Here is a 114,445-nt window from a genome sequence, read left to right as displayed (position 1 = left end):
CATTGGTCAGACGCGGGCCTGCATATTGCAGCTGCGCGCTGTCCAGGTCGTCGTGGCGGAAGCCATCGATATCGCCCAGCGCACTGAGCAGATGCGCCCCGGCCATCGGGCTCAGCAGATCCAGCGGCACGGTTTCTTCCAGCCCACGGTCCTGGAACCACCACTGCAGTGGCTGCTGGCGCGCAGCGAAATCCTGCAGGTTGCGCGAGGCCCAGATGCCGTAGCCGGTGACGAACAGCGCGTGGTTGCTGTCGAACGGATCGATCGCCAGCGCGCCCATCCAGTGTGGCGTAGCCTGCGCGGTCCAGGGCGCGGCGCTGTGATCGAACTGCGCGCCCGCCAGCAACGGTGTCCAGCTGCGCCCGCCATCGCTGCTACGGAACAGCTCATCGCGCGGGCTACGGCGGCGGAAGGTGCTGGCCAGCAACACCTGCGGCTGCTGCGGATCCACCGCCACTGCACCCCAGCCGAAACCATCGCCACTGGCCGGTTGCGGGATCGGGCTGATCTCGCGCCAACGGCGTTGCGCCGAGGTGTATTTCCACAACGCGCCGCCGGCCATCAGGTCCGGGCCGGGCTGGTCGCCATAACTCAGATACCACTGCCCGTCGCTGCCACCGACCATGTGACTGGGACGCAACCCCCCAGGTTGCCCGGCCACCGCCGACCAGCTGCGGCCGGCATCTTCGGAAACATACAGACTGGTTTGCGCAGTGGAAACGCCCACATAGATGCGCGGTGTCGGGTTGCCAGCGCGGCCGCTGGCGGGGTCGAACACGACAAAGGCGATCCCCACCGCCTGCTCGCGTCCGACATGGTTGCGCGCTGTGGCGCCAGCCAGTGCATCGGCAGGAAATGCGTCCACCCGCGCCCAGTGCGCGCCGCGATCGTCGCTGCGCCACAGGCCTGCATCACGTGAGCCCAGCAACACCACACGGCCATCGTGCGGGTCCACCGCCAGCCGCTCGCCATTGGCGCGGCCCAATTGATTGCCACCGAGCTTGAACGGCAGATCGGCGCGCTCGAAACTGCGGCCGCGGTCGAACGAGCGCAGCACGGCTGCATTGCCGGCGCGTTCGTGCATATAGGTACCCGCGGCCAGATACAGCGCGCTCGGGTCGGCAGGATCGACGGCAAAGGCATCGATCCCCATCAGATTCCAGTCGTCGGCACCCAACCAATCGGTCAGTGCCACCCACTGCTGCGCCTGCGCATCCCAGCGGTACGCACCACCGACATCGGTACGGGCATAGGCAAGATCGCGTTCGGCGGGATGAAACAGCACGCCGGTGACAAAACCGCCACCGCCAATGGCGACGCTACGCCAGTGATACGGACCCTGCGTGGCGGGCTCGGCCGCACGCACCCAGGACGTGGCGGAGAGCAACAGCAGCATCAGGGCCAGCGTGGCCCGGCATGCGTCTGCTGCGGAAAGACGGCGCTTAGTAGGCGGATCGATCATGGCGATCATTCCTCCGGCTCCCTTCGCGATCGATGGCGTGGCCATCGATAGGAAAAACACCGGCCCAACGAGCTGCCTGCACAGCTCGCCGGACCGGAGACGCACTTCCTACGGCGCGTTCTACAGGCTGGCCCGCAAGGTCAGGCCATACCGACGATCGTTGATCACAAAGTCGCGGTAGCGCGACTCGTTACCCAGATAGCTTTCGCGGCGGGTATCGAGCAGATTCACGCCATCCAGCGAGATCGACCAGGTGTCATTGATGTTGAAACGCAGCGAGGCATCCAGCTGGCCGAAGCCCTTGTTGTAGACCGGCAGGTTGCCGGTGCCGTTGCCTGCGGTGGTCACCAGCCAGTCGCTACGCCAGTTGTAGGCCACACGGCCCTGGAAGCGCGCCGTTTCGTAGCTGAGGATCGCGTTGTAGCTGTTCTTGGACAGGCCTTCCAGCGGCACCGTCAGCGCCTGCCCGTTGGTGTCGGTGGCAGTGGGGCTCGGCGCCTCGCTGTCGACATAGGTGTAGTTGGTCTGCAGGCCGAAGCCGCTCAGCCAGCCCGGCAGGAAATCGAAGAACTGCGTGTAGCCCAGTTCGGCACCGCGGATCTTGCCGGCATCGCCGTTGACCGGACGGGTGATCTGCCAAGGAACAGGGCTGCCGTTCTCGTCGAGATAGTCCTCATTAAAAACTGCATTGGCGATGAAGCCTTCGACCTTTTTATAGAACAAGGTGCCGTACATCATCGAGCCCTGGCCGAAGTACCACTCCAGCGCGGTGTCGAATTGGTCGGCTTTGACCGGCTCCAGCTCAGGATTACCAGCAGTGCCGGTGCGCGTTGCGGTACCTGTATTGGAGGTTCCGCTACTCAACGTCAAATTAGGATTGAGCCGATCGAATGTGGGTCGCGAAATGCCGCGTGAGGCAGCAAAGCGCCATTGCAACTGATCGCTTAGCATCCAACGCAGATTCAAGCTTGGTAGGACGTCGGTGTAGGTTTGTTGCGCACTCACCGGAATCAAGCCACCGCCTTCGCCAGCAGTTCCGGTACGCACACCAATGGAACTCACCTCAGTACGCACCACGCGCACGCCGATGTTGCCGTCGAACGGGATGTCGCCATCCACGCCGAAGCGCAGCACGCCGTAGGCCGCGTAGGTCTTCTCGTTCTGCGTGTTGATGTTGTTGGGCGCAAACTCCAGGGGCGTGCCGCCGAAGGTGGCCAGCGTCTGCTCGTAGTTGGCCACGGCCGCATCGGAAGCGGTCAGCGTCGGGCCGAAGGTGCTGCTCTCGCCGCGGAAGAAATCGGTGATCGGGTTGGTTACCACGCCCACGGTGGGGAACTGCGAGAACGGCGTGCCCGCGCAGCCGTTGATGCACATGAAGCGGAACACGCCCCCCTTGGTCTCGGCATCGCGGTCGGTGTAACGCACACCGGCCTTGAAGCTGCGCACGAAATCGCTGTCGAACGCCAGATCCATGTCCGAACGCCAGGCGAACTCGGTGCCCTTGTTGTCATCCTTGTTGTCAAGGTGCCAGCGCCAGCCGTTGTAGTTGTTCTGGTCGGCCAGGAAGCCTTCGGCGCCGCTGGCGTCGGTCACCGACAACTTGGGCAGGTCGCCACGGAAGTCGACGTTGAAGAACGGCGTGTTGTTCAAGCCGGTGGCCACAATGTAGCGCGTGCCGGTGGTGGTGGCATCGACATACTGGAAGTCGGTGCTCAGGGTCAGCTTTTCGTTGACCGTCCACTTGGCGCCCAGCGAGTAATCGGTGGTCACCGAATGACGCTCGGTCAGGCTGGTGTTGGAGTCGGCCGGCACGTTCTGGAAGGTGCCGTTGACGAACTCGTTGCGGTCGTTGACCTGGATGCCGGGCGTGCCCTGCATCGGGTTGGCGCCGGTCAACGCGAAGAACGAATAGTCGTGCCAGCTGAAGTCGTAGTCCGAACGCAGTACCTGCGTATAGACCTCCACCGAATCGTTCGGACGCCACTGCATCGCAAACGCGCCGGTCTTGCGCTCGCGCTCACCGACGGTGGTGTTGATACCGGCACCGTGCGGCACCGAGATTTCCTGGCCTTCATAGCCCGGCAGGTCGGTCTGGGTGTACCACGGCTCGATCGAGATGGTGTCCTGGCGGAACGGGCTCTTCTGCTGCGAGTAGTTCACCAGGATGCCGATCTCGCCGATGCCGGTCTGCCAGCGGTCGCTGAACAGGCCCGAGAACGCCGGCTTGCCGTCGTCGGCCAGGTCGTAATAGTTGTACTGGACGCTGCCGGCAATCTTGCGGCCTTCATAGTCGAACGGCAGGCGCGTGCGCAGGTCGACGGTGCCGCCCAGGCCACCTTCGATCATGTCGGCGGACGGGTTCTTGTACACGTTGACGCCGCCAAGCAACTCGGCCGAGACATCTTCGAAGCTCAGGCCACGGCCGTCGTTGGCGGTGAAGATGTCGCGGCCATTGAGCTCGGTGCGCACCTGGGTCAGGCCGCGGATGGCGATCGAGCTGCCTTCGCCGTAGTTGCGCGAAATCTGGATGCCGGAGATGCGCTGCAGCGCCTCGGCGACGTTGTTGTCGGGCAGCTTGCCGATGTCTTCGGCAACGATGGAATCGACGATCTGCTCGGCGTTCTGCTTGACCAGCTGCGCCTTGGTGACGCTGCTGCGGGTGCCGGTGACCTGCACCGTGTCCAGCTGCTGGGTGGTCGCATCCGACGCCGGTGCGGCAGTGGTGGTCGCATCCTGCGCATAAGCCTGCGCGCTCAGCAGCGTGGCCACACTGATGGCCATCACGGAGCGGCGGAAATCACGGATTGAACGCTGACCCACAGCCCGGCCTGCCGGAATGTGGCGATGTTGCACTGACATGGTGCTCCCTCCCAGGACGCATGTACTGCTTGTTTTTAGCGAGCCGGTGCGCGAACGCCCTGCCCGTCGTTGTTGCTGGCCTGGCATCCGGCCACGGCAAGGGCCGGGGCTGACTGGATGCGTGGTAATCCCGAAGAGGCGTACCTGGCGGCTGCGGCCGGAGCATAGGGCGCAGCCATCACGCCACACCAATGAAATATTCCTGGAAGGGTATACATTAAAGCTATAGCAACACTAGGAAACCCGGCCGCTCTGGCATTGCGGGGCCAAGCGACCGAGCTGGACATGGCGGGCTCAACTCTGCGAGCCCGCGCACGCTGCCGGCGTGATCGCCCGCACTTACCAATTCATGCGCAGCACCAGCGAGTAGCGCCGGTCGTTGACGAACTGGCTGCGGGTGTACAGCCGCGTATCCACCTCGCCCCCCTCATACGAGGTCGGCCCCATCAATACCTTGGTCTCGGTATTGGTCAGGTTGTTGGCCTGGATACCCAATTGCAGGTGTTCGTTGAAGCGGTAGAAGAACGAGCCGTCCAGCTGGCCGTAGTCGTCGGCCCAGGTCGGCAACCGGGTAGCCGCGTCGCTGGTGGTCAGCAGGTAGCGCGAGCGCCAGTTGTAGGCCAGCCGCAACGACAACGGGCCCTTCTCGTAGATGCCGGCCAGGTTGTAGCTGCGCCGCGACAGACCTTCCAGCGGCAGCTCGACGCCTTCCACCGTGGTGCGGGTGTACGGGTCGATGGCGGTGTTGGCCCCGCCCTTGCTGTCGACGAAGGTGAAGTTGGCATTGATGCCGAACCCGCTCATCCAGCCCGGCAGTTCGTCGAAGAACTGCGTGTAGCCCACTTCGGCGCCGCGAATGGTGCCCTCGTCGGTGTTGTAGGGCCGGGTCACCAGCCACTGCCGGTTGTCGTAGGTCTCGCTGCGGGTCTGGGTGGAGAAGTAGTCCTTGACCTTCTTGTAGAACAGCGTGGTGTACAGCATGTCGCTAGTGTCGAAGTACCACTCCAGCGCGGTATCGAACTGGTTGGCGGTCATCGGCTTGAGGGTCGGATTGCCCGCGGTGCCAACGAAGTTGGTGGCGTTGCCGGCGTCGTCGGTTTCCACGTTCAACAGCACGAAGGGCTGCAGCTGGGTGTAATCCGGGCGCGCCATCGCCTTGGAGGCGGCAATACGCCACTGCAGTGTGTCGGTGAAGCGGAAGCGCAGGTTCAGGCTCGGCAGCACGTTGGTGTAGCTGCCCTGCGAGTTGTTGTCGAAATACTGGCCGGTATAGCGGGCCTGCAATTCCGGCGAGACATTGAGCCCGGCCAGATTCTGGAACTGGCCGAAACCTTCGGCCTGGGTCTTGGTCTGCACGAGGCGCACGCCGATATTGCCGTCCACCGGCACGCCCAAGGCCTCGTCATTGCCGAAGTACAGCGCCGCGTACGCCGCCTGGGTACGTTCGAACTGACGGTTGGTGTCCTGCGGCTGGTACTGGTCCGGCGCCCAGCCAGAGCCACGCAGCGCCACGATCTGCTGCTGCAGCAGCTGCGAGGCGCGCCGGTAGTTGGTGACCAGGCTGCCGTTGGGCACCACCAGGGTGGTGGGCACGTTCACGCCGCCACGGAAGAAGTCGGAAAAGGTGAACTGCGACGACTCGTTGGGCAGGTACTGCGACATGTTGGCCAAGCCGTTCGCGCTGCCAGGAATGGCCGCCCAGTTGTCCGACAGCACGCCCCAGTTGTAACCGGAGTTCTTGTTGGTCTGGTTGCGGTCGGTGGCGCGCATACCGAAGCGCATGAAGCGCAACCAGCTGCTGTCCTGGAAGGTGTATTCCAGATCCACCCGCGTGGACAGCTGCCGCCCGCGGTTATGCCCCAGGTGATCCATCGCCGCCGCCCAGAAGTAATTGGACGGGTCCTGGGTGAAGCCCTGGTTGGCGATCTGCACGCTCGGATACTTGCCCGACACGTCATAGGTCAGCCCAGGCAGATAGGTCGCACTGAACACGGTGAAATCCAGCTGGTCGTTCTCCGACTGCACCAGCTGCACGTCGCCCTTGATCTGCAGGTTGTCGTTGAAATAGTGGCTGAAACCCACCGACAGGTCCGAGGTGGTGGTGCGCTGCTCGGAATAGCGGTTGTCGGTATTGAAGCGCACGCCATCGCCGGTGAGCAGCCCGCGCCACGAGTTGGACACCGGCGATCCGCGCTGGAACACGCCGTTGTCGTCGTATTCGAAGGTGGTGCCCGGCGCCGGGCTGATGCTGTTGTTGCTGTCGTTGAAGAACGCGGCGCGCTCCTGCCAGTTCATGTCGTAGCGCGAGCGCAGGTATTGCGCGTAGATCTCGGTCTGATCGCTCGGCTTCCACTGGAACGCGGCCGCAATGCCGTCGCGCTTGCGTTCGAAATCCAGCTGGCGCCAGTTCACCCCGCCCGGCACGAACACTTCGCTGCGCCCGCTGCCGGCCAGCACGGCGTCGTCGGTGCGGCGCACATACGGCTCGACCTGGATACCGTCCGAGCGGGTCGCCAGCTCCGAATGGGCGATATCGATCATGAAGCCCATTTCGCCGATGCCGGTCTGCCAGCGATCGCTGAACAGGAACGAGGCCGACGGCTTGTACGTCTTGCTCATGTCGCCGTAGTTGTAATCGACATTGCCGCCGACGATGCGCCCCGGGTTGTCGAACGGCATGCGCGTACGCAGGTTGACCGTGCCGCCCAGGCCGCCTTCGATGATTTCTGCCGAGGGATTCTTGTAGACGTCCACACCGGCCATCAACTCGGCCGGCACGTCTTCGAAGCTCAGGCCACGGCCGCTGGCGGCGCTGAAGATGTCGCGCCCATTGAGCTCGCCGCGTACCTGGGTCAGGCCGCGGATCATCACGCCACTGCCTTCGGCCGAGAAGTGATCCGGGTCACTGCGCGCGGCGAAGTGGTCGATGGTCACACCGCTGACGCGCTGCAGGGTTTCGGTGACGCTGCGGTCGGGCAACGCACCGATGTCTTCGGCGCTGACCGAATCCACGATCTGGGTGGAATCGCGCTTGATCACCTGCGACTTGATCAGGCTGGCGCGCACACCGCGCACTTCCACCGTGTCCAGGTCCACCGCGCTGCTGCCAGCGGTGCTGGAAGACGCCTTCTGGGACGATTGCGCCTGCTGTGCATACACCGGTGCGGCAAGCAGCAAACCGATGCTGATGGCCATGGCGGAATGATGCAGACGTGGGGTACGACGCGCGCGCACGCCCATACCTGCCGGGGCATGGCTTGAAAACTGATGCATCTGAATCCCTCCCAGGACGCAAGACGACTGAAGACAGGTTGTCGCGGTGTCGCACGATGCGAACGATGCGAACGATGCGAACGACCCGCAGGATCATGTGGGGGGCGGGCGCTGACGCCCGCTCCACCCGCTCACTCCATGGCGGCTTGGCCACCGATCACCCGCCCGACTTCACGTACGCTTCAGCATGGGATCTGGTGCACACATATAGGCGTGCGCACCACCGTCAACCAATGAAAAATTCACAGGCCAGTATTCCGTGAGGGAATACGAATGGAAGAGCCCGGTTACGTACGGGATTCCGGCCCGCGCAACGCGGGATACAAACGTCGGGCAGTAGTGCGCAACGCCTGCAAAATGCGCTCAGCGCCCGGCGGAAGAATGTAATCGCGCCGGCGGATGATGCCGAACGACTCCATCCGCACCCCCAGTTCGATCGGCAGGACGTGCTGTAGAGGTACTGGGCCGTCAGCAAAAAGAATCCGTACACCCGCTTGTGCGCGGCAGGCTTCGATGGTACCGGCAATGATCAAGTGCAAGGAGCCCGAGCGTATCGGCACTCTGGATGATCAGGTGCAGACTGTAATGCGTGACGGCGTTGAGAACATCGGCAGCTACTCCGTTTTAGGCACAGGCACTCAGCACGACGCCTTGATCCGCAACCTCGATGGTGGCCTGAGCTATAGCGATGGCCCACAGATGGAAGCGAGGGAGCGAACTGCCACGTAACGCCTGGCAGGTCACAGCAATACAAGGGCAACCGCGTGTGCTGAACACATGCCGGAAAGCAAGCTGCACTAGGCTATTGTTCCCTTCAAACAGGTGGCTTCATGGCTATGCGACCTCTCAGCATCCCGCAGCACCGTGCAGCGCTTTCCCTGCTGTTGTGCGCTGTCTTTGCCCACCCTCTGACTGGATGTTCACGCGTGAACACGCCTGCCAACGATTCATCCGCCACCCATCTGATTGAGAATATCCCGGTCGATGCGCATAACATCGTGCATATTGATACCCGCAAGCCGATTCCATTTAGCAACCACGCGTTCGGGGCGATGTGTTACGACACCTATGGCTGCAAGGTGCTGTACGACGGCAGGTATGCAGCCAATTTTCCCGAAGATGAGAAGCGAATTTCATCGGCTTCGCTGGGTGACGTCTACCCTGGCAATCTTAAAGCCAATACGATCGGCATTCGCAACTTCCCGAACTTCCCTCCTCCCGCTGAGGTGACCTGGCGCTCCAAGGATGGCCAGCCACATCATGCGCTGGTCGACCTCGGTGCCATCTTCAAGGAAAAGGTAGTGCTGCACAAAGTGCCGCAGGAGCAGTTGCCGCCGATCCTGAAGGCCGATATCCCTCCGGAGATCATCCTGGAAGTGAACGACCGCACTATCAATGTGTATATGAAGGCAATGGTGGATACCACGGTATTGCAAAAGCCTGGTAACAAATATAGCAATTTCCGCAACGACCTGATCCTCGTTTATACCAAGACCTACTGATGGCGTCTTCGACAGGAAGCATGTAATGGCTAACGATCGTAGTGACGAGAAGAAATGGGCCGATGGTGTGGAAACCTATCCGGCGACTGCACGGGATTTTTGGCAGACCACCAACACAGCCGCCATGCGTTGAGCCGCTCCACGACGGTTCCGCACTACCACTAGCACACTGCGGATAGTAGGCTGTTCTTTCGTTTCCACAGGTGGCTTCATGGCTATGCGACCTCCCAGCATCCCGCAGCACCGTGCAGCGCTTCCCCTGCTCTTGTGCGCTGTTTTTGCCCACCCTCTGACTGGATGTTCACGCATGAACACGCCTGCCTACGATTCATCCGCCACCCATCTGATTGAGAATATCCCGGTCGATGCGCATAACACCGTGCATATCGATACCCGCAAACCGATTCCGTTTAGCAAACATGCGTTCGGTGCCGGCTGCTACGATACGTTCGGTTGCAAGGTACTTTACAATGGCAGGTACGAGGCTGATTATCCTGAGGATGTCAAACAAATTTCCTCTGCGTCCCTCGGAGATATCTACCCTGACAATATGCACGCTGGTACGATCGGTATACGCAACTTCCCGAACTTCCCGCACCCTGCGGAAGTGTCCTGGCGCTCCAAGGATGGCCAGCCGCATCATGCACTGGTCGACCTCGGTGCCATCTTCAAGGACAAGGTAGTGCTGCACAAGGTGCCGCAGGAGCAGTTGCCGCCGATCCTAAAGGCCGATATACCTCCGGACATCATCCTGGAAGTGAACGACCGCACTATCAATGTGTATATGAAGGCGATGGTGCAGACGACTGTGCAACAGAAGCCGGGCAACGAATATAGTTATTTTCGCAACGACCTGATCCTCGCCTACACCAAGACCTACTGATGGCGTCTTCGCCAGGGAGCATGTAATGGCTAACGATCGTAGTGACGAGAAGAAATGGGCCGATGGTGTGGAAACCTATCCGGCGACTGCACAGGATTTGGCTGCTTACCAAAAAAGCCGCGATGCGCTGGCACAGTTCCAGGCACCGCTGCTGGTCAGCCAGAAGAATCCTCATACTCGTTTGTTCGTAGCCTGCTTCGATGGCACCGGCAATGACAAGAACAAGGATCCCGAGCACATCACCAACATCGGCGTCATGTACGATCAAATACAGGCAACCAATTTTTCCGGTTTACGCAATGTCAATGGCCACTACGTCCCAGGCGTAGGCACCCAGGACGATGCCTCTACTCGCAACCTCGACGGCGGTCTGGGCTATAGCTATGGACCACGGATGGAAGAGATGTACTTAAAGTTCATCACCCAAGCCAACGACTGGAAAAAGGAAGACCCCCAAGCCGAGATCAGCATCGTCTCCACCGGCTTCAGCCGTGGCGCTGTCACCGCCGCTATGTTCACGCGCATGGTCCACGAGCGTGGGATCCAAAACCCAAGGGACATGCAGATCGAAAAAGGCCCGAACGGCGAAATCCTAAAACTCAGCCCAACCCACCCGCCGCTGGTGCCGCCCGGCCGGACCGCGCAGGTGGTGGGCTTGATGGACCCGGTGGCTACCGGCGACATGAACCTGCGCGACACGCGCCTGCCGCCGTCGGTGGTGTCGGGCCTGCAACTCACCGCCCGCGACGAGCGCCGCGATCTCTTCCCGGCCAAGGACATCATCGATCCGGGCCGCACCCGGGATGGCCGCCTGCTCAATCTGGTCAATCCGGGCGCGCATTCGGATATCGGCGGTTCCTACCGGCTCGATGGCCTGTCCGTGCGCAACGGCAACCTGCTCACCGATTACGTCAACACCCTCAGTGACACTCCGTTCCTGACACCGCGCACCGTGTCCACCGCCCCTGAAATGAACGTCATCCACCAGTCCGAGCAGCACCAGTCCTTCTACGCCACCGCAGTGGCGACCACGCTGGGCCAACGCGCACATGTGAAGGACCTGGCGGGTACCACGGGCAGCGTCAATCGCACCGATGCCCAGGCCCTGGATACCGGTTTGCACGCACAGTTTCCGTTGCGCCCGGTGGCGGTGTCGCCGGAACGCACCGATCCCTCGGTGCCGTCGTTCGCGCGATACAACGGCGCTCCCGAGCCGCAAAGCTGGCAGCAGCAGATGCAGCAATTGCAGCAACAGCGCGAGCGCAGCCATGCGCCTGAGCAGTGGCATGCGCCGATGAAGGCGGATGCACCGCAGGCGCGGGCAGCGGCCGACAAGCCGCCCTCCCTGCGTGACGACCCGGAGGCTTTCCTGGACCGCATGCTTATCGCCGCACAGAGCGGCGACCGCGATCAATTCCGTCAGATGACGCAGATCCTGGCCAGTGAACCACCCGGCCGCGCGTTGCGCGCAGAGGCCATCGAGACGGTAAACCAGCAGGAACAACAGGCAGCGCAGCAGGCAATGCAGGCACAGCAGCAACAGCAGCAAGAAACGATGCGCATCGGTGGGCGCAGCATGTAACAACTGGCAGCAGCAAAGGCAGGAGGCACAATGGATGCAAAAGATCCACTGACGCCGGTCAGCAAGACCGCCGCGCTCATGGAGCAGTTTGAGCGCCGCTGCAGTGAAATCGAGCAACAGCAACGCCGCCTTGCGCAGCAGCTGGAACAGGTGGCGCAGTCCTTGCCCGGGGTGATGACCCGTTCGGCAGAGCAGACCTTGCAGCGCGTCCCCGATACGTTGGTGAGAAATGTCCAACAGGGGATGGACCAGTCGGTGGCCGGGTTCGAGAAACGGCTGCAGCACGCCGGTAGCTTGATCGGGGGAGGTGCGCAGTCCCTGCCCGATCAACTCAAGCGCATCGAACGTGCGCAGCGGCTGTTGCTGTGGAAAGGCGCGGCGGTCGTGGTCGGAAGCCTGCTGGTGTTGCTGGGCGGCGGCGGATGGTTGCTGGCCCACTATCGCCAGCAAATCGAAGATAACCAGTTGCGTGCGGAGTTGTTGCGCGCCTACAACGCTGCCGACGTGACCCTGTACAACGGCCGGCTATGCGCCAATGTCGAGACCAAGGGCCCGGCCTACGGCGATCGCCGCCAGTATCGGCAGGTCAAACCGCGCTGACTCCGACGGCAAGTACACGATGCCCCCTATCGTCTCAAGGACCAGGGCGATGCCTTGCGCGCCGTCGCGCGGCAGTCGGCGACATCTTGCGCTGGCTGCTGCGCCGGATCGCATTGCTGCGAGTCTGGCTCAGGCCGCTCATGCTGCGGCCCCGGTGTAAGCATCAGCACCGGTTGTCATCGTCGCCCGATGAAGCGGATTTTCAATTAGGCCGGCGCGAAGAAGATACCGACTAGACCGACGACTCCGGCGCCCGCAGCCCCGGATACAAACGTCGGGCAGTGGTACGCAACGCCTGCAAAATGCGCTCAGCGCCCGGCGGAAGAATGTAATCGCGCCGGCGGATGATGCCGAACGACTCCATCCGCACCCCCAGTTCGATCGGCAACACGGTTAGCAATTTGGCCTGGATCAGCGGCGCCACCGACTCCACCGGCAACGCGGTCAGCATGTCGGTACCACGCAGCAACGTGGAGGTCACCGGCAGCGACGAGGTCTCGATGGCGTTGGTCGGCGTCTGCACGCCATGCTCCATGAACATCGAATCCAGCCGCGCACGCAGCACGCTGTCGGCCGGCGGCAGGATCCAGCCATGCCGCACCAGATCGGCATGTTGCAGGCCGGCACGGCTGGCCAGCGGGTGGCCGGCGCGCGCGATCACCGAGTGCGGCTCGTCGGCCAGCGGTTCGAATTCCAGCTCGCCCACGCCTTCCGGCCCCAGGATGCGGCCGATCACGATGTCCAGCTGCCCGTCCAGCAACTTGGCCACCAGCGGGCGGCTGTAGTCCATTTCCACCCGCACCAGGATGTCGGGGAATTCGCGCTTGACCTCTGCGATCGCCTGCGGCACCAGGTTGGTACCGGGGTTGACCACGGTTCCGATCGAGGCCTGGCCCATCCGCCCGGCGCGCAACGCGGCGATTTCTTCCTGCGCCCGGCCGATCTCCGACATCGCCGCACGGGCACGCCGGATCAGCACATGGCCGTACCAGGTCGGCTCCACGCCGCGCGCGTGCCGCTCGAACAATTTCACCCCCAGCATGTCTTCCATTTCTGCCAGCAGCTTGGAGGCGGCCGGCTGGGTCATGCTGGCGGCCTCGGCCGCACGCAGGACCGAGCGCTGTTCGTGCAGATGCAGCAGTAGCAGGAGCTGGCGCGTCTTGAGCCGGGCTGCGTTGAACCAGGGAGTACCGGAATTTGCCATGGAGTGCGATTGCGGCCGTGTATTCGTCGGAGGAATAGAATATGCCGAAAATTTCATTTGCAGCACATATCTCTCCGCGCGAGGCTATCGAACGCCGCAGCAGGAGCCCCTACCTCCCGGGCGCGGCCAGAACAGACGTGACCTGCCCGGCATCGGGTGGCAACACGCACGCCCTATATCCGGAGGTGGACGACGATGACGGCATCTTGCCCGCCGATTGCAGGCTGTAGGACAGCGCACGCCTGTCTCGATGGCGCGCCGTCATTGCCCGTACCACCATCTTTGTGGCCCCACTCTTCTCCACGATCTGCGCGCCAGCCCGGCATGCTGCGCCGCGCGTTCGCGCAACTTCCCCCGACGTTGCCGGCCACCCGGTCGCCAACGGCCGCTTCCGGCTCTACCGCGAGTAACCGCATGACTTCAGATACCACCGCCAGCCCGTTCGCCCTGCCCCTGGTCGCCATCCTGCGCGGCATCACGCCGGAAGAAACGCTAGCCCACGTCGGCGCGCTGATCGACGCCGGTTTCGATGCGATCGAGATCCCGCTCAACTCGCCGCGCTGGGAGCAGAGCATTGCGCTGGCCCAGCAGGCGTATGGCGAACGCGCCTGGATCGGCGCCGGCACCGTGCTGCGCAATGAGGATGTCGACACCCTGGCCGAGATCGGCGCGGGCTTCATCGTCACCCCCAACACGCGCCCGTCGCTGATCCGCCATGCGGTATCGCGCGGGCTGACCGTGGTGGCGGGCTTTGCCACCGCCAGCGAGGCGTTCGACGCCATCGACGCCGGCGCCACCATTCTCAAGTTGTTCCCGGCAGCGACCTATGGCGCCGCGCATGTGCGCGCACTGCGCTCGGTGCTGCCCAAGCACATCCCGGTGTACGTGGTCGGCGGCGTCAGCCCGCAGACCCTGGCCGGCTTCCTCGCCCAGGGCGCGGCCGGCGCCGGCATCGGCGGCGAACTGTACAAACCTGCGCAATCGCTCGAAACAACCCAGACGCATGCACGCGCCTTCGTGCAGGCCTACCAGGAACTGCAAGGATGAAGATCACCCGCCTTACCACCTACCACGCCGCACCGCGCTGGCTGTTCCTCAAGGTCGAAACCGACGAGGGCATCACCGGCTGGGGCGAACCGGTCATCGAAGGCCGCGCGCGCTCGGTGGAAGCTGCCGTGCACGAACTGGCGGGCTACGTCGTCGGCAAGGACCCGGCGCGCATCAACGACCTGTGGCAGACCATGTACCGCGCCGGCTTCTATCGCGGCGGCGCCATCCTGATGAGCGCCATCGCCGGTATCGACCAGGCGTTGTGGGACATCAAGGGCAAGGCGCTGGGCGTGCCGGTGTACGAGTTGCTGGGCGGGCTGGTGCGCGACCGCATGAAGACCTATCGCTGGGTCGGCGGCGACCGCCCCGGCGCCATCATCCAGCAGATCACCGACTACCGCGCGCTGGGCTTTGACACCTTCAAGTTCAACGGCACCGAAGAAATGAAGCTGATCGACAGCGCGCGCGCGGTCGACGCTGCCGTGGTCAAGGTGGCCGAAATCCGCGAAGCCTTCGGCAACACCATCGACTTCGGTATCGACTTCCACGGCCGCGTGGGCGCGCCGATGGCCAAGGCGCTGCTGCGCGAGCTGGAACCGTTCAAACCGCTGTTCGTCGAAGAACCGGTGCTGGCCGAACAGGCCGAGTACTACCCGCGCCTGGCCGCCAGCACCTCGATTCCGCTGGCGGCCGGTGAGCGCATGTTCTCGCGCTTCGAATTCAAGAACGTGCTGTGCGCCGGCGGTATCGGCATGGTGCAGCCCGATCTCTCGCATGCCGGCGGCATTACCGAATGCGTCAAGATCGCCGCGATGGCCGAAGCCTACGATGTCGGCTTCGCCCCGCACTGCCCGCTCGGCCCGATCGCGCTGGCTGCGTGCCTGCATGTGGACTTCGTCTCGCACAACGCCGTGCTGCAGGAACAGAGCATCGGCATCCATTACAACGAAGGCGCCGATCTGCTCGATTACGTCATCAATAAAGACGATTTTCAGTGTATCGATGGCAGCATTGCCGCCCTGCCCAAGCCCGGGCTCGGTGTGGAAATCAACGAAGACATGCTCAAGCGCGCAAACGAAAATCCGCCCGATTGGCGCAACCCGGTGTGGCGCCACGCCGATGGCAGCATCGCCGAATGGTGAGCACGCCCGAACACACCGCCGTGCTGGCGGTCGACAGCCGCTGCACGCATGGCGAAGGCGTGCTGTGGTGCGCACAGCGCGAGGCGCTGTATTGGGTCGACATCAGCGAAAAACGCCTGTGGCGGCAGCATCCGGCCAGTGCGCACACGCGCTACTGGACCCTGCCCGACCGCCCCGGCTGCATCGGCCTGATGGACGATGGCCGCGTGTTGATCGCGCTGGCCAAGGCGATTGGTCTTGTCGATCCGGACAATACCGAAGCCGACGCGTTGCCCTTCGAAAAACTGGCCGATGTGGAAGCGGACAACCCGCTCACCCGCAGCAACGATGGCCGCGCCGATCGCAACGGCAACTTCGTGTTCGGCACCATGGACGAGCACGACGCCAAGGCCGCACGCGGAGCGATTTACCAGTTCTCGCTGCAGCATGGCTTGCGGGCATTGCCGTTGCCGGGCGTATCGATCCCCAACTCGATCTGCTTCAGCCCCGACGGCCGCACGCTGTACTACTGCGATTCGGTGCGCCCGCAGATCCTGTGCTGCGACTACGACGCCGAAACCGCGCAGACCAGCAACAGCCGCGTGTTCACCACACTGGACCGCGACGATGCCGAACCCGACGGCTCGATCATCGATGCCGAAGGCCACCTGTGGAATGCGCAATGGCGTGCGTGGCGGGTGGTGCGCTATCGCCCCGATGGCAGCGTGGAGCGCATCGTGCAACTGCCGGTCAAGCACCCCACCTGCAGCGCCTTCGGTGGCGCCGCGCTGGACCGTCTGCACGTGATCAGCTCGCGACTGGACCATAGCGCCGAAGAACTCGCACGCATGCCCGAAGCCGGCAGCCTGTTCGTCTGCGACGTCGCCATCGCCGGCCTGCCCGAAAGCCGGGTGGCCAGCGCATGATCGCCATCGATTGGGGAACCAGCAGCCTGCGCGCCTACCTGCTCGACGCGACCGGCGCCGTGCTGGAACAGCGCCGCGGGAGCGACGGCATCCTGGCCTGTCAGGGCCGCTTCGCCGAGGTGCTCACCCCCCTGATCGCCGGCTGGGACGGCCCGCTGCTGCTCTCGGGCATGATCGGCAGCCGCAACGGCTGGGTCGAACAGGCCTACCTGCCCTGCCCGGCCGACACCGCCGCGCTCGCCCAGGCCATGCGCCGCGAAGACAGCCTGCTGCCCGGCCGTATGTTGTGGTTCGTGCCGGGCGTGAGCACCGGCGAATACGACGGCGTGCCGGACGTGATGCGCGGCGAAGAAACCCAGCTGGTCGGCCTGATCGCCGCACTTGGCGACGGTGAGCATGTCGCCTGCTTGCCCGGCACGCATAGCAAGTGGGCGCGGATCGCCAACGGCCAACTGACCGGCTTCGCCACTGTCATGACCGGCGAGCTGTATGCCGTGCTGCGTCAACACAGCATTCTCGGCAAGCTGATGGACGACGATCACGCCGAGCTGGACACCGCTGCATTCCTGCAAGGTGTCGAGCGCAGCGCCGCTCCCGGCGGCCTCAGCCACCACCTGTTCGGCACCCGCACGCTCGGCCTGTTCGAACGCCTGTCCTCCAAGGCATTGCCGTCCTACCTCTCGGGCCTGTTGATCGGCCACGAACTGCGCGAACACCGCGGCGATCACGCCACCGTGCACCTGGTCGGCAGCCCCGCCCTGGCCCAGCGCTATGCAGTGGGGCTGCAGCATCTGGGCGTCGAAAGCCAGCGGCATCCGGAAGATCTGGCTGCGGCAGGGTTGTTCGCGCTGGCCAGGCAGCGCGGGCTGGTTTGACCGGCAATCCCGATGCATGAAGCCCCCGGCTTCGCTTGCGGAAGGGGCTGGAGGAGGCCGCGGGGGAGACGCAGGTGATCGCAGCCCGCCATCGTGTTTTCAGCTGCACGAGGCTTCGCCCGTACCCTCATCCGGCGCTGGCGCGCCACCTTCTCCCGACGGGAGAAGGAACTAAAGCCCCCCTCCCGCCGGGAGAGGGGTTGGGGTGAGGGTACGGGGGCGAAGCCACTAAGAATGGTGGATAACCCGGAGGCTTCGCGCGCACCCTCATCCGGCGCTGCGCGCCACCGTCCCCCGACGGGAGAAGGAATCAGCCCAACGCAGAAGCGCGTCAACCCCACACCCATCACCCGACTGCTTTAGAATTGACAGGCTAAACGCCGGATTCCGCCATGCCTTTTGTTGTCACCGAAAACTGCATCAAGTGCAAATACACCGACTGCGTCGAGGTCTGTCCGGTGGATTGCTTCCACGTCGGCCCGAACTTCCTGGTCATCGACCCGGACGAGTGCATCGACTGCACCCTGTGCGAACCGGAATGCCCGGCCAACGCGATCTATCCCGAAGACGACGTCCCGGCAGGCCAGGAAGCCTTCGTCGCACTCAATGCCGAACTCGCCAAGGCCTGGCCGGTGCTGACCGTGCGCCAGGAACCATTGCCCGATGCCGCCGAATGGGATGGCAAACCGAACAAGTTGCCGCTGCTGCAGCGCTGACCGAAGCGATCAGCCCCAGCGTCGCCCCGACGCAGCGCTTCACGCGCAGCCGCAACCAGCACCGCATAACGCAAAACGGGCGCCCACGCCGCCCATTTTGCTATCCAGCGAACTGAACCAGCCTCAGCCGCCAAGCTTGCTCTTGAGCGAGCTGATCACCGCCACCGGCGCCGCCGCCGTGGCCGGCATGCCACGCGGATCCACGGCCGACACATAGCTGCCGGCATCGACCTTGACCACGCGCACCAGGAAGCTGGAACCCTCGTAGCTCACGTCGTAGGAACCGAGCATCTGCGCCTTGCTGGCAATGGTCAGGCCGGGAATCTCGGCCAGCGCCGTGCCGACCTTGCCGAACACCTCATCGCGTTCGCCCGGCACGGTGAAACCGCTGTTGGCGCTTGCCGATGGCGGCGTGTTGTTCTGCTGGGTGGTCGATGCCAGGGTTGGCACCTTCATCGCACCGGAGGTGTCTGGCAGGTTCAGATCCGGCGGCACTTCCAGCGGGCGGGCTTCCGGGGCCAGCGCATAGTCGCCGCGCGCGCCCTTGTGAAACCAGCTGCAACCACTCGTGGCGGCGACGGTGGCGGTCGCCAGCAACGCGAGCGACAGCACGCGGACGGGGGAAACGGAATGACGCATCGATAGATCTCCTGAGTCAGGCCGCGAGCATTTCGCGGCTGGAAAGCGCTTCCAACGCAATCGCGTCGGCGGCAAGGCGGTCGGCGGCAGGCTGGTGCGCCGCAGAAAGGGGCAGTAACGGCAAACGTAGGCCGTGGCCGATCCCGGCGCGCTGCAGCAGCGCCTTGACCGGGATGGGATTGGATTCGATCCCGCAAAAGCTGTGGTATTCGCTCAGACGCGCGTCCCAGGCAAGGGCGGCGTCGCGCTGGCCGTCGCGGGCCAGATCGCACAGGCGCCGGTACGCCGCCGGCAGCGCATTGGAGGCCACCGAAATCAGCCCGGCAGCGCCGGACAGCATCGACTGCGCCGCGCTGCCGTCGTCGCCACTGAGCACTACGAAGCTGTCGCTGCGCAACGCGACCAGCGCAGCCACGCGCTCGGGCTCGCTGCGCGCTTCCTTGATGCCGACGATATTCGGGTGATCGACCAGTTCGGCCACCGTCTCCGGCAGCAGATCGCAGCCGGTACGGCCGGGCACGTTGTACAGCACCACCGGCAGCCCACCGTTATCGGCCACCGCCAGAAAGTGCGCCTTCAAGCCGGCCGGGGTCGGACGCACGTATGGCGGCGTCACCACCAGCGCGTACTGCGCGCCCAGCGCGGCGGCGCGGCGTGTCTGCGCAATGGTTTTTTCCGTGCCCGACAGGCCGGTCCCGGCCAGCACCGGCACGCGGCCGGCCACCTGGGCCACCGCCGCGCGCAGCAGCGTGTCGTATTCGTCGTCACTCAATGCGGCGGCTTCGCCGGTGGAGCCGGCAACCACGAGTCCCTGCACGCCACCATGCAGCTGCTGCTCCAGCAGCCGCCGCCAGGCATCCAGGTCGAGTGCGCCGTCCGGCCCGAAGGGGCTCGCCAGCGCGGTGATGATGCCGGAAAGGGACAAGATTCTGTTGCTCTTACGTGACGGGAAAAGGCCCGCGCACGCGCGGGTTGCTAACGCCTGCATGTTACTTGCGGCGCGAAACCACGGGCAAGTATGCTGGTCACCGCCAGGGCGCCTGCCCGGGCGGCCATTCAGCCTGATGCAATGCCGGAAGCCCCTTTGACCGACTCTACACCCCGGCCTTCGCCGACCGAAAATCACCTCCTGATCAACGCCTACACGACGCATCCGGAGTCCCCCCTGTTGCCCGTCACCCGCCGCATCGCCGACAGCGGCTGCAATCTCGTGGACGCTCGCCTGGCCACGGTGGGACGCGATGTCTCGGTCACCGCACTGGCGACCGGCTCCTGGGATTCGGTCGCCAAGCTCGAAGCCATGCTGACCCGGCTCGAACGCGAGGAAGGCCTCAAGCTGGTGTGGTACCGCACCGGCCCCAAGCAGACCCAATCCAATCTGCTGCCCTACATCGTCGAAGTGATTGCCGCCGACAAGCCCGGCATCCTGTTCCAGCTGGCCGATTTCTTCGACCGCCAGGGCATCACCATCGAAAACCTGCAGAGCACGCGTTACCGCGCCATGCAGACCGGCGCGGAGATGTTCTCTGCGCAGGTGACCATCGGGGTGCCGGCCAACATGCACATCGCCGCGTTGCGCGATGATTTCCTTGAATTCTGTGATCACCTCAATCTCGACGCGATCATGGACCCGATGAAGTTCTAAGGCAGACGCACCGATGGCCATCGCCCAATCCGCGCTGAAACAGATGTTCGACCACATCCGCTCCGAGACCGACTGGAATCTCGACGGCCCGTTGCGCTGGGAATATTTCTTCGCCGACCCGGCGCAGCAACCGTTGCAGAAACTTGCCGAGCAGCTGACCCAGGACGGCTACCGCGTCATCGACATCTTTCTCGGCGAACGCGACGAAGACGATGGCGACGATGAAGAGTCGTATTTCCTGCATGTGGACAAGAAAGAGCACCACACCATCGAGTCGCTGAATCAGCGCAATGCGCAGTTCGACGCACTTGCCAAACGTTTCCATGTGGCTGCTTATGATGGGATGGACGTCGGCCCGGCATGACCGCGCCGTACGCCCCTCCACTTTGGGCTGAGCAACGATGACCGACGCTGTACTGGAATTGCCCGCTGCAACCTTCGATCTGCCGCTGGCGCTGTCCGGCGGCACCCAGACCACCCTGCGCGACTATGCCGGCAACTGGCTGGTGCTGTACTTCTATCCTAAAGACAGCACACCGGGCTGCACCACCGAAGGCCTGGACTTCAACGCATTGCTGCCGCAGTTCAAGAAAGCCGGCGCGGTGGTGTTGGGTGTCTCGCGCGATTCGGTGAAGTCGCACGACAATTTCTGCGCCAAACAAGGCTTCACCTTCCCGTTGATCAGCGACGGCGATGAAGCGCTGTGCCGCGCCTTCGACGTCATCAAGGAAAAAAACATGTACGGCAAGCAGGTGCTCGGGATCGAGCGCAGCACCTTCCTGCTGTCGCCCGAGGGGCATGTCGTGCAGGCCTGGCGCAAGGTCAAGGTGGCCGGCCATGCCGAGGCCGTGCTGGCCGCAGTAAAGGCGCACGCCAAACAGTGACACCCCTCGCTTCCCGCGTCCTCCATCACCCTGCACCTGCAGGCGTGATGGCTCGCCCCTGCTCCATCACTTGGAAGACCCAATGACCCGAGGCAAGCGCATCTACGTGCTGGACACCAACGTGCTGATGCACGATCCCACCGCGCTGTTCAAATTCGAGGAACACGATGTATTCCTGCCGATGCAGGTGATCGAGGAGCTCGACAACGCCAAGAAGGGCACCTCCGAGGTCAGCCGCAACGCGCGCCAGGTCAGCCGTTTCCTGGATGAGTTGCTGGAAAACACCAACGCCGAGCAGATCCAGGCCGGCATCCTGCTCAGCCATCCGCAGGGCATCCAACTCAAGGGCCAGGCCGCGATCGGCCGGCTGTATTTCCAGATCAAGCCGATCGACCCGGGCCGCACTTTCGGCGCGATGATTCCGGACAACAAGATCCTGGCCTCGGTGCTGGCGCTGTGCGAAGAACACCCCGACATGCCGGTCATCCTGGTGTCCAAGGACATCAACCTGCGCATCAAGGCCTACATCAGCGGCCTGAATGCAGAGGACTACCAGAACGATCGCGCGCTGGACGATTTCAGCCTGCTGTTCACCGGCGCCATCGAGCTGCCGGAAGACTTCTGGCAGAAGCACAACGAAGACTTGCGCAGCTGGAACGAGCGTGGCCGCACCCATTACGAAATCGTGCTGGCCGACGACGAAGACTGGCATCACAACCAGTACCTGTATCTGCCGGGCGAGGACGAAGTGGAACTGCGCGTGGCCAGGATCGGCGGCGGCAAGGCCACCTTGTGCCTGGTGGACGATTTCCGCCACACCCAGCATGCGGTCTGGGGCATCGCCGCGCGTAACCGCGAGCAGAACTTCGCACTCAATGCGCTGATGGACCCCGAGATCGATTTCGTCACCTTGCTGGGCACCGCCGGCACCGGCAAGACCCTGCTCGCGCTGGCTGCGGGCCTGGCGCAGACGATGGACCAGCAGCGCTACCGCGAAATCATCATGACCCGCGCCACCGTCAGCGTTGGCGAAGACATCGGCTTTTTGCCCGGCACCGAAGAAGAAAAGATGACCCCGTGGATGGGCGCGCTGACCGATAACCTGGAAGTGCTGACCCACAATCAGGATGGCGGCTCCTGGGGCCGCGCGGCCACCAACGACCTGCTCGCCAGCCGCATCAAGATCCGTTCGATGAACTTCATGCGCGGCCGCACCTTCCTGTCGCGATATCTGATTCTGGACGAGGCGCAGAACCTCACCCCGAAGCAGATGAAGACGCTGATCACCCGTGCCGGCCCCGGCACCAAGATCGTGTGCCTGGGGAACGTCGAACAGATCGATACGCCCTACCTCACCGAAACGACCTCGGGCCTGACCTACGCGGTGGACCGCTTCAAGGCCTGGCCGCATAGCGCGCACATCACGCTGCGGCGCGGCGAGCGCTCGCGTCTGGCCGACTTCGCCTCGGAGGTGTTGTGATGCGCGCACTTCGCGGTGCGGTGGCGCTGGCCGTGCTCGCGCTGGCCGGCTGCGCCACCACGCAGGGTCCCTCCAGCGTGCCGACCAATCTCAAGAACGGGCAGTCGTGGATCATCACCCGCCAGAGCGTCGCCGAGCAGGTGCTGGACACCTGCTCGCGCGATAGTCCGGCGCGTCATCCGGGCCGGATCACCGGCTACTGGGAGCCGAGCCATCAACAGATCGAGCAGCTCGAATCCCGGCAGGATGCGTTGACGCCAACCATTGCCGAGCCGCGCGAGTTCGACCGCCAGTACGTGGGCGTGGTGATCCAGGGCCAGCAACTGATCTACATCAATGCGTTCAAGCTGCCCAACGACCCGCCGGTGAAACCGGCGCGCGAAGCGATCAAGGTCTGCGACGGCGGCGGTGCCTTCTGGGGGGCGTTGTACGACCCCCAGACCGGTGCGTTTTCGCAGATTGCGGTGAATGGATCGCCGTGACGCCGCGGTAAGCACCGGCAGGTGCGGGCAGCGTTGAGATACCGAGTCTGCACAGCCGCAATCGGGCAGTGCAGAATCGGCGCATGACCACGCCCAGCACGCTGTCCGCATTGACCATCGCCGGCTCCGATTCCGGCGGTGGTGCCGGTATCCAGGCCGACCTCAAGACCTTCGCCGCGCATCGGGTGCACGGGCTGTCTGCCATCGCCGCACTGACCGCCCAACACACCCGCGCCGTCACCGCCGTACACATCCCGCCGCTTCCGTTCCTGCAGGCGCAGGTGGATGCGTGCTTTGCCGATTTCGAGATCCAGGCGGTCAAGCTCGGCATGCTGGCCAATGCCGAGGTTATCCATTGCGTGGCCGACCTGCTCGAACGCCATCGCCCGCCGTTCGTGGTGCTCGACCCGGTGATGGTGTCCACCAGCGGCGCGCGCCTGCTCGAAGATACTGCGCTGGACGCGTTGCGCACGCGCCTGCTGCCGCTGGCCACGTTGATCACCCCCAACACGCCCGAAGCGGAGCTGCTGACCGGCCGCCGCATCGACAGCGCCGATGCCGCCGAACACGCCACCGCCGCCTTGCTCGAGCTGGGCGCCAACGCAGTGCTGCTCAAGGGCGGACATCTGCACGAAGGCGCACGCGTGATCGACCGCTTCGATGACGGCGTCACCCAGGATGTGTTCATGCATCCGCGCCTGCAGGTCGACGCGCACGGCACCGGCTGCAGCCTGTCGGCGGCCATCGCCGCGCAGCTGTGTCAGGGCTTGTCCTTGCTCAATGCCTGCGAAGCGGCGATCGATTACGTTGCACGCGCCATCCGTCTCGGCCAGCGCCCCGGCCATAGCGATGTGCTGGTGCTCGACCACTTCGGCGCTGCGCCCGGCGCATGAGCGAGCACGTGCACACCGGCAGCTTGCTCGCCAGCGCTGCAGATGGACATCGCTGGCAGGTGATCCGTTGCGCGCCACTGCAGCCAACTGCAGCGCTGCTGTGGCTGCCGGCGCTGGGCGTGGCCGCACGGCATTACCACCCCTTCGCACAGGCGCTCGCCTCCACCGGCATCGCGGTGTATCTGCACGAATGGCGCGGCAATGGCAGCAGCACGCTGCGCCCATCGCGTCAGCACGATTGGGGCTATCGCACGCTGCTTGCCGACGATCTCCCCGCCAGCCATGTCCTGCTCGATCGGCACGACCCGCAGCTGCCGCGCGTGCTGGGCGGACACAGCCTTGGCGGCCAGCTCGCGTGTTGCCATGCCGCACTGCAATCGGCGCAGCTTGCCCAGCTTTGGCTGGTTGCCAGCGGCTCGCCGTACTGGCGCAATTTTCCCGCGCCAATGCGCTACGGCCTGCCCGTGGCGTTTCGGTTGTTGCCGTGGCTGGCACGCATGCAGGGAGTTCTGCACGGCCGCCAGCTCGGCTTCGGCGGCACCGAAGCACGCAGCTTGATTGCCGATTGGGCGCAGGTCGGCCGCAGCAACCGCTATCGCGCGGCAGGCGCACCTTGGGATCTGGAACAGGCGCTGGGTGCGCTGCGCGTGCCGATCCGCGCGGTCACTCTTGCGCGCGACAATTTCGGCCCGGCAGCTGCGCTGCGTGCACTGCTCGACAAGATGCCGCGGGCACGCGCAAACAGCGTGACCTTGGATGCCATGCAACTGGGAACACGCAGCGATCATTTCGCCTGGATGAAAACGCCTGCGGCCGTGGCCGCTGCGCTGCGCAGTGCGCTTGGCGATGCCGTCAACGGCGATCGAAGTTCACAAAGGGATTGACGGGCACGCTGGCCATGCGCATAATTCCGCTCCTGACGAGGCGCCCGTAGCTCAGTTGGATAGAGTACCTGGCTACGAACCAGGCGGTCGGGAGTTCGAATCTCTCCGGGCGCACCATCTTCAGAATACGAAAAGACGGCAATCGACCGCGGTTTTTTCAGTCAAAAAGATCCGATCGCACTGCCTCAGATCTGCAAGCCAAACAAGATATGCGCCCGTAGCTCAGTTGGATAGAGTACCTGGCTACGAACCAGGCGGTCGGGAGTTCGAATCTCTCCGGGCGCACCAATCTTGAAGAAAACGACCAGCTTGCTGGTCTTTTTTTTTGCCTGTGGTTTTTGTTGATGCAGATGGCTGCGCAATCGCGTTGCATCGCATGGTGGCGCTCCATCGCACGGTACCGATGCCATAGCAAAACGCTCGCCTACGCCGCGGGCACTGCATGCAGCGCAATCAAACCGTGGCCGCAACCGCGCTCGCCTCGGCCACCACCACCACCGGCAACAGCGATGTCACCGGATGCCCGGCGTCGCGCCATGCATCCAGACCGCCCAGCAACGGCCGCACATCGCCATATCCGCGTTCGCGCATCCGCCCGGCCAGCCACGCCGCAGACACCTCGTCCGGACACGCGCAATAGATCACCACACTGCGATCGCGCGGCACGCTGGCCAGGATCTGCACCAGCTGGCGCTCGTCGGCAAACACGGCGCCAGGAATCTTGTACGGCTGCAGGTCGCGATAACCCGGCGCACGGATATCCAGCACGGTCGGCCGCAGGCTTTCGTCGCCGTCCAGCAACGGCACCAGCTCATCCACCCCGATCCGCGCATGCTCCAGCGATCGCAGCAGGCTGTGCCGCCGCCACCAGCGCCAACCGACATAGCCGGCAAGCAACACCGCCAGCACCACCACCGCGCCCGAACCGAGCTCGGACAGAAAGGCCAGCACGTCCTGCACCTGATGCGCGAACACAGCGCCCACACTCAAGCCGACCAGCGCCCACAGCGATGCACCGAAGGCGTCGTAGCGCAGAAACGCCGCAGGGCGCACCCGCATCGCACCGGCCATCGGCACCGACACCATCGACAAGCCCGGCACGAATTTGGCGACTGCCAGCACCCGCACACCCCAACGCGAAAAGAAGCGCTCGGTCTGCTTCATGCAGGTATCGCGCGACAGCGACAGCCGACACAGCGACTGCAAGGTGCGGTTCCCGAAGCGACGCCCGGCCAGATACCAGGCCAGATCGCCCAACAGACTGGCGGCCACGGACACCGCCAACGCTGCAAGCCCGGCCAGCCAGGCGTCGCTACCGCCCTGCAAGGCGTAGCCGGCTCCCACCAGCACCAGGGTCGGCAAGGCCGGCACCGGCAGCCCGAGCGACAATGCCAGCACGTTGGCGAACACCAGCGCCAATCCGTACTGCTCGATCAAGCCTTGCATGCGACGACCCTGCGCGACGGCGAGCGGCCATTATCCGCCTTCCGTCACAACTGCGACCGCCCGGCAGCAGCGGAACGATACGTTGCGGCCAAAGCATCCAGCCAGCGGTCGAACAGGCCTTCGCCGCGCAAGGCACGCCGCCACCACCCCAGCGCTTCGCCCTCTTCGCCCGGTCGCCACGCCAGGTAGAAGGTTTCGTCGGGCTTGCGGGTTTCCACCTGCACCTCGCGCAGCCGGCCATCCTGCAGCGCCCCGCGCGCATACGGCTCGGGCAGGAAGCCGTAGCCGGCACCGGCCAACTGCAGCAGCAGCTTGCTGCGCATGTCCGGCACGGTGAGGACATCGCGGCCGGACAGCAGCCCGACGGTACGCGGCAGCAGGCGCCGCGCCGAATCTGCCACCGCGATCGCCCGGTGTTCGGCCAGCTCGGCCGCGCCCAGCACGCCGCCGGCGCTCGCCAGCGGATGCGTGGACGCCACCGCAAACACGAAGCGCAAGCGACCGATCGGCTCGGCGACATAGCCGCCGCCGCTAGGGCCTTCGCCCGCCGCCACGATCAGGTCCACGCGCCTGTCCAGCAGCGCTTCCCAGCCGCCAGACAAGGATTCGCTCAACACGCGTAACCGCGTGCTGTCGGCCACCGTGTAGAAGTCCAGGATCTGGGGTTGCAGCAGGCTCGCAGGCAACACCGCATCCAGCCCGATCGCGAAATCCGATTCCCAGCCCGAGGCCACTCGCCGCACGCGCACCTCCAGCTCCTGCGCGGCACGCAGCAGATGGCGTCCTTCGCGCAACAGTTCGCGCCCCGCCTGGGTGGGCATGGCTTTCGGCCCCACCCGCTCGAACAGCTGCACGCCCAGATCCTCTTCCAGCGTGGACACCGTGTAGGAAATCGTCGAAGGCACCTTGAACAGCACCTTGGCTGCCGCGGAAAACGAGCCGCGGCGGTCGATGGCATCCAGGATCTGCAGCGCTTCCAGGCTGATTTTCATTGTTCGATTTTTTCGATGATAGCGGCCAAATCTACTCGCTTTTTGTCTGGCCCGCAGAGGCAGAGACTACGCATCAAGCCGCTGGGACACTGATTAACCCCCCAGCGCCAATTCGAATCTTTCAAGGAGAAGCAGCATGTTGAATGTCCGCAAGAGCGAAACCCGCGGCCGCGCCGAACACGGCTGGCTGTCCTCGCGCCACACCTTCTCCTTTGCCAGCTACCACGACCCGCGCCACATGGGCATCGGCCCGCTGCGCGTGATCAACGAAGACAAGGTGCAGCCGGGCGAAGGTTTCGGCACCCACGCCCACCGCGACATGGAGATCATTTCCTATGTCCTGGGCGGCGCGCTGGAGCACAAGGACAGCATGGGCACCGGCTCGGTATTGCACTACGGCGATGTGCAGCGCCTGAGCGCCGGCAGCGGCGTGACCCATAGCGAGTTCAATCACTCGGCCAGCGAACCGGTGCACTTCCTGCAGATCTGGGTGATGCCCGATCGCGCCGGCATCGAGCCGAGCTACGAAGAAAAGCACTTCGATGCCGACAGCAAGCGCAACCAGTTGCGCCTGATCGCCTCGCCCGATGGCGACGCCGGCTCGCTGCGCCTGCACCAGGATGCACGCTTGTACGCCTCGATCCTCGACGGCGAGGTGCGCCTGCAGCAGCCGCTGGCGGAAGGCCGCATCGGCTACGTGCAGGTGGCCCGCGGCAGCCTGAGCGTCAATGGGCAGGCACTGGCGGCCGGCGATGCCGTCCAGATCCTCGGCGAGCCGGAAATCGTGCTGGCCGATGCCCGCGATGCCGAAGTACTGGTGTTCGACCTGCCGAAGTAAGCGCCTGCGGCCAGGAGCGGCTACCAACGTAGCGCGCAATCATCAGGCGGGCGTGGACGGCACACAGGAACCGCAGTGCACACAGGGTGCATGCACCTCCGGGCACCGGCCGCACCCGCATGGTCGCTGCGCAGTAGCTTAGTCAGCCGCCCAAGGTAATCGCGCAGTGCACAGCCCTGGTGCGCGATGCGCCAGCTGACACTGAGACGGACAAAGCCCGCGTATACGCGGTTTTGTTTTGTGCGCGCGACGCAATCACGCCGCCTTCGAGCCTGCATGCTGCGCAGCCGGCGCGTCCACATGCACCGCAGCGCCGCCCGCATCGCCATTGACCAAGGCGAACAGCGCATCCGCATCGCCTTCCAGCACGCGCGCCGAGCGCGCAAGATCGTCGACCATCTGCGCCTGGTCGCGCGCTTGCACACCGATCGACTGCAACGCGGTGTTCGCGGTGGAAATATCCTGGGCCTGGTCATGGCTGGCAGCGGCAATCTGCTCGACGGTCGCGGTAACGCGCAGGACCGAGGTCACCATGTCCTGCATCACCACACCGGCTTGCTCGGCCAGGCGCGAGCCATCGCCCACCTGATCGGTCGCGTTGTCGATCAGCGAGCGGATCTCCCTGGCTGACACGCTGCAACGCTGCGCCAGGCTGCGCACCTCGGTCGCCACCACGGCAAAACCACGTCCCTGCTCGCCGGCACGCGCCGCTTCCACCGCTGCGTTCAAGGCCAGGATGTTGGTCTGGAACGCGATGCCGTCGATCACCTCGATGATCTGCCCGATGCGATCGGTCGCCAAGCGGATGCCGGCAGTGGTCTTGACCACATCGGCGATGACATCGGCACCGCGCCACGCGACCGTGGCCGATTCTTCGGCCATGCGGCGCGCGGAACCTGCATTTTCAGCATTGGTGCGCACGGTCGCAGCCAGTTGATCGATCGTGCTTGAGGTCTGCGCCACCGCGGCGGACTGCAGCGACATGCGGCCGACCAACTCCTGGTTGCTGGCCGAAATATGGTGCGCCTCGCGCTGGACGTTCTGCGCAATGCTCATGGTCTGCCGCATCAGATCGCGCATACGCTCGGCCGAGCGCACCTGATCGGTCACGTCGGTCGCGTACTTGACCACCTTGTAGGGCCGCCCGAGCTCGTCGAGCACCGGGTTGTAGGACGCCTGGATCCACACTTCCCTGCCGTCCTTGCCGATGCACCGGTAACGGCCCGCATCGAAGGCGCCACGCCCGAGCGAACCCCAGAACGCGCGATACGCAGGCGACTGGCGCATGCTCGCATCCACGAACATGCCGTGGTGTTTTCGGCGAATGTCCTCCAGCCGGTAACCCATCATCACCTGCAGGAAATTTTGATTGGCCGCGAGCACCGTGCCGTCCAGCGAGAACTCGATGTAGGACTCGAGCGTCGCAGGAAAGAATCGATGCAAGCGCGTAGCGCAGCCAGTTCGAACGATCAAGTTGCCCAGACGCGCTATCGACAAACGATGCCGCGCGAAGCAAGAGCACGACCACGTTGCTGTGCACGCAGCGAGCTGAGCACGGTCCCGGAACACACTGGCAGAAATGCGCCAACGTCAGCGCGTATCAGCGGGTCCACTAGCGGCGTTGGCGACGGTTGCCGCCATCAGGATGCTGTGCGGCAGCCGCCAACGCGGCCACCACGAAAGTGCCTGCAGCACAAATAAAAACGCCCGCAAATCAGGGATTTGCGGGCGCCTAAAACACTGGCGGAGCGAGAGGGATTCGAACCCTCGATAGAGCTTTTGACCCTATACTCCCTTAGCAGGGGAGCCCCTTCAGCCGCTCGGGCATCGCTCCAGTTTTTGCTGCCTGCCGCGATGTCCGTGGCAGGCCGCGAAGAATACCGGGTAAGAGGGGCTAACGTAAACCCTTTACAACGATCAATTCGAAGAATCGTCGCAGTGATGCGCGCCGGAGGCAACCGGCTCATCCCCACGTTGGATGCGCTGATAGATTTCTTCGCGATGCACAGCCACATCCTTGGGTGCGTTGATACCGATGCGCACCTGATTGCCCTTGACGCCGAGAACGGTCACGGTGACCAAGTCGCCGATCATCAAGGTTTCGCCTACCCGGCGAGTGAGGATCAACATTTTACAAATCTCCTGGAACCGGTGGGTTTCCCACCAGCATCGACGGCCTCCTGAGTGAGACGCGCCCTAGGTAAGGGAATAGACCGGAAATGGTAGCGGGACATCCTGCCAGCCAGCAAGGCATAGCAGGACAAGTGTTCAGCCCAAGTGTTGCTTGACCCAGGAGGGCACACCGTCGAGTGCGGTCGCAAGGGCGGGCCCGTCCTCGCCACCACCCTGGGCGAGATCCGGACGGCCACCGCCCTTGCCCCCGATCTGACTGGCGATATGGCCGAGGAGTTCCCCTGCCTTCACCTTGCCGGTTGGGCTGCCGTTCACGCCGGCGACCAGCGCGACCTTGCCGCCAGACGCGCCCGCCAGCACGATCACCGAATCGCCAAGCTGTTGCTTGAGGCGATCCATCGCATCGCGCAGCGCCTTGGCATCGAAGCCTTCCAGCCGCACCGCGACAACCTTGACCCCAGCCACCTCGATCGCGCCAGCGCCCAGATCAGCCGTAGCACCGGACGCCAGTTTGGCCTTGAGCGATTCCAGCTCGCGCTCCAGCCGCTTCTGACGCTCGGTCAGTGCGCGCACCTTGTCCACCACCTCGTTGGCATTCCCGCCGAGCAGATGGGCTGCCTCGAACAAGCGGCGTTCTTCGTCGGCCACATAATCGAGCGCGCCCTGCCCGGTCACCGCTTCGATACGGCGCACACCCGACGACACGCCGCCTTCGGAGGTGATCTTGAACAGACCGATATCGCCGGTGCGGGTGACATGGGTGCCGCCACACAGCTCGGTGGAATAACCACCCATCTTCAGCACGCGGACGTTTTCGCCGTATTTCTCGCCAAACAGCGCCATCGCGCCAAAATCCAGCGCCTCCTGCATGGCCATGTTGTGCACTTCCACACCGTGATTGGTGCGCACTTCGGCGTTGACCTTGCGCTCGATGACAGCGAGCTCATCAGCGCTGATCGGCTGGAAGTGCGAGAAGTCGAAGCGCAGGCGATCGGGCGCGACCAGCGAGCCCTTCTGCTGCACATGCGTTCCCAGCACTTCGCGCAGCGCGGCGTGCAACAGGTGGGTGGCCGAATGATTGAGAATGGTCTTGCCGCGAAGTTGCGCATCGATACCGCCCGCCAGCACATCGCCAAGCGCGAGTGCGCCTTCGCCGATGCGGCCAACATGGCCATGGAACTGACCGGCGAACTTCTGGGTGTCGGCGACTTCGATCGATACGCCAGGGCCGCTCAGCTGGCCGCTATCGCCGACCTGGCCACCCGACTCGGCGTAGAACGGGGTGCGGTCGGTGAACACGATCACCTCGTCGCCCGCCTCCGCATGTTCGACCGGGCGGCCCTGCTTGAGCAATGCCACGACCTTGAGTGCATCGGCATCGTGCGCTTCGTAGCCCAGAAACACCGTCGGCGACATGCTCGCAACCAGGTCGGCCGGCAATGCCACGCCGCCGCCGAACTTGCCAGCCGCACGCGCCGTTTCGCGCTGGCGTTCCATGGCGAACTCGAAGCCCTCCATGTCCACGCGCAAGCCGCGCTCGCGCGCAATGTCCGACGTCAGATCGACCGGAAAACCGTAGGTGTCGAAGAGGCGGAACGCATCGGCACCGGGAATGACTTCCTGCGAGCGCGATGCGACTTCGTCGAAGATCTTCATGCCGGCATCCAGCGTCTCGGCAAAACGTTCTTCCTCGGCCAGCAACGCGCGCGCCACGGTGTCCCGCGCCACTACCAGCTCGGGATAGGCTTCGCCCATCAGCTCGACCAGCGTCGGCACCATCTTGCTGAAGAACGGCTGGCGCACGCCAAGCATCCAGCCATGACGCAGCGCACGCCGGATGATCCGGCGCAGCACATAACCGCGCCCTTCGTTGGAGGGCAGCACGCCGTCGACGATGAGGAACGAACAGGCACGGATGTGATCGGCGATCACCCGCAACGACTTGTTCTCCAGATCGGTGATGCCGGTCAGCGCGCTGGCCTTGCCGATCAACGCCTGGAACAGGTCGATCTCGTAGTTGGTGTGGACGTGCTGCAGGATCGCGGCCAGGCGCTCAAGCCCCATGCCGGTATCCACGCACGGCGCCGGCAGCGGCACCAGGGTACCGTCGGGCTGGCGATCGAACTGCATGAAGACCAGGTTCCAGATTTCGATAAAGCGGTCGCCATCTTCGTCCGGCGAACCCGGCGGACCACCGGCGATGTGATCGCCGTGGTCGAAGAAGATTTCGGTACACGGGCCGCATGGGCCGGTATCGGCCATCTGCCAGAAATTGTCCGACGCGTACGGCGCACCCTTGTTGTCGCCGATGCGCACGATGCGGCTTTCCGGAATGCCGATCATGTCGCGCCACAACGCGAAGGCTTCCTCGTCGGTGTGGTAGACGGTGACCAGCAAGCGGTCGGCCGGCAGCTTCCAGACCTGGGTCAGCAGCTCCCACGCCCAGGCGATGGCATCTTTCTTGAAATAGTCGCCGAACGACCAATTGCCGAGCATTTCGAAAAAGGTGTGGTGACGTGCGGTGTAGCCCACCGAATCCAGATCGTTGTGTTTGCCACCGGCACGCAAGCAGCGCTGCACATCCGCAGCGCGCACATAGCTGCGCTTTTCCGCGCCGAGGAAGACATCCTTGAACTGGACCATGCCGGAATTGGTGAACAGCAGGGTCGGGTCGTTGCCCGGCACCAGCGGCGCGGATGGCACGATGGTGTGGCCCTTCCCCTCGAAAAACGCGAGGAAGTCACTACGGATCTGGGATGTGCTGAATTTGGCAGGTGCGTTCATGAGCTGGCATTGGGCGGGCGGCAGTCCCGGTCACCCAATGAGATGTGGGCGCAGATGAGCGGAACAACCTGAATCCGCGAAGGGTAGCAGGCCTGACGCCCTCAGTCCTCAAGGTCGAAGCGCGTGGCGCTGCGAATGCTGTTGCCATCAAAACCACGCCGGGCCAGCAGATCGGCAGCCTTGCGCCGCTGTGGAAGGTCCACCGGGCCTTGTTCACCGAACCGGCGGCGGATCAGATCGCGCGCATTTTCGGTCCAATCGCCCTCAAAGGTCGCCATGGCGGCACTGATGGCGTCGCTATCCAGGCCATGGGTTCCAAGTTCGGCACGGATATGCAGCGGGCCATAACCCGAGCCGGCGCGATTCCGCACCACGGCGGCAGCGAAACGGGTGTCGTCCTGCCAGCCTTCATCGCTGAGACGGTCGACGGCTGCCTGCGCTGCGTCCGGCTCGATCCCGCGTGCCAGCAGCTTGCGGTTCAATTCCTTGCGCGAATGCTCGCGCCGCACCAACAGACCGAGTGCGCGCTGGACCGGCGTCTGCTCCTTGAACCGTCGCCCCCGCTTCGGTGCGGGCTCTTGCTCGTCCATCGTGTGGTGTCCTGAATCGCCAAAATCACACAGCAGCACATGCGCCATCCTTGGCGCCTGCCCTCCTGGCCTTCGATAGATCTACCGCGAGAAGCGACGGCACTGACTCCGCCGTCCTCGCGATAGAAAAACTTGAAATGTCGTCTGCCCCAAGCCCTGGCACCGGGTGCAAACGGAGGTTGCTGGAAGCGTCGCCTACCACTGGCACGCGACGATCCATCCATCACCATCGCCGACTCCCGGCGACGGACGATGTCTAGCAGCGAGAACTTATTCCTTCTCTGCGTCGTCGCCGGCTTCGCGCGGCGCTTCGGCAGGCTGGAACTTCTCGCGCAGCTCGGCTTCCAGCCGCACTGCAACCTGCGGGTTGTCGCGCAGGTAAGTACGCGCATTGTCCTTGCCCTGACCGATGCGCTCATCGCCATAGCTGTACCAAGCGCCGGCCTTGTCGACCAGCTTGGCCTCCACACCCATGTCGATCAGTTCGCCCTCGCGGCTGATGCCTTCGCCGTAGAGGATTTCGGTCACGACCTGCTTGAACGGAGGCGCCAGCTTGTTCTTGACGACCTTGATCTTGGTCTGGTTGCCGATGATCTCGTCGCCCTTCTTGATCGCGCCGATACGACGGATATCCAGACGCACCGAGGCGTAGAACTTCAGCGCATTGCCGCCGGTGGTCACTTCCGGGCTCTGGCCCGGCATCATGACGCCGATCTTCATGCGCAGCTGGTTGATGAAGACCACCAGCGTATTGGAGCGCTTGATGTTGCCGGTGAGCTTGCGCAGCGCCTGGCTCATCAGACGTGCCTGCAGGCCCGGCAGCTGGTCGCCCATTTCGCCTTCGATTTCTGCCTTCGGGGTCAGTGCGGCGACCGAGTCGATCACCACGATATCCACCGAGCTCGAACGCACCAGCATGTCGGCGATTTCCAGCGCCTGCTCGCCGGTATCCGGCTGCGACAGCAGCAGGTCGTCGACATTGACGCCCAGCTTGGCCGCATAGATCGGGTCCAGCGCATGCTCGGCGTCGATGAAGGCTGCGGTGCCGCCCAGCTTCTGACACTGGGCAATCGCCTGCAGGGTCAGGGTGGTCTTGCCCGAGGATTCCGGCCCGTAGATTTCGACCACGCGACCCTTCGGAAGGCCGCCGATCCCCAGGGCGATGTCCAGCATCAGCGAGCCGGTCGGAATGACTTCGACCGCCTCGATGACGCGGTCGCCCATACGCATGACCGAGCCCTTGCCGAATTGCTTTTCGATCTGGCTCAGTGCGGCGGAAAGGGCGCGCTTCTTGTTCTCGTCCATCTGGGTGATCCTCGTCAGTGATTTCGGTGTGGGGCTAATGTAGCGGCGGTGTATCGCACAGGCTGAGACTGCAGGCGACACACTCAGATTAGGGGGGCGAAATATCGCGCGGCAGCGGGAAATCCTGCAATGCCGGCTCGGGAAAAAGCCAGCGCTGCCATCGGCACAGACTTCAGCGGTTAGGCCTCAACAGCCCGCAATACAGGCCTTCGATGGCAAAATCCTGATCCGGCAGCACTTCGATCGGCGCGTAATCCGGGTTGCGCGGCAGCAGCCGGATCCGGTCCTTACCGATCTTCAGCAGCTTGACCGTGATCTCCTCGTCGATCCGCGCCACCACGATCTGCCCCGAGCGCGCGTCGCGGGTGCGGTGCACGCCGATCAGATCGCCGTTGAAGATGCCCTCGTCGCGCATCGAATCGCCCTGCACCTTGAGCAGGTAATCCGGCGAGGGCGAGAAGAACACCCGATCCAGCACCACGAAATCGTCCGAGCCGATGTCGGCACCGATCGGCAACCCCGCTGCAACGCGGCCCAACACCGGCAGACGCAGCACATCGTCGCGTACCGGCTCGCTCACCGGCGCTGTGCGCGCATGCGCGCCCTGCCCGGCCAGCCGGATCCCGCGGGCCTGACCTGGGACGCGGCGGATCGCACCGGCCTGTTCCAGCGCCTCAAGGTGGTACTGCGCGGCGCGCACGCCCTTGAAGCCGAACGCGCGTGCGATTTCGGTCTGCGAAGGCGGAACGCCATCGGCATCGATGCGCTCGGCGATCAAGGCCAGGATTGCTTGCTGGGTATCGGTCAGGTCCATGGTTAGTAGTATTACTACTAACGAGCGCCTGCGCAAGCGCTGGGCCACTTCCTGGTTACATGGCCCCGAGGTGCCTTGCGCAGCGTCCTAGCGCCGACTGCGCCAGATCGAGAACAGGATCCAGATGCCGCACAGCGCCGCGCCGATGAAGCCGCCCACGCCCAGCGCCAGCAACCAGCGGCTGGCACTGCCGCCGACACTATTCATTACGATCGAGGAGCCGATCACCAGTGCGGCAGTGACAATGCCCATCGTGAGCCGGTTGGCGGCGCGGTCGACCTGCTCGCCGAATTCGCGCAATGCGCGGGTCTCGATCTGCAATTGCAGCTTGCCGCGGCGTGCGGCCTGCAGCAGGCGCTTGAGATCGCGCGGCAGGTCGCCAAGCAGATCGATCGCGCCAGTCACGGTACGCCGGCCACGCCGCACGATTGCGCGCGGCGCATAGCGCTGCAGCACCACGCGTTCGAGATACGGGCGCGCCTCGGTAGCCATGTCGAAATCCGGGTCGAGCTGACGCCCCATGCCTTCGAGGGTAAGAAAAGCCTTGATCATCAGCGCCAGATCCGACGGCAGCGTCAGCCCGTGGTCGCGCAGGATCGAGGTGACGTCGCCCAGCATGGCGCCGATGCGCAGCTCTTTCAGCGGCACGCCGCGATACTCGTCGACAAATGCGCCGATGTCCTGCTGCAAGCGCGATTCGTCGATATCCAGGCTGGTTCCAGCCCATTCCAGCAGCACGTCGATCACCGCTTCGGCGTCGTAGCTGACCATGCCGTGCAGCAGTTGCGCCACCTGGAATCGGCGCTGCTCGGAGACACGCCCCACCATGCCGAAATCGATGACGGCGATGCGCCCGTCGCGCAGATAGAAAATGTTGCCCGGATGCGGGTCGGCGTGGAAGCAGCCGTCCTGCAGCACCATCTTCAGCACGATGCCGGCGCCGGCACGTGCGAGCGCCTTGCGGTCCAGGCCGGCCGCATCGACGGCGAGCAGATCGCGGCCTGGAATGCCGTCGATGAATTCCTGCACGTTGAGCGACTCGCAGGTCCACTCCCAGTACACCGCCGGCACCACCACCTGCGCATCGTGCGCGAAGTTGGCTGCGATGCGTTCGGCGTTGCGGCACTCGGCAGCGAAATCCAGCTCGCGTCGCAACGAGACGGTGAACTGTTGCACCACTTCGGCGGGGCGATAGCGCTTGAGATCCGGCGCGCGGGTCTCGACGATTTCGGCAAGCCGGGCGAGCAGGCGCAGGTCCGCATCGATGGTGTCGCCGATCCCGGGGCGGCGGATCTTCAGCACCACCGGCGTGCCATCGGCCAGCCACGCGCGATGCGTCTGTGCCAGCGATGCGGCCGCCAGCGGCTGTTCGTCCAGGCGCGCGAACACGCTCTCCGGTTGCATGCCGAGCGCGGCAACCAACTGCGGGCGGATCTGCTCGAACGGCAGCGCCGGCACCGCGTTCTGCAGCTCGCTCAATTCCTCGATCCACTCCGGCGGCAGCAGGTCCACGCGCGTGGCCAGCACCTGCCCGAGTTTGACGAAGGTCGGGCCGAGCTCTTCCAGTGCACGCCGCACCCGCATCGCCGCGGACATGCGCAACCGGCCCTCGGCGTTATGCCAGTGCAACAACCTGCCGGCGCGTTCGAGCACATCGGCCAGGCCGATACGCCGCACCACATCACCGAAGCCATAACGAATCAGGACCGAGGCGATTTCCTGCAGACGCCCGAGATCACGCACAGTGCCAAGCGCTTCCCACATCAGCGCACCGCCCGCAGACGCGTTGCACTAAGACGCGACGTGACACTGCACTGCGCAGCGGCCCACAGCGCTGGAGAAGATGAGACGGGAGCAAGCAACGAACGCATTGGCACACTGGTTGGCAACGAGGCCTTGTTTGTAGCCGATCTGTCTGCCGCTGTCGCGCCTTCGCCCGTTCGAAGCTCAGCGCAGGTTGCAACGCCTTACGCAATCTGCAGCGCGCATCAGCCAGATGCGCGCACCTCAGTAGCGCAAGCGCAGCGTCACGCCATAGGTGCGCGGCGCGCCTAGAAATGCATTCCACGAACCGGCCTGCAGCGGCGCATCGATGACGACCTGCCGATAGGTTTCATTGGTCAAATTTTCCGCCCACGCTTCCAGCAGCCACCGCTTGTTGTCGGCACCCAGGCCCAACCGCGCATTGAGCAAGGTGTAGCCCGGTTGCACCTTTTGCGGATCCAGATCGGTGCCTGCGTTGTAGGCGGAGCTGTACTTTGCCCCCAGGTGGAAACGGCTGGTCAGCTGATTGCCCAGCGCGTGCTCGTAGGTCACCGACAGGTTGGCCGACCAGCGCGGAGCGAAACTCAGACGGCTGCCGGGCAGCAGGGCCAGGTCCGCGTCCGGCAGTGGGTCATCGCCGTACGCGGTATCGGTGTAGCTGAGCCCGCCTTGCAGCATCAGGCCGGGCACGGCGCCCTGCCAGAGAAGTTCGGTATCGACACCGCGCGACACCACGCTGGGAATGGCGCGCACCACGAAACTGGTGCCGAGAAAATTGTTGAGCTGGAAATCGCTGAAATCCTGATAGAACAGCGTGGCGTTCAACAGCAGGTTGCCGCCGAGCCAGGTGGTCTTGGCGCCAAGTTCGTAACTATTGACGAACTCGCCCGGGAACGCGGTGTCGTCGACCGGCAGGATGCCTTGCACGCCGCTGGACAAGCCATTGGACGACTGCACGCGATCCAGATTGAAACCGCCGGCCTTGTAGCCGCGCGCGGCCGACACATAGGTCATCAGCGCATCGTTCCAGCGGTATGCCAGCTTGGCCGTTCCGGACCACTCACGCTCGGTGCGTTCCTGTTCGGTCAGGCGACCTGCCTGGGCGACGTTGGCCCATGGCAGACAGGTAAACCCGATCACCTGCGGGGCGATGGCCGGCACCGCCGATGCCGGCACGCCGCGTGCGACCAGCGCGGCGCCAATCCGCTGCACGGCGAGCGGGCTGACCTGACCATTGGGCGCGAAATAGCTCGCACAGGCGGGGCTGCCGTCAGGATTCTGAAATGCCGACTGCAATGCCTTGTTTTCGTAGGTGTAACGCAGCCCCACCAGGACATCCAGCGCATCGGTGGCATGCCAGGTGTTGTTGGTGAACAACGCGATGCTGCGTCCATCCTGTCGAAAACGGTCCTGGCTGCCCTGGCCGCGAAACAGCGTGCCGGCCGGCAATCCGGTGGTATCGGCCAGAAAGCGCGGTGCATCCGCACGCGCTGCCAGCGCCGGGTTGATGCGCGCAAGCAGCACGCTGGACAGGTAAGGCTCGTAGGCAGTACCGAAGCGATACGACTCGTTGCGGTGCAGGGTTTCGTCGGCATAGAACGCACCGACCATCCAGTCCACACGCGCGCTCGTCCCGGCAAGGCGCAGCTCCTGACTCACGGTCTTGAAGCCGGTCAGCATTTCGTCTTCGCGCGGGGCGCGGTACAGGATATCGGCGGTGCCGTAGTCGAAATCCAGGCCATTGACGGACTTCCAGTCGCGCACGGCGGTGATCGAGGTCAGGACCGCCTCGCCAAGCCAGGGCGTGGTCCAGTCGACATGCGCCGAAATGCCTTTGTCATCAATCCGCTGCCCAGTGCTGCGATTGCTGTAGGCGCGCCGGCGTTGCGGGTCGGCGCGCGCAATCGTGCCCTGTCCGCCCGGCGTCACTGCATCGATCAACGCGGCGGTGGGCCCGCGTTCGGTGGTCACGGTGACACAGCAGTTTTCATCGCGCGTGGTGTAGTCGGCAGCCAGGTTGATGTCGAGATCGTCGCTAGGCTCCCACAGCAGTTGCACCCGTGCGGTGCGCAGATTCTGGTCGCCGTCGTCGCCAGCGGTACGCGGGCCGGGGCCGGTCACCACCTGTTCGAAGCCATCGCGCTGCCGCCTGGCGGCATATACCCGCAAGGCGCTGGTGTCGCCCAAGGCATCGTTGAACGCGGCAGCAAGACCACGTGCACCATAGTTGCCAACGGTGATTTCCGCATCGGCGCTGCGGGTGAAGCTGGGGCGCCGGGTGACCACGTTGATGACGCCTGCCGAGGTGTTCTTGCCGAACACCGTACCCTGCGGCCCCTTCAGGACTTCGATACGTTCGAGTTCTCCAAGATCGGCAAAACCCACGCCATTCCGCGCGCGTGCCACGCCGTCGATGACCACGCCCACCGAGGATTCCAGCCCGGCGTTGTCGCCAACGGTGCCGATGCCGCGAATGCGCGCGGTGGTTTGCGCAGCGCTCTGACTGCTGGTCACGATCAGGCCCGGCACCAGCACCTGCAGTTCCTTGATGTCGTGCACGCCACTGTCCTGCAGCAGCAGCTCCGGCAGCACTGACACCACCACTGGCACGTTTTGCAGCGATTCCTCGCGCTTTTGCGCGGTAACGGTGAGCGCCGCCAAAGTGGCCGGTTCCTCCGGCCCTGCCTGCGTTGCGGTCTGCGCATACAGCGGCGCTGCGTGCGCAACGGCAAACAGTGCAAGCGCGAGCGCGCCACGGCGATGGTGTTCCGTGCTCATGCTTGTACCCCGAAAGAGAGCGAACGCGACGTGCTGCGGCAAGCGCCACCGCACGCGTGAGATCACACCTTACCGGGTTGAGCGCATCGAAAAAGCACAAACAGCAGAACATGCGCCGCGCACGACGAATGCACCGCAACCGATCGTGCATTGCAGACATGCATCAACGCCACGCCCCACTCAGCCGAACGAGAGAATGGCAGCGTTGAGGGTCACACTCTGTGCAACGCGCCAATGCGTGCCGACACATCTGTGCGTGGCTGTTAGAGCAGTGCGCTCAACCCACGCAATGCGGCGGCCACGGTCTGACGACGCACCGCATCGCGGTCGCCGTTGAACTGAAATAGTTGCGCCGTGGCATAGCCGCCGCGGCGCTTCCAGCCGATCCATACCGTGCCGACCGGCTTATCGTCGCTGCCGCCACCAGGCCCGGCGATGCCGGTCACCGCCACCGCGATGCTCGCGCCGGAATTGACCAACGCGCCAGAGACCATTTCGATCACGGTTTCGCGGCTGACCGCCCCGTGCACTTCCAGGGTCTGCGGGCGGACGCCGAGCAAGGCTTGCTTGGCCTCGTAGCTGTAGGCGGCCATGCCGCAATCGAACCAGTGCGAGGAGCCGGCGACATCGGTCACCGCCTTGGCAATCCAGCCGCCGGTACAGCTCTCGGCAGTAACCAGGCGCTCGCGCGCGCCAAGCAATTGCTGCCCGAGGACTTCGGCCAGCTGCTGCAGTTCGGAATCGGCGGAGACGGACATGGGCACGGTAATCGAGGAGCAGCGGACGTTTTAGCCCAATTCGTCGTCGCTGTCTGCGGCTGGCGTCGATTCCAGCGTGCTGCAAGGTGGCCCAGGTTCAGTGGCACTGTGCGGCCGACCGGCGGCGGTTCGAAACCAGTGGGCATCGGATGTACAGCGACCTAGCTGCGGCACGCCGTTGCACTGCAGGGCCGCAACGTCCAAGTCACTTGAGCGCCGCATCCATGGCGGAGCGTTGCTGAGGAAACCTGCGCTGCGAGGCGCCGTTACGCATGGAATCTGCCGCAGCGCCCAGGTCCACCGGCCCGGCCAGGCCAAGACCGGAGGTCGCAACTACCGCACGGAGACACGCACGCCCTGCCTGCCTGTTACATCGAAGCAGCAGCACAGTGGCGCCATGCCGACTGTGCTGCGTCCATCAGGCTTCCCAGTCTTCGCGGCGATCCGGCAGCATCGCGCGCAAGGGCGCGCCGTCCTCGCCAGCGGCCAGCCGTTCGGCTTCGACCATCGGCAGATCGACATCGAGCAACCAACCCTCCTCGTCGGACTGCTCGTTGCGCACCACTTCCAGCTGATGCAGCCTGGAACGCAGGCGGCCGGCTGATGGCGGTAGCCGCAGCTGGCCGGTCAGATGGCGCAGGTCCAGCCGCTGACCAAGCGCATGCTGCAATTCTTCCAGCCCACGCCCGTCGCGCGCCGACACCCAGACACGTTCGCGGCGTGCCGGGTCCGGAATGCCGTCCTGCGCATCGTGGCGCACTTCGGCGCCGTCGATCTTGTCGATCTTGTTGAACACCAACAGCTGCGGTAGATCGCCGGCACCAACGGCCTGCAACACTTCATCCACCTGCAGGATGCGTTCTTCGCGCAGCGGGTCGGCCGCATCGACGATATGCAACAGCAGATCGGCATCGCGCGCTTCGGACAGCGTCGAACGGAATGCGGCAACCAGTTCGTGCGGCAGATCGCGCACGAAGCCGACCGTGTCGGCAAGAATCGCGCTACCGCCCGGCAACGCGATGCGGCGCACGGTGGGATCGAGCGTGGCGAACAATTGATCGGCCACGTAAGCCCCTGCGCCGGTCAACGCATTGAACAGCGTCGACTTGCCGGCATTGGTGTAACCCACCAATGCAATGCGCGGCAGTTCGCTGCGCATCCGCGCGCGACGCATCTGGGTGCGCTGCACCTCGACTTTTTCCAGCCGCGCCTGCAACTGCTCGACGCGCTTTTGCAGCAGGCGGCGGTCGGTTTCCAGCTGGGTTTCGCCGGGGCCGCGCAGGCCGATCGAGCCGCCGCGCTGACGCTCCAGGTGGGTCCAGCCGCGGACCAGGCGGGTCGCCATGTGACGCAATTGCGCCAGCTCCACCTGCAGCTTGCCCTCGTGGCTGCGCGCGCGTTGCGCGAAGATGTCCAGGATCAGCCCGGTGCGGTCGATCACGCGCCGCTCCAGATACCGCTCGAGGTTGCGCTCCTGGCCGGGCGACAAGGTGTGATTGACCAACACCAGATCCGCGCCGGTGGCCTCGGCAGCGGCCTTGACCTCTTCCAGCTTGCCGCTACCGATCAAGGTCGACGGGCTAGGTTTATCGATGCGCGCGGTGAGCGTGGCCGCCACCGTGGCGCCCGCCGACTTTGCAAGGTCGGCGAACTCCTCAAGCACATCGTCTTCGGCAGGCCCACCGGAGTGGGTCTGTATCAACAACGCGTGTTCACCCTTGCGGGACCGATCAAACACGCACTACTCCGTTACTGCTCGACGTCGTCATCTTCCGCCTGATTGCCTTCATTGGATTGCACATACCCACCACCCGGGCCCACGCGCACGTTGCGCGCCGGCACCACCGTGGAAATAGCGTGCTTGTACACCATCTGACTCACGGTATTGCGCAGCAGGACCACGAATTGGTCGAACGACTCGATCGTGCCCTGCAGCTTGATGCCGTTGACCAGATACACCGACACCGGCACCCGCTCGCGCCGCAGCGCATTGAGGAATGGGTCCTGTAAAGATTGCCCCTTAGCCATCGAAAAATCCTCTTCATTATTGTTCTTATTGTCCCGGTCGACACCTGCCATCCCCAGCCGGCCCCGGAAACGGGATGTTACACGCCTGAAGCCTGCCGCACAGCGGGACGATCACCGAGGAAGCCGACAAGTGCGTCTTCCAATTGATGGCGATCACGCTCCGGGTCGAACCAGCGTGCGTCGAGCTCGCCACGCAGCCAGGTGAGTTGCCGTTTGGCCAGTTGCCGGGTCGCCTGCACCGCCTTATCGCGGAACTCGGACAGGCTGCCGGCGCCGTCCAGATACTCCCAGGCCTGCCGATAGCCCACCGCGCGCACTGCCGGCAGATCCAGCGGTGCGGCCACCGCCTGCATCTGTGGTAACGCCCGCAACTGCCGCACCTCTGCCAGAAAATCCTGCGCCAGCATGGCGTCCAGGCGGTGTTCGATGCGTGCATGCAGCACCGCACGCTCGCGTGGCGCCAGGACCGCCTTCAACACCCGCACCGGCAGCCGCGGCCCCGGCGGTAGCGCCTGCCAATAACTGATGGGCCGCCCGCTGACGCGGTAGACCTCCAGCGCCCGCTGGATCCGCTGCGGGTCGGTGGCGTGGATGCGTGCCGCCGCGACCGGGTCCACGCGTGCCAGCTGCGCGTGCAAGCCGGCCCAACCGAGTTGCTCGGCCTCGGCCGCGATGGACGCGCGCACCGCCTGGTCGGCCTCTGGCAATTGCGATAGGCCGTCCAGCAGCGCACGAAAATACAGCCCGGTGCCGCCAGCCAGAATCGGCAACTTGCCGCGTGCCACGATCTGCGCGATCGCCCGCCGCGCATCGGTGGCGAACTCCGCGGCCGAGTAGACCTGCCAGGGATCGCGCAGGTCGAGCAGATGATGCGGAACTGCTGCGCGCATCGCCGCGTCCGGTTTTGCCGCGCCGATCTCCAGACCGCGATACACCAATGCCGAATCGACGCTGACGATTTCCCCATCCCAGCGCTGTGCAGCTTCCAGCGCCAGCGCAGTCTTGCCGCTGGCAGTGGGGCCCATCAGGGCGATCGCCAAGGGGCGTTGGTCGGCAGGCATCAGTCCTCGTCCGGCCAACGGATCGTCGGCGCGGCCGGGGCGCTGACACGCGGGACGGGAATGGCCGCCATCGCGTTCCACACCTTCAACGCATCCACGGTCGCCGCCACATCGTGCACGCGCAGCAGCAGCGCACCGTGCTGTGCGGCGATCAGATGTGCAGCCACCGAGCCGTGGATGCGTTCGGCGGCGATCTCGCGGCCGGTCAACTCGCCGATGCTGCGCTTGCGCGACAGCCCCGCCAGCACCGGCAGGCCGAATTCCTGCAGTCGTTGTAGCTGCGCCAGCAAGGTGAGGTTATGCGTGGTGGTCTTGTCGAAGCCGAAACCCGGATCCAGTACCAGCCGGCGTTTGTCGATGCCGGCCATCTCGGCGGCGAAGATGCGCTCGGCCAGAAACCGGTGTACCTCGCCGACCACATCGTCATAGTGCGGCGTGTCCTGCATGGCGTGCGGTGCGCTGCGCGCATGCATCAGCACCACTGGGACGCGCAGCTCCGAGGCCGCTTCCAACGCGCCGGGCGAACGCAACGCATGGACGTCGTTGATCATGCCGGCGCCGGCCGCGACCGCTGCGCGCATGACGTCCGGTTTGAAGGTGTCCACGCTGATCGGCACGCTGGTGCGCTGCGCCAGCGCCGCGATCACCGGAATCACCCGCTGCAGTTCTTCTTCAACCGACACCGCCGTAGCGCCCGGGCGCGTGGATTCGCCGCCGATATCCAGCACCGCGGCGCCCTGTTCCACCAGCAACAGCCCATGCGCAATCGCCGCTTCGCAGGTCGCATGCTGGCCGCCGTCGGAGAACGAGTCGGGCGTGACATTGACGATCCCCATCACCTGCGGCGCATCCAGTCGCAGGCTGCGGCCGGCGCAATCGAGTGTGAGGGCGGTATCGAACATCGGGCAGTGTCTCCTGGGGTGGTTGCGATCGCTCGCACGCGGGCGCTGGCGCGGCCCGATAACGCATCAAGGCCGGGAATCGCTTCCCGGCCTTGACGGATGCCTGTGCAGATCAGCGTTTGACCGGCTTAGATCTGCTCGGCGGGCCCGGCGATCGGCGGCAACGGACGCGGGCTGCCCTTGTCGTTGTTGTTGCCACCGTCCTTGTCGGACTTGCCCCAACCCGCCGGCGGCGGCGGCTCGCGGCCTTCCATGATGGCGTCGATCTGCGGCACGTCGATGGTTTCGTACTGCAGCAACAGCTGCGACATGGCATGCAGCTTGTCCAGATTCTCGGTAAGGATGGTCTTGGTCTTGCTGTAGGCCTTGTCCAGGATCGAACGCACCACTTCGTCGATCTTGCGCGCGGTCTCGTCGGACACGTTCTTGTGCTGGGTCACCGAACGGCCCAGGAACACCTCGTCCTCTTCCTCGCCGTAGGCCACCGGGCCGAGCTCATCCGACAGGCCCCACTTGGTGACCATGTTGCGCGCCATCTTGGTGGCCCGCTCGATGTCGTTGGACGCACCGGTGGTGACCTTGTCGCCGCCGAAGATCAGTTCTTCTGCGACACGGCCGCCATACAGCGAGCACAGCTGCGACTCGATCGCCACGCGGTTCATCGAATAACGGTCGCCTTCCGGCAGATACATCGTCACGCCGAGTGCGCGGCCGCGCGGAATGATCGTGACCTTGTAGACCGGGTCGTGCTCCGGCACCAGGCGGCCAACGATGGCGTGGCCGGCTTCGTGATACGCGGTCAGCGTCTTTTCGTCTTCGCTCATGGCCATCGAACGACGTTCGGCGCCCATCAAAATCTTGTCGCGGGCACGGTCGAAGTGGTCCATACGGACTTCCTTCTCGCTGCCGCGTGCCGCGAACAATGCCGCTTCGTTGCACAGGTTGGCCAGATCGGCGCCCGAGAAGCCAGGAGTACCGCGGGCGATCACCATCGGCACCACGTCGTCGGCCAGCGGCAACTTGCGCATATGCACGCGCAGGATCTGCTCGCGACCCTTGACGTCCGGCAGCCCGACCACAACCTGGCGGTCGAAACGGCCCGGACGCAGCAGCGCCGGGTCCAGCACGTCGGGACGGTTGGTGGCCGCGATCACGATCACGCCTTCGCCGCCTTCAAAGCCGTCCATCTCGACCAGCAACTGGTTCAGGGTCTGCTCGCGCTCGTCGTGACCGCCGCCCAGACCGGCGCCGCGATGACGGCCCACCGCATCGATTTCGTCGATGAAGATGATGCACGGCGCATGCTTCTTGGCCTGCTCGAACATGTCGCGCACGCGGCTGGCACCGACACCGACGAACATTTCGACAAAGTCCGAGCCGGAGATGCTGAAGAACGGCACCTTGGCCTCGCCTGCGATCGCCTTGGCGAGCAGGGTCTTACCGGTACCCGGCGGGCCGACCATCAGCACGCCGCGCGGAATCTTGCCGCCCAGCTTGGTGAACTTGGTCGGGTCGCGCAGGAAGTCGACCAGCTCGCCGACTTCTTCCTTGGCCTCGTCGCAACCGGCGACGTCGGCAAAGGTGATCTTGACCTGGTCTTCGCCCTGCAATTTGGCGCGCGACTTGCCGAAGCTCATCGCACCCTTGGCACCGCCGCCACCGCCCTGCATCTGGCGCATGATGAACAGCCAGAAGCCGATGATGAGAATGACCGGCAGGAAGTTGAGCACCAGCGACCAGAAGCCCGGCCCGGTGGACGGCTTCTGGCGGGTCATTTCGATGTTCTTGCTGTACAGCACGTCGACCAGCTTGTCGTCGCGCGGACCGTAAACGGTGGCTTCGCTGCCGTCGGTGCGCTTGAAGCGGATCGCATTGACTGCGAGGTTGGTCTCATCGGTGTAGTCCACCGACTTGACGCGCCCGGAGTCCACTTCTTTCAGGAACTGGGTGTAGGTGATCGAGTCGGGGCCGACGCCGCCTGCCATCCGCGGCGAGAAGCTCTGGAAGACAACCATCAGCACAACTGCGACGACCACCCACAGCAGCAGATTCTTGGTCAAGTCGTTCATCCTCATTGGCTCCGGTGCCCTCTACTCTTATGCTTGAAATACGGTGGTCGTTGGCAGCTTACTTGATCTGGACACGCTTGCCCTGACCGAGCGCATAAACTTCCGGGGAGCGCTTGCGCGAGGCCGCCGGCTTGCGAATCGTCACCTTGTCATAGCGGCGGCGAAGCTCGCGAATGTAGTCGTCGGACCCAACACCCTGGAACAGCTTGATCAGGAACGCCCCGCCCGGCTTGAGGTGGGTGTCGGCAAATTCCATCGCCAGTTCCGCCAGGTGCATCATCCGCGGTTGGTCGACCGCATCCATGCCACTCTTATTGGGGGCCATATCGGACAGAACAAGGTCCACCGGCACATCGCCCAGCATCGCTTCGAATTGCGATAGGACGGCCTGCTCCCTGAAGTCGCCGTGAAGGAACTCCACACCGGCCAGGGCCGGCATGTCCAGGATGTCCAGCGCCACCACCCTGCCGCTGTCACCCATGGACTTGCGCACCTGCTGCGACCAGCCGCCGGGCGCCGCGCCCAGATCGACCACCACCATGCCCGGTTTGAGCAGCCGGTCGCGCTGCAGCAGCTCTTCCAGCTTGTAGGCCGCGCGCGAGCGCATGCCCTCGGCCTGGGCCTTCTTCACATAAGGGTCGGCGAAGTGTTCCTTGAGCCAGCGCTGGCTGCTTTTACTGCGGGAAGGCATTGGCAACGGGGGTCCGAACGGGTCGCCATGATACCCTGAACACCCTTTGCTTCCCTTCGATCCTGCATGTCCATTGTTCTCACCTCCGCCCAGAACCGTTTCCTGCGCGGCCAGGCCCACGATCTCAAGGCACTGCTGCAAACCGGCGGTAAAGGGGTCACGCCGGCATTTCTGGCCGAACTCGAGGAAGTGCTCGAGCGCCACGAACTGATCAAGGTGAAGGTGGCCTCGGAGGATCGTGAGACCCGCGATGCGCTGATTGCAGAGCTGATCGAGCAGACCGGCAGTGCGCTGGTGCAACGCATCGGCCATGTCGCCATCCTGTACCGCCCCAGCAAGGAAAAGCGCCAGATCGTGCTGCCGCGCGGCTGAGCCAACGAGTTCGTCATGCCCTTAAGTCAGGAACACCCCGATTACGCCTATGCGCTGCGCGCGGCCGATGGCCGCCATGCGAAGGTGAACGACCAGATTCTGCAGCAGAGCTTCATCCTGATGCCGGACGAGCTGGTGGAGCGTTGGCCGGTGCAATCCCTGGAGCAACTCCAGGCGAGCGATATGGACGCAGTGCTGGCGCTCAGCCCGGCAGTGATCCTGCTCGGCACCGGCGAGCGTCAGCAGTTTCCGAAGACCGAGGTTCTGGCGGCCTGCCTGACCCGCGGCATCGGCCTGGAAGCGATGACCAACGCCGCCGCCGCACGCACCTACAACGTGCTGGCCAGCGAAGGCCGCCGGGTCGCGTTGGCGATGGTGTTGCCGGGCTGATGGGTTGAGGCGGGATGTGGGAATCGGGAGTGGGGATTGGTAGGAGCGGGCTTTAGCAAGGCTGCGCGTTTAATCACCAGACCGGACCAATGCGTCAATTGGCGGCCAACTGCCAAGGCGAAAAACGCGCTCCCTGCCCCGGTACGAACAGCCAGGGCTGTTGCGAATACCGAATCCCGACTCCCCAATCATTTTTTCGGCAAATACAGCAGCGGATCCACCGGCTTGCCGTTGTAGCGGATCTCGAAGTGCAACATGTCGCGCGCTGCGCCGCTGCGGCCCATTTCGGCGATCTGCTGGCCAGCCTTGACGCTCTGTCCCTCGTTGAGCAGGCGCTTGCGGTTGTGCCCGTACGCGGATAACCACTGGTCATTGTGCTTGATGATGATCAGCTCGCCATAGCCGACCAGGCCGGCGCCGGAATACACCACCACGCCATCGGCGGCAGCGCGCACGGCCTGGCCGCTGGCGCCGGCAATGTCCACGCCCTGCTTGGTGGTTTCGCCGGTGACGAAGGTGCCGACCACCACGCCATCGGCCGGCCAGCGCCACGGGAACCCGCTGCTGACCGGTGCGACGATCGGCGCGGCCGGACGCGGCGGAACCACGGTGCCGGCAACCGGTGCGCTGGCACCCGGCTTGCTGGCACCGCCCGGGTACAACTTGAGGGTCTGGCCGGGATAGATGGTGTTCGGTGAGGACAGCCCGTTCCAGGCAGCCAGATCCGGCGCAGTGATGTTGGTCCGGCGCGAGATGGCATAGAGCGTGTCGCCGCGCTGGACGGTCACCGTCGCACCCGGGCGCGGCACCGATGGCCGTGGCGCCGCGTTTGGACGCGAGGATGCCGCACCACCGCCGGCTCCAGGCGAACGCACCACCGTGGCACTGCTGCAGGCAGTGAGGCCGGCTGCGACCAGGAGCATGACTGCTGTCTTACGTACCGAATTCATTTGCAACTTGCTCATCCGTTCGTTGTTTTCCACACCAGCCACCCTGCGCCGACTGCCAGCACCGCCATTGCCACCCATCCCAACGGTTCGATCCAGCGGTGCAGCGCCGCCTCGGCACGCGCACCGCCCAGGCGGATCGCACCGGCAACCAGATACACGCGCTTGCCGCGACCGACCAGCATGCTGGCGATGAACGGCAGGATCGGCACGCCGACCACGCCCGAAGCCCAGGTAAAGATCTTCAGCGGGATCGGCGTGAAGCCGACCAGCACCAGTGCCCAGAACGCCTTCCACGGCGACTCGGCCACCAGCGCGCGCAAAGTTTCGATCTGCGTCTGGATCTTTGCGCTCCAGCCCAGCCATTCGATCAACGGCTGCAATGCCGCAAACGCGAAATGGCCCAGCAGATAACCGACCAATGCACCGCAGATCGAGCCCAGCAGGCTCAAGGTTGCAAACCATAGCGCGCGTTTGGGTTCGGCCAGCGACATCGGCGCCAGCATCACTTCCGGCGGCACCGGAAAGATGAAGCCCTCCACGAAGCTGAGGCCGGTCAACAGCGCCGGTGCGCGGCGATGACGCGACCAACGGATGGCCACGTCGTACAACGGCCCGAAAATCTTCATCGAGGAACTCTCATGGGATCAATCCAGCATGCCCGACAACAGCGGGACGAACGTGACCGGGGCCAGAACCTGTTGTTCGATCGTGCCATCGGCCCCGCGGGTGAGCTGCACCAACGATTGCGACGAGGCGCCACCGACCGGGGCGACCAGGCGCCCGCCGACCGCCAGTTGATCGACCAGGGCATCGACCAGCGCCGGTGCCGCAGCGGTCACCACGATGGCGTCGTAGGGCCCATGCTCGGGCCAGCCGATGCGGCCATCGTCGTGCTTGCTGCGCACGTTCATGCCCAGATGCCGGAAGCGCTTGCGCGCCTGCCGCAGCAGGTCGCCGATGCGCTCGACGGTGTACACCTCCAGCCCCAGCGCGGCCAGGATCGCGCCCTGGTAGCCGGAGCCGGTGCCCACTTCGAGCACCTTGGTCGGTGCCACCTGCAGCACGGCCTCGGTCATGCGCGCCACCACCCAGGGCTGGGAGATGGTCTGGCCGTGGCCGATCGGCAGCGCGGTGTCTTCGTAGGCGCGCGAGGCCAGCGCCTCATCGATGAACAGATGGCGCGGCACGGTGCGCATGGCATTGAGCGTGGCCTCGTCCTGGATGCCGGCCTCGCGCAGCCGCTCGACCAGGCGGTCGCGCACGCGTTGCGAGGTCATGCCGATGCCGACCGATTCCGGTTGCAGCATGCGCAGCCTCGGCGTCATGCCGGTGCATCCAGCGAGGCGGTCAGCCCACCGACCCAACCGGCCACCGTCTCCAGCGCCTGATAGCGGGTGAGATCGACGTGGATCGGCGTGATCGAGATATGCCCGGTGCGCACGGCATGGAAATCGGTGCCAGCGCCGGCGTCCTGCTCCGGCCCGGCCGGGCCGACCCAGTAGACGGTACGGCCGCGCGGATCGCGCTGCGGCACGCACGGTTCGGACCGGTGGCGATTGCCGAGTCGGGTCACTTCGAATCCGAGCACTGCCGACCAGGCCAGATCCGGCACATTGACGTTGAGAATGGTGTCGGCAGGCAAGGGGTCGGACTTCAGGCGCGCCACGATCTCTACCGCAGCGCGCGCGGCGGTTTCGTAGTGATGCGCTTCGTGGTTATGCGTCACCAGCGAGACCGCCACCGCGGGCAGGCCCAGAAAACGGCCTTCCATCGCGGCGGACACGGTGCCCGAATAGATCACATCGTCGCCCAGATTGGCCGAGTTGTTGATGCCGGAGACCACGATGTCGGGGTCGTAATCCAGCATGCCGGTGAGTGCCAGATGCACGCAGTCGGTCGGCGTGCCGGCCACTGCGCAGGTCTGCGCGTCGATGCGGCGGGTGCGGATCGGCACATCCAGGGTCAGCGAATTGCTGGCGCCGGAGCGGTCGCGGTCGGGCGCGACCACCATCACCTCATGACCGGCATGGCGCAGCGCCTCGGCCAATATCTGGATGCCGGGGGCGTCGACACCGTCGTCGTTGCTAACCAGTACGCGCATGAGACTCCTCGGAAAACCCGGCCATGATACCGGAATGCGTCCTGCGCCTTCGCGCTTGATCTTCGCGTGCGTCTGCGCTTGAACCGGGTACGCTGTGGTGATGTCGCACCCTGAAGACGAAGACGACGGCGCGTTGTTCCGCGCAGCGATCGGCGCGGTCAAGCCGATTCGTGAAGTCGCCCCACCGGCCAACGCCAAGCCGCGCCCCAAGCCACGCGCGCGCATGGCCGAGCGCGACGAGGCGCAAGCGCACACCGAATTTGCGCGCCTGTTACGTGACAGCGCGCCACTGGAAGCCGGCGACACCGCCAGTTACCGGCGCGAGAATCTTCCCACCCGATTGTTTCAACGGCTCAAGCGCGGGCAGTTTTCGGTACAGGACGAACTGGATCTGCACGGTGCCACCGCAACGCAGGCCGAGGCCTTGTTACGCCAGTTCCTGCAGGAAGCGCATGCGCACGAATATGGTTGCGTGCGCATCATCCACGGCAAGGGCCTGCAGTCCGACAACGGTGCGCCCGTGCTGAAGAACCTGATGGACCGGCTGCTGCGTCAACGCAACGACGTGCTGGCATTTCATTCGGCGCCCCCCACGCAGGGCGGCACCGGCGCGCTGCTGGTGTTGCTGGCGCGGCGCTAGACGGATTGCGGCGAGCGCATGACGCGCGGCGTAGAAGTGCAATTGCGCGCGTTGATGCGGTCACGGGAACGCCTGGCCCGTGTGGGTCGCATTGATGCGGGTGATGCTTGTTTGGCAGGCTTGTGCAGCTCACCCCCGGTCAATGCCCCGACTATCGGCCTTATGGTGATGGCCGTCGCGGCCAGGGCCGTTCCTGCGCGAGCAACGGCATTAGGTCGCGATCGACCGCTGCGCGATGCGAGCGACCGGCGGCCGCATGTCGTCATTCTTCGGCGCGCACGCCAGCATTGAAACGGCCTGCGTCGGACACCTCGCCCAATTCCCACAGCACTGCGGTGGCGTAGCAACCAGGTGGCAGCGCGAATTCGAGCTGCAGGGTCTGCGCCTCCAGCCATCGGTGCTCCAGACCTTGCGGACGCAAGCGCAACGCGCGGCGTTCCTGCTTCAAGCCTGCGGCTTCCAGGCCGAAGCGCAGTGCTTCCGATTGCGGGTCGGACAACGCGCCCTGCTCCACCGCTGCCGCCTGATCGGTCGAGCGCAACGCGCCAGCGCCCCACAATGGGCCACTGGGATGGATATCGAAACGTGCCAGCCGCTCTGCCAGCGCCTCGCTCCACGGCTCCGGGCCGAAAACGCTGCGCGAGCCGTCCAGCATCCATGCCTCGCCGTCCAGCGCGCCATCCCAACTGCCCTGCGCCACGCGTGCGCCGAGCACGCGATTGAACAAGGCCGAGCGCGCCGCCGACAGCAGCATCGAGCGTTGATCGTTGCGCAGCCGCCGCTTCGATGCCGGCGCGGGCAACAATGTTCCATCGGCCGCTTGCACATGGCCGAACATCGCCAGCGCAGCCGCCACGTTGCCGCCATCGCGACCGAAGCGCTGTTCGCCGAACCAGTTGGGGATGCCGCGTGCGGCAATTGCCTGCAAGCGTTGCTCGATCGCCTCGCGCTCGCCTTGCACCTGGCGCAGCGTCAGCACGAATCGGTTGCCGTGCAGCGCGCCGCGTTGCAGCTTGCGGTTGTGCCAGGTGCTGTCGACCACCTGCATCTCGCCATCGTCCAGCGCTGCGATATCCGGTGCGATGCGCTTGGGCAGATGCACGCTGAAGCGCTGGGTGGTCACTGCATGGCGATCCTTCAAGCCCGCATAGCTGACGCCCATCTCGGCAATGCCCGCCCAATGCGCGAGCTTCTTGGCGATATAGGCCGTGTTCTGGCCACGCTTGCGCACCGTGAGCAACAAATGCTCACCTTCGCCCGAAGGCTCGAAGGCCGGTAATTCATCGACCTGGAAATCTTCGGGCGTGCTGCGCATTACCGCACTGAGGACTGCAGCGCCATGTGCGCGCGGCAGAAAAGAGGTATCGCTCATGCTGTGATTACCTTCGCGCCGACAGATCGTGCGCAGTGTGCCGAGGGCCTCGGCGCGGTGGTGTCGCGTTGCGACGCCGAGACGCGCCCGTGTGCATGCGAGTGGATGCGGCGAAAAACCTGGCCGGTGGTCGTCAGATGCGCGTGGACGAGATGCGCGCTACGACGGCGTAAGTGTGATGCACGCGCTACCGAGCACCGGCCGCGCCGACTTGGTGGTTGGCGCGGCTGCCTTACTCGTCCTCCGTCAGGCAGCGATCCTGCCCAGCAACACCGCAGCCTGTGCAGCGATGCCTTCGCCGCGGCCGGTGAAGCCCAGCTGTTCGCTGGTGGTGGCCTTGATGCTGACCGCATCCAGTTCGATCGCCAACAGGCCGGCGATGCGTTCGCGCATGGCCAGCGCGTGCGGGCCGACCTTGGGGCGCTCGCAGATCACGGTGATGTCGGCATTGCCGACGCGCCAGCCGCGCTCGCGCAGCAAGCCGTCGCAATGCTGCAGGAACTGCGCGCTGTCGGCGTCTTTCCAGCGTTCGTCGGAGGGCGGGAAGTGCCGGCCGATGTCGCCCAGCGCCAGTGCGCCCAGCATCGCATCGCACAGCGCGTGCAACACCACATCGCCATCGCTGTGGGCGAGTACGCCGTGACTGTGCGCCACGCGCACCCCGCCGAGCATCACATGGTCGCCAGGGCCGAACGCATGCACGTCATAACCTTGGCCGATTCGGAAATTGAAGGACATGGAGTGTTAGATCTCTTCGGGACCGGGGACCAGGGACCGGGGACCGGGAAAAGCAGAGGCGGAACTCTCTGAACCGGATTGCAGCGGGTCCCGGGTCCCCGGTCCCCGGTCCCGATTGGCAAGTTCAAATTCGAAGCGCGCCAGATCCACCGGCGTGGTCACCTTGAAGTTGTCTTCGGCGCCTTCCACCAGCAATGGGCGCAAGCCCATCCGCTCCATCGCCATCGCTTCATCGGTGACGTCCACACCAGCCGCCGCGGCTTCGGTGAGCCCGCGGATCAGTTGATGGCGACGAAACAGTTGCGGTGTGAGCGCACGCCACAAGCGTTCGCGTGGTTCGGTACCGTCGATGCCGCCATCGTCGCCGGCACGCTTGAGCGTGTCGCGCACCGGTGCGGCCAGGATTGCACCGACCGGATCGCCGCGGCCGATTTCCAGCAGGCGGTCCAGATCGGCCAGGGCCAGATTCGGCCGTGCGGCATCGTGCACCAGCACGAAATCGTCGGCGCGCACGCTCTCGGGCAATGCCAGCAAGCCAGCCAGCACCGAGGCTGCGCGGGTCGCGCCACCCAGGCAGGTCAACACCGGTTTGGACTGCACGGCGGTCCAGCCGGGCCAGTCCGCATCGCCGGGGGCAATCGCCACCACGATGCCGGCTACGGCCGGATGCGCGGCCAACGCCGCCAGCGTGTAGGCCATCAATGGCTGACCGCCGGCATGCAAATATTGTTTGGGAAGCGGCCCGCCAAACCGCGTGCCGCGCCCAGCGGCCGGCACGATGGCCCAGATCGAACCGGTCATGGATGGTCCACCGGATCGGCGGAGGCAGGCGTTTGCTGTGCGGGGGCCGCTGTTTCAGGTGCTGCAGGTGCGGGCAGCGGCGCATCCTCGACCACGCGATAGAACGTTTCGCCCGGCTTGATCATGCCCAGCTCGCTGCGTGCGCGTTCTTCGATTGCCGCCTCGCCGTCCTTCAAATCCTTCACCTCTGCTGCCAACGCCTGGTTGCGTTGGCGCAGACCTTCGTTGTCCTGTGTCTGATGCGCGACCTGGGCTTCCAGCATCATGACTTCACCGGAATTCCCAGGCCCGAACCAGAAGCGGTACTGCAGCCACGCCAGCAGCACCGCCAGCACCAGCAGTAGCCAGCGCCAGTTGCGCACGGCTTATCGCTTGATCGAAACGAACGCGTCGCGGCCGGCGTAACGCGCGCCGGAGCCCAATGCCTGCTCGATGCGCAGCAGCTGGTTGTACTTGGCAACGCGGTCGCTGCGGCACAGCGAGCCGGTCTTGATCTGCGTGGCGGTGGTGGCCACGGCGATGTCGGCGATGGTGGTGTCTTCGGTTTCGCCCGAGCGGTGCGAGACGATGGAGGCGTAGTTGGCTGCGTGCGCCATGGCGATGGCTTCCAGCGTTTCGGTCAGCGTGCCGATCTGGTTGACCTTGATCAGGATCGCGTTGGCGGTGCCCGAGTCGATGCCCTGCTTGAAGATCTTCGGGTTGGTGACGAACAGATCGTCGCCCACCAGCTGCACCTTCTTGCCGACACGGTCGGTCAGCAGTTTCCAGCCGGCCCAGTCGTCCTCGGCCAGGCCGTCTTCGATGCTGATGATCGGGTACTGTGCCACCCAGTCGGCCAGGAAGTCGACGAACTGCTCGCTGGTCAGGCGCTTGTTCTCGCCGACCAGGTTGTACTTGCCGTTGTCGTAGAACTCGCTGGAGGCCACGTCCAGGCCCAGCAGGATGTCTTCGCCGGCGGTGTAACCGGCCTTGCCGATCGCTTCGAGGATGGTGTCCAGCGCTTCGACATTGCTGCGGAAGTCGGGTGCGAAACCGCCTTCATCGCCTACTGCCGTGCTCAGGCCGTGGCCCTTGAGCACCGACTTGAGCGAATGGAAGATTTCGGTACCGGCGCGCAACGCTTCGGAGAACGAGCTGCAGCCCACCGGCAGCACCATGAACTCCTGGAAATCGACGTTGTTGTCGGCATGCGCGCCGCCGTTGATGATGTTCATCATCGGCACCGGCAGCTTCACGTCGGACTCGGTGATGGTGGACAGGTACTGCCACAGCGGCTGCTTGCGCGAGGCAGCCACGGCATGCGCGGCGGCCAGCGACACACCCAGCAGCGCGTTGGCGCCCAGGCGGCCCTTGTTCTCGGTGCCGTCCAGATCGATCAGGCGACGGTCCAGACCCTGCTGGTCGGCCGCGTCGAAATTCTTCAGCGTCTCGGCGATGGTGCCGTTGACGTTGTCCACCGCATGACGCACGCCCTTGCCCAGGTAGCGGGTCTTGTCGCCATCGCGCAGCTCCACCGCTTCCTTGGTGCCGGTCGAGGCGCCCGAGGGCACGGCCGAGCGGCCGAACGAGCCGTCGTCCAGCGTGACTTCGGCCTCCAGCGTGGGATTGCCGCGGGAGTCGAGGATTTCGCGGGCGAGGATCTTGGCGATAGTGGTCATAGGTCGATCGGTTACCAGTAAAGGGGGAAGGACACCGGAAACAAGCTGCAGGATTATCGCTGCACACCGGTCCATTGCCAAATCGCATGGAGCCGGATGCATGGCAGGCTGGCGAGACTATGCAGCTAGGCCTTCAGGCCCAGCAGCGACAAGCAAAACAGCAGTAGCAAGAGCAGCAGCAGCGCCAAGCCCATGGCGGCAGCGCCCGGCTGGCGACGCAGCGAGAACGCGACCGGGCTGGCAACAAGACCGCCCAGCGTCACCAGCACGCCTACCAACAGCGTGACAAACATCGGAATGCGCGTGGCCTGCATGGCATGGTTGCCGTCGCCCGGCATGCCGATGCTGGCGGTCACCAGGAAGGCCATGACGGCCAGGCAGGCCCATGCAGCGAGCGACAGACCCAACGCCAACCAGCCCCAGGGCCACTGCCGCCAGTGCCGACGCTGGCGGCGCAACGCGGCCGCCGCCCAGGGGTCGGAACTCATGCGAAGCGCGCGAACCCGTGCTTCTTGGTGACCGCGTCCAGTTCCATCAGCGTTTCGAGCAGCTCTTCCATGCGGTCCAACGGCCACGCATTGGGGCCATCGGACAGCGCCTTGGACGGATCCGGATGGGTTTCGGCGAACAGGCCGGAAATACCGACCGCCACCGCTGCGCGCGCCAGCACCGGCACGAATTCACGCTGGCCACCGGAGCTGCTGCCCTGCCCGCCCGGCAACTGCACCGAGTGGGTGGCATCGAACACCACCGGGCACCCGGTGTCGCGCATCACGCTCAGCGAGCGCATGTCGCTGACCAGATTGTTGTAGCCAAACGAGGCGCCACGCTCGCAGACCATGATCTGCTCGTTGCCGGTTGACTTGGCCTTGTCCACCACCGGCTTCATGTCCCATGGCGCCAGGAACTGGCCCTTCTTGATGTTGACCGGCTTGCCGGCAGCGCAGACGTTCTTGATGAAATCGGTCTGGCGCACCAAAAAAGCCGGGGTCTGCAGCACATCGACGACGGCGGCCACTTCGTTCATCGGGGTGTATTCGTGCACGTCGGTGAGCACCGGCACGCCGATCTGCTTTTTCACTGCGTCCAGCACCTTCAGGCCTTCTTCCAGGCCGGGGCCACGGAAGCTGGTGCCGGAGGTGCGGTTGGCCTTGTCGAAGCTCGACTTGAAGATGAAGTTGACCCCGAGCTTGCCGGTGATCTCCTTGAGCTTGCCGGCCACGTCGAGCTGCAGCTGCATCGACTCGATCACGCAGGGGCCTGCGATCAGGAACAACGGCTGGTCGAGGCCGACTTCAAAGTCACACAGTTTCATCAGGTCACCTTATTTCGATTGAAGCCCCTCTCCCATCGGGAGAGGGGTTGGGGTGAGGGTATGGTTTGCGAAGTACTGCTGAAGCATGGTGGCTTGCCCTGGCTGGCGCGTAGCGACGCGCTCGTCATGGCTGCCACCTTCCAGTGCATTGCGGCGCACCCTCATCCGCCCCTACGGGGCATCTTCTCCCGGTGGGAGAAGGCGGTCGCCACCCGTTTTGGATCTGAGAACCCCTCTCCCGTCGGGAGAGGGGTTGGGGTGAGGGTACGGTTGCGAGGCACTGCTGAAGCAAGATGGTTTGCCTGGCAGGCGCATGGCGACGCGTTCATCAGGACCGTCATCTTCCGCCGTGTTACGGCGCTCCGGCGCTTCGCGCCACCTTCTCCCGACAGCGGAAGGAACAGCTCACGCACGCGCTTCCTTCAACAACTTGCCGCCCGCCTTCTTCTCACGCGCGGCGCGCACGAAGCCGATAAACAACGGGTGCCCGTCGCGCGGGGTGGACAAGAATTCCGGGTGTGCCTGGCAGGCCAGGAACCACGGGTGCGCGTCGCGCGGCAGTTCGACCACTTCCACCAGGGTGTCGTCCATCGACTTGCCGGAAATCACCAGACCGGCATCTTCCAGCTGGGTGCGGTAGCGGTTGTTGAACTCGTAGCGGTGGCGATGCCGCTCGGCCACCACGTCCTTGCCGTAGACCTCGCGCGCCAGGGTGCCCGGCTTGAGCCGCTGCTCCTGCAACCCCAGCCGCATGGTGCCGCCCAAATCGGACTTTTCGTCGCGCTTTTCGACTTCGCCGGTGGCGGTGCGCCATTCGGTGATCAGGCCGATCACCGGATGCGGCGACTGGCGATCGTTCTCGGTGCTGTTGGCCGCGTCCAGGTCGGCGACATGGCGCGCATAGTCCACCACCGCCGCCTGCATGCCGTAGCAGATGCCGAAGTACGGCACCTTGTGCTCACGCGCGTATCTGGAAGTCTGCACCTTGCCTTCGAAACCGCGATCGCCAAACCCACCCGGCACCAGAATGCCGTCGATGTCCTGCAAGGCGGCCATGTCGCTGCCTTCCAGATCCTGCGCTTCCAGCCACTTCAGGTTGACCTTGGTGCGCTGACGCAGGCCGCCATGACGCAGCGCTTCGGCCACCGACTTGTAAGCGTCCTGGTGATCGACGTATTTGCCGACCACGGCGATGTTGACCTCGTCCAGCGGATGCTTGACCGCATCCACCACCGCCGCCCACTCGGACAGATCGGCGGCAGCCACCTTGTCGCGCAGCTTGAACTGGTCGATGACCAACTCGTCCAGGCCCTGGCGCAGCAACTCCAGCGGCATGCCGTAGAGCACGTCGATGTCCGGGCAGCTGATCACGGCGCGCTCGGAAACGTTGGTGAACAAGGCGATCTTGCGGCGTTCCGAATCCGGCACCGCCTGTTCGGAGCGGCACAGCAGCACGTCCGGCTGGATACCGATAGAGCGCAGTTCCTTGACCGAATGCTGGGTGGGCTTGGTCTTCAACTCACCGGCCGCCGCGATGTACGGCACCAGGGTGAGGTGCATGAACATGGCCTTTTCGGCACCACGCTCGGTGCGCACCTGGCGGATCGCTTCCAGGAACGGCAACGATTCGATATCGCCAACGGTGCCGCCGATCTCGATCAACGCCACATCGAAGCCGGCCGTGGCCTCGTCGATGCAACGGCGGATTTCGTCGGTGATATGCGGGATCACCTGCACGGTGGCACCCAGATAGTCGCCGCGGCGCTCCTTGCGGATCACGTTCTCGTAGATGCGACCGGTAGTCACCGAGTTCTTGCGCGACAGCCGCGTGCGCACGTAGCGCTCGTAGTGGCCAAGGTCCAGGTCGGTTTCGGCACCGTCGTCGGTGACATACACCTCACCGTGCTGGAACGGGCTCATCGTGCCCGGGTCCACATTGATGTACGGGTCCAGCTTCATCATTGTGACCTTGAGGCCACGCGCTTCCAGAATGGAGGCAAGCGAAGCGGCGGCAATGCCCTTGCCTAGCGAGGACACTACGCCGCCGGTAACGAAAATCAGGGGGGTCATGGGGCTTGAAGCCTCCCGGAAAGCCATAGTTTAGCGGGTGATGGGCGAATGCCCAAGGGTTGTGTGACGAGGATGTCATCCCACACTGAAAAACGCCGGCCATGCAGGCCGCAAATGCAGACGCCCCGACCGTAGCCGGGGCGTCCATGTATCGAATGCCTGGTGCGCAGGAGAATCAGCGCGCAGGCTTCTCTTCTTCCTCTTCCTCGCGCGGTGCGCTGTCTGCCTTGGGCTTCTGCGCGGCAGCGGCGGCACGGCGCTCGGCCTTGCGCTCGGCTTCGCTCTTGGCTTTCGCGTCGTCGGCCTTCTGTGCGGTGGCGCCCTGCCCGGTCTGCTGCGGAGCTGCCTGGGCCATGGCGGGGAGCGCTGCGACTGCGGCCGCACCGAGGGTGAGCATCAGGATGTGCTTGAACTTCATGGCGTCCTCTTTGGCATCGGTGACATCCTCAGGTGGGGACGTTTCATTCCGAAACCAACGCCAGGGTAGCCAGTGCCACCCGGCCCCGCACTGAACGCCTGTCGCGTGCAAAAAATCGGCCCAGCCCCCACACTGGCGCGTCGTTTCACGTACCAACGAGATGCATGAACACCCGTTATAACGCCGCCGATATTGAAGTGCTGTCGGGCCTGGACCCGGTTAAACGCCGTCCTGGCATGTATACCGACACTGCGCGCCCGAACCATCTGGCGCAGGAAGTGATCGACAACTCGGTCGACGAGGCACTGGCCGGCCACGCCAAGCAGGTCGAGGTCACCCTGTACAAGGATGGCAGCTGTGAAGTCTCCGACGACGGCCGCGGCATGCCGGTGGACATCCATCCGGAAGAGAAGATTCCGGGTGTGGAACTGATCCTGACCCGGCTGCATGCCGGCGGCAAGTTCAACAACCGCAACTACACCTTCTCCGGCGGCTTGCATGGCGTGGGCGTGAGCGTGGTCAATGCGCTGTCGACCAAGGTCGAGCTGTTCATCAAGCGCGAAGGCAGCGAACACCGCATGGAGTTCCGCGACGGCAACGCTGCGTCCAAGCTGGAAGTGGTCGGCACCGTCGGCAAGAAGAACACCGGCACGCGGCTGCGTTTCTGGGCCGACCCGAAGTATTTCGACACGCCCAAATTCAACGTGCGTGCACTGCGCCACCTGCTGCGCGCCAAGGCTGTGCTGTGCCCCGGGCTGACCGTCAAGCTGCATGACGAAGCGACCGGCGAGCAGGATAGCTGGCACTTCGAAAACGGCCTGCGCGATTACCTGAAAGGCGAGATGGCCCAGCACGAGATGCTGCCGGCCGAGCTGTTCGTGGGCAGCCTCAAGAAAGACACCGAGATCGTCGACTGGGCCGCGGCCTGGGTGCCGGAAGGCGAGCTGGTGCAGGAAAGCTACGTCAACCTGATTCCCACCGCGCAGCACGGCACCCACGTCAACGGCCTGCGCTCGGGCCTGACCGATGCGCTGCGCGAGTTCTGCGATTTCCGCAACCTGCTGCCGCGTGGCGTCAAGCTGGCGCCGGAAGATGTGTGGGACCGCGTCACCTTCGTGCTCAGCCTGAAGATGACCGACCCGCAGTTCTCCGGGCAGACCAAGGAGCGGCTGTCGTCGCGCCAGGCCGCCGGCTTCATCGAAGGCGCCGCGCACGATGCCTTCAGCCTGTACCTGAATCAGAACGTGGAGATCGGCGAGAAGATCGCGCAGATCGCCATCGACCGCGCCAGTGCTCGGCTGAAGACCGAAAAGCAGATCGTCCGCAAGAAAGTGACCCAGGGCCCGGCCCTGCCCGGCAAACTGGCCGATTGCATCAGCCAGGATCTGTCGCGCACCGAACTGTTCCTGGTCGAAGGCGATTCTGCCGGCGGCTCGGCCAAGCAGGCGCGCGACAAGGATTTCCAGGCGATCCTGCCGCTGCGCGGCAAGATCCTCAACACCTGGGAAGTGGCCTCCGGCAGCGTACTGGCCTCGGAAGAAGTGCATAACCTGGCGATCGCGATCGGCTGCGACCCGGGCAAGGACGACATCACCGGGCTGCGCTACGGCAAGGTGGTGATCCTGGCCGATGCGGACTCCGACGGCCTGCATATCGCCACGCTGTTGACGGCGCTGTTTTTGCAGCATTTCCCCGCCTTGGTTGCGGCTGGCCATGTGTTCGTGGCGATGCCGCCGCTGTTTCGCGTGGACGTGGGCAAGCAGGTGTTCTACGCGCTGGACGAAGAAGAAAAGACCACGCTGCTGGACAAGATTGCGCGCGAGAAGATGAAGGGCCAGATCAGCGTCACCCGCTTTAAGGGCCTGGGCGAGATGAATCCGCAGCAGTTGCGCGAATCCACCATCCACCCGGACACGCGCCGGCTGGTGCAGCTCACCATCGACGACGGCGAACAGACCCGTTCGTTGATGGACATGCTGCTGGCGAAAAAGCGCGCCGGCGACCGCAAGCAGTGGCTGGAAACCAAGGGCGATTTGGCGTCGCTGGAAGTCTAAAAGTCAGAAGCTCAAGGCACTTCCCCCTGCGGGGCGAAAAGGCAGGGCTGGCACGCTATTGGCGCGCGTGACTTGAAGCGCCCGCGCCCATAGCGGGGTTGCAGTGGGGGTACGCGGCGAAGCCACTGTGGAATTAGTCGCACGCGGCTTCGCCCGTGCCCTCATCCGCCCCTGCGGGGCACCTTCTCCCGGGGGGAGAAGGGAGTGGCATCGGTCTTCTTTTAGGTCGATGCGTGTTTCAGCGGACCGCGCAGACCTCACCTTTCAGGTCAGACGGCGCCTTGCCGCAGCACATCCGGCTCCAAGCCAAGCATGCTGCATCGGTCAACGCGCCATCCATGCCTTCCTGCACATCCACCGGGCTCTGCAGCGGCCTAGCATCAGCGCTCCCCTGTTCCGGCGTCGATGCTCATGCCCTTATTTTTCCGTGCAAGCCTGCTGGCCTGCCTCCTGCTCAGCGGGGCGGCGCTGGGAGCTGCGCCAGATAAAGACGATCGTCAAAGCGACTCCAGCAGCGAGGAGAAAGCCGATGCGTCGGCGTCCAAGCCTGCACCGCTGCCGGCTGATGTCAGCGTGCGCCAAAGCACGCGTGTGGCCGGCCGCAGCCTGAGCTATACCGCTACGGTCGGCACGCTGCCGGTACGCGATGCGCAGGGCAAGACCACCGGCGACGTGGTGTTCACCGCCTACACCGTCGATGGCAATGACCGTCCGGTGACCTTCGCGTTGAATGGTGGGCCGGGCGCCTCCTCGGTGTACCTCAACATGGGCGCGATCGGGCCGAAGATTGTCGGCTTCGGCGCCGAAGGCGACAGTGCGTCGGCACCGGTAACGCTGCGCGACAACCCGGGCACCTGGCTGGACTTCACCGACCTGGTCTTCATCGACCCGGTGGGCACCGGCTTCAGCCGCGCATTGATCGGCGACGACGATGCCAAGAAACAGTTCTACAACCCGCAGGCGGATGTGGAATATCTCTCGCGCGTGATCTACGACTGGCTGCTCAAGAATCGCCGCCTGCAGGCGCGCAAGTATCTGGTGGGCGAAAGCTACGGCGGCTTCCGCGGCCCGCGCATCACCCATTTCCTGCAGACGCGGCTGGGCGTGGCGATGAACGGCGTGGTGCTGGTGTCGCCGTTTCTCAACCCGACCCTGGACGACAACGGCGATGTTTCCCCGCTGGCGTGGATGCTGACACTGCCCTCCATCGCTGCTGCGCATCTGGAGCGCCAGGGCCAGCTCAGCGACAGCGCCATGCGCCAGGTGATCGACTACACGCGCGGCGACTACGCGGTGGCGTTGATGAAGGGACGCAGCGACCCGCAGGCGACCGAAGCGATGCTGCGGCAGGTGACCCGCATGACCGGGCTGGACCCGGCGTATGTGCGGCGTTCCGGCGGACGTCTGGAAACCCAGGCGTATCTGCGCGAGGTGTTTCGCGACAAGGGCGAGCTGGGCAGCCGTTACGACTCCAACGTGACCGCCTTCGACCCGTTCCCCAACGATGCCGAACAACGCGCCAACGACCCGCTGCTGGACAGCATCATCGCGCCGACCACCACCGCGATGGTGGACTTCGTCACCCGCGTGGTCGGCTGGAAGGTCGACGCGCGTTATCAAGCGCTCAATTACGACGTCAACAAGCTGTGGGACTGGAACGACGAACTGCGCAAGGGCGCGGTAACGCAACTACGCCAATCGGTGGCCATCGACCCGGAACTGCGCGTATTGATTGCGCACGGCTGGAACGATCTCTCCTGCCCGTTCATGGGCTCGGTGCTGACCGTGGACCAGATGCCGGCGATGGGCGACCCCACGCGCGTGCAAGTGCGCGAGTATCCGGGTGGTCACATGTTCTACAACCGCGCCGACAGCCAGGCCGCGTTCCGTCGCGACGTCAAGGCGATGTACGAAACGCGCTGAGCGCATGCAGCGCCGGACGTACTGGTGACCTCCGGCAATGGAGCGAGCGTGTCGTGACGCTTTAGACCGCGCCGGGCTCGGTCGCCTTCACGTTCCAGCCCAACCACTGGTAAAGCCGATACCGCGCGATGCCCAGATATTCGTGCAAGGCGACATCGGCCAGGGTGAAGTTGTAGCTCTGCGGCAGGATCGACCAGGTGGCGGTCAGCCAGTCGGCGCGCACCGGAGTGGCATCGATCCCGAAGTGGCGGAAGTACAGCGCGGCGCGGCGCAGATGCGTGGCCGAGGACACCAGCACGACGCGATCGGGCCGGTGCGCGCGCAGCAAGGATTGACTGAACTGCGCGTTCTGCCAGGTGTTCATGCTGGACGGCTCCATGACCAGATCCGCCTGATCGATCCCCAGCCCGATCAGCACGCGCTGATACACCACCGCCTCCGACAGGCCCAGGCCACGTGCGTCGCCGCCGCTGATCTCGATCTTGCAATCGCCACCGCTGCGGCGACATTGCCGGTACAGCCGCGCCGATTCGACGATACGACCATATGCGAACATGTTGGCCTCGGCCACCGCATCGCGGCCTTCCGGACGCACGGTACCGGCGCCCAGCAGCACGATGACGTTGCGCGCGCGCCAGCCATTGAAATCGTTGACCCCGGTGCGTTGCAGGTTCTGCAGCATCCACGATGGCAGCGGCCCGCAGCCGACCGCGAACACCAACACCAGGCTTGCGCCGGCCAGTACACGCGAGAACCGACGCAAGCCGCGACGGTCGATCAACCAGGCCAAGCCGAACAACACGCACACCAGTGCAAGCATCATCGCGGAAGGTTCTCACTCAGCACGCACAGGCAGACCCGGTCACGGCAGGTCCCCAGCGCAATAACAGCGCAGCGTGACAGCGGCGCGTGACCGCGCCGCGACACCGGCTCAGGTCCAGCCAAGCAGCTCGAACAGCATCAGGATCAGGTACGCCACACCGCCGGCGGCCGGGATGGTCAGGATCCAGGCCCAGACGATGCGCTCGATCACGCCCAGGCGCAGCGAGCGCGGGTTCTTGGCAAAGCCCACGCCCATGATCGCGGTGGAAATGCTGTGCGTGGTCGACACCGGCATGCCGAAGTGCGCAGCAACGGTAAGCACCGTCGCAGAGCTGGTTTCGGCGGCAAAGCCGTGGATGGGATGCAGCTTGACCATCTTGTGGCCGAGCGTCTTGATGATCTTCCAGCCGCCGGAGGCAGTGCCGGCGGCCATCACCACCGCGCAGGTCAGCACGATCCACATCGGGATGCCGTCGCCGGCGGCCAGGCCGGTGCCCGGATGCAGGAACGACAGCCAGCTTGGCAGATCGTCCAGCGCGCCGGCCGACTGCCCGCCGATCAGGGTCATGGCGATGATGCCCATGGTCTTCTGCGCGTCGTTGTGGCCGTGCGCGTAGCCCATGTACGCGGCCGAGGCGATCTGCGCCTTGCCGAAGAACGCATTGACCCAGCGCGGCCGCGCCAGCCGCCCGATCGGGCCGCCCAGCTTGGACATGCCGGCGATGATCGCCCACAGCAGCAGCATCACCACGATCCCGAGCAAAAAGCCGGCGATCGGCGAGGTGATCATCGGTACGAACACCTTCCACAACAGGCCCTTGTTCTTGGCCCAGTTGCCGATGTTTTCCGACCAGATCAGCGCGTCCCAGTTGTTGTGCGCCGCGGCCAGGCCGGCGCCGCACAGGCCACCGATCAAGGCGTGCGAGGACGAGGACGGCAGGCCCTTCCACCAGGTGATCAGGTTCCAGATGATGCCGCCCAGCAAGGCGCACAGGATCACCTGCGGGGTGACTTCGACCACATTGGTGTTGAGCAGGCCCGAGGCAATGGTCAGTGCAACGGCGGTGCCGGTCAGCGCGCCGATCAGGTTCATGCCGGCGGCCAGCATCACCGCCCAACCGGGCGAGAGCACCTTGGTGGCGACCACCGTGGCGATGGAGTTGGCGGTGTCGTGGAAGCCGTTGATGAACTCGAACACCAACGCGGCCAGGATCACCACCAGAACAAGGGTAAGCACGCGGCGACCTCAGCTGTTCTTCAACACGATCTGGTACACCACCACCCCTGCCTCGCGGCAACGGTCGATGGCTTTTTCCAGGATCTCGAAGAACTCCTTGAGCAGGAACATCTGCAGCGTGTCCAGGCGGCCGGAATAGATGTCGCGGTACAACTCCAGCATCAGCCGGTCGGCTTCGTTTTCGAGCATGCGCAGCTTGTCGTTGAGCGCGGTCATGCGGTCGATGTTCATGTCCGGCAGGTCGGCCACCATTTCCACCACCACCGCGGCGGCCTGCTCCAGCATCGCCGCGCGCGGGGCGAAGTCGATGTGTTCCAGGTGCTTGGTCGCCAGCGAATAGCGGTCGGCAAATTTTTCGACCTGCTTGGGAATCTTGTACAACGCCGAACCCAGCGCTTCGATGTCTTCGCGCTCGATCGGGGTCATGAAGCTGTCCACCAGCGCCTGGCCGATCTTGTCGGAGGCGGCGCGTTCGCGCAGGCGGGCCAGCTTGAAGGCGTCCAGCGCGGGTTGGCGGTCGGACGCGCGCATCATGGCGTGCAACGCCTTGGTGCTGTCGTAGGCGGCCTGCGCCGCTTCGTTCAGAAGCGAATAGAACTGCTTGCCGGAACCGAAGATGGTCTGCAACGAGAACATGGGTGGACAACTTCCTGCCGTCGAGGGAGAGACGGACGCCAAGCGCGAATTATGACCGTTCCATGACCTCTCTGGGTATCTCGCGCCCGGAGCGGCCTTCACATCGGCATTTCCCGGCTCGAACCACCCTGTGGTTTGGTAACATGCCCGCGCGCCTTCGGGCGCACCCTATGGAAGACGACCCTATCCCCCCGTGTTGCCGCCCGGCCTGTGCGCCCGCCGGTAGCCCCTGCGCTCCCCCGCCCTCCCCTTCACTGACCGGGGAAGACGCCCGTGGTTGAGTTTCTGATTGTTGTCGCACTGATTCTGTTGAACGGCTTCTTCGCCATGTCGGAGATGTCGTTGATGACCTCGCGCAAGAGCCGCCTGAAGCAGATGGCCGGCTCCAGCAAGCGCGCCGCGCGCGCCCTGGCATTGGCCGAAAGCCCGGAAAACTTCCTGTCCACGGTCCAGATCGGCATCACCCTGATCGGCATCCTGACCGGCGTGTTCGGCGGCGAAGCGATCGGTGAGGCCATTGCCAGCTGGCTGCAGGGCGTGTTCCCGGCGTTGTCGGCCTCGTTCGAACTGGTCGGCAAGCCGCGGCCCTATTCGGTGGTGATCGGCAGCACCCTGGCCGTGGCCTTGATCACCTTCCTGACGCTGATCTTCGGCGAGCTGGTACCCAAGCGGCTGGCGCTGCGCAATTCCGAAGACATTGCCGGGGTGGTCGCGGTGCCGATGGCGTGGCTGGCCAAAATTGCCGCACCCGGGGTGTGGGTGCTGGCGCGCTCCACCCGGCTGGTGCTGCGCATGCTGGGCATGGGCAAGGACGAGTCGGCGTCGGTGACCGAAGAAGAGATCCGCATGCTGGTGGCCGAAAGCCACGAGGCCGGCGTGATCGACGCGCACGAGCGCGACATGATGAATCGCGTGATGCGGCTGGGCGACCGCACCGCCGACAGCCTGATGACGCCGCGCAACCGCATCGCCTGGCTGGATGCCAACGCCGAGCCGGAGCGTAACTTCGCGGTCATGCGCGAGCACGAATTTTCGCGTTACCCGGTATACCGCGGCAGCGACCAGGACATTGCCGGCGTGCTGGAAGTCAAATCGCTGGTCACGCGCCTGGGCGGGCACGGCGAAAATCTGTTCCAGGCCCTGCGCGACACCTTGTTCGTCTCCGAATCCACGCACGCGATGAAGCTGCTGGAGATCTTTCGCGAAGAACAGCAGTCGATGGCGCTGGTGGTCGACGAATACGGCGAAATCCGCGGCCTGGTGACCATCAGCGACCTGATGGGCGCGGTGGTCGGCCGGCTGCAGGCGGTGGAAAACACCGACGAAGATGCGCTGGTGGTGACGCGCGCGGACGGCTCGCTGCTGATCGATGGCTCGCTGCCGGTGGAAGAGCTGCGCGAGGTGCTTGGCGCGGAGTTGCCGGAGGCCGACGAAGGCGATTACCACACGCTGGCAGGCCTGTGCATCTACTACTTCGGGCGCATTCCGCAGGCCGGCGAATTCTTCGATTGGGCCGGCTGGCGTATCGAGATCGTGGACCTGGATGGCGCGCGCGTGGACAAGCTGCTGCTGAGCCGTATCGGCGACGAGGACAGCGATGACATCGTCGGATAACGGCGTGCCGCCATCCGACGATTCCGGCGACGAGCAGATGCGCTACCGCAACGAAGGCATCCGCAGCCTGCTGGCGGCCTTCAGCGACGGCGACCCGGAACAGGTGCTGCGCGTGCGCGACATCCTGGCCGACCTGCAGCAGAGCGCGTTCGGGGTGTTTTTGTTCCTGGCGATCCTGCCGTCGTTCATCCCGATTCCCGGCGTGGCCGGCGGCATCAGCGGCCCGCTGACGGTGCTGATCGGCGTGCAGATGATGTGCTGCCTGCGCAAGCCGTGGGTGCCGCGCTTCATCGGCGAACGTGGGCCGCGCCGTCGCACCAGCCAGCGCTTCGTGGCCAAATTGGGCCCGACGCTGCAACGCCTGGATCGCCTGCTCAAGCCGCGCCTGCACGGCATGCTGGACCGGATGCCGGCGCAGGTGTTCACCGGCTTGCTGCTGGTGCTGGTCGGCATCTTGCTGACGCTGCCGATCCCGTTCACCAACTACATTTTCGGATTGATCCTGCTGCTGTTTGCGCTGGCCCTGCTCGAGCGCGATGGCGCGTTGATGCTGGTGGGCTGGGCAGCTGCATTGATCTCGGTGGCCGTGTTCGGCGTCACCTCCGACCAGCTGGTGGATCTGATTCGCGACTGGTGGCCGGCGGCCTGGAGATAGGGCTGCAGTGGCTGCACGGTGTGTAACGTGTGTGGCCACGCGTTTTCCAGTGCTGCAAGAGATGGTTGCATCAGGCCTGGCTGGCTATACAGCACGTGGGCCTTTGTAACGCATCGCAGCATTGCATCCTCGGCGACCCCTCTCCCGCGGGGAGAGGGGCTTACGCGCCGTGCGGCGCGGTGGCAGACTCGGGCGTTACTTCAGATCGACCACGCGGTTGTCCGAGAGGCTGGCGGTGTCATCGGTCACTGCCGTCATCACGAAATACAGCGCCTTGCCAAGCAAGCCGCTGGGGCCATCCCAGTATTCGGCCGATTCGGCGCGCACGTGGATCAAACGCAGGTTCGGGTCGTCCTTGCCGCCCGGAAAAAATACCTTCATCGCCGGCGACCACAGTTCGTCGATCTTGGCGCGGTCGTGGACCACGCGTGCGGTGCCGGCCACCGATACATAGGTATTTTTCGACGCCGAGGCATACGCCACATTGACGCGCGGGTCGGCGGCGATTTCCGCCACTTTCGGGCTGTCGGCGGCGGTGGCGAACCACAGGTCGCCATCGAATTCGACTTCCTGCGTGCCCAGCGGGCGGCTCACCAGTTTGCCGTCGGCCGACACGGTGGTGAACATCGCGATGTCCACGCCGCGAATCAACGCGGCCAACTGCTTGATGCTCTCGCTGCGTTCCTGAAATTGCATGCGGGTGTTCCCAATGGATGTGCACGCATCACAACGGATCGCCGCGCAAAGCGACGTGAATCACGCTGTGGTCACGTCCAGCTCGCGGCATGCCGCAGCGGCGATTTCGAAGGAACGCAACCGCGCGGCATGGTCGTAGATGTTGGCGGTGAACAACAGTTCGTCGGGGCGATGACGCTCGATGAAATCGACCACGCCCTGCCCGATCTGTTCGGCATCGCCAAGCACCGTGCAGGCCAGCGCGCGCTCCACACCCAAACGCTCATGCGGCTGCCAGAAGCTGTCGATGTCATCGATCGGCGGCGGAATCTTGCCCGGCTTGCCGCGCCGCAGATTGACGAAGCTCTGTTGCTGGGTGGTGAACAGACGACGTGCCTGCGCTTCGGTGTCGGCTGCCACCACGTTCAAGGCCAGCATCACGTGCGGCTTGGCCTGCTGTGCGGACGGGCGGAATTCGCGGCGATAGATCGCCACCGCTTCGTCCATCGCGTCGGGTGCGAAGTGCGAGGCGAACGCGAACGACAATCCCATCGCTGCCGCCAGGCGTGCGCTGAACAGGCTCGAACCCAGCAGCCAGACCGGCACGTTCAGCCCCGCACCGGGCACGGCTTGCACCAACTGCCCTGGCACCGCCGGCGCGAAATAGCGCATCAGTTCGGCCACGTCCTGCGGGAAGTGGTCGGCGCTGTCGAAATAACGGCGCAAGGCGCGTGCGGTGGGCTGGTCGGTACCGGGCGCGCGGCCCAGGCCCAGGTCGATGCGCTGTGGATACAGCGAGGCCAGCGTGCCGAATTGTTCGGCGACCTGCAGCGGTGCGTGATTGGGCAGCATGATGCCGCCGGCGCCCACGCGAATGGTCGTGGTGCCGCCGGCGACATGGCCGATCAACACCGCGGTGGCGGCGCTGGCGATGCCCGGCATGTTGTGGTGTTCGGCCAGCCAGTAACGCTGGTAGCCCCAGCGCTCGGCGTGCTGGGCCAGATCGAGCATGTTGGCGAAGGCGTGGGTGGTGTCGCTGCCTTCGCAGACCGGCGCCAGATCGAGCACGGAAATGGGGGGCATCGGATGATTCCGGGAAAGAATGATGTGCAAGAGATGGGGCTGCCCGGGCGGCATTGCCAGCCGCCTGGCGGGTGCTGAGGGGATTACAGCATTCCAGGAGTCGGACAACGGGGGGCTGAGTAGTGGTAGATGCGTTGTTGAGCTTGGCGAGGGCGAGGGTGAGGGTGAGGGTGAGGGTGAGGGTGAGGGTGAGGGTGAGGGTGAGGGTGAGGGTGTTGCGGGTGCTGGTCGGGTGCGGCGCATGGGTGATGTGACGGCCTGTTCGCGCTGGCTTCGCTTCCGTGGGTGCAGGTGCAGGTGCGAGTACGGAGTCGGCGTCGGCGTCGGCGTCGGAGTGCAATTGCATCATTTCGATACCAGGCGCCTCTGCATGCATGCCGGGGCGCCGCAATGAGGCGGAGTGCTTCGTGGCCTGCTCGACTCTCGGCACAGGGACCCTCACCCCAACCCCTCTCCCGCAGGAGAGGGGCTTTTATCCTTCTCCCATCGGGAGAAGGTGGCGCATAGCGCCGGATGAGGGTACGGGCGAAGCCTGGTGGACGTTGAATGCACGAGGGTTCCGCTCGGCGTCCTCTCCCCCTCTCCCCCTCTCGCGCGCCGGTCCGCGCTTGTGCCGCGGGGGCACTCCAAAGCATGTGCACCGGGCGCGCACACCGTGCCCTCTTGCCCCGGGCGAGAGGTCTATTACGTGAGCGCGTTGGTGGTCGGTGCTGACTGAGCGTGCTGTCCGTTGGTTTTGGTGTGGGTGTGGTTGCTGCCCTTGCCGCTACCCGCACGTTCACGCCCAGCGCCATCGCGCTTGCAGACGAACCCTTTGACTGCTCGACGAAGCGTGGCCGCTGTGAGATCTGGACGCTGGCTATGATGGCGCCACCCTGTCTACGCCTGTCTGCCCATGTCCCCGATCGACGCACCTGCCGTTGCACCGCCCTCGCCTTCTGCACTGATTGCAGCGCGGATCGATCGCTTGCCGGCGAGTGCCACGCTATGGCGGTTGGTAGGGTTGCTGGCGCTGGGCGGGTTCTTCGAGTTGTACGACCTGTTCCAGACCGCCTACATCAGCCCCGGGCTGATCCGTGATGGCATTTTTGCCAGCGGTGCGGACGGGGCGTTCGGCATGTCCGATCAGGCGGCCTTTGCAGCGGCTACCTTCTTTGGCTTGTTTGTGGGTGCCGCGCTGTTGAGTCCGTTCGCCGACCGGTTCGGGCGTCGGCCAGTGTTTACCTTCGCCTTGATCTGGTACACCGCCGCCACCGTGGCGATGGGTCTGCAAAGCACCGCCACCGGTGTGATCGTGCTGCGTTTTGTGGTCGGCATCGGATTGGGGATCGAGCTGGTGACCATCGACACCTATCTGTCCGAACTGGTGCCGCGGCACATGCGCAGCGCGGCGTTCGCGTTTGCGTTCTTCGTGCAGTTTCTGGCGGTGCCCACCGTCGCACTGACCGCGTGGATGCTGGTGCCGCATGCACCACTGGGCGTGAGCGGCTGGCGTTGGGTGGTATTGCTCAGCGGTGTATTTGCGCTGGGGATCTGGTGGCTGCGCAGCCGCTTGCCCGAATCGGCACGCTGGCTGGCCGCACAAGGCCGGCATGCGGAAGCGGATGCAGTGGTGACAGCACTGGAGGCGCGCTGCCTGCACGACGTTGGCACCCCATTGCCCGAGCCACAGGTCGCCGCAGCCTCGCCTGCCGGCGACATGCCAAGCACGCTGCTGTGGCGCGCGCCGTATCGTGGGCGCATCGGCATGCTGGTGGTGTTCCATGTGTTCCAGGCGATCGGCTTCTTCGGTTTCGGCAACTGGCTGCCGGCGCTCATCTCGGCGCAGGGCACCGCGGTGACCAAGAGCCTTGCGTATTCCTTTGCGATCTCGTTGGCTTACCCGCTGGCGCCGCTGCTGTTGCTGCGCTTTGCACAGCGCTGGGAAAACAAATGGCAGATCACCGCATCGGCGCTGGGGGCGGTCCTGTTCGGCGGGCTGTTCGCGTTGCAGCATGAGGCTGTCGGCATGGTGCTGTGCGGAGCGATGATTGCGTTCTGCAATGCGTGGATGAGCTTTGCCTACCACGGGTATCAGGCCGAACTGTTCCCGACCGGGCTGCGCGCGCGTGCGGTGGGCTTTTGCTATTCGTTCAGTCGCCTCTCCACGGCGGTGAGCAGCGTGCTGATCGGCTGGTTGCTCGCGCAGGTCGGCAGCCATGGCGTGCTGGCCTTCATCGCGCTCAGCATGTCGATCGTGGCGAGCGTGATTGCGCTGTTCGGCCCACGCACGCGCAATCGTGCGCTGGAAGATATTGCCGGCTAAGCGCAGCTAACGAAACAACCCTGTAATGCCAAGCTGGGGGGCCATGAGCACGGTGCGCACACTGCGGTGGCGTAGGTGCGCAGCGCTACGCGCTGTCGATGCAGGCATGACGATTGCTCGACACGTTTGCCGGCCACTAGCGAGGTCCGAAAGGCGCCGGCGTGCGTGACGCGCTCCTCGCATGCGGTGTCGTAGCGCACTCCGGCGCGCTGGCGTGCATTGGCGTAGCACGCACAGCGCCCAATTCCAGCGTGCGGTCCGCTACTGCGGCCAGGCTGGTGCGATGCGAGACCACCACCAGCACCGTGTGCGGCAGGCGCGCGCGCAAAGTGCTGAGCACCTGATGCTCGGCATCGGCATCCAGGGCGCTGGTTGCTTCGTCCAGCAGCGCCAAGGTCGGCTGACGCAGCAGCACCTGCGCCAGTAGCAGGCGTTGCGATTCGCCGCCCGACAGGCGCCCAGCGTGCGCGTTGATCGGCGTGGCCAGACCTTGCGCGTCGCGCTGCAGGCGCGCACGCAGGCCGACATCGGCCAGCACCTCCCACATGCGTGCGTCGGAGGCGCCGGGCAGCGCCCACTGCAGGCAATCGCGCACCGTGTGTTGCCATGGCCGCACACCCTGGCCGATGTAGGCGCTGTGTCGCATTAGATATCCATAAGCCGAAAACGTCAGCCGGCGCCCGCCCATGTGCGCAACGAATTGCGCCGGCGGCGTCTGCCCGGAAAGGACATCCATCAGGCTGCTCTTGCCCACGCCGGAGGCGCCGACCACCAGCGTCATCTGACCCGGCACCAACAACAACGATTCGATGGCGAGTTGCGGCAGCGGCGGCGCCAGCCCGATGTGTTCGAGATGCAGCGCGGCCGGTAGTGGCTCCGCGGTGTCTTGTGGGGCGTGTGCGCGCGCAGCGCCCAGGTCCACGTAGCGGCGCCACAGCTGCAGCGCCGGCCACGCCGAACGCAATTGCTGCACGCTTTGCCGTGTGGTGACCAGGTACGGCAGCAACCGACCAAGCAACAAGCTGACGGTGATCAGCGCAGCGCGATCGGCACCCTGCCAGCGATTGGCCAGCACCAGGATGCCGGCGATGGCGACCACCGCAGTGAGCTCAAGCAACAGCCGGCTGCCGGCGACCAGCTCCTGCTGTTGTGCATACCCATGCCCCAATCGCGCCGAAATGCGCTCGTAATGGCGGGTTTCGAGGTCTTCGCGCTGAAACGAGCGCACGTGGCGCAAACGACGCGGAAAATCCTCGCTCAACCAGAACAGCTGCGTCATGTCGGTTACATAGGCACGGCTGATGCGGGCCTGTGCGTCGCTGCTGGAGGAATGCAGGCCCAACCATGCCAGCACCACCAGCAGCGGAGTGGCGATCAAGAGCGCAGGTGCGATCAGCACTGCGATGCACACGCTCACCAGCGCGGTGATGGCCGCGATCAGCAGCTGCAGCACAGCACTGAAGCCTTGCGTGGCGATCTCGATGTTGTAGGTGAGCACATTGGCGATTTCGGCCGAGCTGGCGCCGGACAAGGCCGGCAGCGGCGCGTCGATCAGCGCCGCATGCACGCGTCCGCGCAGACCGATGGCATAACGGCTGGTCAAGCGCGCAGCCAGCCGCGCGCTCTGCCAGCGCAATGCGGCAAACAGCAGGCTCACCGCCACGAACAGGCCCGCCTGCATCGCCAGCCCGCCTGGCAATGCCAGACGATAGCCAGCCAGCTGCACGCTGTGGCCGGGTTGCACCAGCGGCAACAGGCACACCGCCACGATACTGCCGACCAGCGCGGCAGCCAGCGATAACGCGACATACAGTGCGATGGTGGGCATGTCGGCCGGAACCAGGGTGCTTGCGAAGTGGCGCAGCGCAGTGCGCATGCGCTGCTGCGCTGAGATTGCCTGCAGTTCAGCCGCGCGCGACATGCATGCCCCAGCGCGCCACGACGGCCTGTTGTGTACTCGTCATACCGCGCGCTCGCGTGCAGCTGCTCATTGCAACAGCTGCAGCAGCGCATCCACCGACGCCTGCGGATGCGTGCCACGGTGCAGGGTGAACATGCCGATGCGCTCTACCTGCTCGACAAACCGCTGCCAGCCGGGCTGACCCGCTGCATACGGTTGATCGTGGGCCAGGCAGGCGGCGATGTGCTCGGCCGGCAACGGAACCAGGCGCTGCGCAGATGCGCTGGCCGGCGTTCTGGACACCATCACCACCGCATGCAACTGCATTGGCCTGGGCGCGAGATGCGCGTGGCCATGGCGAATATCGACCTCGAATTTTTTCACGCCGCTGCGGCGCCGGATCACCGGTGATCCCGCGATCCACGCGCGCGTCTGCGCGTCGACCAGACCCAGCGCTTCGGCACGCAAGTGCAGGAAATTGGCGACACCGGTCGTCAGCAGGCTGTCCGGCGCCACGAAGACGCCGTCTTCGGCAATGAAGTCCAAGCCATGCAGCAGGCTGTGCAAGGCCAGCGTCGATTTGCCGGCACCGCTGGCACCGAGCAGCAGCACGCTGCGGCCGCGGTGACCGACACAGGCGCCATGCAGCGGCACCAAGCCGATGCCACGCGCGGCCAGCAGGAATACCGCAAATTCGATCAATTCGTAACGCACGTGATACGCATGGGCGAGCATGTCCTCGGAAACCACCAGCATTGCGCGGCGCTGCGGCACCGAAACCATCAGGTAGTTGTGGCCATCCATGACGCCGCACAGCAGGCCGCCGCTGGCATGCGTACGCACCGGCGGCGGTTCTGCACCGATGCTGCCGGGCGCACGCGGCAGCAAGTCCAGCGTGACATGAAAGTCCGGCGCGCCGGGCAAGCGATGCGCCGGCAGGCCGGCATAGGCGGCATCGACCAGCGCCAATAGCGCTTCGCTATCGCTCTGGAAATGGAACAGCGCGCCGAGAATCTGCCGACGCACGACCAGGCGCCGCGGCCGCTGTTCGCCGAACGGATCTGCCGCCACTGCAGCCCCTGCTGCGAAGGCCAGCGTGCCATCGCTCACCGGCGTGTGTTGCGCCCACGCAGCCGACTGCGGCATGCCCGTATCCAATGCTCTGATTCAGCCGGTGTGTGCTGACTCCCTACAGAAAGGTTGCATCACCGGCCGCCATGCCGATGCACAACGCGTTGCAACCGCGCAGCGCAGCGGCGCAACCAAAGCCGCCTGCATGCGCACCTACTGCCGAGCCGAATGCCGGTGTCTGCGCACGCCGCCGCTGCGCCCACCTGGCGCCAGAACGAGAGCCTTGTGCAGATGCTAAAGATCCAGGTCAGTCATTCGTATTTCTTGCGTTACGACCCCAAGCAATGGGAGCGCGGCAAGCCCTATCCGCCATTGGCGACGCTGCAGATCGCCGCGCTGCTGCGCGAGCGCGGGCATGCATTGAGTCTGTTCGATGCGATGCTGGCCGACGACGTGGAGGACTACAGCGCTGCCCTGCACGCGGCGCAGCCGGATCTGGTGGTGTTCTACGAAGACAACTTCAACTTCCTCACCAAGATGTGCCTGAGCCGGATGCGCGAGGCGGCGTGCCGCATGATCGGGCAGGCGCGTGCGGCCGGCTGCCGCGTGCTGGTGGCCGGCTCGGATGCGTCCGACAACCCGGATGTGTTCCTGGCTGCAGGCGCGCATGCGGTGTTGATCGGCGAAGGCATCGCCCCGTTGATCACGTTGCTGGAGCGCGTCGAAGCACAGCCGGACATCGCCATCGAACACTGGTTGGCAGGCGTGGCGCAGATCGCCACCAGCCAGCCTGCGGCAACGCGCGTGCATCCCGGCGCGCAGCCGCCGGACGCGCGCCTGAGCGGGCTGCCGGCATGGGATCTGGTCGACATGCCGCGCTACCGGCGCTTCTGGCAGCAGCGGCATGGCTACTTCAGCCTGAACATGGCCGCCTCGCGCGGCTGCCCGTTCCGTTGCAACTGGTGCGCCAAGCCGATCTGGGGCAATCACTACAAACGTCGCGGCGCCGAAGAGGTGGCCGCAGAAATGATTCACCTCAAACGCAGTTTCCAGCCCGAGCATATCTGGATGGCCGACGATATCTTCGGCTTCCACATCGACTGGGTGGAGACCTTTGCGCAGCGGTTGAGCGATGCCGACGGCGCGATTCCGTTCACCATCCAGACCCGCGCCGATCTTGCCAGCGAACGCATGGCCGCCGCACTGGCACGCGCCGGTTGCGCGGAGGCCTGGATCGGCGCGGAGAGCGGCAGCCAACGCATTCTCGACAAGATGACCAAGGGCACGCAGGTTGGCGAGGTGATCGCCGCGCGCGAGCGCCTGGGTGCGCAGGGGATCCGCGTGGGCTTTTTTATCCAGCTCGGCTATCTGGGCGAAGAACTCGACGACATTCTGGCCACACGCGCACTGGTGACGCAGGCCAACCCGGACATCATCGGGGTCAGCGTTTCGTACCCGTTGCCCGGCACCAAATTTTATGAAGAAGTGAAGAATCAGCTCGGCGGCAAGACCCATTGGCAGGACAGCGACGACCTGGCGATGATGTTCCATGGCGCGTACGACTCCGAGTTCTACCGCAGCGTGCGCGACCTGTTGCACACGCAGGTCGATCTGCAACAGGCGCGCGCCACGATGACGGCCGATGCGTTTGCGCAGGCCTCGGACCAGCTCGAAGCACGCTGGTCGGCCCTGATTGCCTGCGAAGGCCAACACCGCACCGAGCCACTGACCCACAGCGCTACGCGCCAGCCACGCCAATTGGCCACCGTGCTGGTGGGCTAGCGCTTGCGCGTCCTCACGCTCTTCATCCATCGCTTCGCCTGACCGGACTACGCGCGCATGCAGCCTTCCCTTCGCACCATCAAGCACCGCCTGCACACGGCCACCGAGCGGCTGGCTCAGGAGCTCGCCCGCCCGGGCGACGCAGTGCCGCAGTGGGACCGGCTGCAATGGCAGCTGGCTGCTGCAGCGGCAGCGGCGCATGGCGTGTCGCCGTTGCTGCAGCGCCGCTCGTTGTGGCAGAACCCCGAGTGGAACGCCTTCCTGAGCGAGCAACGTGGTCATGTGGAAGACCGCCATCGACGCATCGCGCTGCTGCTGACCCGTATCGATGCCGCCGCACGTCATGCCGGTATCGCGCTGGTGGGCCTGAAAGGCACCGCCTTGCATCGGCTGGGCGTGTATCTGCCCGGCGACCGCCCGATGGCCGATATCGACCTGCTGGTAGAACCGGAGCACGCGCCTGCGGCCGCTGCGCTGTTGTGCGAACTCGGCTATGTCGCTTCGTTCGCGCAATGGAAGCATCAGGTCTTCAAGCCGCTGCAGGGCGAGGCGGTGGCCGGCTTGGGCGAACACCGCGATGCGCCGATCAATATCGAGTTGCATACGCGTATCCAGGAACGTTTGCCGGTGAGCCGCGTGGACATCACTGCGTGGATCCGGCCCGAGCGCCCGCAACCCGGCTTGAACCCTTACCCGTCCATCGGTGCGTTGATGTGCCACCTGCTGCTGCATGCGGCCGGCGGCATCTGCCACCGCAGCATTCGCCTGATGCACCTGCACGATCTGGCGTTGCTGGCCACACGCATGGGCCCGCGCGACTGGGAACAATTGTGGGAAGACAGCACCATGCCGCCATGGTGGGCATTGCCGCCACTGCTGTTGCTGCAACGCTATTACCGCGCAGTGGTGCCGGCTGCGGTGATGACGCGCCTGCATGCGGTCTGCCCTCCCCTGCTGCGCCTGCGCGCAGCCCGGCAAACGCTTACCGCTGCGTCGTGTTCCAACCTGTGGCTGTCGGCGTTGCCCGGTATCGAGTGGTCGCGGTCGTGGGGCGAGGCGTGGCAGTACCTGCACAACCGCGTGGTGCCCCCGGCGGAGAGCCGCAAGGAACGTGCGGACATGCTGCAAACCCAGTTATGGCTGCAGGACCAGCCCTGGGTGCGGCAGACCCAGGCGCGCCGCCTGATGACGCGCCTGACCCGCCCGGTTCCGCGCACCGACATGTTGTATGTGGTGCGTGCGGCGCTGGATGGATATCTGCAGCCGGCCTGAGGTTGCAGCGTAGAGCGTTGCACAAGATCGCCGCAGGCGGCTGCCTGCGTTGCCACGCGCACCCGCGCACTCAGCGCAGCGGCCGCTGCTCACATAATTGGCGATACAGCTGCTCGAACAGGCGGGTGGTCAACGCGGCGTCTTCGCGGACGGCGCGACACTGCGCCGCCCAGGCCAGACGCAGGCGCAGTTCGTCGTCGCCGAGCACCTGACGAATGGCGTCGGCCATGCCGGCCCAGTCGCCTGGCGGCACCGCCAGCGCCGAGACCGGCGCCCATTCGACCAGGTGGCCCACCGCAGTACCCACTGTTGGAACGCCGGCAACGGCAGCTTCCAGCAGCACCAGCGGACCTGCTTCATGCAGGGAGGACAGCACCAGCAGGTCGGCCGACAGCATGATCGGGCGCAACTCGCGCTGGGTCTTGAAGCCGAGAAAGCGCACCTGTTGCTGCAGGCCAAGGTCGTGCACCAGGCGCTGCATGGCGCCGTCCAGGGTGTCGACGCCCACCATATCCAGGGTGAAGGCGACCCCGGCGCGTTTGAGTGCGGCCATCGCCTGCAGCAAGGTGCGCTGATCCTTGACCGGATTGAGGCTGGCCACATGCAGCAGGCGTGCGGTTGCGCCGGTGCGCGCACGTGGCGCCGCCGGCGACCAGGCGCGCAGATCCACCCCCAGCGGCACGCGTTGCGCAGCGATGCCCAGTGCCTGCAGTGAATTGATGATGGGTGCGCTGGCCGCCGTTACCTGATCGGCCAGCCGCAGGGTCACCGCTTCGCGCAGACGCGCGCGCCACGTGCGGCGGCCGCCGTAGCCGATGCGATGCAGGGCGACCAATTCGCCACCGGCGATATGCACCATGCTGGGACGCCGCAGCAGCGTGGCAGCGGTCACTGCGATCAAGCTGCAATAGCCTGAAAAAATCGCCTGGATCACATCGAACGGTGCGCGCCGGTGCTCGTCGCGAATGGCAGCGATCGCGCGCAGCCGCGTGCGTCGGGCGCCGATGTTGTGCACGGTGGCGCCGCGCAGGCTCCATGTGCCGGGCAGCGGCTCTTGATGCAGCACGAACACGTGCACCGCATGGCTGCGCGCCAGCCACTCGATCAAGGTGAGGAACACCGGGATCACGCGGACTTCCCCGCTGCGATCCACGCCCCCCGGTACCACCAGTGCCAGCTTCATGCGGTGCGCTCCGGCGCGGCAGCGCGTAATTGCGTGTAAGCCTGTGCCCAGCGCTGGCCCACCGCGGCAAACGACAGGCGTGCGTCGAAATGCGCACGCACCTGTGCACGCGAGGGACGTTGCCGACAGACGCGTAGCAATAGCTCCGACAATGCCGTCGCATCGCCCACCGGCCACAACGCACCAACCGCACCGTCATCGCTGAGTGCACGGAACGACGGAATTGCGCTGAGCAGCGGCAGGCAGCCGCAGGCGTAGGCTTCCAGTGCGGCATAGCCGCAACTTTCTGCGTGGCTGGCGGAAACGAACAGATCGGCAGCGCGCAGCAGCTCCTGCACGCGCGCATGTTCGACCCTGCCCAGCAACTGCACGCACCTGGCCAGCTGCGGGTCCTCGCGCAGGCGCTGCTGCACCTGGTCCATCAGCGGCGCCTGGTCGAACACGCACCACAACCGCAAGCCGGGCAACAGGCGCGCGGCCATGGCCACCGCATCCAGTACGCACAATGGGTCCTTGCCTGCACTTAGATGACCAACCCACAACACGCACGGGTCGCCGTGCAAGCGGGTTTGCTCGCGCGCCTGCAACCGGTCGCCCGGCGTAAAGCGGCTGCTCGATTCGGGGATCGCAAACAGCTGCGTGCTGCGGCGAAACAGGCGCGCCCGCACGAACGGCTGCGCCAGCTCCAGCGAGGTGAACGCAATGCCGGCCGCGGCGGCGTAGCGTGCGCGCCACAGGCTTCTGCTCCACCAGCGCGGCGGCCGGTTGGCATGATCCTGCAGCAGGATCGGCAGCTGCGGCAACAGGCGTGCAAGGCGTCGCATATCGCCGGCGAATTCCAGACCATGCACATGCAGCACATCGGCATCGATCTCACGCAACAGGGCGGCAAGCGTGCGCGCACGGCCTGCGCTGCCACGCTGCCGCAGATCGGCAAAGTGGTAGTCCACGCCCAGGCGGCGCAACCGGATGTCTAGGGTTGATGCCTGGATCACCGAAACGCGTACGCCTGCGCTGGCGACGGCCTCGGCGATATCGGCCAGCGTTGGCCACTGCGCGAACACCTGCTCCGCGCTCAAGCCGTCGGGCGTGGGAACCAGATTCAGCTGTGCGACGTGCAGGCTCATGCGGCTCGTGGCGCTTGCGCATCGAGCAACGCAACGGTACTGCCGTGCGCCGTGCCCAAGGCGGCACCCGCAGCGTGCCACCGACGGGCAGCAGGCACCGCACCGCATGCGACTGCGCTATACCAGGTCATGCTCATGCGACGCGTCGCAGCCGCAGCACCAGTGCAACCGGCACCTGCAACGCAGTCTGGTCGAAACGCGCGCCGGCCGGAATGTCCGCGGGGTCCAGCATGGGCTCGGCAACGGCTTCGACTGCAAAGCCGAGTGCGGTGCACGCCGCGTGCCAGTGGCTATAAAGATGCTGGGTATGCCGCACCGCGTAGTGCTGCCCATCGGCTTTGAAGTCGCGTCGCCAGCCGAGCGCGTGGCCGATCGGATGCACGTCGCTGCACAGCACGATGCCACCAACGCGGGTGACACGATGCAGTTCTTCCAGCGCCGGCCACAGCCGTTGCAGATGCCCCACCACCAGCCCGCACACGCTGAGGTCGGCCACCGCATCGGCCAACGGCAGATGCTCCAGGCTGCCGTGCTGCAAGCCGATCCGTGCGGCCGGCCAGTCCCTTGCCAGCTCGATGCCGGCACGCTGCAGCATCTCCGGCGACAGATCGACACCGGTGAGGTGGCGTGCGCCGCGGTGCAATGCGTGCAGCATGTAACGGCCGCTGCCGCAGCCGGCGTCCAGCACGTGCTGGCCCTGCAGGCTGGCCGGCATCAAGGCGAGCATGGCGCGTTCTTCGGCCAGCATCACCGGGTTATGCGCGTGCGGCGGATACGCCTGCGCCCACAGCGCATACGCTGCGGCGGGGTCGAGCACCGGCACTGCGCTCACGAAAAAACACCGTTGCCGGCCAGTGCCTGCGCAAGCTGCGCGGTGGCCGGCGCCGGTTGCTCCAGCGACACGCGCTGCAGGCCGGGTTCGAGCGCCAGCACCGCCGGGTCGGCCAGCGTGGCATCGAGCAGTTTGGGTCGCCCATCCAGCAACACCGGTACTGTGGCAATGCCGGCTGCGTCGAACCACGGCGCAAAATCCGGATCGGCGATGCGCGGCCTGCCATCGCGGATCACCGCACGCACGGCGCTGCGCTCGCAACCGATGATGCTGTTGGCAGGTTCGCCGCCACGGTCGCGCACGATCAGCAGATCCGCAGCGGCACCGGGGGCAATGCGCCCACGCGTTGTCATGCGCAGGATGCGTGCGGAATCATGGGTGACCATGCCCAGCAGCAGGTCCGGCGCCAGCCCACTCTCGCCGGCAATGCGCAGTTCTTCCAGCAAGTCGCGCGCGCCGCTGATGCGCGAATCGCTGCCCAGCGCCAGCCGGCCGGCCATGCACAAGCGCCACGGATCGAGCGTGCGGCCGAGCAGCGCGTGATTGCTGGACGGGCACCACACCACGGCCGCGCCCCGTGCGATCACGCGCTCGATGTCCTGCTCGCCCATGCCCACGCCGTGGATCAGCACGGTGTTGGCGGCCAGGCAGCCCAGCCGATCGAGTTCGTCGAGTTCGGCACGCGCGACAGCGTCGGTGCCTTCGGCCAGATGGATCATCCAGGGATACGCAGCCGGAGTTGCGGCAAAACTGCCTTGCACCGGCGGGCCGTAGCCTGTCCATCCCAGCGCATAGCTCCAGCCGAACGCGCGCAGCAGGCTCACCGGGAAGGTCGCTTCGTCCAGGGTGGCATGCCATGGGTCGTGCTGCGCCACGCAGGTGACGCCGGCCAGCAGGTTCTTCAGGCCACCATGGCGCAGCCGCACCGCCTTGGGCTCGCGCAGTGCCGCGGCCACCGCCGGATGCTGGAAATGCGCCTGAAATGCCTCGATCCACGCATAGCTGTTGGCGAACGGGGCAACCTGCGGCAGCGGCGGCACACAGTTGACCTGCAGATGCTCATGCGCGTTGATCAGCCCCGGCGCCAGCACATGCCCGTGCAGGTCCAGTCGCAAGGTGCCGGTGCCGAGCGTGCCGCCGAAGCGCCCCGCGCGGATGCTCACTGCGCTGCGCGACGGACCGGCCAAGGTGATCGCGCGTGCGCCTTGCAGGCAGACATCGGCCATGGCCATCGGCATCTCCACTCAGCGCTTGCGCATCACGATCAGAAAGTGATCGCCCATGTCGCGCAGCAGCGGCAGCCCGCCCAAGCGGTCGTCGCAGCGTCCCAGCCGCTCGGACAGGCGCGGATTGCGTTCGCAGAAATCCACCAGATACGGCGGCGGCAGGAACAGGCTCAGGGCGCGGTAACTCTCAAGCACGAAGTGCTGTTCGAACGCGCGGTAGAACTCGCGCGGCAGGTGATACCAGGTCCAGATGGTGTGGCCGTTCATGCCCACCGCAATTGCACCCTTGGCAGCCCGCACCGCGGCACGCTTGAAGCGCCCGCGCAAGGCGTAATGACCGATTTCCCAGGGGCAGATCCGCCCGATCACCGAAAACACCAGGCACCCATCGGCGCGCAACAGACGCGCGCATTCGGCGGCCACGGCCGGCAGATCGGGTGCGCAATTGAGCGGACCGAAGTTGGAGTACATGCCATCGAAGCTGCCTTCCAGCCGATCGAGTTGCTGGATGCCCACATGCGCGGCGGTGAGGCGTTCTTCCAGACCGTGGCTGGCGGCGCGCTGGCGGGTGCGCTCGACCATCGCCGGCGACCAGTCGGTGGCCAGCACCGAATACCCGCGGCTGGCGAATTGGCCAGCGTCCAGGCCGGTACCGCAGCCCAGATCGATCAGCCGCGAGCCCACCGGCAGCTCGGCAGCCACCGTGTTCCACAGCGTGGTGCGCATGCGCTGGATCAGCGCGTTGTTGCCGCGTGGCCCGTCGTAGTCGGGGGCAACGCTGTCGAAGGCACGCTGCGTTTCCAGCAGTTGTTCGGGCGCCACCGTGCCACCCCGCGCGGCATGCTCATTGATCGTCGACATGCGCAGCCTCCCACACCCGTCCTGCTGTTCTCACGACACTCTCCAGGCGCAACGCCGCCAATGCGGCATCGCTTGATAGACCCGTGAGTGCCGGGTGCTGGCGGTTTGGTTGCAGCGTGGCGGGCGGTACTCAAACGGGTTCAGGCGATCACGTTCGCCAGGGGCGAATTGGCTGGATACGCAGACATGCGAAGTGCGGCCTGGCTTCTGCAGTCTTCCGGTCGCCGTTGATTGGGTGCGCTTTTTACAGCCCAACGCAAGCGTGCCGATACACGTTTCATCCCTCACGCACCAGCGTGCGCAGCAGCCTGCCCACGACGACGCAGCGCATTGCGCAGCACCGCGGCCAGCACGCCCAGCCCTGCCCCGGCCAGCAAGCCCGCTGCCCAGGCAGTGATCGCATTCGGATACGCCTGGCGGTCGGGCACGTACAGCGGCCACGCCAGCGAGGTCTGGTAGGTGTAGCGCGCGGTGAGGCGCGCGATCAGATCGTCGCGCTCGCTCTTCAAGGCGCGGATGGTGGTGTTGCTGTCGGTGAGCAGCACGCCGGCCAACACCTGCGCCGGCGTGGCGACGGACGCGCCCTGCCCGGCTTGCAACTGCCGCTGCAGCTGCTCGCGGTTACGGGTAGCTGCGCGCAGATCGTCGCTCAAGCCGTGCAGGCGGCTGCGTGCAAGATCCAGCGCAACCGCATTGGTATCGCCATGCAAGGTCTGCAGCGCGGTCACGGTGGCCATGGCCAACGCGCGCGCCTGCTGTGCCGATTCGGCGCGGATGGTCACGCCGATCAGATTGGCGTACGGGTCAGGGTCCGGCTTGAGGCTGTTGCGATACAGCTGCGCAGCGCGGCTCTTCAGCGGCACCTGCGCCTGGCGCAACACCGCATCCTGGAACAGCCGCGTTTTCATGCGGTCGATCACGCGTTGAAACGGCTCCACCTTGGGGTCGCGGCCGGCAGGTGTCGGGCCGATCTCGCCGACCTGGATCCATGCGGCGGCTTCCCACTGTGGCTTGGCCAAGCGCGTGAACGCAAAGGTCAGGCCCAGCACCACGACCAGCACTGCCGCTGCCCAGCGCCATTCCCGGCGCAGGATGCGCCACAGGTCGATCAGATAGATTTCGTCGTGTTGATTCATGGTGCGCAGCTCTGGGGCGATGAATGGCGTGCTGCACGCTTATGCGGCAGACGGGTGTGCGGATAAACGGTTGGGCAACACCACCGTGCAGGCATGCAGCACCAGGCACAGCGCGATGAAGCCGAAGTTGGTCCAGGTGAACGCCTGTGGCGCGAAGGGCGACATCAGGCAGGCATAGGCAATGCGCAGGAAGATCAGCACGTGGAAGATCGACAGCGAGCCGTTGAGCCGGCGCACGCTCCACACCAGCCCGGCATACAACGCCAGCAACGCCAGCAGTGCACCGGGAGCGCCCCAGGCCATCAAGAACGGGAAAAACTCGGTGCCCACATTGATGTTGGGCGCATCCAGCGGAATACTGGTGTCGGCGGTGGCGATCGAACCACTGAACGGCACCAATTGATTGACCAGAAAACTGGCGTTGACATAGCCCTTGGCCAGCATCGCGCCAAAGTTGTACGGCCCGGCGCTGATATAGAGCAGCAGCCATTGCACGCCTTGCGGCATGGCGCGGTAAAACGCGCTGAATGGCAACGCCACGGTCGCCAGGGAACCGGAACGCAACGCGCCAAGGATCGAAAACACGCCGCCGCATGCCAGTACCAGCAGCCCGATGGTCTTCCACGGCAGGCGGCGCGCCGGCTCGCGGCGCAACAGCATCACCAGCACGAACGAAAACAGGCCGGCGAAGATGCGGTTGCGGTCGATCACCACGATCGGGAAGACGAAGCCCAGCGCCACCATCGCCGCGCGTAGCCCGCGATGGCGCACGCACAGCAACGCGATCGGCGGCAGGATCCAGCACATGTTGGAGATGTGCCGCACATGCGCGCGCAGCGGGCTCAAACTGGCATACGACGATGGATCGCTGAACAACGGAATCGGAAACAGCACCACGTCGGCAATGCAAAACACCGTCACCACCGCGGCCAGTGCCATTGCCAGAAACGCGTCGCGGGTGCCGGCGTACCTGTATTGGCGAAAAAGACAAGAACAGGGAAGCTGTGGCCCAGCCAATAGGTCCAGGACCAAAACCCCGCTCGCCCCCGCGAGCAACCAAGCAAGCCCTTGCCAATATCCACTCGGCAACTCGTAAGTCACCGCCGTAACGATGCAACTAAAAAAGATTGCCGGGGTCAGGTATGTCGCCGGTCTCCGCAGAAGAGAAGCGGGCGCCTGCCTCACTTCAGCCCCCTTCGCTTGAAGCTACAAACAGCGATCGATCTTTTAATCAGGTAGGCTGCCAAATGCCAAATCACCGCGAAGTAATTTGATTTCAAAAAAAATATCTTGGCTTTTATAATACTCAACTGGGCCCGTAGCAACCAAAAATCCGCACCCGTAAAAATTTCTGAATTACACTCGGCAACCAGCGCAAATTCGGTCAAATTTCCAATCCTCTTATCAAGATCCCGTGTCTTACTGACATTGGTTCCATGCAGCCGATACGCAGAAACAATTACATCCAAAAATGCGAGCGCGTCAGTCGAAACCAATCGAAGAAATAAGTCCCAGTCCTCAATCTTGAGCGACTCGTTCCACCGCATACCACTGTCAAATGCACGGCGCCTGAGCATCGTAACGGCGCCACTGACGGCCCACTTCCCGATAACAGCGCGACGAATTCCGGCATCGGTCAAATAATCACTCTTTTGGGCACGATGAAGATCGCGCATCGCGCTTTGCAAAATGCACCGTCCTTCCTCATCGACCACGCAGGCATCGCCTATGACGGCTGTCTTGTCAGAGCGCTTTTCGAGAAATTTAACCTGCACCAAAATTCCACCAGGCACCAAGTAGTCATCGCTGGCAACAATACGGATGTAGTCGCCACGCGCGATCCGAGCAGCCTCGTTCAACGTTGCTGATACCCCCCGATTCTCGCGTTGCACGAACTGCACCGGCAGCCGGTGCCCATGGGCGCCGATCCACTGGCTGATCTTTTCCCCCGTGGCATCGCTGGAGCCGTCGTCGATGATGACGATTTCCTTGCACGGGTACGGGTCCTCCAACACGCTGTCCAGGCAGCGCTGCACGAAACGCGCATGATTGAAAGCCGGAATCAGCACTGAGACCAATGGCCAGCGTGCACGTGCAGGCGTCTGATCGTTCATGCCGTCCGTCCCAGGTAGCGCCGCACGACCACGATGTTGAACAACAGATACAGCACGTAGTTGGCGGCGAAGGCATACATTGCACCGATCAACCCGAACTGCGCAGTAAACACGTACACCAGCGCCAGATAGCTCGCCGCAAATACGCATTCGGACATCACGAACAGCCGCGTCATCGCCTTGGCCAACATCACGTACGACAGCACGAAGGCGGCGATCTTGATCACATCGCCCAGCAGCTGCGGGCCGTACAGCGGCGCTGCAGCAGCAAATTGCGTATCGAACAGCAGCCAGGTGATCCAGTCGCGGCACACATAGACGCCCAACGCCATCACGATCACCGCCGGCATCACGTAGCGATAGGCGTTGCGCAGCTCGCGGCGCAGCGCCGCAGCGCCGTGCAGCGACGCCAGCTTGGGAAGGTAGTACACGTTGATGGCGGTAGTGAAGAACAGCAGATAGGCGTCCGAGACCCGGCTCACCGCTTGCCAATAGCCTACCTGCCGCCAGCCGTACTGCAGCGCCAGATGATCGCGCACCATGATGGTCACCAGCTGCGGCACCAGCGTGGAGGTGAGCGTCATCAGCGAAAATACCGCCAGCTGGCGGGTCATCTGCGCATCGAAGCGCATGCGCCACATCGCAGGCTGAAAATACGGGCTGCGCCGCAGCGCCGGCACCGCAGCCAGCAACCACAGCACCTGGCCCAGCACCAGCGCCAGCAGCGCGCCCTGCAATTGCGCACGATTGGCCAGCCACGCCACCAGCGCCACGCTCAGCACGGCGCCAGACACCTGCACGAATGCCAGCCGGCGCACGTCCATGAAGCCGTTGATCACCGCCAGCAGGTAATTGAGCAGTGCGATGCCCAATTGTGCGACGGCAAGCACGCAGATCAGCGGACGGTAGCTCGCATCGCCCAGCAGGCGTTCGGCAATCGCCCCGCTGAACGCCACAGCCAGCAGCGCCATCACGCAGGCTGCACAAAACGCGTACCACAGCGCCGCACTCAGTAAGCGTGCCAGCGCGGGCGCGTCATCGCGGTACTGCGCTACGTACTTGACGATGCCGGCGCTGATGCCGCCACCGGCCAGGACCGCGAGCACCGACATCAGGTTGAGAAACTGGCCCAGCCGGCCCACGCCTTGCGGCCCGGCGTAGACCGCCACCAGCTTGACCACCACCAACGCCGCCAGCAGCTTGGCCAGCGTCGCAACGCCGGTGTAGGCGCTGCTGCGCACGACATTCATGCGCGGGTGCCGAACGTCTGACAGGCGGCGATCACCCGCGCAACTGCCGCATCGTCCAGCGCCGGCCCCATCGGCAGGCTCAGCACTTCCTGGTGCAGACGCTCGCTCAGCGGCAGGCAAGCATTGCCCAGCGTGGCATACGCCGGCTGCCGATGCGGCGGCACCGGGTAATGAATCTGCGTATGGACGCCATGCTGCAACAGATGCGCCTGCAAGGCGTCGCGCTGGGTGCTGCGCACCACAAATAAATGCCAGACATGCTGCTGCTCGGCCACCAGCGTGGGCAGCACGATCAGCGGGTTGTCGATGCCGTGCAGATAACGCTGCGCCACTGCACGCCGCAGCGCGATCTCTTCGTCCAGGTAGGCCAGCTTGACCCGCAAAAAAGCCGCCTGCAGTTCATCCAGGCGCGAATTCACGCCCTGGCACAGATGGTGATACTTCACCTCCGAGCCATAATTGCGCAGCGCGCGGATGCGCTCGGCCAGGCGCTGATCCGAGGTGACCACCGCACCGCCGTCGCCCAATGCGCCGAGGTTCTTGGTCGGGAAAAAGCTGAAAGCCGCCGCATCGCCGAAGGCGCCGGCACGTCGGCCCCGTGCGCTCGCGCCATGCGCCTGCGCAGCGTCTTCGATCAGCAACAGGCCGTAGCGATGGGCCAGCGTCTGCAACGCCGGCATGTCGGCCAGTTGCCCATACAGATGCACCGCCATGATGGCGCGCGTGCGCGGCCCGATCGCCTTTTCCACGCTGGCCGGGTCCATATTGAAGGTGATCGGGTCCGGCTCCACCGGCACCAGCACCAGATGGTTCTGGCTGATCGCCAGAAACGTGGCGATGAAGGTATTGGCCGGCACGATGATCTCATCGCCTTCGCGCAACACGCCCAACTCGCGATAACCACGCAGGATCAACGACAACGCATCCAGCCCGTTGCCCACGCCGACCGCATGCGTGGTCCCGCAATAGCTGGCGAATTCTTCTTCGAACGCAGCCAGCTCCTTGCCGAGCACATACCAGCCGGCGTCGATCACGCGTGCGGCAGCGGCCTTGAGTTCATCCGCATAGCGCGCGTTGACTGCACGCAAATCCAGGAAAGGCACATCCATAAACCCGGGCATCTTACGATTGCACTCCAAGTAAAGGCTCGATATCGGGAATGAAACTCTTGCTTGCGCCCACAAGATTTTTCCCGCTACGCACTTCGCTCACGAACTGGTCGTAATCCAGGATGTAATCGCCCGGGTCGTAGAGTTGGTCGGCCAGCACCATCAGCACGCAGTCGGCGCTGAAGTGGTACAGATCGCGCCACACCATGCGACCGAGCAGCAGGCCTTGCGATGGGTCGTTCAGCACCACCTCGCTCGGGCTCTCGCCATTGCCCTCGTCCAGCAGAATCGTCACCGACCCGTGCAAGGCCACCGCAAATTGATTGAGCTGGCGGTGCGCGTGCTGGCCGCGATGCACGCCGTCGCGCGTGCCGAACAGGTAATACACGCGGCGGATCTCGAACGGGATATTGCGCTGCTGCTCCAATGAAACGAGCAGCCCGCGATCGTCACCGTGGGTGTGCAACTGGATGCGTTCGATGGCCATGATCGGAGGGGCGTAACCGCTGACTGCACGTAGTGCGACATGCCTGAGTGCGCCCGGTTGCGCGAAAGGTTGCGCGCGGTCACGGCGCTGCGAAGCGAGGTACGCGCAAGCGCAGTTGCGCGTATCGCAGCACCTCGCTGTGCGGCGCGCGCAAGCAAAACATCCACTGCGACGCAACCTTTTTCCGACATGGCCGCACATATCGGTGCACGTTCACCTGGCCGCCGTTCGGCCGGCGTGGGGAGCCAGGCCTGGCAGCGAACGCACTGCCGGAACCAACGACCACCACCGGAAGACAGATCAGATGAGTCCATCCCCCCAGGCGCCCGCCAGCGCTTCCGCCAACCGCGCAGGCCCGCTGCCGGAACCGGCGCCGGCCGCACGCGTGCTGCCCTTGCCCAGCTCGATGCGCGTGCTGCACTGGCTCACCGTGCTGTGCCTGACCATGGCCGCCACACTGATCCTGCTGCGCGCCGAACTGGATGGCCGCGCACTGCGTCAGTGGCTGCTGGAAGGGCACCGCCACTTCGGCCTGCTGGTGCTGGTGTTGTTCGCCTTGCGCATCGGTTTACGTCTGCGTCTACGCACACTGCCGCCCGGCCCGCCCGCGTCGCTGCCGATGCGTCTGGCCGCTGGCGCCACCCATGTGGCGATGTACGGGCTGATGCTGGCGTTGCCGTTGCTGGGCTGGTCGCTGAGCAGCGCCTTCGGCAAGACGGTCTATTTCTTCGGCATCCCGCTGCCCGCGCTGGTCGCCCCCGACGGCGACCTCGGCGACACCCTGGGCGTGTGGCACTTGAACGCCGCCTGGGCGCTGCTGGCGCTGGTGCTGTTGCATATCGGCGCCGCGCTCTGGCACCACCTGGTGTTGCGCGACGGTCTGCTGGGCCGCGTATTGCCTGGCAAGCGCGCATGAACCGCCGCACATCGCCTTCCGTGATCCATTTCCTCGCCCGTTCCCGCACCGCTGCCTCCCGCACCGTCGAACAAGGACTTTCCATGCCCGCTTTCCAGCCCGCCCCGCGTCGCACCGCCACGCGTACCGCTTCCCTGACGTCCTTGTTGTGCGTGTCCGGCCCGTTGCTGCTGCTGGCCAGCACGCAGGCACAGGCGATTCCCTCGTTCGCGCGCCAGACCGGCTCGTCCTGCGCGGACTGCCACATCGGTTCCTACGGTCCGTCGCTCACGCCGTACGGCATGCGCTTCAAGCTCGGCGGCTTCACCGACACCGATGGCAACGGCACCAAGATCCCGGTCTCCGGCCAGCTGACCTGGTCGCGCAACAACCCCAGCCGCGGCGACAGCACCGCGCGCCTGCGCCAGGCCGACCTGTACCTGGGCGGCCGCGTCAACGACAACATCGGCGGTTATTCGAAGATCCGCTCCACCAACAGCGGCAACGCCACCTTCGATACGCGCCTGGACGATGTGGATCTGCGCTTCGTCGGCAAGCCGTTCCAGCTGGGCGGCAAGGACACCATGATCGGCGTCAGCGTCAACAACAACCCGGGCATTTCCGACCCGGTGCACGTGTTGCCGAACGCATCCACACTGACGCCGGCCTCCAACGGCGGCGCCTCCACCATGCTCAGCTCATCGGCGTTGTCCAACCGCGTCATCGGCGCCAGCGTGTACGGGTTGTACGACAAGAACTGGTACGGCGAAGTGGGCAGCTACAGCGCGTTGTCGCCCTCTGCGCAGGATCGCCTCGGCTGGCCGGTCAATGGCGACCCGGGCAAGCTCAGCGACACCACCTACGCGCGTCTTGCCTACATGAAGGACATGAAGCGCCAGTTCTTCTCGGTGGGCCTGACCGCGCTCAACACGCGCCGCCAGCGTCCGCGCAACGGGCCCAGCGACGACCTCACCGATTTCGGCTACGACCTCACTTATCAGTTCCTCGGCACCCGCGAGCATGTGGCGTCGCTGGCGTACGTCAATATCTACGAGCGCCGCAAATACGGCAGCCCGCTGCTGTCGTCCGACCCGACCATGCCTGCGCTGGATCGCGGCAGCGTGCGCGATCAGACCTTCAGCGTGAACTACGCCTACAAGCAGAGCTACGGCGTGCTGGCCGCGCACATGATCAACACCGGCTCGTTCGATGCAGCGCGTTATTCGCCGGTGGGCATCCCCGACACCACCAGCAATCTGATCCTGCTGTACTGGACCCCGTTCGGCAAGGAAGGCACCTACACCACGATCGCCAACCTGCGCGTGTCGGCCGGCTGGTTCCGCTTCGACAAGTTCAACGGCAGCACCTCCAACGTGTTCCGCGGCCCGCCGATCACCAACCCGCGCGATCTCGACAGCTTCACCATGTCGGTCAACCTGACGTTCTGACCCCTCCCGCACCCGTACGGATTTCCATGAACTCACCCTACAAAACCGTGTTGTGCCTTCCGCTGGCCTGCCTGGTGCTGGCCGGCACGACCCTGCCCCCTCCGGCACGCGCCGCCGATGGCAAGAGCGTGTTCGCCAGCGAATGCGCCGAGTGCCACAGCGCAACCGCCGGCAAGAACAAGAAGGGCCCTTCGCTGTTTGGCATCGTCAACCGACCGGCCGGCAGCGTGGCCGACTTCAAGGGCTACACCGCAGATCTCAAGGCGAGCAAGCTCACCTGGACCACAGCCACCCTGCAGAACTTCCTCAAACAGGACTCCACAGTCACCCTGCCGAACACCAAGATGGAGTACGAGGGGCTCAAGGACAGCAAGGAACTCGACGCACTGATCGTCTACCTCAACAGCCTGCACTGAGGCGGCCGGCAGGCCGCCACAAAGCGACCAGACAAGCACGGGCGCCGCGCTTGGCCCTGCCCCGGTCATGCAGGCGCAATGCTCCGGGCAGAACGTATCTGTTGCTGCACTGTGACCTTGCATAGGGCACCTGCTTCAAGCCCGGTACAGTCAGCCGGCCGCACTCTCCGCGGCCGGCAGCTGGGTACCCGCGCAGCTGCACGCTTCCGCATTGCCCGAGCCGAAACCTTCGCGTATACGGACGGAACCGCCGCAGCCGCGGCGGTCTCACCCAGCGTCATGGGTCACTATCGGCGCCCGTTGAATGTCCACGTCCCACGCCATTGCCGACCGTTGCCCTTACCAAGCCGTTCCCATCACACGCGCGCCGCTGCGTCGGTGGCGGGCAGCCGTGGGCGCACTGATGGACACCGGCGCGCACCACCACGTTGAGCTGCTATGCAGCGCGCCGCACCAGCGGCCTTGCGGTCGGCACCTGCAGCCGCAGTTGCAACGGCGGCACCGCCAGCTGGCCCGGGCGCTGTTGCTGGCAATGGCAACCGGCGCCTGCGGCGGCGCGCTGGCCGCCAACGTGGGCGGTGCGGTCGCCGTCACCTCCTCGCTGATCGACCGCGGCATCTCGATCGCGCCCAACAAGCTCACCCTGCAGGCCGCCGGTTACTGGCTGCCGGCGCCGGGTTGGTCGGTCTCCAGCTCGGTGGCGCTGCAGTCGCCGTCGCTGAGCGACCCGGTGGCGGTCACTGCCCAGGCCGGGCGCGCCTGGATGCTGGACGACCGCTGGCAGATGCAGGCCAGCCTGCTCTACTACGGCTACCCGACCAACCGCTCCACCCGCACCTTCGACCGCCAGGAAGCCAGCCTGGCCTGGTCCTACCGCGACGTTCTGACCTTTTCGCTGTCGGCCTTCAACTTCCCGCGTGCGGACCAGTCGCCGTGGAACATGGCCTTCGACGTCACCGCCAACATCCCGCTGGGTAACGATATCGCGCTGTCACTGGGAGCCGGCACCTCGCGTTTTCCGGCCATGGCCTACGGTGCGCCGCGCTCCGGCCGCTATCGGTACGGTCAATTGGGACTGAAGTGGAGCCGCGCCGGATGGACGCTGAAAGGCGAGCGCATCTTCACCAGCAGCAATACCCCGCGCATGCAGGGCGGCCCAGGCGAAACCCCGTGGCTGGGCACGGTCTCCCGGACTTTCTGATCCACCCGCAACCTTTTGCCCGCTTGCGCGCACTGACGTGAGTTACCAGCCATGCCTGCCTTGATGAATGACACCGACACCCTGGGCGATGCCACCGACCGCATGCTGTTGCGCCGCATGGCCGCGGGCGACCGTGACGCGCTGGCGAGCATGTATCACAGCTACCACGGCCGGCTGTGCCGGTTCCTGTCGCGGCTGACCCGCCGCCCGGACATCATCGAAGAAGCCATCAACGATTGCTTCTGGATCGCCTGGCAGAAAGCTGGCGACTTCCGCGGCGATTCGCAGGTGTCCACCTGGATCATGGGCATCGCCTACCGCTGCGGGCTCAAATGCCTGCGCCAGCACGACGGCGAGGCCATCGACGACACCGCCGTGGTGGAAGACCACGCCCCCAGCGCCGACGACAACGACGACCGCGAGCTGCGCGACTGGCTGGACAAGGGCATGGAGCGGCTGTCGCCGGACCAGCGGCTGGTGATCGAACTGGTCTACGGCGTCGGCCACAAGCTCGAAGAAGTGGCTGAAATCATGCAGTGCCCGGTCGGCACCATCAAAGCCCGGCTGTTCCACGCCCGGGTCAAATTACGCAACGTGCTGCCCGGCCTGGCCGGCGGCGCCCCTTACACGGAGACCATGCAATGAAGACGTTTTTCATCGCGCCTGGCAAGGAATGCTCGCACGCCTGGGAATTGATGCCGGCGGTGCTGCTGGACAGCGCCACCGAAGAAGAGAACACCTGGCTGATCGCGCACGTGGCCAAGTGCGCCTCGTGCAGCGCCGAATTCGCCCAGCAGAACCGCCTGCGCCAGGCATTGGCGCTGCCGTCTGCGGTCGCGCCGGACCCGAACGCCGGGCTGCAACGCCTGCTTGGCCGTCTGGATGCGCCGGAGCAGCAGGTCCCGCCCGCGCGCTTGCCGGCCGCCCGCCGCTCCGGCAGCTGGACGGTGCGTGCGCTGGCCGCCGCGGCGCTGGTGCAAGCCATCGGCCTGGGCGTCATGGGCGTCAAGCTGGCCTCGCCCGCCCCCTCGCACGACTACCGCACGCTCAGCAGCGCAACCGCGTTGCCGGTGCCGCAGGGCGCCATCCGCGTGGTGCCGGACGCCCACATGACCGTGGCCGATTGGGACCGCTTGCTGCATGCGCAGCAGCTGCAGGTGGTTGGCGGCCCGAACGAAATGGGCGCCTACACCGTGGTGCCCGCCGCACCGCAGCCGCCGGCCCAGCCGCAACAGACCGTGCAGCAACTCCGCGCCAACCCGGGTATCCGGCTGGCAGAGATCGTCTCGGCGCCATGAATCGTCTGTTCGCCATCGGGTTGCTCGTCGCACTGGCCGGCCTGGGCACGCACGCCAGCACGCAGGCGGCCGCCCCCCTCCAGGAACCGGCCGGCAAGGTGGCCGGCACCGTTCCCGCGCCGGCCAATGCACAGACGCCCGACAGCAGCCGCGACATCCTGCTGGCGGTGGCCAACCCGCTCACCGCGCCGCCGGCCCGCGCCGGCTCCAGCCTGATCGGCTACGCCTCCAGCTACTACGGCGCCGGCCAGAAAGCTGCCGCGCGCATGGACAGCATCAAGCAACGCTACAAACTGCGCGAAGTCTCGGCCTGGCCGATCACCTCGCTGGGCCTGTATTGCGCCGTGCTGCAGCCGCCGGCTGGCGTATCGCGCGACGAGCTGGTCAGCGCGCTGGCCGACGACGAGGGCGTGGAGCTGGTACAGCCGGTGCAGGATTTTTCGGTGTTCTCCGCCGATGCCGCAGAAAAGACCACGTCGCTGTCCGGCTACAACGACCCCTATGTGGACATGCAACGCGGCTTCATCGACACCGATGCGGCCAGCGCGCAGACCGTGACCCAGGGCCGCGGCGTGGTGGTCGCGGTGGTCGATACCGGCGTGGACACCAACCACCCCGATCTGAAGGCGCGCATCCGCGACGTGCACGATCTGGTCGACGACAAACAGGCCATGACCAGCACCGATTCGCACGGCACCGAAGTGGCCGGCATCATTGCCGCCGGCAGCAACAATCACCAAGGCATCGTCGGCATGGCACCCAAGGCCATGTTGAGTATCTACAAGGCCTGCTGGTATGCGCCGACGGTCGGCGCCACGGCGCGCTGCAACACATTCACCCTGGCCAAGGCACTGGCGGCGATCAACAACAGCTCCGCGCGCGTGATCAACCTGAGCCTGGGCGGCCCGGCCGACCCGCTGCTGAGCAAGATGCTGCAACGGCTGGTGCAACAGGGCCGCATCGTGGTGGCGGCACTGCCACCGAACGGGCGCCTGGACGGCTTTCCCAATGACGTGCCCGGGGTGCTGGTGGTCCGCAGCAGCAGCGCATCGCCGGCCATGGCGGGCGTGCTGAGCGCGCCCGGCAAGGACATCCTCACCACCCAGCCAAACGGCCGTTACGACTTCACTTCCGGCTCGTCGATGGCCACCGCGCATGTCAGCGGCATGGCTGCATTGTTGTTGTCGCTGCAACCATCGATGGATGCCGCGGCGTTGCGCGAGCTCATGCAGCGCACCAGCAAACTCTCCGACGGCAAGTTGCAGGTCAACGCCGGCGCCGCGGTGCAGGCGCTGGCGCCTCCCGCCAAACATTCCAACTGACGGCACCGGCATGGCCAAGTGGATTCCCCTGTGGCTGCATAAACTCAGCTCGCCGCCCATCTTTTATCGCGTCGCCGGCGTTGCGCGCCCATGGGCGCTGGGGCTGGCCTTGCTGCTCGGCTTGGTCGCCGCGTACGGCGGGCTGGTGCTGGCGCCGCCGGATTATCAGCAGCACGATGCCTACCGCATCATCTTCATCCACGTGCCCAGCGCCTGGATGAGTCTTTTCATCTACGCGGCGATGGGCGTTTCTGCGTTCATTGCGCTGGTGTGGCGGATCAAGCTGGCCGAAGTGGTCACCATGGCCTCGGCGCCGATCGGTGCGGCGTTCACCTTCATCACCTTGTGCACCGGCGCGCTGTGGGGCAAGCCGATGTGGGGCACCTGGTGGACCTGGGATGCGCGGCTCACCTCAGAGTTGCTGCTGCTGTTTCTGTATCTGGGCGTGCTTGGCCTGTATTACGCAGTGGAAGACCGCCGCCAGGCGATGCGCGCGGCCGGCTTACTGGCGCTGGTGGGCCTGGTGAATCTGCCGGTCGTGCATTACTCGGTGGTGTGGTGGAACACGCTGCATCAGGGCTCCACCGTGCGCCTGCTCGGCCCCTCCAAGATGGGCGCCGACATGCTGTGGCCGCTGCTGACCATGATGCTGGCGACCAAGTGCTATTACCTGGCCAGCCTGCTCGGCCGCGTGCGTGTGGACCTGCTCGCACTGGAAAGCGGCAAGGACTGGGCACGCCGCATCGTATTGACGGAGCGCACCGCATGAGCAGTTTTCTGGCGATGGGCGGTTACGGCCAGTACGTATGGACCGCGTATGCGTTGTTCGTGCTGGTGCTGCTCGCAGATCTTGCAGCGCCTTGGTTACGGCGGCGGCGCCTGCCGCGCGAACTGCGCGGCCAGTTGCAGCGGCAGGCACCGCGTCGCGCACGCGACCAACCGGCACCGGCACTGGAGCGGGACGCGCCATGAACGCCACCCGCAAACAACGCCTGTGGCTGGTGATCGGCGTCATCGCCGCCGCTGCGCTGGCCGTCACCCTCATCGTGTTCGCGCTGCAACGGAACATGAGCTACCTGTTCACCCCCAGCCAGGTGCATGCCGGAGAAGCCGCGGGCTATCAGCAGTTTCGCCTTGGCGGCATGGTCAAGGCCGGCTCGATCCAGCGCGCGGCCGATTCGCTGAAAGTCAGCTTCACCGTCATCGATAAACACGCCGCCACCCAGGTGGAGTACACCGGCATTCTTCCGGACCTGTTCCGCGACAACCAGTCGGTGATCGCCAACGGGCGCATGCAGGGCGGGCGCTTTGTCGCCAACGAAGTGCTGGCCAAGCACGACGAAACCTACATGCCCAAAGAGCTGAAGGACGCGATGGCCGAAGGCCATGTCGGAAAGCCCATCCCCGCCACCGCCGTGCCGCTGGCCGCGCCGCGTTGATGCGCTGCCGGTTGGCGCCAAGCACTTCGATGATTCTTCTTCGTTACACCCTGCGACCCGCCCATGACGCCTGAACTCGGCCAGATCGCATTGATCCTGGCGTTACTGCTGTCGCTTGCCCAGGGCGCGTTGCCGTTGATCGGTGCGTGGCGCGGCAACGCTGCATTGATGGGCATCGCGCGGCCTGCGGCCGTGGGCCAAGCCGTGTTCGTGTGGATGGCGTTCGGCCTGCTGGCGTGGTCGTTGCTGTCGCTGGATTTTTCGGTGGGCTATGTCGCCGCCAATGCCAACATCGCCCTGCCCTGGTATTACCGCTTCGCCGCCGTGTGGGGCGCGCACGAAGGCTCGCTGCTGTTGTGGATCGCCATCCTGTCCACCTGGACGGTGTTGCTGGCCGCCTTCAGCCGGCATCTGCCGCAGCATTTCGCCGCGCGCGTGCTGGCGGTGCTGGGGCTGATCTCGGTGGGCTTTCTGGCCTTCATCCTGCTGACCTCCAACCCATTCGGGCGGCTGTCGCCGATTCCGCTGGATGGCAACGAACTCAATCCGGTGCTGCAGGACCCGGGCATGACCTTCCACCCGCCGGTGCTGTACACCGGTTATGTCGGTTTCTCGGTGGCCTTCGCGTTTGCGGTGGCGGCCTTGCTGGGCGGCGAGCTGGAACAGGCCTGGGTGCGCTGGGCGCGGCCGTGGACCAATGTGGCGTGGGCCTGCCTCACCGCCGGCATCGTCGCCGGCAGCTGGTGGGCATATGCGGAGCTGGGCTGGGGCGGCTGGTGGTTCTGGGACCCGGTGGAAAATGCCAGCTTCATGCCGTGGCTGGTCGGCACCGCGCTGATCCACACCCAGGCCGTGACCGAAAAACGCGGCAGCCTGCGCGCCTGGACCATCCTGCTGTCGATCCTGGCATTTTCGCTGTCGTTGCTGGGTACCTTCCTGGTGCGCTCGGGCGTGCTGACCTCGGTGCATGCCTTCGCCGCCGACCCGCGCCGCGGCCTGTATATCCTGATCTTTCTGGTTGCGGTGGTCGGCGGCTCGTTGCTGTTGTACGCACTGCGCGCGCCCAGGATCGCCAGCGGCAAACCGTTCGCGGCCGCCTCGCGCGAAACCGGCATTCTCATCGGCAACCTGCTGCTCACCGTGGCGGCAGCAATGGTGTTGCTGGGCACCTTGTTCCCGCTGATCGCCGACGCATTCGGCCTGGGCAAGGTGTCGGTCGGCCCGCCCTACTTCGGCTTGCTGTTCCCGTTGTTGATGTTGCCGGTGGTGCTGGTGCTGCCGTTCGGCCCGTACCTGCGCTGGGGCAAGGCCGAGGCCGCGCCATTGAAGGCGCTCGGCACCCGCGCCGGTATCGCGGCGATTGCCTGCGCGCTGGTCGGCAGCCTGTTTGCCGACGGCCAGGCCAAGGCGATCGCAGGCATTGGCGTGGCTGCCTGGGTGGCTGCCGGTACCGCGCTTTACGTGTACAAGCGCTGGCATGAGATGCCGCGCGGCCGACGCTTTCCCGCGGAGATGGCCGGCATGTTGATTGCGCATGCGGGCGTGGCTGTATTCGTTGCCGGCGTCCTGGTGTCGGAAAGCCTGTCGGTCGAACGCGACGTGCGGCTGGCACCTGGGCAAACCGCCGAGATCGCCGGCTACAGCTTCCGCTTCGACGGCGTGCAACTGGTCGACGGGCCGAACTGGAAGGCCGAACAAGGCAGCGTGCAGGTCAGCCACGATGGGCAGGTGGTCGCGCAACTGCATCCGCAAAAACGCCTGTACAGCAGCGAACGGATCCAGACCGAATCGGCGATCGATCCGGGCATCACCCGCGATCTGTACGTCGCACTCGGCGAACCGCTGGACGATCAACACATCGAATACGACTGGACGCTGCGGCTGTACTACAAACCGTTTATCCGCTGGATCTGGGCCGGCGGCCTGCTGATGATGCTGGGCGGCTTTGTCAGCGCCTGCGCGCGGCGCTTTCGTGCACCGATCAGCGCGGCCAAGGCGGCCACCTCACCGGCGCACGCGGCCATCGCCATCGCCATCGCACAGGAATCGCACCCGTGAATCGCATGCTGCCCTTGCTGGGCTTCCTGTTGCTGGCGGCGCTGTTCGGCTTCGGCATCGTGTGGACGATGCAGCACAACCCACGCGAGGTGCCTTCCCCATTGATCGGCAAACCGGCACCGGCGTTCTCGTTGCCACGGCTGGATCAACCCGACCAACGCGTCAGCGGTGACCAGCTGTTGGGCAAGCCTTACGTGCTCAATGTGTTCGGCAGCTGGTGCGCCGAATGCGTGCATGAACACCCGGTGTTGATGGCGCAGGCCAGCCGGCTCGGCGTGCCGTTGATCGGCTACAACTACAAAGATGCTCCCGCGGACGCCACCGCCTGGCTCGCGCGGCTCGGCAACCCGTATGCCGTGGTGATCGCCGATGAAGCCGGCCAGACCGCCATCGACTTCGGTGTCTACGGCGCACCGGAGACGTTCCTGATCGATGCGCAGGGCGTGATCCGCTACAAGCACATCGGCGTGTTGACTCCCGATGTCATCAACGATGAGTTGCTGCCCGCCATCGCCGCACTGCCCAAGGCCGCGCCATGATGGCGTCGGCTCGCCGCGCACTGCAGGTGCATTGGCGCTGGCACTGGCGCACGCAAGGCCGGCAATTACGCCTGCTGCTGATACTGCTGCTTGGCGTGCTGCTGGCGCCCTCGCTGGCGGCACAGGCCGTGGACCCGCTGCCGTTCAAGAACCGCAGCGAGGAAGCGCGCTATCAGCGCCTGACCGCGCAGCTGCGATGCCTGGTGTGCCAGAACGAGAACCTGGCCGACTCCAACGCCAGCCTTGCGCGCGATCTGCGCCATCAGGTGTTCGTGCAGATCCAGGCAGGCAGGAGCGATGCGCAGATCAAGCAGTACATGGTCGAGCGTTATTCGGATTTCGTGTTGTACGACCCGCCGGTCAAGCGCGGCACCTGGCTGCTGTGGTTCGGGCCTGTGCTGCTGTTGATTGCCGGTGCAGGCGTGGTGATCCACACCGTGCGCAAACGTGCGCGCGCCGGCACGCCGGTGGCGCCGCAGGCTGAGGAAGAGTGGTGATGACGGGCTTTTATTTCGCAAGCGCGGCGCTGGTAGCGCTGGCGGTGCTGCTGTTGCTGGTGCCGCTGCTGCGCCGCCCTGCACGCAATGGCAATGCACGCTATACGTTGCCGATTCTGCTGGTGCTCGGCTTGCCGATCGCCACGGCGGGCCTGTATCGCCTGGTCGGTACGCCTGATGCGATCGCACGACATGTCTACGCTGCGGAGAAGCCCACCGCGCAAACGTCAGCCGCGCCCACTGCTTCCACTGCAGATGCCGAGCGAACGCAGACCGCCAGCGCTGCCGACGCGGCGCAGGAACAGGCGCTGGAATCGTGGATGCAGCAAGCCAAGACGCACGAGCAGAACAACCGCCCCGCCGACGCACGCGCGGCCTACGCGCAAGCGCTCAAGATCGCACCCGACATCAGCGCTGCCATCGTCGGCTGGGTGGCGGCAGATATGGCCACGCACAGCGATTTCGCCATCGATGCCGCATCGCGCGCACGCCTGCAGCAGGTGATCGCACGCGAGCCGGACAACCAGCGCGGCCTGTGGCTGCTCGGCATCAGCGATTTTCAACAGCAGGACTTTGCCGCCGCCACCGCACATTGGCGCCATCTGCACAGCCTGCTGGAGACAGGCTCGCCGATGCAGAAAGCGGTGGCAGACAAGATTGCGGTGGCCGAATCGATGGCTGGCGCGCGGCAGTCCGAGCGCGGGGCGCGCTGAAGCAAGCGGCTGTGGCCTGATTGGTTGAGTGCGGGCGCGATGCATATGCGCCTGGACAGCGGGTGCAGCAGGCGAGTCGCCGGCCAGGCGGATAGACCCGGCACTCAGCGCAACCGCTCCATTGCACTCACAGAGTTCGATCAAACGCCAAGCATGTTGCCGCGCGGCTGCCTGCCAAGCGCTTCATCGCGCCCTTCGCCTGCGCGCCAGCTGCCAATTTATGCGGACGGCCCCAGTACCTCTTGCAGCTTTCCGCTGAACTCGCCCAGCGTGAAGGGCTTGGCGATCATGCTCATGCCTTCGGCGAGAAATTCGCCACGATCGCGCGCGGTTTCCGCGTAGCCGGTCATGAAGATCACCGGCAGGTCGCGCCGCGACTGCCGTGCGATTTCGGCCAGCTGGCGTCCGTTGAGGCCCGGCAGGCCGACGTCGGTGACCAGCAGGTCGATCCGTCGTGGCGAGGCCAGGATCGGCAGCGCCGCATCCGCATCGGCCACGACGTCGGCCTGGTAACCCAGCTCGCTGAGCAGTTCGGTCACCAGCAAGCGCACCTGTTCGTCGTCTTCCACCACCAGCACCTGCTGGCCTTGCCCGGCCAGTACCTCACCGTTCTGCGGCAGCGGTACTGCGCTTTGCACGTCGACGCCGGCAGGCAGATACAGGCTCACCGTGGTGCCCGCACCCGGCTGCGATTCCACCCACACCTGGCCATTGGACTGCTGCATGAAACCGTAGATCATCGACATGCCCAGGCCGGTGCCCTGGCCGATCGGCTTGGTGGTGTAAAACGGCTCGAACACGCGTTCCAGCACATCCGCCGCCATGCCGGTGCCGGTGTCGGCCACCGACACCACCGCATAGTTGCCCGGCGCCAGGCTGACGCCACGGCCAAGTTCCAGTGGCTGATCCTGCACCTGCAGATGCCGCGTTGCGATACGCAACTGGCCGCCGTCGGGCATCGCGTCGCGTGCGTTGATGGCCAGATTGAGCAACGCGCTTTCCAGCTGGTTTTCGTCGACGTAGGCTTGCGGCAACTGCGCATGCAGGTCGGTCTGCAAACGCACCGACTCGCCCAGCGTACGCGCCAGCAATTCCTGCAACGACACCACCAGATCGTTCAGGTGCAGATGCCGCGCTTCCAGCGATTGCCGGCGCGAAAACGCCAGCAGGCGCTGGGTGAGCGCGGCTGCGCGCAACGCCGACGCCGAGGCCACATCCAGAAAGCGGCCCAGCCCTTCGGTGCGGCCCTGGTCGATGCGTAGTCGCGCCAGATCCAGCGCAGACAAAATGCCGGTCAGCATATTGTTGAAATCGTGTGCGATGCCGCCGGTGAGCTGGCCCACCGCTTCCATCTTCTGCGCCTGGCGCAGCGCCGCTTCGCTGGATTCGCGCGCCAGCATCTGCTGCTGCAGCTCGGCAGTACGCTCGACCACCTTGGCTTCCAGCACGCTGGCCTGCTGCTGGATGGATTCCAGCGCCTGCGTGCGCGTGGTCACATCGGTGGCGAACACATGGAAGCCGTCCACCTGGCCGTCCGCATCGAAGCGCGGCATGTAACGGATCTCCGCATCGCGGCGGCGCCCATCGGCGTGCGGCCAGCTGGTCTCGATGGTCAAGGTCTGCCCGGCCAACGCGGCCTCGATCCAGGCGCGGCGCTCTTCCAGCACCGCCGGCCCCATCACATCCACCAACGGCCGCCCGATCACATCGGCAGGCGGCACCCCGATCCAGTCTTCGTAGGAGCGATTGGCAAAGCGGTACACCAGGTTCTTGTCGATGAAGGCAATCAGCACCGGCAAGGCATCGGTCACGCGGCGCAGTTCGGCCTCGCTCTGTGCCAGGGCGGCGCGGCCTTGGGCCAGCTGCGCCAGCTGGTCGCGGATCACGAACTGCTTCTGCCGCGAGCGCAACGCGGTGGAAATGGCGCTCAGCAACGACGCCGAGCTCAGCGGCCGCTCCAATTCGATGACGTTGGTCATTTCCGCCGGCAGATGGGCGTGCCGCTGATTGTGCGAACCCCGCGGCGTGCGCAATAGTACGAACGGAATATCCGACCACGCCTGCTGGCCCTGCAGGATCTGCGACAGCGCGTGCAGGTCGCCGCCGACTGCTTCTTCGGTCAGTACCACCACACCGGACGCATCGTGCAGATCTCCCGCCAGCGCGTCCAGCGCCGTATAGACCCGGCGCGTCAGCCCGCGTTCGCCGACGATGCCGGCAATGCTTTCCGCATCGCGACCAAACGGCGCGATGATGTGGACGATGGAACCGTCCGGCTCACAGGTAGTCAAGGGGACGATCCAGCAACGGTTCTTCGTCTCCAACGAACTGCGGCGTACCGGTCAACACGCCGTGGAATTTTTCCAGCGGCTCGCTCAGGTGAATACCACCCCCGCTGATGCGCAATTCGCGAATCGCATCTTCATGCGCGCCACTGCGGTTCTTGATCACCGACAGCGCCTTGCGGATGCGCCCTTTCGCCTCGAAAAAGCGGAACAGGATAACGGTGTCGGCCATGTAGGAAATATTGAGATTCCCCGTCGACATGGTCCCGACCAGCCCGTGCTGCGGGTTGATCAGAAATGTGGTCACACCGCTCTGGTTGAGATACGACAACAACTCGTGCATCTGCAGCATCAACTGCTTTTCCTGCGGCATCGACGCCAGGTAACCGTTAAGGCTGTCGATCACCAGGATGCGGCAGTTGCGCTCTTCCACGCTGGCACGCACCGCCCACGCGAACTCGCCTGGCGTGAGCTCGGCCGGGTCCATCTGGTGCAATTCCAGCAACCCTGAATCCAGGTACTTGCGCAGATCCATCCCCAGGCTTTCGGCGCGCTTCAACAACGTGCCGGTGCGCTCGTCGAACTCCAGGATGCAGCAATGCTCGCCACGCTCGCAGGCGGCAGCGACAAACTGCAACGCAAAATTGGTCTTGCCCGAGCCGGCAGGCCCGGTCAGCAAGGTGCTGGTGCCGCGCAACGGGCCACCGTGCAACAACGCATCGATGCGCGCAACGCCGCTGGGCACCGGCTCGCCGACGAAGGCCACATGGTGGTCGGAGGCGATCAGGCGCGGATAGATGCGCATGCCGCCGGTGGTAATGGTCAAATCGTGGTAACCGGCGATGAAGTTCACACCACGCAACTTCTGCACCTGCATGCGTCGGCGCGCCGCGCCGAAATCCAGCGTCATGCGTTCCAGCGAGATGACGCCGTGACACAGGCTGTGCAGATGCGCATCGCGCTCGCCGTTCTCGCCGGTGAGATCGTCCACCAGGAACACCGTGATGTTGCGCGGGGCAAAATACTGCTTGAGTGCGAGCACCTGGCGCCGGTAGCGCAGCGAGTCCTGCGCCAGCAGACGCAACTCGGACAGCGAATCGAACACCACCCGCGTCGGCTTGATCCGGTCCACTTCGGCCTGGATGAGCTTGATGGTGCCGTCCAGCTCCATTTCCCAGGGATGCAGGATGGACTGCTGCCGTCCGTCGCCCAGAAAAGCTTCTGCAGATGCCAGTTCGAAGACGTGCAGCGCAGCCAGCGACCAGTTGTGCGAGGCAGCCACCTCGTTGAGCTCGTCGATGGTCTCCGACAAGGTCACGTACAGGCAACTCTCGCCCTTGGCCGCTCCGTCCATCAGGAACTGCAGCGCCACGGTCGTCTTGCCGGAGCCAGGCTGGCCTTCCAGCAGGTACAGACGGTTCGGCGGCAGCCCCCCGCGCAGGATGGTGTCGAGCCCGGTGCTGCCAGTAGTGATGCGGTTTGCGATCGTCGGCGTCACGTTCTTCATAGACCTGAATTTATCACGCGCACGTGATTGGTCCGTTGGTGCGACTGAACTGATCAGCTTGCTTCGGTTGAGCTAGCGCAGGCATCACACACGAGTTGTGCGCAAATCACCACGATTGCTGCCGTATTTTTTCGGAAACGCATCGGCACGTGAAAGTGGCTTGAACGGTGCGACGCACCGTGGTGCGCCATCCCACGTTCCCGTCACGCAGCCTCGCCTACCGTGCATCTGGAAGCACATCGCAGCGGTGCGATTGCTCGAGGACCGCAGTGACCCACGCACTCTTGAATGCCCGCATCCTCTTGGTCGAAGACGACGACGCAATTCGCGAACTGGCAGCAGATATCCTCGGCGATGAGGGCTACCAGGTCGTTGTGTCCGCCGACGCCGAACAGGCGCTGACGCAACTCAACAAGGCATGTCCGTTTGACTTACTGCTGTCCGACATCTGCCTGCCCGGCATGAACGGGCGCGACCTTGCCGATAAGGCACGCGTTATCTGCCCCGCGCTCCCCATCGTGTTCATGACTGGCTATGCGGGCGAGATCGCCAAGCGCGCCGACTTTCTGGATACCGGCATGCGCCTGCTGACCAAACCGTTTTCACTGCGCGACCTGCTGGGCATCGTAGAAACCGCGCTGTAGCCACCCGCCACTGCAAGTGCGCGCGATGTGGCTCTTGTGGAGCGATGTCCGAACGACAGACCTGGATGCAGCTGCCGGCAGCGACCGCTTCGCCGTCGTTACTGCGCGCCTCGCTCCAGCAATTGCACCACACGCCGTTCCAGCTCGATCGCCTGGAATGGTTTGGTCAGCACCTCCATCCCCTCGTCGAGCTGCCCGGCACCCACCGCGGCGCTGGCGGCGTAGCCGGTCACGAACAGCACCGGCAGCGCCGGACGCAATTGCCGCCCCGCATCGGCAACCTGGCGGCCGTTGAGGCTGCCGGTCAGGCCGACGTCGGTCACCAGCACATCGATAGGCTCTTGCGAGCGCAAGCGCTCCACCGCCGCACTGCCTTCGGCGGTTTCGATCACGCGGTAGCCGGCTTCGGTGAGTACTTCGGACATCAGTACGCGAATGGCGGTTTCGTCTTCCACGAGCAAGACGGTGCAACTGTGCGCGCCGCTGCGCTGCAGCGGCTGGTCGGCGGGCGCTACGTCGTCCTGCGCCAGCACGCCGCTGAAACGCGGCAAATACAAGACCATGGTGGTGCCCACGCCCACTTCCGAATCGATGCGCACGTGGCCGCCGGATTGACGGGTAAACCCGTAGATCATCGACAGGCCCAAGCCGGTGCCCTGGCCAATGGGCTTGGTGGTGAAAAATGGTTCGAACACCTTCGACATTACCTCGGCGCTCATGCCGGTGCCGGTGTCCTGCACGCTCAGGCACACATAATCGCCGGCCGGCAGCTCCAGTTGCTGGGCCGCAACAGCGTCCAGCGAGCGGTTGTGCAGGCTGATGGTAAGTTCGCCGCCGTCAGGCATGGCATCGCGGGCATTGATGCACAGGTTGAGCAGCGCGTTTTCCAGCTGCGGCGCGTCCACCAGCACCTTCCACTGCTCGGCAGCCGGGCGCAATTGCAAGGCAATCGACGGCCCCAGCGTCCGCGCGATGATGTCGTGCATGCCGCGCACCAACGCTTCCACATCCAGCGCGGTCGGTGCCAGCGTCTGCCGACGCGAAAACGCCAGCAGACGCTGGGTCAATGCGGTGGCGCGCGCCGCGCTGGTCTGCGCCATCTCCACATAGCGTGCCAGGCGGTCGTACTTGCCCTGTTCGATCCGCGTCTGCAACAGTTCCAGGCCGACACTGATGGCGGTGAGCAGGTTGTTGAAATCGTGCGCCAGCCCGCCGGTCAGCTGCCCTACCGCTTCCATCTTCTGGCTTTGACGCAGTTTCTCTTCGGCCAGCAGCAACGCGGCGCTGCGTTCGCGCACGCGCTCTTCCAGCGTTTCGGTGAGTTGGCGCAGCTGTTCTTCGGCCACGCGCTTGTCGGTGATGTCGGCAGCGGTGCCGAACCACTCGGCAATCTGCTCGCGCTCGTCCAGCAGCGGAATCGCCCGCATCAACGTCCAGCCCACGTGCTGGTCGGCGCCAAGCACGCGGTATTCCAGGTCCAGCCCTGACTTGTCGGCGATCGCACGCGCGATGGCCTCCGCCAGCCGTGCGCGGTCGTCCGGGTGCACCATCGCCTGCCAGTCGGGCATGGCCGACAGCGCATCGCTCAACACGCCGTCGCCCACCAACTGGCGTAGTTCGCGCCAGTCGGCGCTGGCGGAAAAGATCGATTGCGACGACGCGCGCACCAGCGCATCCAGGCGTCGCTCGCTCTTGCGCAAGGCCTCGCTGGCCAACCGCTCGGCGGTACGGTCGCGCAGCACCTTGACGAAGCCGATCGCTGCGCCGGTTTCTTCGCGCAACACCATCAATGAGCCGTTGGCCCAGAACAACTCACCGGATTTGCGCACGTGCCAGCGCTCGTCCATGCCGCTGCCGCTTTCCAGCGCAGCGGCGGCCTCAATGAGGATCTGCCGCCTTTGCACATCTTCCGGGGTGAAGGTGCGCTCCAGCGATTGCCCGAGCATCTCGGCTTCGTTCCAGCCCAGGATGCGGCGCGCGCCCTCATTCCACGAAGTCACCCGCCCGTGCATGTCGGTGGCGATGATGGCGTAGTCCATCACGCTGTCCAGGATCTGCCGGTTGCGCACTTCGGCCTCGCGCACCGCGCGCTCCAGGCTGATGCGGTCGGTGATGTCCAGGCCCTGCACGAAGATGCCGGAGATGGTGCCATCGGCACCGGCGATGGGCTGATAGACCAGGTCCAGCAGGCGCCGTTCGCTCGGCCCGCCCGGCACTGCCTGCACGTTGTAGGGCAGCGCAGTGGCCGAGAACGCGCGCCCGGAGCGGAACACCTCGTCCAGCCGACGCAGATCGCCCTGTTCCACCACCTCCGGCAGCGCCTCGGCCAGCGGCCGCCCGATCACATCGCGGTGGCCGATCAGCCGCGAGTAACACGGGTTGGCGAACTCGACCCGGTGCTGCGGCCCGCTCAGGAACGCCATGAACATCGGTGCCTGCTCGAACAGGCGGATCAGACGCTCGTGCTCGTCGGCCAGGCGCGCCTGCGCCAGTTTGCGTGCGGTGACCTCGTTGGTGACGCAGAACGCGCCGCCCACCTGGCCATCGTCCAGATAGATCGGCGAAAACGAGAACGTCCACCAGGTCTGCTCCGGCATGCCGTAACGGTTCATGCCGATCGGTACTTCTTCGAAGCGCGAGGCCTGCCCCGCAAACGCCGCCTCGATCGGCCCGCGCACCGCGTCCCAGGCATCGGCCCACAACTGGCGCAGCGGCGCGCCCAGCGCCTGCGCCTGGCGCGGCCCCAGGATCGGCGTGTAGGCATCGTTGTAAAAAAAGGTCAGTGCCTCGCCCCAGACCACGTACATGCTCTCGGGCGAGGCAAGCATCAGGTCCACCGCGTTGCGTAGCGGCGATGGCCACTGCGCGGTGGGGCCCAACGGCGTGGATGCCCAGTCGTAGCTGCGCAGCGCCTGCGCCATCACGCTGCCACCGTGCGGAAACGCTGTGCTCATACCACCCACGCCCGCAACGCACGGCGGCAGTTGCCACGGCGCCCGCGGCGCAGGCCGGCAGCGCGGTCTGCGGCGAAGTTAGCATTCACGCATCGGTGCATCGTTTCCAACCGTTGAAGGGACCAGGTAGCCGACGTGTGCATCGCTTGTTGGCCAGGCCGAGCGCACACGCGGCCGCCCATCATCTGGCCTATGGCAGGTGGCGTCCAGCCACGTGGGGTACTACGACTGAATCGGGCAGCTTCCGCTGCCACGTTTGTGCCATGCCAGACAGCGTGCGCTGCGGTGACGACGGCTTGGCGGCCATCGGCCCCGCACAGTCTATAAGCCGCGCATTGCGGACCAATGCCGGCAGGCAGCCAAGACGCCAGGGCCAACGCACGCGATTGGCGTGGCCCACCGCCAGACTCTGCAGGACACGTAAAATCGCCCGATGGCCCCAGGGCACCGCACGGTCACACAGATGCTCGATCAAGATGAACTCATCCATCCGCAAGCCGCAGTGGCGCCGGGTTACCTGGCCAACCACGCCGCGCGGGCGTTCAACCGGCTGGTCGATGCCGAACTGCGCCCGCACGGCGTTTCGCTGGCCCTGATCGGCCCGATCATGCTGCTGTCGTGGAAAGGCCCGATGCTGCAGCGCGATCTGGTCGTCGCTTCGGCGGTGAAGCAGCCGGCAATGGTGGCGCTGCTCGACAAGCTGGAAGGCCTGAAGCTCATCAAGCGCACCCCCACCCCCCAGGACCGCCGCGCTGCGCTGGTGACGCTCACCGCACGCGGGCGCAAGATCGCCGACGTCGGCGGCCGCGCATTGCTGGGCATGAATGCAGTGGCGCTGGAAGGTTTTTCTGCCGACGAGGTGCAGCAGACCGTCGCGCTGATGCAGCGGCTGATCGTCAACATGGAGCGCCACGGCCAGGACGTTTAATATCACTTCTGATATTTTTTCTCCTGGGTGACAGACAGGACTGGATCGGCCCGCGCCTGATGAATCCGCACAGCCGGCTCGGCATCCATCTGTTGCATGGCGCGCTCAAACTGGCCAGCCAACCCAGCGTGCAGAACATCGCAACGAAGTGGATGACGCCGGCGATCAAGGCGCCGGATCTGTCGCGCTATCGGTAGGCGCGCCGGAGCATGCAGGCGTGAGACCTGCGTGGCAGTGGTGCAGGCAACGCCACTCGGAAACTTCGAGGTGCGACACGCTAGCCCCACCAGCACCTGAACCAGCAGGCGCTGCCGCTTCAGTTCCAATGGTTGCGGTCGTTAACGATCAGGTCGAGATACCATCGAAGCGGCGGCAGTTGCGCTGGTTTCAGCGGTATCCCAGGCGCACTCGCCTCCCTGCAGTTGCCGGGACTTCCCCGCTCTTCCGCTCGTCGGATCATCGATCAAACCCCTATGCATTTCTTCTCGAATTTGCGCATTGGACAGCGCCTGGCCCTCGGCTTTCTGGCGATTATCGTCCTGATGGTGATCCTCACCGTGGTCGGTATCCAGCGCGTCCGCAGCATCGACCAGCAGCTCACCGCCATCAACGAAGTCAACAGCGTCAAGCAGCGCTACGCGATCAACTTCCGCGGCAGCGTCCACGACCGCGCGATCGCCCTGCGCGACGTCGTGCTGATGGACGACCCCGCAGACCGCCACGCCGCCGAACAATCGATCGACAAGCTTGCCGCCGATTACGCACGCTCGGCGCAACCGCTCGACGACATGATCGCAAGCTCGACCGATACGAAAGAGCAAGAGATCCTTCGGCAGATCAAGGCCATCGAGCAGCGCACCCTGCCGCTGATCGCGCAGGTTCGCGGGTTCCGCGATGCCGCCGACAAACCGCATGCCGAACAGGGCCTGCTGCAGGAAGCGCGCCCGGCTTTCATCGCCTGGCTGGCCAGCATCAATGCCTTCATCGATCTGCAGGAAGCCAAGAACCGCGCCGCTGCCAAGCAGGCCGTCGCCAACGCGCGCGGCTTCGCCATGCTGATGGTGATTTCCACCGTCATCGCCCTGCTGCTGGGCGCGGCCATCGCATTCCTGCTCACGCGCAGCGTGGTGCTGCCGTTGCGCCAGTCGCTGCGCTTGGCCGAACGCATCAACGACGGCGACCTGCGTAGCCAGGACATCCCGACCAGCAGCGACGAATCCGGGCAATTGCTGCACGCCATGCAGCATATGCAGCGGCGCCTGCAGGAAGTCATTTCCGCGCAGCGCACCATGGCCGCGCGCCACGACGCCGGCGAAATCAGCTACCGCACCGACGCGCAGCGTTTTCCCGGCGAATATGGCGACATGGTGCAGGACACCAACGCCCTGGTGCACGCCCATGTACAAACCCAGCTGCGCATGACCGAGGTCATGGGCAACTACGCGGTTGGCAACCTCGCCCAGGACATCGAACAGTATGCCGGCGAAAAAGCCGCCATCACCACCACCATGCAGCAGGTCAAGCGCAACCTGCAGGCCATCAACGCACAGATCCAGCAACTCACCCAGGCCGCGTGCGCAGGCAACTTCGCGTTACGCGGCCAGCCGGAAAAGTTCGAGCACGACTTCCGCCTGATGGTGGAAAACCTCAACACCATGATGGCCACCTCCGACACCAACCTGGCCAAGTTTTCCGAGCTGCTGCGCTCGATCGCCGATGGCGACCTGACCGTGCGCATGTCCGGCAACTTCCACGGCGTGTTCGCCTCCATGCGCGACGATGCCAACAGCACCGTGCACCGCCTCACCGACATCATCAGCCATATCCAGACCACGTCCAACAGCATTGGTTTCGCGGCCGAAGACATCGCCAGCGGCAATCAGGAACAGGCACGCCGCAGCGAACAACAGGCCGCCAACCTGGAAGAAACCGCCGCCTCGATGGAAGAGCTCACCTCCACCGTCAAGCAGAATGCCGAACACGCCACCCGCGCCAACCAACTCGCACGCGGTGCTGCCGCCATCGCCTCGGAAGGCCGCGACGTGGTTGGCCAGGTGATCGAACAGATGTCCGGCATCGAAGCCTCTTCCAGGCGCATCGCCGACATCATCTCGGTCATCGACGGCATCGCCTTCCAGACCAATATTCTCGCGTTGAACGCGGCCGTCGAAGCCGCACGCGCCGGCGAACAAGGCCGAGGCTTCGCCGTCGTCGCCTCCGAAGTGCGCACCCTCTCGCACCGCTCCTCGGATGCAGCAAAAGAAATCAAGCGGCTCATCGACGACTCCGTACAACGCGTCGCCGACGGCTCCACGCTCGTACACAAGGCCGGCACCACCATGGGCGAGGTCGTCACCAGCGTCCAGCACGTCACCGACATCATGGGCCACATCTCCGCCGCCTCGCAGGAACAAGCCGGCGGCATCGAACAGGTCAACCACACAATCGCCCAGATGGACGAAACCACGCAGCAGAACGTGCGTTTGGTGGAGGCGGCAAGCACTGCTGCGCGTGCGCTGGAGGAGCACTCCACGCAACTCACCCACGCAGTGGAAGTCTTCAAGGTCAACGCAACGGTGCTGTGAGCGATGGCCGATTGCGTGATCGGCCACTTACGTGCCGGCTTAGCACGGCGAGACCGGTTGGAGAGTTCCGCCGGCCAGGCTTAAAGCCAGAGAAAAAAAACTGATGGCGGAGAGAGTGGGATTCGAACCCACGGAAGGTTTGACCCTTCGCCGGTTTTCAAGACCGGTGCCTTAAACCGCTCGGCCATCTCTCCGATGCTGCTGCGCGTGACCGCCGAAGGCATCGGTTGTCACGCTGGCGACCCGCATTGCGCGGGTGGCCCTGAGGGTGGTCGCGCGAACATCTTGTACGGATCCACCATTCCCAGGATCACTCCCGGGCAGGCATTCTCGCATGCCCGGAGGCGTTTTGCTCGGTGACATCACTCGCTTTTGGCTGGCGCAGCGGCCTGCCCCGCCACGCGTGGCCGGCTACTACACGTCGTGGTCGGCGGGACACATCTAAGAACCTGTTCACGATCTTCGCAGATCAGTGCAGACTATGCGGATGCGCCAAAAGACCTATCCGAGTGACATGAGCCGGGAGCAGTTCGCACACGTGCTGCCGATCCTGGAACAAGCGCGCAAGCGCACCAAGCCACGCCGTGTGGATTTATATGAGGTGTGGTGCGCAGTGTTGTACGT

General features: G+C 65.0%; 102 protein-coding genes, 4 tRNA genes, 1 other RNA gene and 3 pseudogenes (1 of these 110 cut by a window edge). 49 read left to right on the top strand and 61 right to left on the bottom strand.

The window, feature by feature from the left end; translation table 11 throughout:
* The 4 genes and pseudogenes from A7D16_RS00550 to A7D16_RS22260 form a co-directional block, all read right to left on the bottom strand.
* Window positions 1–1,471, bottom strand: partial view of a beta propeller repeat protein gene (locus A7D16_RS00550; RefSeq protein WP_064628806.1) — the 5' portion only. 788 nt of this gene lie to the left of the window's left edge; the window shows 1,471 of its 2,259 coding nt (coding positions 1–1,471); it begins with the start codon at window positions 1,469–1,471; its stop codon lies beyond the left edge, outside the window.
* A gap of 111 nt (window positions 1,472–1,582) precedes the next feature.
* Window positions 1,583–4,321 (bottom strand): TonB-dependent receptor, encoded by a 2,739-nt coding sequence (locus A7D16_RS00545; RefSeq protein ID WP_064628804.1) that lies wholly within the window; start codon window positions 4,319–4,321, stop codon window positions 1,583–1,585.
* 339 nt (window positions 4,322–4,660) lie between these two features.
* The gene (locus tag A7D16_RS00540; RefSeq protein WP_064628802.1) at window positions 4,661–7,594 is read right to left on the bottom strand and encodes a TonB-dependent receptor; all 2,934 of its coding nucleotides are present in this window, start codon (window positions 7,592–7,594) and stop codon (window positions 4,661–4,663) included.
* Between the two features lie 287 nt (window positions 7,595–7,881).
* Window positions 7,882–8,040 (bottom strand): annotated as a pseudogene (locus A7D16_RS22260) (galactose-binding protein); the annotation flags it as partial.
* A 79-nt stretch (window positions 8,041–8,119) separates the two neighbouring features.
* On the opposite strand from A7D16_RS22260, the gene A7D16_RS00535 reads away from it, so the two are divergent.
* The 5 genes from A7D16_RS00535 to A7D16_RS00515 all read left to right on the top strand — a co-directional run bounded on the left by A7D16_RS00535 (window position 8,120) and on the right by A7D16_RS00515 (window position 12,161).
* Window positions 8,120–8,323 (top strand): hypothetical protein, encoded by a 204-nt coding sequence (locus A7D16_RS00535; RefSeq protein ID WP_064628800.1) that lies wholly within the window; start codon window positions 8,120–8,122, stop codon window positions 8,321–8,323.
* 197 nt (window positions 8,324–8,520) lie between these two features.
* The gene (locus A7D16_RS00530; RefSeq protein ID WP_064628799.1) at window positions 8,521–9,096 is read left to right on the top strand and encodes a hypothetical protein; all 576 of its coding nucleotides are present in this window, start codon (window positions 8,521–8,523) and stop codon (window positions 9,094–9,096) included.
* Between the two features lie 307 nt (window positions 9,097–9,403).
* On the top strand, window positions 9,404–9,979 hold the full coding sequence (locus A7D16_RS00525; protein ID WP_064628798.1) for a hypothetical protein: 576 nt from the start codon (window positions 9,404–9,406) through the stop codon (window positions 9,977–9,979).
* Between the two features lie 25 nt (window positions 9,980–10,004).
* Window positions 10,005–11,561 (top strand): phospholipase effector Tle1 domain-containing protein, encoded by a 1,557-nt coding sequence (locus A7D16_RS00520; protein WP_064628797.1) that lies wholly within the window; start codon window positions 10,005–10,007, stop codon window positions 11,559–11,561.
* A gap of 30 nt (window positions 11,562–11,591) precedes the next feature.
* Window positions 11,592–12,161 (top strand): hypothetical protein, encoded by a 570-nt coding sequence (locus A7D16_RS00515; RefSeq protein WP_064628796.1) that lies wholly within the window; start codon window positions 11,592–11,594, stop codon window positions 12,159–12,161.
* 232 nt (window positions 12,162–12,393) lie between these two features.
* Here A7D16_RS00515 and A7D16_RS00510 read toward each other — a convergent pair whose 3' ends face one another.
* The gene (locus tag A7D16_RS00510) at window positions 12,394–13,365 is read right to left on the bottom strand and encodes a LysR family transcriptional regulator (RefSeq protein ID WP_064628795.1); all 972 of its coding nucleotides are present in this window, start codon (window positions 13,363–13,365) and stop codon (window positions 12,394–12,396) included.
* Window positions 13,366–13,779: 414 nt separating this feature from the next.
* On the opposite strand from A7D16_RS00510, the gene A7D16_RS00500 reads away from it, so the two are divergent.
* From A7D16_RS00500 to fdxA, 5 genes are all read left to right on the top strand, one after another.
* Entirely contained in the window at window positions 13,780–14,412 is a 633-nt protein-coding gene (locus A7D16_RS00500; protein WP_064628794.1) for a 2-dehydro-3-deoxy-6-phosphogalactonate aldolase, read from the top strand.
* Window positions 14,409–15,557, top strand: coding sequence for a galactonate dehydratase (dgoD, locus tag A7D16_RS00495; protein WP_064628793.1), 1,149 nt, complete (start codon window positions 14,409–14,411; stop codon window positions 15,555–15,557). The genes A7D16_RS00500 and dgoD overlap by 4 nt, the downstream gene beginning before the upstream one ends.
* Complete coding sequence (locus tag A7D16_RS00490; protein ID WP_064628791.1) at window positions 15,551–16,462, top strand: SMP-30/gluconolactonase/LRE family protein; 912 nt, start codon at window positions 15,551–15,553, stop codon at window positions 16,460–16,462. Before dgoD ends, A7D16_RS00490 begins: the two co-directional genes overlap by 7 nt.
* A complete protein-coding gene (locus tag A7D16_RS00485; protein WP_064628788.1) occupies window positions 16,459–17,337 on the top strand; it encodes a 2-dehydro-3-deoxygalactonokinase in 879 nt (292 codons plus the stop codon). The genes A7D16_RS00490 and A7D16_RS00485 overlap by 4 nt, the downstream gene beginning before the upstream one ends.
* Window positions 17,338–17,729: 392 nt before the next feature.
* On the top strand, window positions 17,730–18,053 hold the full coding sequence (gene fdxA / locus A7D16_RS00480) for a ferredoxin FdxA (RefSeq protein WP_039404267.1): 324 nt from the start codon (window positions 17,730–17,732) through the stop codon (window positions 18,051–18,053).
* A gap of 123 nt (window positions 18,054–18,176) precedes the next feature.
* On the opposite strand, the gene A7D16_RS00475 is transcribed toward fdxA, so the two are convergent.
* Window positions 18,177–18,692 carry a hypothetical protein gene (locus A7D16_RS00475; RefSeq protein ID WP_064628786.1) on the bottom strand — a complete coding sequence of 172 codons (516 nt, stop codon included), beginning with the start codon at window positions 18,690–18,692 and terminating at the stop codon, window positions 18,177–18,179.
* 16 nt (window positions 18,693–18,708) lie between these two features.
* Window positions 18,709–19,617, bottom strand: coding sequence for a 4-hydroxy-tetrahydrodipicolinate synthase (gene dapA, locus A7D16_RS00470; protein WP_064628784.1), 909 nt, complete (start codon window positions 19,615–19,617; stop codon window positions 18,709–18,711).
* A 93-nt stretch (window positions 19,618–19,710) separates the two neighbouring features.
* Between dapA and A7D16_RS00465 the strand changes: the two genes are divergently transcribed.
* The 9 genes from A7D16_RS00465 to A7D16_RS00425 all read left to right on the top strand — a co-directional run bounded on the left by A7D16_RS00465 (window position 19,711) and on the right by A7D16_RS00425 (window position 25,248).
* A complete protein-coding gene (locus A7D16_RS00465; protein WP_002813792.1) occupies window positions 19,711–20,337 on the top strand; it encodes a glycine cleavage system transcriptional repressor in 627 nt (208 codons plus the stop codon).
* Window positions 20,338–20,350: 13 nt separating this feature from the next.
* Entirely contained in the window at window positions 20,351–20,701 is a 351-nt protein-coding gene (locus tag A7D16_RS00460; protein WP_064628782.1) for a ribonuclease E inhibitor RraB, read from the top strand.
* 37 nt (window positions 20,702–20,738) lie between these two features.
* Window positions 20,739–21,221, top strand: a complete 483-nt coding sequence (locus A7D16_RS00455; RefSeq protein WP_064628781.1) for a peroxiredoxin — start codon at window positions 20,739–20,741, stop codon at window positions 21,219–21,221.
* 82 nt (window positions 21,222–21,303) lie between these two features.
* Window positions 21,304–22,701, top strand: coding sequence for a PhoH family protein (locus A7D16_RS00450; protein ID WP_064628779.1), 1,398 nt, complete (start codon window positions 21,304–21,306; stop codon window positions 22,699–22,701).
* Window positions 22,701–23,183, top strand: a complete 483-nt coding sequence (locus A7D16_RS00445) for a hypothetical protein (RefSeq protein ID WP_064628777.1) — start codon at window positions 22,701–22,703, stop codon at window positions 23,181–23,183. Before A7D16_RS00450 ends, A7D16_RS00445 begins: the two co-directional genes overlap by 1 nt.
* Window positions 23,184–23,266: 83 nt before the next feature.
* Entirely contained in the window at window positions 23,267–24,076 is an 810-nt protein-coding gene (gene thiD, locus A7D16_RS00440; RefSeq protein ID WP_064628775.1) for a bifunctional hydroxymethylpyrimidine kinase/phosphomethylpyrimidine kinase, read from the top strand.
* Window positions 24,073–24,960 carry an alpha/beta hydrolase family protein gene (locus A7D16_RS00435; protein WP_064628773.1) on the top strand — a complete coding sequence of 296 codons (888 nt, stop codon included), beginning with the start codon at window positions 24,073–24,075 and terminating at the stop codon, window positions 24,958–24,960. Before thiD ends, A7D16_RS00435 begins: the two co-directional genes overlap by 4 nt.
* A gap of 40 nt (window positions 24,961–25,000) precedes the next feature.
* Window positions 25,001–25,077: transfer RNA gene (locus tag A7D16_RS00430), tRNA-Arg, on the top strand.
* 94 nt (window positions 25,078–25,171) lie between these two features.
* Window positions 25,172–25,248 (top strand) — tRNA-Arg (locus A7D16_RS00425).
* 165 nt (window positions 25,249–25,413) lie between these two features.
* Here A7D16_RS00425 and A7D16_RS00420 read toward each other — a convergent pair.
* Both A7D16_RS00420 and A7D16_RS00415 read right to left on the bottom strand, forming a co-directional pair.
* Complete coding sequence (locus A7D16_RS00420; RefSeq protein WP_064628770.1) at window positions 25,414–26,406, bottom strand: DedA family protein/thiosulfate sulfurtransferase GlpE; 993 nt, start codon at window positions 26,404–26,406, stop codon at window positions 25,414–25,416.
* A gap of 44 nt (window positions 26,407–26,450) precedes the next feature.
* Complete coding sequence (locus A7D16_RS00415; protein ID WP_064628768.1) at window positions 26,451–27,398, bottom strand: LysR family transcriptional regulator; 948 nt, start codon at window positions 27,396–27,398, stop codon at window positions 26,451–26,453.
* Window positions 27,399–27,534: 136 nt separating this feature from the next.
* Here A7D16_RS00415 and A7D16_RS00410 point away from each other — a divergent pair, with 136 nt between their 5' ends.
* Window positions 27,535–28,236: a pirin family protein gene (locus A7D16_RS00410; protein ID WP_064628766.1), complete on the top strand. Its 702-nt coding sequence runs from the start codon at window positions 27,535–27,537 to the stop codon at window positions 28,234–28,236.
* 18 nt (window positions 28,237–28,254) lie between these two features.
* Here the strand turns inward: A7D16_RS00410 and A7D16_RS00405 are convergent.
* From A7D16_RS00405 to rlmE, 17 genes are all read right to left on the bottom strand, one after another.
* Window positions 28,255–28,328: non-coding RNA, sX9 sRNA (locus tag A7D16_RS00405), on the bottom strand.
* 163 nt (window positions 28,329–28,491) lie between these two features.
* Window positions 28,492–29,805: a methyl-accepting chemotaxis protein gene (locus A7D16_RS00400; protein ID WP_409350100.1), complete on the bottom strand. Its 1,314-nt coding sequence runs from the start codon at window positions 29,803–29,805 to the stop codon at window positions 28,492–28,494.
* A gap of 172 nt (window positions 29,806–29,977) precedes the next feature.
* Window positions 29,978–30,070 (bottom strand) — tRNA-Ser (locus tag A7D16_RS00395).
* Window positions 30,071–30,153: 83 nt separating this feature from the next.
* Window positions 30,154–30,366 carry a carbon storage regulator CsrA gene (csrA, locus tag A7D16_RS00390; protein ID WP_064628764.1) on the bottom strand — a complete coding sequence of 71 codons (213 nt, stop codon included), beginning with the start codon at window positions 30,364–30,366 and terminating at the stop codon, window positions 30,154–30,156.
* Window positions 30,367–30,504: 138 nt separating this feature from the next.
* Window positions 30,505–33,153 carry an alanine--tRNA ligase gene (gene alaS, locus A7D16_RS00385; protein WP_064628762.1) on the bottom strand — a complete coding sequence of 883 codons (2,649 nt, stop codon included), beginning with the start codon at window positions 33,151–33,153 and terminating at the stop codon, window positions 30,505–30,507.
* A gap of 101 nt (window positions 33,154–33,254) precedes the next feature.
* Window positions 33,255–33,743 (bottom strand): recombination regulator RecX, encoded by a 489-nt coding sequence (gene recX, locus A7D16_RS00380; protein WP_064628760.1) that lies wholly within the window; start codon window positions 33,741–33,743, stop codon window positions 33,255–33,257.
* Window positions 33,744–34,013: 270 nt separating this feature from the next.
* Window positions 34,014–35,048, bottom strand: coding sequence for a recombinase RecA (gene recA, locus A7D16_RS00375; protein ID WP_064628758.1), 1,035 nt, complete (start codon window positions 35,046–35,048; stop codon window positions 34,014–34,016).
* A gap of 172 nt (window positions 35,049–35,220) precedes the next feature.
* Entirely contained in the window at window positions 35,221–35,862 is a 642-nt protein-coding gene (lexA, locus tag A7D16_RS00370; protein WP_064628756.1) for a transcriptional repressor LexA, read from the bottom strand.
* Between the two features lie 87 nt (window positions 35,863–35,949).
* On the bottom strand, window positions 35,950–37,626 hold the full coding sequence (gene ubiB, locus A7D16_RS00365; RefSeq protein ID WP_064628754.1) for a 2-polyprenylphenol 6-hydroxylase: 1,677 nt from the start codon (window positions 37,624–37,626) through the stop codon (window positions 35,950–35,952).
* Window positions 37,627–37,869: 243 nt separating this feature from the next.
* Window positions 37,870–40,404 carry a TonB-dependent receptor gene (locus A7D16_RS00360; RefSeq protein ID WP_064628752.1) on the bottom strand — a complete coding sequence of 845 codons (2,535 nt, stop codon included), beginning with the start codon at window positions 40,402–40,404 and terminating at the stop codon, window positions 37,870–37,872.
* A 263-nt stretch (window positions 40,405–40,667) separates the two neighbouring features.
* Complete coding sequence (locus A7D16_RS00355) at window positions 40,668–41,162, bottom strand: CinA family protein (RefSeq protein ID WP_064628750.1); 495 nt, start codon at window positions 41,160–41,162, stop codon at window positions 40,668–40,670.
* Between the two features lie 418 nt (window positions 41,163–41,580).
* Complete coding sequence (gene hflX, locus A7D16_RS00350; protein ID WP_064628748.1) at window positions 41,581–42,900, bottom strand: ribosome rescue GTPase HflX; 1,320 nt, start codon at window positions 42,898–42,900, stop codon at window positions 41,581–41,583.
* 11 nt (window positions 42,901–42,911) lie between these two features.
* Window positions 42,912–43,190 (bottom strand): RNA chaperone Hfq, encoded by a 279-nt coding sequence (gene hfq / locus A7D16_RS00345; RefSeq protein ID WP_005915027.1) that lies wholly within the window; start codon window positions 43,188–43,190, stop codon window positions 42,912–42,914.
* Window positions 43,191–43,267: 77 nt separating this feature from the next.
* On the bottom strand, window positions 43,268–44,251 hold the full coding sequence (gene miaA, locus A7D16_RS00340) for a tRNA (adenosine(37)-N6)-dimethylallyltransferase MiaA (RefSeq protein WP_064628746.1): 984 nt from the start codon (window positions 44,249–44,251) through the stop codon (window positions 43,268–43,270).
* Entirely contained in the window at window positions 44,251–45,153 is a 903-nt protein-coding gene (gene folP / locus A7D16_RS00335) for a dihydropteroate synthase (RefSeq protein WP_064628744.1), read from the bottom strand. Before folP ends, miaA begins: the two co-directional genes overlap by 1 nt.
* Before the next feature lie 128 nt (window positions 45,154–45,281).
* Window positions 45,282–47,222, bottom strand: coding sequence for an ATP-dependent zinc metalloprotease FtsH (ftsH, locus tag A7D16_RS00330; RefSeq protein WP_010365695.1), 1,941 nt, complete (start codon window positions 47,220–47,222; stop codon window positions 45,282–45,284).
* A gap of 58 nt (window positions 47,223–47,280) precedes the next feature.
* Window positions 47,281–47,913, bottom strand: a complete 633-nt coding sequence (rlmE, locus tag A7D16_RS00325; RefSeq protein WP_057678235.1) for a 23S rRNA (uridine(2552)-2'-O)-methyltransferase RlmE — start codon at window positions 47,911–47,913, stop codon at window positions 47,281–47,283.
* 66 nt (window positions 47,914–47,979) lie between these two features.
* On the opposite strand from rlmE, the gene yhbY reads away from it, so the two are divergent.
* Window positions 47,980–48,285 (top strand): ribosome assembly RNA-binding protein YhbY, encoded by a 306-nt coding sequence (gene yhbY / locus A7D16_RS00320; RefSeq protein ID WP_010365692.1) that lies wholly within the window; start codon window positions 47,980–47,982, stop codon window positions 48,283–48,285.
* 15 nt (window positions 48,286–48,300) lie between these two features.
* Complete coding sequence (locus tag A7D16_RS00315; RefSeq protein WP_064628742.1) at window positions 48,301–48,675, top strand: Mth938-like domain-containing protein; 375 nt, start codon at window positions 48,301–48,303, stop codon at window positions 48,673–48,675.
* Between the two features lie 188 nt (window positions 48,676–48,863).
* On the opposite strand, the gene A7D16_RS00310 is transcribed toward A7D16_RS00315, so the two are convergent.
* Genes A7D16_RS00310 through surE form a run of 4 tightly spaced genes read right to left on the bottom strand, consistent with a single transcriptional unit; the run spans window position 48,864 to window position 51,726 of the window.
* Window positions 48,864–49,640: a peptidoglycan DD-metalloendopeptidase family protein gene (locus tag A7D16_RS00310; protein WP_064628740.1), complete on the bottom strand. Its 777-nt coding sequence runs from the start codon at window positions 49,638–49,640 to the stop codon at window positions 48,864–48,866.
* Window positions 49,637–50,251 carry a YqaA family protein gene (locus A7D16_RS00305; RefSeq protein WP_064628738.1) on the bottom strand — a complete coding sequence of 205 codons (615 nt, stop codon included), beginning with the start codon at window positions 50,249–50,251 and terminating at the stop codon, window positions 49,637–49,639. Before A7D16_RS00305 ends, A7D16_RS00310 begins: the two co-directional genes overlap by 4 nt.
* Window positions 50,252–50,269: 18 nt before the next feature.
* Complete coding sequence (locus A7D16_RS00300) at window positions 50,270–50,950, bottom strand: protein-L-isoaspartate(D-aspartate) O-methyltransferase (protein WP_064628736.1); 681 nt, start codon at window positions 50,948–50,950, stop codon at window positions 50,270–50,272.
* Window positions 50,947–51,726 carry a 5'/3'-nucleotidase SurE gene (gene surE / locus A7D16_RS00295; RefSeq protein ID WP_064628734.1) on the bottom strand — a complete coding sequence of 260 codons (780 nt, stop codon included), beginning with the start codon at window positions 51,724–51,726 and terminating at the stop codon, window positions 50,947–50,949. The genes A7D16_RS00300 and surE overlap by 4 nt, the downstream gene beginning before the upstream one ends.
* Before the next feature lie 100 nt (window positions 51,727–51,826).
* On the opposite strand from surE, the gene A7D16_RS00290 reads away from it, so the two are divergent.
* Entirely contained in the window at window positions 51,827–52,366 is a 540-nt protein-coding gene (locus A7D16_RS00290; RefSeq protein ID WP_064628732.1) for a Smr/MutS family protein, read from the top strand.
* 262 nt (window positions 52,367–52,628) lie between these two features.
* Here A7D16_RS00290 and truD read toward each other — a convergent pair whose 3' ends face one another.
* From truD to A7D16_RS00245, 9 genes are all read right to left on the bottom strand, one after another.
* Window positions 52,629–53,738, bottom strand: coding sequence for a tRNA pseudouridine(13) synthase TruD (gene truD / locus A7D16_RS00285; RefSeq protein ID WP_064628730.1), 1,110 nt, complete (start codon window positions 53,736–53,738; stop codon window positions 52,629–52,631).
* A gap of 246 nt (window positions 53,739–53,984) precedes the next feature.
* A complete protein-coding gene (gene ispF / locus A7D16_RS00280; protein ID WP_064628728.1) occupies window positions 53,985–54,476 on the bottom strand; it encodes a 2-C-methyl-D-erythritol 2,4-cyclodiphosphate synthase in 492 nt (163 codons plus the stop codon).
* Window positions 54,477–54,482: 6 nt separating this feature from the next.
* Window positions 54,483–55,277, bottom strand: a complete 795-nt coding sequence (gene ispD / locus A7D16_RS00275; protein ID WP_064628726.1) for a 2-C-methyl-D-erythritol 4-phosphate cytidylyltransferase — start codon at window positions 55,275–55,277, stop codon at window positions 54,483–54,485.
* On the bottom strand, window positions 55,274–55,639 hold the full coding sequence (ftsB, locus tag A7D16_RS00270; RefSeq protein WP_064628724.1) for a cell division protein FtsB: 366 nt from the start codon (window positions 55,637–55,639) through the stop codon (window positions 55,274–55,276). The genes ispD and ftsB overlap by 4 nt, the downstream gene beginning before the upstream one ends.
* Window positions 55,640–55,642: 3 nt before the next feature.
* A complete protein-coding gene (eno, locus tag A7D16_RS00265) occupies window positions 55,643–56,935 on the bottom strand; it encodes a phosphopyruvate hydratase (RefSeq protein ID WP_064628723.1) in 1,293 nt (430 codons plus the stop codon).
* Between the two features lie 125 nt (window positions 56,936–57,060).
* A complete protein-coding gene (locus tag A7D16_RS00260) occupies window positions 57,061–57,423 on the bottom strand; it encodes a hypothetical protein (RefSeq protein WP_095522201.1) in 363 nt (120 codons plus the stop codon).
* Window positions 57,420–58,250, bottom strand: coding sequence for a 3-deoxy-8-phosphooctulonate synthase (kdsA, locus tag A7D16_RS00255; protein WP_008571228.1), 831 nt, complete (start codon window positions 58,248–58,250; stop codon window positions 57,420–57,422). The genes A7D16_RS00260 and kdsA overlap by 4 nt, the downstream gene beginning before the upstream one ends.
* A gap of 405 nt (window positions 58,251–58,655) precedes the next feature.
* Window positions 58,656–60,320, bottom strand: coding sequence for a CTP synthase (locus A7D16_RS00250; protein ID WP_064628721.1), 1,665 nt, complete (start codon window positions 60,318–60,320; stop codon window positions 58,656–58,658).
* A 175-nt stretch (window positions 60,321–60,495) separates the two neighbouring features.
* Window positions 60,496–60,738, bottom strand: coding sequence for a hypothetical protein (locus A7D16_RS00245; RefSeq protein WP_064628719.1), 243 nt, complete (start codon window positions 60,736–60,738; stop codon window positions 60,496–60,498).
* Window positions 60,739–60,902: 164 nt separating this feature from the next.
* Here A7D16_RS00245 and parE point away from each other — a divergent pair, with 164 nt between their 5' ends.
* Window positions 60,903–62,792: a DNA topoisomerase IV subunit B gene (gene parE / locus A7D16_RS00240; RefSeq protein WP_064628717.1), complete on the top strand. Its 1,890-nt coding sequence runs from the start codon at window positions 60,903–60,905 to the stop codon at window positions 62,790–62,792.
* 411 nt (window positions 62,793–63,203) lie between these two features.
* Window positions 63,204–64,715 carry a S10 family peptidase gene (locus A7D16_RS00235; protein WP_064628923.1) on the top strand — a complete coding sequence of 504 codons (1,512 nt, stop codon included), beginning with the start codon at window positions 63,204–63,206 and terminating at the stop codon, window positions 64,713–64,715.
* A 61-nt stretch (window positions 64,716–64,776) separates the two neighbouring features.
* On the opposite strand, the gene A7D16_RS00230 is transcribed toward A7D16_RS00235, so the two are convergent.
* The 3 genes from A7D16_RS00230 to A7D16_RS00220 all read right to left on the bottom strand — a co-directional run bounded on the left by A7D16_RS00230 (window position 64,777) and on the right by A7D16_RS00220 (window position 67,410).
* Complete coding sequence (locus A7D16_RS00230) at window positions 64,777–65,538, bottom strand: YdcF family protein (protein WP_064628715.1); 762 nt, start codon at window positions 65,536–65,538, stop codon at window positions 64,777–64,779.
* A 108-nt stretch (window positions 65,539–65,646) separates the two neighbouring features.
* Window positions 65,647–66,774, bottom strand: coding sequence for an inorganic phosphate transporter (locus A7D16_RS00225; RefSeq protein WP_064628713.1), 1,128 nt, complete (start codon window positions 66,772–66,774; stop codon window positions 65,647–65,649).
* Between the two features lie 9 nt (window positions 66,775–66,783).
* Entirely contained in the window at window positions 66,784–67,410 is a 627-nt protein-coding gene (locus A7D16_RS00220; RefSeq protein ID WP_064628711.1) for a DUF47 domain-containing protein, read from the bottom strand.
* 273 nt (window positions 67,411–67,683) lie between these two features.
* Here A7D16_RS00220 and A7D16_RS00215 point away from each other — a divergent pair, with 273 nt between their 5' ends.
* Both A7D16_RS00215 and A7D16_RS00210 read left to right on the top strand, forming a co-directional pair.
* On the top strand, window positions 67,684–69,024 hold the full coding sequence (locus A7D16_RS00215) for a hemolysin family protein (RefSeq protein ID WP_064628709.1): 1,341 nt from the start codon (window positions 67,684–67,686) through the stop codon (window positions 69,022–69,024).
* Window positions 69,008–69,679 carry an exopolysaccharide biosynthesis protein gene (locus A7D16_RS00210; RefSeq protein ID WP_064628707.1) on the top strand — a complete coding sequence of 224 codons (672 nt, stop codon included), beginning with the start codon at window positions 69,008–69,010 and terminating at the stop codon, window positions 69,677–69,679. Before A7D16_RS00215 ends, A7D16_RS00210 begins: the two co-directional genes overlap by 17 nt.
* A gap of 195 nt (window positions 69,680–69,874) precedes the next feature.
* Here the strand turns inward: A7D16_RS00210 and A7D16_RS00205 are convergent, their stop codons facing one another.
* Complete coding sequence (locus A7D16_RS00205) at window positions 69,875–70,375, bottom strand: pyridoxamine 5'-phosphate oxidase family protein (protein ID WP_064628705.1); 501 nt, start codon at window positions 70,373–70,375, stop codon at window positions 69,875–69,877.
* A 60-nt stretch (window positions 70,376–70,435) separates the two neighbouring features.
* Window positions 70,436–71,437 carry an LLM class flavin-dependent oxidoreductase gene (locus tag A7D16_RS00200; protein ID WP_064628703.1) on the bottom strand — a complete coding sequence of 334 codons (1,002 nt, stop codon included), beginning with the start codon at window positions 71,435–71,437 and terminating at the stop codon, window positions 70,436–70,438.
* Window positions 71,438–72,332: 895 nt separating this feature from the next.
* On the opposite strand from A7D16_RS00200, the gene A7D16_RS00190 reads away from it, so the two are divergent.
* Window positions 72,333–73,742 carry an MFS transporter gene (locus tag A7D16_RS00190; RefSeq protein WP_064628699.1) on the top strand — a complete coding sequence of 470 codons (1,410 nt, stop codon included), beginning with the start codon at window positions 72,333–72,335 and terminating at the stop codon, window positions 73,740–73,742.
* A 136-nt stretch (window positions 73,743–73,878) separates the two neighbouring features.
* Here the strand turns inward: A7D16_RS00190 and A7D16_RS00185 are convergent, their stop codons facing one another.
* Entirely contained in the window at window positions 73,879–75,618 is a 1,740-nt protein-coding gene (locus tag A7D16_RS00185; protein WP_239686915.1) for an ATP-binding cassette domain-containing protein, read from the bottom strand.
* Window positions 75,619–75,729: 111 nt separating this feature from the next.
* Window positions 75,730–76,788 (bottom strand): phosphoenolpyruvate carboxykinase (ATP), encoded by a 1,059-nt coding sequence (locus tag A7D16_RS00180; protein WP_064628696.1) that lies wholly within the window; start codon window positions 76,786–76,788, stop codon window positions 75,730–75,732.
* Window positions 76,789–76,941: 153 nt separating this feature from the next.
* On the opposite strand from A7D16_RS00180, the gene A7D16_RS00175 reads away from it, so the two are divergent.
* Together A7D16_RS00175 and A7D16_RS00170 are read left to right on the top strand one after the other, a co-directional pair.
* On the top strand, window positions 76,942–78,495 hold the full coding sequence (locus tag A7D16_RS00175) for a B12-binding domain-containing radical SAM protein (RefSeq protein WP_064628695.1): 1,554 nt from the start codon (window positions 76,942–76,944) through the stop codon (window positions 78,493–78,495).
* Between the two features lie 57 nt (window positions 78,496–78,552).
* Entirely contained in the window at window positions 78,553–79,767 is a 1,215-nt protein-coding gene (locus tag A7D16_RS00170) for a nucleotidyltransferase family protein (RefSeq protein ID WP_064628693.1), read from the top strand.
* Window positions 79,768–79,837: 70 nt separating this feature from the next.
* Here A7D16_RS00170 and A7D16_RS00165 read toward each other — a convergent pair whose 3' ends face one another.
* The 11 genes from A7D16_RS00165 to A7D16_RS00115 form a co-directional block, all read right to left on the bottom strand.
* Complete coding sequence (locus A7D16_RS00165) at window positions 79,838–80,950, bottom strand: glycosyltransferase family 4 protein (RefSeq protein WP_064628691.1); 1,113 nt, start codon at window positions 80,948–80,950, stop codon at window positions 79,838–79,840.
* Window positions 80,947–82,077 (bottom strand): glycosyltransferase family 4 protein, encoded by a 1,131-nt coding sequence (locus tag A7D16_RS00160; RefSeq protein ID WP_064628689.1) that lies wholly within the window; start codon window positions 82,075–82,077, stop codon window positions 80,947–80,949. Before A7D16_RS00160 ends, A7D16_RS00165 begins: the two co-directional genes overlap by 4 nt.
* 133 nt (window positions 82,078–82,210) lie before the next feature.
* Window positions 82,211–82,909, bottom strand: a complete 699-nt coding sequence (locus tag A7D16_RS00155) for a class I SAM-dependent methyltransferase (protein ID WP_064628687.1) — start codon at window positions 82,907–82,909, stop codon at window positions 82,211–82,213.
* Entirely contained in the window at window positions 82,906–84,141 is a 1,236-nt protein-coding gene (locus tag A7D16_RS00150; RefSeq protein ID WP_064628919.1) for an amidohydrolase family protein, read from the bottom strand. The genes A7D16_RS00155 and A7D16_RS00150 overlap by 4 nt, the downstream gene beginning before the upstream one ends.
* Window positions 84,142–84,153: 12 nt before the next feature.
* On the bottom strand, window positions 84,154–84,996 hold the full coding sequence (locus tag A7D16_RS00145) for a class I SAM-dependent methyltransferase (protein ID WP_064628685.1): 843 nt from the start codon (window positions 84,994–84,996) through the stop codon (window positions 84,154–84,156).
* Window positions 84,997–85,280: 284 nt separating this feature from the next.
* Entirely contained in the window at window positions 85,281–86,132 is an 852-nt protein-coding gene (locus A7D16_RS00140; protein WP_064628683.1) for a Wzz/FepE/Etk N-terminal domain-containing protein, read from the bottom strand.
* Between the two features lie 39 nt (window positions 86,133–86,171).
* Entirely contained in the window at window positions 86,172–87,164 is a 993-nt protein-coding gene (locus A7D16_RS00135) for a hypothetical protein (protein WP_374053778.1), read from the bottom strand.
* A gap of 149 nt (window positions 87,165–87,313) precedes the next feature.
* Window positions 87,314–88,246 (bottom strand): glycosyltransferase family 2 protein, encoded by a 933-nt coding sequence (locus A7D16_RS00130; protein WP_064628679.1) that lies wholly within the window; start codon window positions 88,244–88,246, stop codon window positions 87,314–87,316.
* The gene (locus A7D16_RS00125; RefSeq protein WP_064628677.1) at window positions 88,243–89,496 is read right to left on the bottom strand and encodes an O-antigen translocase; all 1,254 of its coding nucleotides are present in this window, start codon (window positions 89,494–89,496) and stop codon (window positions 88,243–88,245) included. The genes A7D16_RS00130 and A7D16_RS00125 overlap by 4 nt, the downstream gene beginning before the upstream one ends.
* Window positions 89,493–90,617 carry a DegT/DnrJ/EryC1/StrS family aminotransferase gene (locus A7D16_RS00120; protein ID WP_162841550.1) on the bottom strand — a complete coding sequence of 375 codons (1,125 nt, stop codon included), beginning with the start codon at window positions 90,615–90,617 and terminating at the stop codon, window positions 89,493–89,495. Before A7D16_RS00120 ends, A7D16_RS00125 begins: the two co-directional genes overlap by 4 nt.
* Before the next feature lies 1 nt (window position 90,618).
* Entirely contained in the window at window positions 90,619–91,092 is a 474-nt protein-coding gene (locus A7D16_RS00115; protein WP_064628668.1) for a sugar 3,4-ketoisomerase, read from the bottom strand.
* Window positions 91,093–91,396: 304 nt separating this feature from the next.
* Here A7D16_RS00115 and A7D16_RS00110 point away from each other — a divergent pair, with 304 nt between their 5' ends.
* The 14 genes from A7D16_RS00110 (at window position 91,397) to A7D16_RS00045 (ending at window position 102,918) form a co-directional block, all read left to right on the top strand.
* On the top strand, window positions 91,397–92,008 hold the full coding sequence (locus A7D16_RS00110; RefSeq protein ID WP_181920577.1) for a cytochrome b: 612 nt from the start codon (window positions 91,397–91,399) through the stop codon (window positions 92,006–92,008).
* An 83-nt stretch (window positions 92,009–92,091) separates the two neighbouring features.
* The gene (locus A7D16_RS00105) at window positions 92,092–93,435 is read left to right on the top strand and encodes a hypothetical protein (protein WP_064628666.1); all 1,344 of its coding nucleotides are present in this window, start codon (window positions 92,092–92,094) and stop codon (window positions 93,433–93,435) included.
* Window positions 93,436–93,461: 26 nt separating this feature from the next.
* Window positions 93,462–93,851, top strand: a complete 390-nt coding sequence (locus A7D16_RS00100) for a c-type cytochrome (RefSeq protein ID WP_064628664.1) — start codon at window positions 93,462–93,464, stop codon at window positions 93,849–93,851.
* A 391-nt stretch (window positions 93,852–94,242) separates the two neighbouring features.
* Entirely contained in the window at window positions 94,243–95,052 is an 810-nt protein-coding gene (locus A7D16_RS00095; RefSeq protein ID WP_193395418.1) for a TorF family putative porin, read from the top strand.
* Window positions 95,053–95,103: 51 nt separating this feature from the next.
* Window positions 95,104–95,697 carry a sigma-70 family RNA polymerase sigma factor gene (locus A7D16_RS00090; protein WP_181920578.1) on the top strand — a complete coding sequence of 198 codons (594 nt, stop codon included), beginning with the start codon at window positions 95,104–95,106 and terminating at the stop codon, window positions 95,695–95,697.
* Window positions 95,694–96,350 carry a zf-HC2 domain-containing protein gene (locus tag A7D16_RS00085; protein WP_064628662.1) on the top strand — a complete coding sequence of 219 codons (657 nt, stop codon included), beginning with the start codon at window positions 95,694–95,696 and terminating at the stop codon, window positions 96,348–96,350. The genes A7D16_RS00090 and A7D16_RS00085 overlap by 4 nt, the downstream gene beginning before the upstream one ends.
* Window positions 96,347–97,672, top strand: a complete 1,326-nt coding sequence (locus tag A7D16_RS00080) for a S8 family serine peptidase (RefSeq protein WP_064628660.1) — start codon at window positions 96,347–96,349, stop codon at window positions 97,670–97,672. Before A7D16_RS00085 ends, A7D16_RS00080 begins: the two co-directional genes overlap by 4 nt.
* Before the next feature lie 10 nt (window positions 97,673–97,682).
* Window positions 97,683–98,441 carry a heme ABC transporter permease CcmC gene (ccmC, locus tag A7D16_RS00075; protein WP_064628658.1) on the top strand — a complete coding sequence of 253 codons (759 nt, stop codon included), beginning with the start codon at window positions 97,683–97,685 and terminating at the stop codon, window positions 98,439–98,441.
* Entirely contained in the window at window positions 98,438–98,644 is a 207-nt protein-coding gene (gene ccmD, locus A7D16_RS00070; RefSeq protein WP_064628656.1) for a heme exporter protein CcmD, read from the top strand. Before ccmC ends, ccmD begins: the two co-directional genes overlap by 4 nt.
* On the top strand, window positions 98,641–99,111 hold the full coding sequence (ccmE, locus tag A7D16_RS00065; RefSeq protein WP_064628654.1) for a cytochrome c maturation protein CcmE: 471 nt from the start codon (window positions 98,641–98,643) through the stop codon (window positions 99,109–99,111). Before ccmD ends, ccmE begins: the two co-directional genes overlap by 4 nt.
* 63 nt (window positions 99,112–99,174) lie before the next feature.
* Entirely contained in the window at window positions 99,175–101,169 is a 1,995-nt protein-coding gene (locus A7D16_RS00060; protein ID WP_064628652.1) for a heme lyase CcmF/NrfE family subunit, read from the top strand.
* Window positions 101,166–101,708: a DsbE family thiol:disulfide interchange protein gene (locus A7D16_RS00055; RefSeq protein WP_064628650.1), complete on the top strand. Its 543-nt coding sequence runs from the start codon at window positions 101,166–101,168 to the stop codon at window positions 101,706–101,708. Before A7D16_RS00060 ends, A7D16_RS00055 begins: the two co-directional genes overlap by 4 nt.
* Window positions 101,708–102,205, top strand: a complete 498-nt coding sequence (locus A7D16_RS00050; RefSeq protein WP_064628648.1) for a cytochrome c-type biogenesis protein — start codon at window positions 101,708–101,710, stop codon at window positions 102,203–102,205. The genes A7D16_RS00055 and A7D16_RS00050 overlap by 1 nt, the downstream gene beginning before the upstream one ends.
* Window positions 102,205–102,918: a tetratricopeptide repeat protein gene (locus tag A7D16_RS00045; protein ID WP_064628646.1), complete on the top strand. Its 714-nt coding sequence runs from the start codon at window positions 102,205–102,207 to the stop codon at window positions 102,916–102,918. Before A7D16_RS00050 ends, A7D16_RS00045 begins: the two co-directional genes overlap by 1 nt.
* A 218-nt stretch (window positions 102,919–103,136) precedes the next feature.
* On the opposite strand, the gene A7D16_RS00040 is transcribed toward A7D16_RS00045, so the two are convergent.
* On the bottom strand, window positions 103,137–105,209 hold the full coding sequence (locus A7D16_RS00040; RefSeq protein WP_064628644.1) for a PAS domain-containing protein: 2,073 nt from the start codon (window positions 105,207–105,209) through the stop codon (window positions 103,137–103,139).
* Window positions 105,196–106,710 (bottom strand): ATPase domain-containing protein, encoded by a 1,515-nt coding sequence (locus A7D16_RS00035; protein WP_064628642.1) that lies wholly within the window; start codon window positions 106,708–106,710, stop codon window positions 105,196–105,198. Before A7D16_RS00035 ends, A7D16_RS00040 begins: the two co-directional genes overlap by 14 nt.
* Before the next feature lie 269 nt (window positions 106,711–106,979).
* Here A7D16_RS00035 and A7D16_RS00030 point away from each other — a divergent pair, with 269 nt between their 5' ends.
* A complete protein-coding gene (locus A7D16_RS00030) occupies window positions 106,980–107,354 on the top strand; it encodes a response regulator (RefSeq protein WP_064628640.1) in 375 nt (124 codons plus the stop codon).
* Between the two features lie 98 nt (window positions 107,355–107,452).
* Here the strand turns inward: A7D16_RS00030 and A7D16_RS00025 are convergent, their stop codons facing one another.
* Window positions 107,453–110,308 (bottom strand): hybrid sensor histidine kinase/response regulator, encoded by a 2,856-nt coding sequence (locus A7D16_RS00025; protein ID WP_064628638.1) that lies wholly within the window; start codon window positions 110,306–110,308, stop codon window positions 107,453–107,455.
* Window positions 110,309–110,771: 463 nt separating this feature from the next.
* On the opposite strand from A7D16_RS00025, the gene A7D16_RS00020 reads away from it, so the two are divergent.
* From A7D16_RS00020 to A7D16_RS00015, 3 genes and pseudogenes are all read left to right on the top strand, one after another.
* Window positions 110,772–111,236 (top strand): MarR family winged helix-turn-helix transcriptional regulator, encoded by a 465-nt coding sequence (locus A7D16_RS00020; RefSeq protein ID WP_064628636.1) that lies wholly within the window; start codon window positions 110,772–110,774, stop codon window positions 111,234–111,236.
* Window positions 111,237–111,280: 44 nt separating this feature from the next.
* Window positions 111,281–111,433 (top strand): annotated as a pseudogene (locus tag A7D16_RS22255) (FAD-dependent monooxygenase); the annotation flags it as partial.
* 276 nt (window positions 111,434–111,709) lie between these two features.
* A complete protein-coding gene (locus tag A7D16_RS00015; RefSeq protein ID WP_064628634.1) occupies window positions 111,710–113,821 on the top strand; it encodes a methyl-accepting chemotaxis protein in 2,112 nt (703 codons plus the stop codon).
* Between the two features lie 104 nt (window positions 113,822–113,925).
* Here A7D16_RS00015 and A7D16_RS00010 read toward each other — a convergent pair.
* Window positions 113,926–114,015 (bottom strand) — tRNA-Ser (locus A7D16_RS00010).
* Window positions 114,016–114,308: 293 nt separating this feature from the next.
* Here A7D16_RS00010 and A7D16_RS22250 point away from each other — a divergent pair.
* Window positions 114,309–114,445 (top strand): annotated as a pseudogene (locus A7D16_RS22250) (IS5/IS1182 family transposase); the annotation flags it as partial.

Origin of the sequence: Xanthomonas nasturtii, assembly GCF_001660815.1 — a bacterium.
Lineage (GTDB): Bacteria > Pseudomonadota > Gammaproteobacteria > Xanthomonadales > Xanthomonadaceae > Xanthomonas > Xanthomonas nasturtii.
This window is presented reverse-complemented; position numbering and strand designations above follow the sequence as displayed.

Bases quoted from the DNA above. Each gene is read 5' to 3' on its own strand.
- A7D16_RS00445 (WP_064628777.1), top strand. From the start codon at position 22,701: ATGCGCGCACTTCGCGGTGCGGTGGCGCTGGCCGTGCTCGCGCTGGCC.
- kdsA (WP_008571228.1), bottom strand. From the start codon at position 58,250: ATGAAACTGTGTGACTTTGAAGTCGGCCTCGACCAGCCGTTGTTCCTG.
- A7D16_RS00200 (WP_064628703.1), bottom strand. From the start codon at position 71,437: ATGCCCCCCATTTCCGTGCTCGATCTGGCGCCGGTCTGCGAAGGCAGC.
- A7D16_RS00475 (WP_064628786.1), bottom strand. From the start codon at position 18,692: ATGCGTCATTCCGTTTCCCCCGTCCGCGTGCTGTCGCTCGCGTTGCTG.
- A7D16_RS00045 (WP_064628646.1), top strand. From the start codon at position 102,205: ATGACGGGCTTTTATTTCGCAAGCGCGGCGCTGGTAGCGCTGGCGGTG.
- A7D16_RS00450 (WP_064628779.1), top strand. From the start codon at position 21,304: ATGACCCGAGGCAAGCGCATCTACGTGCTGGACACCAACGTGCTGATG.
- A7D16_RS00170 (WP_064628693.1), top strand. From the start codon at position 78,553: ATGCAGCCTTCCCTTCGCACCATCAAGCACCGCCTGCACACGGCCACC.
- folP (WP_064628744.1), bottom strand. From the start codon at position 45,153: ATGTTCGATACCGCCCTCACACTCGATTGCGCCGGCCGCAGCCTGCGA.
- A7D16_RS00190 (WP_064628699.1), top strand. From the start codon at position 72,333: ATGTCCCCGATCGACGCACCTGCCGTTGCACCGCCCTCGCCTTCTGCA.
- A7D16_RS00510 (WP_064628795.1), bottom strand. From the start codon at position 13,365: ATGGCAAATTCCGGTACTCCCTGGTTCAACGCAGCCCGGCTCAAGACG.
- A7D16_RS00250 (WP_064628721.1), bottom strand. From the start codon at position 60,320: ATGACCCCCCTGATTTTCGTTACCGGCGGCGTAGTGTCCTCGCTAGGC.
- A7D16_RS00120 (WP_162841550.1), bottom strand. From the start codon at position 90,617: ATGCCCGGGTTTATGGATGTGCCTTTCCTGGATTTGCGTGCAGTCAAC.
- A7D16_RS00025 (WP_064628638.1), bottom strand. From the start codon at position 110,308: ATGAGCACAGCGTTTCCGCACGGTGGCAGCGTGATGGCGCAGGCGCTG.
- A7D16_RS00465 (WP_002813792.1), top strand. From the start codon at position 19,711: ATGCTGGTCACCGCCAGGGCGCCTGCCCGGGCGGCCATTCAGCCTGAT.
- ispD (WP_064628726.1), bottom strand. From the start codon at position 55,277: ATGACCGGTTCGATCTGGGCCATCGTGCCGGCCGCTGGGCGCGGCACG.
- A7D16_RS00145 (WP_064628685.1), bottom strand. From the start codon at position 84,996: ATGTCGACGATCAATGAGCATGCCGCGCGGGGTGGCACGGTGGCGCCC.
- A7D16_RS00455 (WP_064628781.1), top strand. From the start codon at position 20,739: ATGACCGACGCTGTACTGGAATTGCCCGCTGCAACCTTCGATCTGCCG.
- ubiB (WP_064628754.1), bottom strand. From the start codon at position 37,626: ATGTGGGAAGCGCTTGGCACTGTGCGTGATCTCGGGCGTCTGCAGGAA.
- A7D16_RS00235 (WP_064628923.1), top strand. From the start codon at position 63,204: ATGCCCTTATTTTTCCGTGCAAGCCTGCTGGCCTGCCTCCTGCTCAGC.
- A7D16_RS00085 (WP_064628662.1), top strand. From the start codon at position 95,694: ATGAAGACGTTTTTCATCGCGCCTGGCAAGGAATGCTCGCACGCCTGG.
- A7D16_RS00185 (WP_239686915.1), bottom strand. From the start codon at position 75,618: ATGCGCACTGCGCTGCGCCACTTCGCAAGCACCCTGGTTCCGGCCGAC.
- A7D16_RS00180 (WP_064628696.1), bottom strand. From the start codon at position 76,788: ATGCCGCAGTCGGCTGCGTGGGCGCAACACACGCCGGTGAGCGATGGC.
- A7D16_RS00515 (WP_064628796.1), top strand. From the start codon at position 11,592: ATGGATGCAAAAGATCCACTGACGCCGGTCAGCAAGACCGCCGCGCTC.
- A7D16_RS00420 (WP_064628770.1), bottom strand. From the start codon at position 26,406: ATGCAAGGCTTGATCGAGCAGTACGGATTGGCGCTGGTGTTCGCCAAC.
- A7D16_RS00100 (WP_064628664.1), top strand. From the start codon at position 93,462: ATGAACTCACCCTACAAAACCGTGTTGTGCCTTCCGCTGGCCTGCCTG.
- A7D16_RS00160 (WP_064628689.1), bottom strand. From the start codon at position 82,077: ATGAGCCTGCACGTCGCACAGCTGAATCTGGTTCCCACGCCCGACGGC.
- ccmE (WP_064628654.1), top strand. From the start codon at position 98,641: ATGAACGCCACCCGCAAACAACGCCTGTGGCTGGTGATCGGCGTCATC.
- A7D16_RS00310 (WP_064628740.1), bottom strand. From the start codon at position 49,640: ATGAGCAAGTTGCAAATGAATTCGGTACGTAAGACAGCAGTCATGCTC.
- A7D16_RS00125 (WP_064628677.1), bottom strand. From the start codon at position 89,496: ATGAATGTCGTGCGCAGCAGCGCCTACACCGGCGTTGCGACGCTGGCC.
- ccmD (WP_064628656.1), top strand. From the start codon at position 98,438: ATGAGCAGTTTTCTGGCGATGGGCGGTTACGGCCAGTACGTATGGACC.
- ftsH (WP_010365695.1), bottom strand. From the start codon at position 47,222: ATGAACGACTTGACCAAGAATCTGCTGCTGTGGGTGGTCGTCGCAGTT.
- A7D16_RS00540 (WP_064628802.1), bottom strand. From the start codon at position 7,594: ATGCATCAGTTTTCAAGCCATGCCCCGGCAGGTATGGGCGTGCGCGCG.
- A7D16_RS00415 (WP_064628768.1), bottom strand. From the start codon at position 27,398: ATGAAAATCAGCCTGGAAGCGCTGCAGATCCTGGATGCCATCGACCGC.
- A7D16_RS00260 (WP_095522201.1), bottom strand. From the start codon at position 57,423: ATGAGTTCCGACCCCTGGGCGGCGGCCGCGTTGCGCCGCCAGCGTCGG.
- A7D16_RS00020 (WP_064628636.1), top strand. From the start codon at position 110,772: ATGCTCGATCAAGATGAACTCATCCATCCGCAAGCCGCAGTGGCGCCG.
- A7D16_RS00305 (WP_064628738.1), bottom strand. From the start codon at position 50,251: ATGAAGATTTTCGGGCCGTTGTACGACGTGGCCATCCGTTGGTCGCGT.
- A7D16_RS00360 (WP_064628752.1), bottom strand. From the start codon at position 40,404: ATGAGCACGGAACACCATCGCCGTGGCGCGCTCGCGCTTGCACTGTTT.
- A7D16_RS00520 (WP_064628797.1), top strand. From the start codon at position 10,005: ATGGCTAACGATCGTAGTGACGAGAAGAAATGGGCCGATGGTGTGGAA.
- A7D16_RS00035 (WP_064628642.1), bottom strand. From the start codon at position 106,710: ATGAAGAACGTGACGCCGACGATCGCAAACCGCATCACTACTGGCAGC.
- hfq (WP_005915027.1), bottom strand. From the start codon at position 43,190: ATGGCTAAGGGGCAATCTTTACAGGACCCATTCCTCAATGCGCTGCGG.
- A7D16_RS00140 (WP_064628683.1), bottom strand. From the start codon at position 86,132: ATGAATCAACACGACGAAATCTATCTGATCGACCTGTGGCGCATCCTG.
- surE (WP_064628734.1), bottom strand. From the start codon at position 51,726: ATGCGCGTACTGGTTAGCAACGACGACGGTGTCGACGCCCCCGGCATC.
- ispF (WP_064628728.1), bottom strand. From the start codon at position 54,476: ATGTCCTTCAATTTCCGAATCGGCCAAGGTTATGACGTGCATGCGTTC.
- A7D16_RS00050 (WP_064628648.1), top strand. From the start codon at position 101,708: ATGGCGTCGGCTCGCCGCGCACTGCAGGTGCATTGGCGCTGGCACTGG.
- A7D16_RS00410 (WP_064628766.1), top strand. From the start codon at position 27,535: ATGTTGAATGTCCGCAAGAGCGAAACCCGCGGCCGCGCCGAACACGGC.
- recA (WP_064628758.1), bottom strand. From the start codon at position 35,048: ATGGACGAGAACAAGAAGCGCGCCCTTTCCGCCGCACTGAGCCAGATC.
- truD (WP_064628730.1), bottom strand. From the start codon at position 53,738: ATGAGCGATACCTCTTTTCTGCCGCGCGCACATGGCGCTGCAGTCCTC.
- A7D16_RS00230 (WP_064628715.1), bottom strand. From the start codon at position 65,538: ATGATGCTTGCACTGGTGTGCGTGTTGTTCGGCTTGGCCTGGTTGATC.
- A7D16_RS00460 (WP_064628782.1), top strand. From the start codon at position 20,351: ATGGCCATCGCCCAATCCGCGCTGAAACAGATGTTCGACCACATCCGC.
- A7D16_RS00500 (WP_064628794.1), top strand. From the start codon at position 13,780: ATGACTTCAGATACCACCGCCAGCCCGTTCGCCCTGCCCCTGGTCGCC.
- A7D16_RS00105 (WP_064628666.1), top strand. From the start codon at position 92,092: ATGCCCGCTTTCCAGCCCGCCCCGCGTCGCACCGCCACGCGTACCGCT.
- A7D16_RS00150 (WP_064628919.1), bottom strand. From the start codon at position 84,141: ATGGCCATGGCCGATGTCTGCCTGCAAGGCGCACGCGCGATCACCTTG.
- fdxA (WP_039404267.1), top strand. From the start codon at position 17,730: ATGCCTTTTGTTGTCACCGAAAACTGCATCAAGTGCAAATACACCGAC.
- A7D16_RS00355 (WP_064628750.1), bottom strand. From the start codon at position 41,162: ATGTCCGTCTCCGCCGATTCCGAACTGCAGCAGCTGGCCGAAGTCCTC.
- A7D16_RS00015 (WP_064628634.1), top strand. From the start codon at position 111,710: ATGCATTTCTTCTCGAATTTGCGCATTGGACAGCGCCTGGCCCTCGGC.
- lexA (WP_064628756.1), bottom strand. From the start codon at position 35,862: ATGGACCTGACCGATACCCAGCAAGCAATCCTGGCCTTGATCGCCGAG.
- A7D16_RS00485 (WP_064628788.1), top strand. From the start codon at position 16,459: ATGATCGCCATCGATTGGGGAACCAGCAGCCTGCGCGCCTACCTGCTC.
- A7D16_RS00080 (WP_064628660.1), top strand. From the start codon at position 96,347: ATGAATCGTCTGTTCGCCATCGGGTTGCTCGTCGCACTGGCCGGCCTG.
- rlmE (WP_057678235.1), bottom strand. From the start codon at position 47,913: ATGCCTTCCCGCAGTAAAAGCAGCCAGCGCTGGCTCAAGGAACACTTC.
- recX (WP_064628760.1), bottom strand. From the start codon at position 33,743: ATGGACGAGCAAGAGCCCGCACCGAAGCGGGGGCGACGGTTCAAGGAG.
- thiD (WP_064628775.1), top strand. From the start codon at position 23,267: ATGACCACGCCCAGCACGCTGTCCGCATTGACCATCGCCGGCTCCGAT.
- csrA (WP_064628764.1), bottom strand. From the start codon at position 30,366: ATGTTGATCCTCACTCGCCGGGTAGGCGAAACCTTGATGATCGGCGAC.
- A7D16_RS00300 (WP_064628736.1), bottom strand. From the start codon at position 50,950: ATGACGCCGAGGCTGCGCATGCTGCAACCGGAATCGGTCGGCATCGGC.
- A7D16_RS00535 (WP_064628800.1), top strand. From the start codon at position 8,120: ATGATCAAGTGCAAGGAGCCCGAGCGTATCGGCACTCTGGATGATCAG.
- A7D16_RS00175 (WP_064628695.1), top strand. From the start codon at position 76,942: ATGCCGGTGTCTGCGCACGCCGCCGCTGCGCCCACCTGGCGCCAGAAC.
- A7D16_RS00525 (WP_064628798.1), top strand. From the start codon at position 9,404: ATGAACACGCCTGCCTACGATTCATCCGCCACCCATCTGATTGAGAAT.
- parE (WP_064628717.1), top strand. From the start codon at position 60,903: ATGAACACCCGTTATAACGCCGCCGATATTGAAGTGCTGTCGGGCCTG.
- A7D16_RS00210 (WP_064628707.1), top strand. From the start codon at position 69,008: ATGACATCGTCGGATAACGGCGTGCCGCCATCCGACGATTCCGGCGAC.
- eno (WP_064628723.1), bottom strand. From the start codon at position 56,935: ATGACCACTATCGCCAAGATCCTCGCCCGCGAAATCCTCGACTCCCGC.
- A7D16_RS00315 (WP_064628742.1), top strand. From the start codon at position 48,301: ATGCCCTTAAGTCAGGAACACCCCGATTACGCCTATGCGCTGCGCGCG.
- A7D16_RS00220 (WP_064628711.1), bottom strand. From the start codon at position 67,410: ATGTTCTCGTTGCAGACCATCTTCGGTTCCGGCAAGCAGTTCTATTCG.
- A7D16_RS00110 (WP_181920577.1), top strand. From the start codon at position 91,397: ATGAGTCCATCCCCCCAGGCGCCCGCCAGCGCTTCCGCCAACCGCGCA.
- A7D16_RS00490 (WP_064628791.1), top strand. From the start codon at position 15,551: ATGGTGAGCACGCCCGAACACACCGCCGTGCTGGCGGTCGACAGCCGC.
- A7D16_RS00090 (WP_181920578.1), top strand. From the start codon at position 95,104: ATGCCTGCCTTGATGAATGACACCGACACCCTGGGCGATGCCACCGAC.
- A7D16_RS00435 (WP_064628773.1), top strand. From the start codon at position 24,073: ATGAGCGAGCACGTGCACACCGGCAGCTTGCTCGCCAGCGCTGCAGAT.
- ccmC (WP_064628658.1), top strand. From the start codon at position 97,683: ATGGCCAAGTGGATTCCCCTGTGGCTGCATAAACTCAGCTCGCCGCCC.
- A7D16_RS00205 (WP_064628705.1), bottom strand. From the start codon at position 70,375: ATGCAATTTCAGGAACGCAGCGAGAGCATCAAGCAGTTGGCCGCGTTG.
- A7D16_RS00115 (WP_064628668.1), bottom strand. From the start codon at position 91,092: ATGGCCATCGAACGCATCCAGTTGCACACCCACGGTGACGATCGCGGG.
- A7D16_RS00165 (WP_064628691.1), bottom strand. From the start codon at position 80,950: ATGAAGCTGGCACTGGTGGTACCGGGGGGCGTGGATCGCAGCGGGGAA.
- yhbY (WP_010365692.1), top strand. From the start codon at position 47,980: ATGTCCATTGTTCTCACCTCCGCCCAGAACCGTTTCCTGCGCGGCCAG.
- dgoD (WP_064628793.1), top strand. From the start codon at position 14,409: ATGAAGATCACCCGCCTTACCACCTACCACGCCGCACCGCGCTGGCTG.
- alaS (WP_064628762.1), bottom strand. From the start codon at position 33,153: ATGAACGCACCTGCCAAATTCAGCACATCCCAGATCCGTAGTGACTTC.
- A7D16_RS00245 (WP_064628719.1), bottom strand. From the start codon at position 60,738: ATGAAGTTCAAGCACATCCTGATGCTCACCCTCGGTGCGGCCGCAGTC.
- miaA (WP_064628746.1), bottom strand. From the start codon at position 44,251: ATGCCTGCCGACCAACGCCCCTTGGCGATCGCCCTGATGGGCCCCACT.
- A7D16_RS00545 (WP_064628804.1), bottom strand. From the start codon at position 4,321: ATGTCAGTGCAACATCGCCACATTCCGGCAGGCCGGGCTGTGGGTCAG.
- A7D16_RS00060 (WP_064628652.1), top strand. From the start codon at position 99,175: ATGACGCCTGAACTCGGCCAGATCGCATTGATCCTGGCGTTACTGCTG.
- A7D16_RS00130 (WP_064628679.1), bottom strand. From the start codon at position 88,246: ATGAACGATCAGACGCCTGCACGTGCACGCTGGCCATTGGTCTCAGTG.
- A7D16_RS00290 (WP_064628732.1), top strand. From the start codon at position 51,827: ATGTCGCACCCTGAAGACGAAGACGACGGCGCGTTGTTCCGCGCAGCG.